We start from the raw sequence: 85,205 nt of genomic DNA, 5'->3' as shown, positions 1-85,205 counted from the left end.
TGAAGGGCCTGTACGCCAAGGCCCGCGCCGGCGAGCTGAGCAACTTCACCGGCATCGATTCACCGTATGAGCCACCCGAGCACGCCGAGTTGCGCTTGCCGGGTGCCGACGGCGATGTCGCGACCATGGCTCAGCAGGTCATCGATACCTTGCTTGCCGAGCGCGATGCGTGACCTGCGGCGCGCGGCGATGGCTGGCCATGGCCGCGCTGCTGGCGATGAGCGTGGTCTACTGCTGGCCCGGTCATCCCAGCGTCGCTCATGCATCGGCCTGGCATGCACTCAGCCATGGGTTGCTGATGGGCGCCATGGCGGGGCTCCTGGGGCTGCTGTCGCCACGGCGCCTGTGGTGGGCCCTGGCCTTGGCAGTGATGGCGCTGGGCCTTTTGCTGGAGGTCGTGCAATGGTGTTTCGGCGGCTACACGCATATCGAATGGAAGGATGTACTGGCCAACGAAGCAGGTGTCGCCGTGGCCTTCGCAGCTCTATGGCTGAAAGGGCAATCGCTCTGGAAGCGCTGAAAGGCCCCGTCTCGCGCTGGCCCAAGGTGTGCGGAAGGACCCATTGGGGAGGCTGACGCCATGCCGTGTGCAGGCGCACCAGATCATCGATAGCGCCCCGCCTTGGTCTTCGGAGCACCAGGTGCTTGAAAAGCCGCTGTCCGGGTGGCGGGCTTGCCGGGGCGTTTCGATACGGTATGCGGTCAGTGATCCGGGTGCGGCTGCACCGCCGGAGCCGGCAGGCCAGCCGGTGGACGCTGCGCCAGACTCAGGCCCTTGAGCACGTTCAGTGCCTCGCTCAGTGCATAGTCGCGTTCGGCAAGCTTGCCGTCGTTGCCGGTCCGGGCCGCCTTCTTGCCTGGGTGCTCATTGGCCAAGTGGTTGGGCAGGTCCGACTCGGAGCCGATCAATTGGGGCGCGTGGTCGGCCTGCTGCACCTTGAGGCTGGCCAGGGCGATATCCGGGGTGATGCCCTTGGCCTGGATCGAAATGCCGTTGGGCGTGTAGTAGCGCGCCGTGGTGATCTTCACCGCATGCTCGGCGTCCAGCGGCAACACGGTCTGCACCACGCCCTTGCCGAAGGTGCGCTGGCCAATGATCAAGGCGCGCTGGTGATCCTTCAGTGCCCCGGAGACGATCTCGGCGGCCGAGGCCGTGCCGTGATCGACCAGCACCACCAGCGGTGCACCGTGCAACATGTCACCCGGATGCGCCGAGAAGCTCATGTTGGCATCGGCCAGGCGCCCACGTGTGGAGACGATGGTGCCGCCATCCAGGAAGGTGTCGGCGGTGCCGACCGCCGCCGTGACCAGACCGCCCGGATTGGAGCGCAGGTCCAAAATGGCGCCCCTGGGCTGGCCATGCTTCTTGATGAAGGCGGCCAGGCCATCGTCCAGCTCGCTGGCGGTATCTTCCTGGAACTGGCTGATGCGGATGTAGGCATAGCCGGGTGCAACCTGGTCCACCTTGACGCTGGGCACCTGGATGACCTTGCGTTCGATATCGAACGTGAGCGGCTTGTCGGCACCCTTGCGCGCGATCAGCAGATGCACGTGGCTGCCAGGCTTGCCGCGCAGCTGGTCGATCGAATCGCCGACCGCCTGCGGGTCGACCGGCTTGCCGTCGATCTCCAACACTGTGTCGCCGGGCTGGATGCCGGCCTGCTTGGCCGGTGTGCCATCGATGGGGGAAACAATCTTCAGTTCGCCGTCGACCGGCAGCACCTCGATGCCCAGGCCCGCGTATTTGCCGGTGGTGTCCTCGTCCAGATCCTTCAGACCCTGCTTGTCCAGATAGGCGCTGTGCGGATCGAGTCCGGCCAGCATGCCGCGGATGGCGTCGTTCATCAGGGTCTTGCTGGAGACCTTTTCCACATAGGCCTGGCGCACCATCTGGAACACCTGCGCAAAATGGCGGATGTCCTTCAGGCTGACGTTGTCATCGCCGACCGTGCCGGCGGTTGCACTGGAACTGGCCGCGGCGGGCGCGGTGGCGGCCGGTGCCGGTGTCGCAGGCGGCGTGGCCAGGGCCAGCGGGGTCGCCAGCAGCAGGGAAAGGGCGGTCAGGATGGAGCGCGTGCGCATGGGCGTAACCGGTTCAACAAATTAAGAAGGTGCCGCACTGATTATGCATGCCTGGCGCGGCGATAGTCGGATATCGGTCGCGCCGGCGTGAAGCGGTGCGCCTGCTTACGACCACGGCGACGCCCGCAGGTTCATGCCGCGGGCTTCAGTGCGCCAGCCAGGGGCTGGTGTCGACCGGGCGTTTGCCATGGCGCAGCTCGAAGTAGACGCCCTCGCGGCCGCTGGTGGCGCCGGAGGTGCTGATGGCAGTGCCGGTGTGCACGCGGTCGCCCACATGCACCAGTACCGCTTCGTTGTTGCCATACAGGCTCAACCAGCCATGGCCCTGGTCGATGATCACCAGCATGCCGTAACCGCGCAGCCAGTTGGCGTAGATCACCTGACCTGGCGCCACCGCGTGCACCTGGGTGCCGCGCGGCGCGGCAATCAGCACGCCATCGCCCGAATCGCTGCGCGCGCCGTGTACCGGCCACGGAAGGTGTCCGCGCAGCTTGGCGAACGGTGTGCCCTCGGGCATTGGCTTGAAGTTCGACGGTGGCCCGGAAGAGCCGCCGTGGGTCTTGCTGGGTGCCTGGTGATGGCGGGCCTGCTCGCGCGCCCGCGCCATCGCCTGACGCAGTTTTTCCAACAGCCGGTCCAGATTTTTCTCGTTTTCCTTCAGCGTCTTGAGCTTGTCGCCCTGCGACTGGTACTGCGCGTCGACCTGGGCCAGCAGCTTGCGTTGTTCGGCGCGCTGGTTGGCCAGCTGATGCATGCGCTTGGCGCGCTCGTCGCGGGTGGCCTGGAGCGCTTGTTGTTCGCTCTCGATCTGTTGGCGCACCTGGCTGAGCTGCGTCAGGCTCTGGGTCAGGTCGCGGATACGTTCGACGCGGTGCTCCTGGAAATAGCGCGAATAGGCCAGCGCGCGCGACATGCGGTTGATGTTCTCATCGCCCAGCAGCAGGCGCAGGTCCGAGCCGCGGCCCAGTGCGTAGGCGGCACGCAGCAGGGCGGCCAGCGCCTGCTTCTGCCCGGAAAGGTGAGCTTCCAGCTGGCTGCGCTGCTGCTCCAGCTGGTCCAGCTGCGCCTGCTTGGCCGCCAGCGCCTGGTCGCTCTCGTGCACGGCGGCGGCGGCGCTCGAAAGCGTCTTGGCCTGCGCGGCCAGCTTGGCCTGTAATGCCTCACGCTTGGCGCTGGTGTCCTTGCGGTGGGCGTTGAGCTGCTGGATATCGGTGCGGATCTGCTCCAGCTTTTTGCGAGTGCTGGCCTCCTTGGCGTGCTGCGCGTGTGCCGGCCAGGCCGGGGCGAGCAGGGCCAGGCACAGGCTGCCGGCAGCGGCCAGGAGGGTATAGGTCGATGGAGAGCGCAGGCGTTCAGACATGACGGACGATTATGACCTTTTCCGCCCCTTCGCGACGAGGCCCGTGGCTGGCGTGTGAGGTGAGGTTCAGGGCACCTGTGCGAGGCGCGCCGAGACCCACCGGGGACGCAAAATATTTGTTAAACCAGACATCTATACGTCCAACGGTTATTTTGACGCATCGCAGCAGGTGTGATGTAGTCATGCGACCTGTTTGCGATTCCGGCGCCTTCGGTGCCCTTCACCTCGGGCGTGCGCGACACGCCCATGGCGGACCGCCAGGCACGTGCCGCGGCGCTGGTTGCCGCGCCTGCCAGGGCCGGAATCACAAGCCGGCCGTGATGCATGACCCGATGAGCTCCAAGGCCACGCACCGATGACGTGCAACCGTGGCGCCGTGGCCGGTGCGTGCAACGATTTCCAGGCCCATCGGGAGGAGGCTGTATTGATCGCCCAAGCTTCGCCGCGTCTGTATGACGCATCCTTCGAGCACGACAGCTGTGGCTTTGGCTTGGTCGCGCAGATTGATGGCCGGGCCAGCACGTCGCTGGTCGATACCGCCTTCAAGGCACTGGCGCGCCTGTCGCATCGTGGCGCCGTCAATGCCGATGGTGTCAGCGGCGATGGTTGCGGCGTGCTTATCCACGGCGCGCAAGACTGGCTGCGTGCGCTGGCGCACGCCGATGGCATCACGCCGGGGCCGTTGTTTGCCTCCGGCTTGGTATTTGTCGATCCCAAGGGCGATGCCGATATCGCCTGCGCGACGCTGGAGGCGCGCCTGGCCGAGGAAGGCCTGGCGGTAGCCGGTTGGCGCGAGGTGCCGGTGCGCACCGATGCCTGTGGCCCGCTGGCAGTGGCTTCGATGCCGCGCGTGCGCCAGGTATTTGTCGATGCCGGCGAGGGGATGGATGCCTCTGCTTTCGAGCGGGCGCTGTTCCGCGCACGCCGTCGCGCCGAATTGGCCCTGGCCGACGATCCGCATTTCTACGTGGTGTCGCTGTCGGCGCATGCCATCGGTTACAAGGCGATGGCCGCTCCGGGGCGTCTGCGCGATGTCTTCCCCGACTTTGAACACGACGCGCTGGCCGCCAACACGGTGGTGTTCCACCAGCGCTATTCCACCAACACCATGCCGCAGTGGCGCCTGGCGCAGCCGTTCCGCGTGCTGGCGCACAACGGCGAGATCAACACCATTCGCGCCAACCGGCGCTGGATGCAGGCGCGCTCGGCGGTGTTGCGTTCGCCACAGGTGGATCTTTCCGACATCGGGCCGCTGGTGCGCCAGCAGGGGTCGGACTCGGAGAGCCTGGACAATGCCGTTGAGCTGATGCTGGCCGGCGGCGTGGATCTGCTGGCGGCGATGCGCATCCTGGTGCCGCCGGCCTGGCAGGCGCGCGAGGATATCGACGAGGACCTTGCCGCGTTCTACGAGTATTACGCGCTGCACACCGAACCCTGGGACGGCCCGGCGGGACTGGTGATGTGCGATGGCCAGCACGCGGCCTGCGCGCTGGATCGCAACGGCCTGCGCCCGGCGCGCTGGGCCTTGTCCGACGACAATCACCTGATCGTCGCCTCCGAGGCGGGCATCTGGGATGTGCCGGCCTCGCGCGTGGTGGCCAAGGGGCGGTTGGGGCCGGGCGAGATGATCGCCGTGGACTTCAAGCACAAGCGCCTGCTGCACGATGCCGATGTCGATGCCATCAACCGCGCGCGTGCGCCGTTCCGCGAGTGGCTGCGCGAGGGCGTCAGTTATCTGGAATCGGACCTGATCGACCCCAGCCTGGCCGCCGAGCCGCTGCCCGCCGACGAGCTGCGCCGTTACCAGAAGCTCTACGGCCTGACCCGCGAAGAGCGCGAAAGCGTGCTCAAGGTGCTGGCCGAGACCGAGGGCGAAGCCACCGGTTCGATGGGCGATGACACGCCCATTGCCGCGCTTTCGCGCCAGGTTCGCCCCCTGTACGACCGCTTCCGGCAGGGCTTTGCGCAGGTCACCAATCCGCCGATCGACCCGCTGCGCGAGCGGCTGGTGATGTCGCTGACCACGCAGATCGGGCCGGAAGGCAACCTGTTTGAGCTCTCGGCCGAGAACGCGCGCCAGGTGCTTTTGAACTCGCCGGTGCTTTCGCAGCGCAAGCTGCGCCAGATGCTGGCCCTGCCGCAGTTTGCCGGCCGTACTGTGCAGCTGGACCTTTGCTACAACCCCGAAGAAGGCCTGGAAGCGGCCATTCGCCGGCTTTGTCGCAGTGCCGTGGAAGCGGTGCGCGAAGGCGCGCGCATGGTGTTCCTGACCGATCGCTACCCGCGCCCGCAAACCTTGTCGGCGCATGCCTTGCTGGTCACCGCCGCCGTGCACGCGCGGCTGGTCGACGAAGGCCTGCGCTGCCACTGCAACATCCTGGTCGAGACGGCCACTGCGCGCGATCCGCACCACTTTGCCTGCCTGGTCGGTTATGGCGCCACCGCGGTGTATCCGTGGCTGGCCTACCAGAGCCTGTTCGACATGGGCCGCGATGGCTATATCGGTCGCAACGAGAGCTCGCCGCGCGAGCTGGGACGCAGCTATCGCCGTGGCATCCGCAAGGGTCTTTTGAAGATCCTCTCGAAGATGGGCATTGCCACCATCGCCGGTTATCGCGGCGCGCAGTTGTTCGAGATCGTCGGCCTGGCGCCCGAAGTGGTGGCGCTGTGCTTCCCCGGTACGCCTTCGCGCATTGGCGGCGCCGGCTTTGCCGACCTGGAAGGCGATGCGCGCCTGCTCGCTGGCGAGGCCTGGAACGACACCATCGCGCTGCGTGCCGGTGGCCTGTTCAAGTACGTGCACGGCGGCGAGTACCACATGTACAACCCGGATGTGATCAACCTGCTGCAAAAAGCGGTGCGCAGCGGTGATCCGTCCGACTACGAGCAGTACGCGGCGGCCGTCGACGGCCGTCCGCCGTCGGCACTGCGCGACCTGCTGGGTCCGCGTCTGGCCGAAAAGCCCTTGCCGCTGGACGACGTGGAACCGGCCGAGGCGATCTTGAAGCGCTTCGATTCGGCCGGCATGAGCCTGGGCGCGCTCTCGCCCGAGGCGCACGAGGCGCTGGCCATCGCCATGAACCGCCTGGGCGCGCGCTCCAATTCCGGTGAGGGCGGCGAGGACCCAGCGCGCTACGGCACCGAGCGCATGAGCAAGATCAAGCAGGTGGCGTCGGGCCGCTTCGGCGTCACGCCGGCCTACCTGGTCAATGCCGAGGTGTTGCAGATCAAGGTGGCGCAGGGCGCCAAGCCCGGCGAGGGCGGCCAACTGCCCGGCCACAAGGTCAACACCATGATCGCGCGGCTGCGCTATGCCAAGCCGGGCATCGGCCTGATCTCGCCGCCGCCGCATCACGATATCTATTCCATCGAGGACCTGGCCCAGCTGATCTACGACCTCAAGGAGGTCAACCCCGAGGCGCTGGTCTCGGTGAAGCTGGTCAGCCATGCCGGTGTCGGCACCGTGGCCGCCGGCGTGGTCAAGGCCGGCGCCGACCTGATTACCGTTTCCGGCCATGATGGCGGTACCGGCGCCAGTCCGCTGACCTCGGTCAAATACGCCGGCACGCCGTGGGAGCTGGGTCTTTCCGAAACCCAGCAGACGCTGCGCCTGAATGGCCTGCGCGATCGCGTGCGCCTGCAGACCGACGGCGGCCTGAAGACCGGCCTGGATGTGATCAAGGCGGCCATTCTGGGCGCCGAGAGCTTCGGCTTCGGCACCGGCCCGATGGTGGCGCTGGGCTGCAAGTACCTGCGCATTTGTCACTTGAACAACTGCGCCACCGGTGTGGCCACGCAGCACGAGCTGCTGCGCCGCAATCATTTTGTCGGCTTGCCGGAGATGGTCACCAACTACTTCCGCTTCATCGCCGACGATGTGCGCGCCTGGCTGGCGCGCCTGGGCGTGACGCGACTGGAAGACCTGGTGGGCCGCACCGAGTTGCTGACACAGATCGAAGGCAACACGGCGGTACAGCACAAGCTGGATCTGTCCGCGCTGATCAGTTCGGCGGGCCTGGGCGACCAGGTGCCCTACAGCTGCGTGCTGGCACGCAATCCCTTGCGTCCGGACGAGGGGCTGGCCGCGCGCATCCTGGCCGACACCCGCGAGGCGGTCGAGCAGGGCCGCGGTGGCCGCTTTGGTTATGCCATTGCCAATACCGACCGTTCCATCGGTGCCCGCCTTTCTGGCGCCGTGGCACGACGCTGGGGCGATGCCGGCATGGTCGACAACCCGATCCGGCTGGCGCTGACCGGTGCCGCCGGCCAGAGCCTGGGTGCCTGGAACGCCGGCGGCGTGTACATCACGCTTGATGGCGAGGCCAACGACTACGTCGGCAAGGGCATGGCCGGTGGCCGCATCATCGTGCGTCCGCCCGCCGACGCCGCCTACGCCAGCCAGGAGGCGGCCATCATCGGCAACACCTGCCTGTATGGCGCCACCGGTGGCGAACTGTATGCCGCCGGCCGCGCCGGCGAGCGCTTTGGCGTGCGCAACTCCGGCGCGCAGGCGGTGATCGAGGGCGCCGGCGATCATTGCTGCGAATACATGACCGGCGGTGTGGTCGCCGTGCTGGGCCGTAGCGGGCTCAACTTCGGTGCCGGCATGACTGGCGGCTTTGCCTACGTGCTGGATCTGGAGCGCGACTTTGTCGACCGCTACAACCACGAGCTGGTGGACATCCTGCGCATCTCTCCGGAGGGCATGGAACACCACATGCAGCATCTGCGCGGACTGATCGACCGCCATGCCGAGCTGACCGGCAGCGCCTGGAGCCGGCGCTTGTTGTCCGAGTTCCGCGGCCTGCTGCACAAGTTCTGGCTGGTCAAGCCAAAGGCGGCCAGTCTGGATGTGCTGGCCGACGAGTTGCGGAGGGCCGCATGATGGCCGCGCCGCGCACCACGCACGCGCCGAGCGCGCCCGGCTTGCGCCGGCGCAGCGCCGCGCCACGATTTGAGGAGAGCGCGCGATGAGCGACAAGCTGTTCCGTTTCATCGACCTGCCGCGCCAGGCGCCGCGCACCGTACCGGTGGCCGTGCGCGTGATGGGCTATGGCGAAATCTACGGTGATTTTCTGCCCGACGATGCCGCTGCCCAGTCCGGGCGTTGCATCGATTGCGGCAACCCGTACTGCGAGCACGCCTGTCCGGTGCACAACTACATCCCCAACTGGCTCAAACTGGTGCAGGACGGCCATCTGTTCGAGGCCGCCGAGCTGATGCACAGCACCAACCCGCTGCCGGAAATATGCGGCCGCGTGTGTCCGCAGGATCGCCTGTGCGAAGGCGCCTGTACGCTGGAGCAGGGCGAATTTGGCGCGGTCACCATTGGCAGCGTCGAGCGCTGGGTGGTCGATCAGGCCTTCGCGCAAGGGTGGCGCCCGGACCTTTCCGCGGTGCGCGCTACCGGCAAGCGGGTGGCCATCATCGGTGCCGGCCCGGCCGGGCTGGCCTGTGCCGATCGTCTGGCCCGCGCCGGCGTGGCCGCGCACGTGTTCGATGCGCACGAGGAAATCGGCGGTCTGCTGACCTTCGGCATTCCGCCATTCAAGCTGGACAAGCAGGTGGTGCGCACGCGCCGCGCGGTGCTGGAAGGCATGGGCGTGACGTTCCATTTGTCGACCACCGTGGGCAAGGACGTCTCGTTCCAGGCGCTGCTGGACGATTACGATGCCGTGTTCATGGGCACCGGCGCCTATCGCGCGCTCGATGGCGGCCTGCCGGGCCTGGAGCTGGACGGCGTGCATGCGGCGCTGCCATTCCTGATCGCCAACACGCGGCGTCTGTTGTCCGGCACCGAGCTGGAGCCGCGATTTGATGTCGCCGGCAAGCGCGTCATCGTATTGGGCGGTGGGGACACCGGCATGGACTGCGTGCGCACGGCGTTGCGCCTGGGTGCCAGTGAAGTCTCCTGCGTGTATCGCCGCGACGAGGCCAACATGCCCGGCTCGCGTCGCGAGGTCAGCAACGCCCGCGAGGAGGGCGTGCACTTCCAGTTCCATCGCCAGCCCTTGCGCATTGTTGGCGACAACGGCCGGGTCAGCGGCGTGGAGATGGTCGAGACGCGCCTGGTCGCCGGCGAAGATGGCCGCGCGCGTCCGCAGAACGTGATGGATAGCGACCATATCCAGGAAGCGGACGTAGTGATCATCGCCTTCGGCTTTCAGGCCGAGGCGCCAGCGTGGTCGTCGCACCACGGCATCGAACACCAGCCCAACGGCCGCACCCTGGTCGGTGGCGAGGGTCGCCTGCCGTTCCAGACCGCGCATCCGAAGGTGTTTGCCGGCGGCGACATGGTTCGCGGTGCCGATCTGGTGGTGCGCGCGGTGCACGACGGCCGCGAGGCGGCGGCCTCGATCCTGCGCACGCTGGAATTGCGCCCGGCCAGCAGCGAGTCGGCGCAGGCGGCCTGATGCCCTTTATCGGGCCGGCGCCGCGTGCGCCGGCCAGTCATGTGGTGTGATGAAATGGGCGCGACAACGGTCCTGTCGTTGTAGGTTTCCGTGGAGCGTGCCCCATGCCATCTCCCTGGTGGTTGATTGCCCTGATCCCGCTGCTGGCCGGCGGTGTGCTGCTTTTCTTGCGTGGCCCCTTGCTGCGCCGCCATCCTGGCCTGGGCGCGGTGCTGCGGCACGGGCGCTGGCCGCGTGGCTACAACCTGGCGCATGCGGCTTTCATCATCGCCTTTCCGGTGCTGATGCTGTCCGGCGTGGCGCTGTATGTCGAGGCCTGGCATCGCGCGCTGATTGCCTGGCTGGGCGCCATCGAATCGGTGCATGCGTGGCTGGGCATCGGTTTTGCCGCGCTGGTGTTGCTGGCCTTAGGGGGTGTGCCGATGGCGCCGCGACGGCCACGCTGGGTGGACTGGATCATCACCACGCTGCTGACCACGCTGTTGACCCTGAGCGGTTTCGCGCTGTGGCTGCCCGGGCGCTTTCCGGCCAGCTGGGATGCGGTGGCCTTTGCCGTGCATGGCTGGCTGGCCTACGCCTGGATGGCCTGGCTGTTGTTGCACGCGCTGCTGCGCTTGTTTTCGTTCCAGTCGCAACACCCGCTCAATGCGCGCTTTGACTATGTGCGTCGCAACGCCTTGCTGGGCGCCGCCGGCGCGGCCGCCGCCGGCACCGGCCTTTTGACGCTGGCCGGCAAGGGTTACCAGAGCTGGACCGCATGGGGACGAAATAATGGCACCGCCGGCTGGAAGGGGCGGCGCTTTCCTGCCTATTACACTTTCACCGGCGATTATCCGGAGATTGACGCCAAGACCTATCGCCTGCGCGTGGAAGGGCTCGTCCACACGCCGCTGGAGCTGAGCCTGGCCGAAATCGAGGCGCTGGAGCGCTATCAGACCCAGCGCGACTTTGTCTGCGTCACCGGCTGGAGCGTGCCGAAGGTGGACTGGACCGGGCTGCGCCTGGCTACGTTGCTGGCCAAGGCCGGCGCCCATGCCGAGGCCACGCATCTTATTTTCCACTCGGCCGATGGCACCTACGTCGACCAGCTGACCCGTGCCCAGGCCGAGGAGCCCGGGGTGATGCTGGCCTACCGCATTGGTGAGGTGCCGTTGGCCATCGAAGGCGGTTACCCGCTGCGTCTGGTGGTGCCGACGATGTACGGCTACAAGTCGGTGAAATGGGTCAACCGCGTCGTGTTGGCGCGCGAGGGCATTACCGGTACCTGGGAGCGCTACGGCTATGCCGACAACGCCCGGCTGACGGGCTGAGCATTTGCGTCGGCGGACATGAAAAAGGCCGCCCGGAGCGATCCAGGCGGCCTTTCTTTTTTGCGTTTTACCGGACCGCTCAGCGGCCGATATCGCGCAGCTTCTTGCCTTCCATCAGCTTGTGCTCGATCTGCTCCAGGGTTACACCCTTGGTTTCGGGCACCAGCCAGATGGTGATCAGCAGGAACACCACGTTCAGGCTGCCATAGAGCCAGAAGGTGGCCGCATCACCGATGCTGTTGAGCAGCGTCAGGAAGGTGGCGCCGACCACGAAGTTGGCAATCCAGTTGGTGAACGTGGAGCAGGCGATGCCGAAGTCGCGGCCCTTGATCGGCTGCACTTCCGAGCACAGGATCCAGATCAGCGGACCGGCCGACATGGCAAAGCCGACGATGAACATCAGCAGCATGGCGACGGTGAAGATCTGCTCGCCGTGGCCGTGGATGCCCAAGTGCATCATCGTGCCAACAATGCCCAGGCCCAGTGCCATGACCACAAAGCCGGTGTAGAGAATCGGCTTGCGGCCCCAGCGGTCGACCAGACCGATGGCAATGAAGGTGGCCAGCACGTTGGTCAGGCCCACGATCACCGTGAACCACAGCTGCGATTCGGTGTTGTAGCCCATGCCCTGGAAGATGCGCGGCGCGTAGTACATCACCACGTTCATGCCGGTCAGCTGCTGCACGATCTGCAGTACCACGCCCAGGCCCACCGAGCGGCGGAAGTTCTTGTTCTCAAGGAACATGTGCCAGCCGCGCTGCGGAATCTTCAGCTGTTCGGCAATGTCGGCCTCTTCCTTTTTGACCTGCTCGGGGTTGCCGCGCAGCTTAAGCAACACGCGCGTGGCCTCTTCCTTGCGACCGCGCATCATCAGCCAGCGCGGGCTGTCGGGCAGCACGAACACGCCGAAGAAGAACAGGATGCCGGGGATGGCGATGATGCCCAGCATCCAGCGCCAGTTGCCGGTGTAGCTGAAGGCGGCGTTGGAGAGATAGGCCAGCACGATGCCGATGGTGATCATCAGCTGGTACAGCGAGACCATCGCGCCCCGCACGTTTTCCGGTGCAATTTCGGCCAGGTACATCGGCGCGGTGAACGAAAGCACGCCGATGGACACACCCAGCACCAGGCGGGCGATCAGAAGGTTGGCCACGTCCGGCGCCATGCCGCACCACACCGAGGCCACCGCGAACAGCAGCGAACCGAACAGCAGCGATTTCTTGCGGCCAAGCGCGGCCGACATCCAGCCGGCCCCGACGGCACCGGCAGCGGCGCCCAGCATCATCCAGCTGACGATGTGCTCGAGCACACTGTCGGAGATGCCGAAATCCTTCTGGATGAACTGCTGCGCGCCGGAGATGACGCCGATGTCCAGACCGAACATCAGGCCGGCCAGCGCGCCCAGCGAGCAGACGAAAATGGCGGTCGCCTTGGGATGGGCGGCCGGTTGTACTGGGGTGTTCATGGATTCCTCCCGATCGAGATGACCGGCCCGTCGCCGCGGGCCTGGCCTGTCATTATGGTTGTATCACCTTCGGCCGCGCAGGTGTCATCCGGCGTGGCTGGACACAGCCGCCGGTGAGCCGGCGAAGCGCGATTCGGCCAGGCCGCGAATGTCGGTGACCATTCGCCACAGGTTACCGGCCCCGGCATCGCTTTGCAGCTGCTTCTCACTCAGTCCCTCCCGAGCACTGGTGATGAACAACGTTCGAAGATCGGCACCGCCAAAGGCCGGCCGCGTCGGTTGTGCCGTCGGCACCTCGATCACACGCTCGGGCTGGCCATCGGGCAGATAACGCACCACGCGGCGCATCCCCCATTGCGCGTTCCACAGGCCGCCCTGCGCATCCACGCAGCTGCCATCGGGAACGCCATCGATATCGCTCAAGTCGACGAACACGCGCGGCTCACCCAAGTGGCCATCGACGGCGTAATCGACGGCCATGATCTGGCGCCGCGGCGAATCGCAGAAGTACATGGTGCGGCCATCCGGGCTGAACGCCGTGCTGTTGCTGATGGCCACATTCGGCAGCGGCAGGCGCTCGACCGAAAGATCGTGATTGACGCGGTAATAGCTGCCGATGGCGCGTTGCGGCTGGCCTTCGTCCAGCGTGCCGAAAACGAAACGGCCCTCGCGGTCGCAGGCGCCGTCATTGAGACGCGTGGAAAGCTCGGGCTCGATGGTCGTCAGTTCGCGCAACTGGCCGCTTTCGATGTGCCAGAACGCCAGCCGCGAGGCCAGGCCCAGCAGCAGCCAGTCGGCGTCTTCGCACAACGCGATGCAGGCCAGGCGTTCGGGCATGGCGTGGCGCCGGGTATGGCCCAGCGCCGGCTCGTGGGTGTAGAGCACGGCGCCGTGGATGTCGGTCCAGTACAGGCTCTGGCGCTGGCTGCACCAGAGCACGCCCTCGCCCAGTTCGTTGGCGACGGCGGCCGCTTCCTCGGCGCGCGCGTTCATGCCCAGCCGCCGTCGACGATGAAGTCCTGGCCGGTGCACATGCGGCTGTCGTCGGCGGCCAGAAACAGCGCCATGCGCGCCAGGTCATCGGCGCGCAGGTAACCGGGCAGGCATTGCTCGCGCTCGATGGCGGCCTTGCCGTCCTCGTCCAGCCACAGGCGCTCCTGCTTTTCGGTGATGGCCCAGCCGGGCACCAGCGCATTGATGCGGATCTGCTGCTTGCCAAGATCACGCGCCAGGCCGTTGACCAGGCCGTGCACGGCGGCCTTGGCCATGGCGTACATGGGATAACCGGCGTTGCGCTTCATCCAGCCGGTCGAACCCAGGCAGATCACCGAACCGCCGCCGAGCGATTGCATGTCCGGCACCACCGCCTGCGTGGCGAAATACTGGTGGCGCAGGTTCACCGCCACATTGCGGTCGAAATCGGCCGGCGTGGTCTCGGCCAGTTCGTGACGCACGTCATTGGCGGCGTTGTTGACCAGCACGGCAATCGGGCCGATCGCCTCGCGCGCCTGCGCAATGGCCGCACCCAGCGCATCCAGGTCGGTCACGTCGCAGGGCAGAAAGCGCGGCGCGTGGTCGACATCGGGCAGGCCTGCGATCAGTTGCTCGGCGCCGTCGGCATCGATATCCAGAAAGGCCACGCGCGCGCCCTGGCGGGCGAAATGCTCGACAAAGGCAGCACCGATGCCGGTGGCGCCACCGCTGACCAGTACCGTGCGATTGACCAGACTGGGATAGCTTGCGAACTGGGACATGCCAAAAACTCTTTGCTGCTTGGAAGGGGAGGCGCTTACCACTCGGCGACGCTGCCGTCGTCGTGGCGCCACACCGGATTGCGCCAGCGATGGCCGACCTCGGCGCGCTCGGCGACGTAGCTTTCGTTCACCTCCACGCCCAGGCCCGGGCCGGTGGGCATGGTCACATAGCCGTCCTCGTAGGCGAACACGCTGCGGTCGGTGATGTAGTCGAGCAGGTCATTGGCGGCGTTGTAGTGGATGCCCAGGCTTTGTTCCTGGATGAAGGCATTGTGGCTGACCGCGTCGATCTGCAGATTGGCGGCCAGCGCAATCGGGCCCAGCGGGCAATGCAGTGCCACGGCCACGTCGTAGGCTTCGGCCATGGCGGCGATCTTGCGAGTTTCGGTAATGCCGCCGGCATGCGAAGGGTCGGGCTGAATGATGTCCACGCCACCGGTCGCCAGCACGCGCTTGAAGTCGTAGCGTGAATACAGGCGCTCGCCCAGCGCGATCGGTGCCGGCGACAGCGAGGCCAGTTCCGGGATGGCCTCCAGGAAGTCCGACAGCACCGGCTCCTCGATGAACATCAGCTTGAACGGTTCCAGCTCGCGCATCAGCACCTTGGCCATCGGCTTGTGCACGCGGCCGTGGAAGTCCAGGCCCAGACCCACATCCGGACCGACGGCATCACGCACCGCCTGCACGTTCTCCAGCACGCGGGTCACCTTGTCGTAGGTGTCCACGTATTGCATCTCCTCGGTGGCATTCATCTTCACCGCGGTGAAGCCGCGCGCCACCGCGTCGCTGGCGGCTTTGGCGGTGTCGGCCGGGCGGTCGCCGCCGATCCACGAATACACCCGGATGCGCTCGCGCACCGGGCCACCCAGCAAGTCGTAGGCGGGCCGGCCAAGGTCTTTGCCCTTGATGTCCCACAGCGCCTGGTCGATGCCGGCAATGGCGCTCATCAGCACGGGGCCGCCACGGTAGAAGCCGGCGCGATACATCACGCTCCAGTGGTCTTCGATGTGGCGCGGATCCTTGCCGATCAGGTAGTCCGACAGCTCATCGATGGCCGCCGCGACGGTCTGCGCGCGGCCCTCGACCACCGGTTCGCCCCAGCCGCAGACACCGGCGTCGGTGTCGATACGGACGAAGCACCAGCGCGGCGGTACCAGGAAGGTGGTGAGTTTGGTGATTTTCATGCGTAGAACTTATCCGTGGTTCAGAGCGTGCCAGCCGGCGGCGAAGTCGCGCGCCGCCTGGGCAATGTCAGGAGTGGGTCGGCCGGGCTTGAACAGCGCCGAGCCGATGCCGAAGCCGGCGGCGCCGGCGGCCACATAGACGTCCATATTGGTCGGGCTGATGCCGCCGACGGGCAGGATCGGCGTGGTCTTGGGCAGCACTGCGCGCCAGGCGCGCAGGATGGCCGGGCTGATCTGCTCGGCGGGGAAGGCCTTGAGCGCGTCGGCGCCGGCAGCCAACGCGGCAAAGGCCTCGGTGGGCGTGGCCACACCCGGCACGCAGTACAGGCCGCGTGCCTTGGCCGCGTGGATCACCTCGGTGTCGGCGTGCGGCATCACGATCAGCCGGCCACCGGCGTTGGCCACATCATCGACGGCCTGCGTGTTGAGCACGGTGCCGGCGCCGATCAGGCAGGTGTTGCCCAGGGCGTCCTGCAATGCGCGAATGCTTTCCAGTGGCTGCGGCGAATTCATCGGCACTTCCAGCACCCGGAAGCCGGCCTCGGCGATGGCGCGACCCACCTCGACCGCTTGCGTCGGCTCCAGGCCGCGCAGAATCGCCACCAGCGGCAGCGCGTGCAGCCAGTCGTGCATGGGGTGGTTGGTTTCAATGGGCATGGCGCGGGTCATCCTTCGTCAATCAGGCCCGCGCGGCGGGCGATGCCGTACAGGCCGCGCGGGGAGGCGTGTTCAATCAGGCGGGGTGCTGGCAGGTCGAATCGCTCCGCCGCGCGCGTGTAGCGCTGGCACAGGGTGGGTTCGCCAATCAGGCACAGCGAGGTGTCATCGCGCAGCCAGCCGCCATCACGGGCGATGCGCCACTCTTCACCGATCAACAGGCCGGAGAGGTAATCGGGCACGGCGGCCACGGCGAGGCTGCCGTCCAGGGTCAGCGAGCGCGCCGAAAACAGGCGGCTGAGCATGCCGGCCGCGCCGCTGTCGCGCGCCGTCGTCACGCCGTGATCGAACGCGGCGCTGGCGGTGCCGGCATCGACCGCATCGGCGCTGTCGGTGCCGGCGCCAAGAATCGAATGCTGGCGCAGAAGGGCGAACAGCTCGCCGGTCATCAGCGTGGCGAAATCGGTGACCTTGCCGTCGCGTACGCCGACCCATTTACTGTGTGTGCCGGGCAGCACCAAGCGCGCATCGGCGTGCAGTTCGGGATGCGCATCCAGGGCGCCGAACACCTGGGTTTCCTCGCCGCGCATCACGTCCGGCGTATCGGCAAAGCGCAGGCCGGGGACAATCTTCAGTCCACGTGCGGCAGGATCGCTCACCGCGCACAGCTGACGCGCCACGGCATCGGCGTCTGCAGGCAGGCCCACATAGGCCACTTCCTGCCAACCGCCGCGCGCGCCGACCATGCCGGCGGCCAGCAACGGCGCCGGCGGCCAGCCGGCGGTGACATCCTCCAGCGCTGCAGCAAACCCGCCTTCGGGCAGCTGGCGAATGCCCCAGCGACGCGCACGGCTTTCCAGCACCGCACCATCGGCGGCCAGTCGATAGGCGCGCAGGCTGGAGGTGCCCCAGTCCAGGCCGACAAGGGCGGTAGCTGGTTCGTGGTGCTCGGTCATGAGGGGCGTTTGCCGGTTTCCATGTTCTCTCGTGAATCAACGATCATGCGCTGCATGGCGCGCCGCGCCGCTTCCGGCTGGCGTTTGCGGATGGCCTCGAACACCTTGCGGTGATGCGGCAGCGAATAGTTGAACTGCTTGGCGCTGCGCGCCGACATTTCAAAGTACATACCCAGGGCGGTGTCGACTACGGCGAACAGCGAACTCATCAGGTCGTTCTGGGTGGCGTCGAGCACGGCCTTGTGAAAGGCCAGGTCGGCGCTAGCCCAGGCATCCATGTCGGCCGCCGCTTCCATGGCATGAAAGGCCTGTTCGAGGCGTTCGAAATGGGGGCCGTCGCACCGGCGCGCCGCGGTGGCCGCCGCCGCCGGCTCGATGATTTCGCGAAGCTCGACCAATTTGCCGACGAAGTCGGCCTCGGGCATGTGCGCGCAGCGCCAGGCCAGCACGTCGGCATCCAGCTGTTGCCAGCACACTTCTTCGCGGATGCGCGTACCGACCTTGGGCCGCGCCTCGACCAGGCCTTTGGCGGCCAGCACGCGCAGGCCTTCGCGCAGGGCAGTGCGCGATACGCCCATCTGTTCGGCCAGCAGATCCTCACGCGGCAACACGGTGCCGGGCGTCAGTTCGCCATTGACGATCTGCTGTCCGATGACCCGCACCACGTGGCCGTGCAGGTTGCGCGCCAGGATGCGGCTCATCGCGATACCTCTCGCGTTGCAGCGTGACGCCGGCCCCTTGAGCAGGCTACAAACCTACGCATGCCGTCGCCGGCCACCTGCTTGAGGTAGCGTTCACTCGGCGGGTTGGCGAGGGTATTTGTCATACAATGTGCTTATATCAGAAATGATGCAAAGCGTCAGCCAGACCATCGAACAGCTGCCAACTGGGTTCGGTGTCACGTAATAGGCAAGGCGCAACCGCGTGCTACATCGGTGTTTTTTCAACTCATGCCGATCAGGCTATGGCACGTATAGCGACTTTTATATAATCATATTATATGTTTCACTTCGCTTGCACGCGAAATCTTTCCCAAAACCCTCGAGATTGAAGGAGTACGCCGATGAACCGGGTCGCTTGGATGAACCTGCTGGGCGCCACGGCGCTGGCCGTGCCTGCGCTGGCCTGCGCCACCACCGCCACGCGCTCGGACTTTGGCATGGCCGATGGTCACAAGGTGGAGGCGGTCACGCTCAAGAACAGCCATGGCGTGAGCGTGCGTGTCATTACTTATGGCGCGCGCGTGCAGTCGCTGGTCACGCCCGATGCCAAGGGCCACGAGGCCGATGTGGTGCTGGGCTACAACTCGATGGCCGGCTATCTGGATCAGCGCCAGTACTTCGGCGCCACGGTGGGTCGCTTTGCCAACCGCATCGACAAGGGGCAGTTCACCCTCGATGGCAAGCATTACCAGCTGACCATCAATGATGGCCCCAATTCGCTGCACGGCGGCAAGAAGGGCTTTGACATGCAGGTGTGGAAAATCACCAAGGTCACGCACGGTCCCACTGCCTCGGTCACCATGCAGTACGTCAGTCCCGACGGCGACCAGGGATATCCGGGCACGCTCACCACGACCGCCACCTACGCGCTGGATGAGCACAATCGCCTGACCATCGACTACCGCGCCACCACGGACAAGACGACCATCGTCAACATCTCCAACCACACCTACTGGAATCTGGGTGGCGAGGGCTCGGGCACGATCATGCACGACACGCTGATGATTCCGGCCAATGCGATCACGCCGGTCAACGCGACGCAGATCCCGACCGGCAAGATCACCGCGGTGGCCGGTACGCCGTTCGATTTCCGTCATGCCAAGGCCATTGGCAAGGACATCCGCGATGGTCATTCCAAGCAACTGCTGATGGGGCGCGGCTACGACATCAACTTCGTGCTCAGCCACAAGCAGGCGGCCAAACCGCGCCTGGTGGCACGTGTTACCGATCCGCACAGCGGCCGCGTGCTGAGCCTGTATTCGGCCAAGCCGGGCCTGCAGTTCTATTCGGGCAACTTCCTCAACGGCACCACGGTGGGCAAGTCCGGGCACATCTATCGCCAGGGCGATGCCTTCGTGATGGAGCCGCAGATCTTCCCCGATACGCCGAACCAGCCGCAGTTTGGCTCGGCCGTGCTCAAGCCGGGGCAAACCTACAGCAACCACATCGTCTATCAGTTCTCCACCACCAAGGCGGCGCACTGAGCGCACGGCTTCGGCCTGCGCCATGACTATTTCCGCGCGCCGGGCCGGGCTCGACCGGCGCGCGGACCCATTGATGTTCGGCCCACGTTCTACGGGGAGTCTCCATGAAAAAGACCGTTATCGGCGCGCTGCTGGCCGCCGCCATGGGGCTGCACGGCCTGTCCGCGCATGCCGAAACGCATCGCTGGTCGGCCGCGCAGGCGCATACTTGGTACGCCAAGCAGAAGTGGATTGTCGGCGCCAATTACGTGCCGTCCAACGCCATCAATGAGCTGGCGATGTGGCAGGCCAGCACATTTGATCCCAAGCGCATCGACCAGGAGCTTGGCTGGGCCCAGTCCATGGGCATGGACACCATGCGCGTGTTCCTGCACGACCTGCTCTGGGAGCAGGACCCGAAAGGCTTCAAAAAGCGTATCAACACCTTCCTGAGCATTGCCGCCAAGCATCACATCAAGCCGATTTTCGTGCTGTTTGATTCGTGCTGGGATCCGGACCCGAAGCTGGGTCCGCAGCACCCGCCCATCCCCGGTGTGCACAACTCCGGCTGGGTGCAGGCGCCGGGCACCAAGGCGCTGGAGGACAAGAGCCAGTATTCGCGCCTGGAGGCCTACGTGAAGGACATCGTCGGCAGCTTCGCGCACGACAAGCGGGTGCTGGCCTGGGATGTATGGAACGAGCCGGACAACCCGGGTGGCGGCAACTACGACGCCAAGGAGCCCAAGAACAAGACTGCGCTGGTCGCCAACCTGCTGCCCCAGGTGTTTGCCTGGGCCCGCAGCCAGGACCCGGACCAGCCGCTGACCAGCGCCGTATGGCATGACGACCCGTGGTCGGACATGGGTCATCTCAATGCGGTGGAAAAAACCCAGCTCACGCAATCGGACATCATCAGCTTCCACAGCTACGACTGGCCGGAAGTGTTTCTAAAGCGCGTGCGCTCGCTGGAAGGCTATGGCCGTCCGATCATCTGCACCGAGTACATGGCGCGCAGTGCCGGTTCGACCATCGACAATACCCTGCCGCTGGCCAAGAAGCTCAACATCGGCATGGTCAATTGGGGCTTTGTCGACGGCAAGGAGCAGACGCGCTATCCGTGGAATTCCTGGCAGCGTCCGTACACCACCTTGCAGCCGACCATCTGGTTCCATGACCTGCTGCACACCGACGGCACGCCGTACCGCCAGCGCGAGGTGCAGATCATCAAGACGCTGTCCGACGCCCCCCGTGGCGTGGTGCCACCGAGTGCACTGATGCTGCCGACCAAGGCAGCGGATATGGACAAGTAGGCCGCGCGTCGCCGTGCCGGGCCACGGTTAAGGGGCGGCGCTTGCGTCGCCCCTTTTTCATGGGTCCGGGGGCCGGTTGGCGGTCCTCCCGGCACCAACTTTGCGAGCAGGCGCGATGCGCTGGGCAGGCATGACCTTCGGTGCTCGCTTTTTTGCATACGGTCGATTATCTTATGGTATGACGAATATGTTCTGTTCCATGCAGGAATGTTCGTGGCTAGCACTCATAACCACAAAGCATGCGCCCGCGTGTCGGGTGCCTTTGCCGAAAACATGAAGGGGAGGTCCACCGTGATCCGCACCAATCGCTCATCTTTCACGATGACGCTGATCGCCAGCGCCATCGCCGCTGCCCTGCTGCCGCAGGTCACCCTGGCCAAGCCGGCAGACCAGGGCGCTCAGGGTACCGCTGCGCAGACCAGTTCCAGCAGCACCACCAAGCAGTCGACCAAACAGCGCAACAAGAAGCAGGACGACTCGGAAAAGAATGCCGTTGATCTGGGTAGCGTCACGGTGACCTCGCCGCTGCGCGCCAGCCTGGAGAGCGCACAGGAAATCAAGCGCAACTCGCGCATGGTGGTCGACTCGATCGTTGCCGAGGATATCGGCAAGCTGCCGGACAATACCGTGGCCGACGCGTTGCAGCGCGTGACAGGCGTGCAGGTGTCGCAGGGCTTCCAGGGAGAAACCAACGGCGTGGTCGTGCGTGGTCTGCCGAACGTGGCCACCACCCTCAACGGGCGCCAGATCTTCGGCTCCGGTGGTCGCGCGTTCGCCTTTCAGGATCTGCCGGCCACCGCAGTCAGCGCACTGAAGGTATACAAGACCACCCAGGCCAGCATGATCGCCGGTGGCATTGCCGGTACCGTGGACATCCGTACGTTCCGCCCGTTCGATTTCAAGGGCAGCAAGGTTGCCGCGACGTTCACCGAGACCCGTCAGAAGGATGGTGGGCACAATGACCCCACCGCGAGCGTGCTGCTGAGTGATCGCTGGAAGACCGACTACGGTGAGTTTGGTGCCCTGATCAATGCCGGCATCACCACCATGCACTACGACTACAACGTCGCCTATGTCGACAGCAATCTGACCAGCGTGCTGAGCGACGGCAGCGGTAACGTGGTGCGCAACGACAACGGCGACCTGGTCGTCGGCAACAACCAGTACGGCGCCAACTACAACGTCGGCTGGCGCAAGCGCCCCGAAGCCAACTATGCCCTGCAGTGGCGTCCCAACGACAGCACCGAGGTCTATCTGGAAGGCCTCTACACGTGGATATCGGACAAGTACAACCAGACTTATTACTTCAGCGGCCCGCAGAATCAGGTGCCGCCGAGCAGTCTGACCACCAGTGACCAGTGTTTCCCGATCGGCCTGACCAGCTCGCCTTATTACGGCCAGACCATTTGCCCCATCACCAGTGCCCAGTACACCGGCAACTACTATGCCGCTACCAGCACGCAGGCACGCCACCAGTGGGGCCACAACAGTCAGAACGCCATCGGTGTGAAGTGGCACAGCGGCAACCTGAAGCTGTCCTCCGATCTGAGCTACAACTCGTCCAGTTTCGAGACGGACAATTTCGTCATCGACACCTTCCTGGATGCGTATCACCAGCCGCTGACCACCTATTACCACTACCCCAATACCTGGGGACTGGTCGGCAATCCGCAGCTGGATCCCAAGAACTATTATCTCAACGGCCTGTACCAGCAGTGGAACAACAACAGCGCCACACAGACCGCCTGGCGCGGTGACGGCAACTACTATTTCGGCGGCGACCTGGTCAGCTCCATCGATTTTGGCCTGCGCTATGCCGATACCGAAACCAAGGCCTCCGGCGCGCAGTTCAACCAGGGCCCCCCGGGTGGCCCCTGGTTGGCCGATGGTTCGCCGAATCCGGCCAACAACGTCTATAACCTTTTCGGCTCCAGCTACTTCTGCAACATTCCCACCGACTCGTCGGTGCCCGATGGTGCGCTGAGCGGTTGCTACAACTATCTGACCAAGAACGCCAACGCCCTGCGCGAGTTCTACGGTCTGGCCGACGGCAAGCTGCCGGCGCAGAAGGGGCAGTACTTCGACATTACCGAGAAGAAGCTGGCCGCTTACGCGCAGATCAACTACGGCAACGATCTGTTTGGCCTGCCGTTCGATGGTGTCATTGGTCTGCGTGCCGAGCGCGTCAAGCGCAACTTGGCCGCCTACAATTATGACACCGTCAGCGGGACATACTCACCGACGGGTTTGAATACCTCGGAACTGCAGTGGCTGCCCAACGCCACCTTCAATCTGCATTTCACCGATGACCTGCAGATGCGCCTGTCGGCTGGCAAGACCGTGAGTTACCCCAGCTTCGGCAGTCTGAATCCTTCGCTGACGCTGAGCCCGGCCACCGCCAACACCATCGCTACCGGCGGCGGTGGTAATCCGAACCTGAAGCCGACCAAGTCCAACAGCTACGACGCCACGCTGGAGTGGTACTTCAGCCGTGCCGGTTCGCTAACCGGTGGCGTGTTCTATCACGACATCACCGGCTACATCGAAAACTACTCGGCCGAAGAAACCATCAATGGTACCCAGTACCTGATTTCCGGCCCGAAGAGTTCCGGTGCCGGTCACCTGGATGGCGTCGAACTGGCCTACCAGCAGTTCTTCACGTTCCTGCCGGGCGCCTGGAGCGGCCTGGGTGTGCAGGCCAACTACACCTATATCGACAGCTCGCTGAAAACGCCTGCGATCGATGGTAATGGCTTCATCACCACCTCGTTCCAGAATGTGTCCAAGAACAACTACAACCTGGTGCTGATGTACGAGAAGTACGGCTTCTCGGCACGTCTGGCCTACAACTATCGCAGCCGCTATCCGGAGTTCTTCCTGGCCGCGTCCAGTGTCATCGGCAACAACGCGCAGATGTATGACAAGCCGGCCAACATGCTGGATCTGTCGCTGAGCTATGACATCAGCAAGCACTTCACGGTGGTATTGAACGCGACCAACCTCAACAACGCGCACTTCCAGTCGTTCGCCGGTCCCGGCACGATCCTGCCGCAGGATTATCGCTATCAGGATCGCTCGGTTGGCCTGGGCGTTCGCATGAAGTTCTGATTGGTTTTGGTTTGATCTGTCACGCCTGCCCATCCGCATCGATAGGTTTCTCGGTGCGGTGGGCAGGCGCTTTTGTATGGAGCGCTGCATGAGCTTGCGTCATCTGATGATCGCCGCGCTGGCTGCCGGCCTGGGCATGGGCGGGCCGGCCGTCGCGACGCCGTCACATACCGCCGCTGCTGCCACCGCCGGCACACCGGGCAACACCTTCACCAATCCGCTGTTCAAAGGCGCCGATCCCTGGGTGACACGGGTCGACGGCATGTACTATTTCTCCGGTTCCAATTGCGGCAAGGCGGCGCTGTGCATCAAGCGTTCGCGCTCGCTGTCGGGGCTGGCATCAGCGCCCTGGATCGGCGTGTGGAGTCCGTCGCACAAGAAAGCACCCAACGCCAAGGACGTGTGGGCGCCGGAGCTGCACCATGTGAACGGGCGCTGGTACATCTACTTCGCTGCCGACGCAGGCGACAACGATCATCACCGTCTGTATGTGGTCAGTGCCGACCGACCACAGGGGCCTTACAAGGCCGCCGATACCGGTGCGCCATATGGCCGCCTGAAAGAGTCGAGCAACCACTGGGCCATCGACCCGGATGTCTTCCACGGCGCCGATGGCAAGCTGTACATCACCTGGTCGTGCACCAATCACGCCGACTCGCGCTTCCCCCAGCGCGTGTGTCTGGCGCGCATGAGCGATCCCACGCATATCGCCAGCAAGACCGCTTTCATTTCCACGCCCAATCAGCCCTGGGAGACGCATACCAAGCCGATCCAGGAAGGACCGGTGGGCTACAGCCGCGATGGCCACACTTACATCACCTATTCGGCCAGCGCCAGCTGGGTGCCCAATGGCTACAGCGTGGGGCTGCTCTCGCTGACGCCAGGCGCCGACCCCCTGCAGCCGGCGTCTTGGCACAAGTCCGGACCCATCTTCGATCATCACGGCGATATCCATGGTCCGGGCTCGGTGGTGTTCGTGCCCTCGCCGGACAACACGCAGTGGTGGGTGATGTATCACTCGGTGCGCCATATGGACTGCAAGAACGTGTGGGCTTGCCGCGACATCCGCATGCAGCCCATGCACTTTGACGCCCAGGGCGCGCCGGTGCTGGGCGTGCCGGTGAACTCGGGGGTGCCGCTGCGCAAGCCGTCGGGTGACACCCCCCCGTCGCACTGAGTGCTGCCGCTTGTGTTGTCAGGCCCATCAATCTAAGGAGACAGGCTTGCCATGACCTTGCCACGACCCTCCCATCGCCTGCTTGCTGCCTTGTGTGCGTGCGCGCTGAGCTTGCCGGCCAGCGCCGCCGCGCTGGGCGCGGCACCGGTGACGACCATCGCCAAGGGCACCGGATATGCCTCGTTGCTGCGGCTGACGCAGGCCTCGGGCGCGCGCGCCAAAGGCAGCCTGATGCTGGCCTTCGAGCAGCCGGGTATCGTCGGTGTCCCCATTTACACCCGTGCTCACGGCCAGCATTGGACGCTGCTCGATCATGTGGTCGATGGTCGCCATGCCGACGATTCGCGCTGGCAGCTGCGCTGGCAGCCGAATCTGACCCAGTTGCGGGACAAGGCCGATTCATTACCCGCCGGCACCCTGCTGCTGGCGGCCAATGCTACCGGCAACACGGCCAGTGGCCGGCTCAACGCCGAGGATCTGCAGCTCTACACCTCACGCGATGGTGGCGTGCACTGGCACTATCGCAGCTCCATCGTCGAAGGCCATGGCAATCCCTCATCGGCTGACAACCAGGGCGTGTGGGAGCCGTACATCGTGCAGCTCGATGACGGGCGTCTGGTGGCCTACTACTCGTCCGAGCAGCACAAGCGCCAGGGTTTCAACCAGGTGCTGGCGCACAAGGTGTCCAGCGATGGTGGGCGCAGCTGGGGCAAGGAAACCATCGATGTGGCCGTCGCCGGTGGTGTGCAGCGGCCGGGTATGGCCACTGTGGTGCACCTGCCCGATGGCCGCTACGTCATGGCCTACGAAGATATCGACCATCCGCACAATGGTCAGGTGCATCTGAAGTTCAGTCGCGACGGTCTGCATTGGGGGCCGGCCACGCGACCAGGGATCGCCGTGCGCACCGCGTCCGGTGCATGGCCATCGGCGTGCCCGGTCATCCGCTGGTTCCCGGTCGGCGGCAAGGAAGGCACGCTGGTCATATCATCCGAGCGTGCCGGTGGTGGCGGGGACGAGGATGGCCATGCCCTCTACTGGAACAACGCGGGTGGTCGCGGGCCGTGGTGGGAAGTGCCGGCACCGGTGGCGAAACTGACGGGCAACATCCATGCCGGCTGGACCCAGGCCCTGATGTTGCGTGGTGATGGGCGCTTTTTGCACATCACCTCCAGTGCTGATCCGTCCGATCCGGGCAATGTGGCGCTCAATGTGATGCAAAGTGCCGTGGGCCGCCTGGATTTTTCACGCTATGAAGCCGAGGATGCCGCCCGCCGTCAGGCCTCGGCGATTGGCGACAGCCACGCCTCCAACGGCCGCCGTGTGCGTCTGGCCGCTGGCGATGGGGCGCGTTTGCGTTTTCCTGTGCATGTGGATGCCGCGGGTGTGCGCCGCGTAAGCGTGGTCTATGCCGATCTGGGTCTGCCCGGCACGCCTACGCTCAGCGTCAACGGAGCGCCGCAGCCGGCGGGCAAGGTGAGCAAGCGCAAGGATGGCCGCTATCAGGTCAGCTGGCAGGCGCCCATGCTGGCCGGCTTCAATCGGCTGGACGTGCACGGCGGCGAGCATGTGCTGGATGTGGACTATCTTGAGCTGGGTTCGGCCGGCACGAAGTAGCCACCCGCGCTGCGCACGCAAAAAAGCCCCGGCCTGACCGGGGCTTTTTTTCGGCATGCCGCCAGGTGATCTCAGCCGGCGTGACCCTTGTCCATGTTGGCGCGCGAATCGGCAATGATGCGCTGCATGGCGCGACGGGCCACTTCCGGCTGCTGCTTGCGGATGGCCTCGAACACCTTCTCGTGGTGCGGCAGTGAATACTTGAAGTCCTCGGCCGAGCGTGCCGAGAGCGCAAAGTAGCTGCTCATGGCGGTCTCGATGACCGCGAACAGCGAGGTCAGCAGCTCGTTGCCGGTGGCGCTGAGCATGGCCTCGTGAAAATCCACGTCGGCCACGGTCCAGGCATCGCGGTCGTCGGCGTCGGCCATGGCCTGCAGCGCTTCGCCAAGCTGCTGCAGATGCGCTTCGTCGCGACGCCGGGCCGCCGCTGCCGCCGCCGCCGGCTCGATGATGTCGCGCATCTCCACCAGCTTCTGCACGAAATCGTCGGTGGGCATCGATTGGCAGCGCCAGGCCAGCACGTCAGGGTCCAGCTGGTTCCAGAAGCGCTGGTCGCGCACGCGCGTGCCGATTTTGGGACGCGCCTCGACCAGCCCCTTGGCCGACAGTACTTTCATGGCCTCGCGCAGCGAGGTGCGCGATACGTCCATCTGTTCGGCCAGGGTCGCCTCGCGCGGCAGGATCTCGCCCGGTTGCAGGGCGCCGCCGACGATGCGCTGGCCCAATTCCTGGACCACCAGACCGTGCAGATTGCGCGCTGACATCGGACCCATGGCCTCGCCGGTTCGACGCGATGCGGCGAAACCCTTGCTGGCCGTGGTGTCATTGCGCTGTGCTGCCATCTGGAACTCCCCGAAGTCGAAGGTGTGCATGGTATCGCTGCTGAATCGGCAGACATGCTGACGCATGGTGCGCACACGTAGCGGTATGTCGGCAGGCAACATGATGCCACGTTCAGGCAGCTGGTCTGTAAGTATCATGTTGCCATGTGCCTGATTGCCTTTGCCTGGAAAGCCCATCCGCGTTGGCGTCTGCTGCTGGTGGGCAATCGCGATGAATTTCATGCCCGGCCCACGGCGCCGTTGGCGGCATGGCCTGATGCCGGTGGCATGCTGGCCGGGCGCGACCTTGAGGCCGGCGGCACCTGGATGGGCGCCGCACCAGGTGGACGTGTGGCCGCGGTGACCAATGTGCGCCTGCCGCAGGACCGCGGCGGTGACCGCTCGCGCGGCTGGCTGGTACGCGATTTCCTGGCGCAGCCGATCGCGGCGGCCGCGCACGCGCAGGCGCTGGCCATGCAGGCGCAGGACTACCGGCCGTTCAATCTGCTGATGTTCGATGCCGAGGCCGGCTTCTATCTTGGCAACCGGCCAGGGGCTCGACTGGAATCGATCACACCGGGCGTGCACGGACTGTCCAATGCCGACTTCAATGCGCCGTGGCCGAAGACAAAGGCATTGATGCGCGCGCTGACTGACTGGCTGCACGCGGGTGACGCCGAAAATTTCGCGCCGCTGTGGCAGGCGCTGGGTGATGCCACCGAATGGCCCGATGCGCTGCTGCCCGACACCGGTATCGGTATCGAGCGCGAGCGCATGCTGTCGGCCAGCTTCATCCGTGGCGCCGATTACGGCACACGCGCCAGCACACTGGTGGCGGTTGGGCACGATGGCAGCGTGTGGATGATTGAGCGTCGCTTCGGGCCGCACGGACGCTTTCTCAGCCAGACCCGGTTGTCGCTGCCACCGCATTCATGAGCTCGCGCCCGAACCAACTCCTCACGCTATTGGTATGATGAATGGATCGCGCGATGGGCTGTCCCGTAACGGCCTCAACATGCGCACCGCAAGGCTCTGGAGGCTTCATGATTCGCTCATCGCGTTGGGCGCTGGTCGCGCTCTCTCTGGCGTTGTCCGGCAACGCCATGGCTGTCCCCGTCACGCATTGGACCGGCGCATGGATGGCGGCGATGATCCCCGCGCCTGTCACCGCCAACGCCTACCGGCAGCAGCCGATTGACGCGATCACCCTGCATGACCAGACCCTGCGGCAGATGGTGCACATCAGCGCCGATGGACAGAAGCTGCGCCTTCGCTTCTCCAATACCTATGGTGCCCGTCCGCTGACGATTGATGCGGCCAGCGTGGGCCTGAGGGCCGAGGCCGGATCGGCCGGTGTGCTCGCGCCGAGCCTGCGCACGCTGCGATTTCGGGGCCGACGCGCGGTCACCATCCCCGCCGGTGCCAGCTTTCTGAGCGATGCGGTGGCCTTGCCCGTCAAGGCCGGCCAGACACTGGCCATCAGCCTGCATGTGCCTGGCACACGCACGCCCAAGACGTGGCATCTGGATGCGCGTCAGACCAGCTATATCTCGCGCGCCGGCAACTTTGTCGATGCCACACAGATGCCCGTGGCCGGGACGACCGGGTCGGTTTACTGGTTGTCCGGCGTCGAGGTCAGCGGTGGCCGCACGCGTGCGGCCGTAGTGACGCTTGGCGACTCGATCACCAACGGCTATCACTCCAGCCTCGGCAGCAACCACCGTTATCCCGATGCGCTGGCACGACGCCTGCGTGGGCAGTGCCGGCGTGCGGTGCTCAACGCGGGCATCGACGGCAACGAAGTGGCCGCCTTCGAAAGCCGTTTCGGCAATGGCGACAGCATGCTGGCGCGCTTTGACCGCGACGTGCTGGGGCAGGCCGGCGTGCGCGATGTGCTGCTGCTGGGCGGCATCAACGACATTGGCGAGCCGACCATGGCGGCCAGCGCGCATGGCAAGACGGTCGACGGCGCCGCGCTTGCCCGGCAGGTGATTGCCGGCTTGCACCAGATCATCCTGAAAGCCCACGCCGCCCACTTGAAGATCTACGGCGCCACCATCCTGCCGTTTGCCGGCACACAGGGTGCCTACTCGGTGCCGGGCGAGAAGGCGCGCGAGGCCATCAACGCCTGGATTCGTCACAAGGCCGGTTACGACGGTGTGGTCGATTTCGACAAGCTGATGCGCGATCCCCGCCATCGGCTGCATATTCGCCCCGAGTACGACAGCGGCGGTCACCTGCATCCCAACGATGCCGGCTACAAGGCGATGGCCAAGGCCATCCCGCTGCGCTGGTTCGGTTGCCCTTGAGCGCGCAGCGCGCCGAAGCGCGTGCGTGGCGCGCTATGATCGGGCCAACGGCGCTGCATCGGCGCGCGGGCAGGTAGATAAGCGATACTCATGCAGATGTGGATGGATGCGGCGACGGTGTTCATGGGCTTTTTTGCCATCATGAACCCCATCGCCAACGTGCCGATCTTCCTCGGCCTGACCGACGGTGACGATGCTGCCACCACGCGCGCAGTGGCGCTGCGCGCGCTGTTGATCGCCTTTGTGATCGTGGCCGTGTTCGCGCTGGCCGGCAAGCTGATCTTCGAGCTGTTCGGGCTCAGCCTGCCGGCGCTGCGCATTACCGGCGGACTGCTGGTGTTTCGTATCGGATTCCAGATGCTGGGCGGTCAGTCCTCGCAGGCCCACCACCCGACGCCGGCCGAGACCGCCGGCGCGCGCGAGGCGCAGCTGTCGGTGGCGGTATCGCCGCTGGCCATGCCGATCCTGGCCGGTCCCGGCACCATCGCCACGGCGATGAGTTTTGCCGCTCGCGGCGGCATCGGCGACACGCTGATCACCATCGGTGCCTTCGCGGTGCTGTGCGTGCTGACCTTTGTGCTGTTCATCTCCGGCGCGCGCATGGTCGCCTTCATCGGCCGCAGCGCGCTGGGCGTGATCACGCGCATGATGGGTCTGATTCTGGCGGTGATCGGCACGCAGATGGTGATCGAGGGCATCAAGGGGGCGCTGACGCTTGTTCGCTGAAAGCCGTGCATCAATGCTTGACGTGCGCCGGAGCCTAGCGTGCTGAATCGTCTGTGGCTGGGCTTTTTCCTTACCGCCGCGCTGGCCGCGCTTGGGCGCTGGTTGATCGGTGGCGACGAGGCGGTTTTCGCGGCGATGGTCAATGCGCTGTTTGGCATGGCCAAGCTGGCGGTACAGGTGATGGTGCTGCTGTTCGGCACGCTGACGCTGTGGTTGGGCCTGTTGCGCATCGCCGAGCGCGCCGGGCTGGTCGATGCCATGGCGCGTGCGCTGGGCCCGCTGTTCCGGCGTCTGATGCCGGAGGTGCCGGCCGGGCACCCGGCCATTGGCCTGATTTCCCTGAACATGGCCGCCAATGTACTGGGTCTGGATAACGCGGCCACGCCGATCGGTCTGCGCGCGATGCGCGAGCTACAGACGCTCAATCCCAGCCAGGACACGGCCAGCAACGCGCAGATCCTGTTTCTGGTGCTCAATGCGTCCTCGCTCACGCTGCTGCCGGTATCCATTTTCATGTACCGACTGCAGCAGGGCGCGCACGACCCGACGCTGGTGTTCCTGCCCATTCTGCTGGCGACCAGCGCATCGTCGCTGGTCGGTCTGCTCAGTGTCGCCATTGCGCAGCGCCTGAAGCTTTGGGATCCGGTGGTGCTGGCCTGGCTGGGCAGCGCGGCGGTGTTGCTGGGTGGCTTCATGGCGCTCTTGGTCAGCCTGAGTGCCACCGCGCTGGCTTCGCTGTCACAGCTGCTGGGCAACCTGACGCTGTTCGCCGTGATCATCGGCTTTCTGCTGGTGGGCGCCGGGCGCCGCGTGAACGTGTACGAGAGCTTCATCGAAGGCGCCAAGCAGGGTTTCGAGGTGGCGCGCGATCTGTTGCCGTATCTGGTGGCGATGTTGTGCGCGGTGGGCGTGCTGCGCGCGTCCGGCGCGCTCGATTACGCGCTGGAGGGCATCCGTTACGTGGTGCACGGCATGGGCTGGGATACGCGCTTTGTCGATGCGCTGCCCACCGCGCTGGTCAAGCCGCTGTCGGGCAGTGCGGCGCGTGCCATGTTGATCGAAACCATGAAGCACACCGGCGTCGATTCATTCCCCTCGCTGCTGGCCGCCACCGTGCAGGGCAGCACCGAGACCACGTTCTACGTGCTGGCGGTGTATTTCGGTGCCGTCGGCATTCGCCGTGCGCGCCATGCCGTGGGTTGTGCGTTGCTGGCCGATCTTGCCGGCGTATTGGCCGCGATCGCGGTGTGTTATTGGTTCTTTGGCTGAGGCCCGCGCGGCCCGGCTGTCACTTCACTGGAAGGATATCTATCGATGCGTGTCGGACTTGCTGCCAACCAGTTGCACCATGCCCATCGTGACGCGGCGCTGTTTCGCTGGCTGCGCCAGGCCGAGCCGGGGATCCGCGAGTTGGACTTGGGCTTGCATGCGGTCGGGCGCACTTACGATGCGATCGAGTCCGAACAGATGTTGCAGGACTACGCACCGCTCAAGCGTTATCCCTACGGTCGCCATGGTGGCCTGATGACCTTGGTCGCCGAAGTGGTCAATACCGGGGACGGCGAGGCGCCGGTGCTTGACGGCGCGATTTACCTGATCGACCCGGTCGACCCTTCGTCGATCTTTCCCGAAGCCACCGCGCTCAAGCGTCAGTGCGTGATTCATCACAAGCCGTTCGTGTCCACGGTGGCCGGTGCCATCGACTTTCTGGAAGTGCAGCGCATGCACGCAGGCTTGGCACCCGCGCCCTGGGCCGATCGCTGCCATGCGTTTGCCGAGCACACCGTGGCGCTGATTGCGCATGATGCGCTCAAATCGAAGATGCTCGATTTTGCCAGTGCGCACTTTGATCTGTTGTCGCGATTCGCACGCCGGGTGGCCACCGGAACTACCGGTCAGCGCTTGAACGAGCTGGCCTGGTCACGCGGCTGGCCGCAGGAAACGCCCTGGGTACAGCGCTACCAGAGTGGCCCGATGGGCGGTGATGCGCAGATTGCCGACCTGATCCTGAAAAAGCGCTGCCAGCGCGCGATTTTCTTCGAGGATCCGCACGTGGCGCGTCAGCACGAGGCCGATATCCAGTTGCTCGATCGCGCTGTGGCCACGGTGACCGACGAGGCCATGTGCATGACCTCGCCGGCGGTGGCGCAGCGCTGGGCCGATGCGGCCCAGCGTCGCGCCGATCTCACGGGCGCGGCCTGACCTCAGGCCGGCCCGTGAGAACATAGGGCTTAGCGCCCGTGGCCGTGCCCATGGCTGGAGCTGTGACCATGTCCGCTGAAGCGGAACTGGTCCAGCGCCTGGCCAAGATGGGCCACATCCAGCGTGCCCAGTCCGGTGGCCGGTTCATAGCCATGGATGCCGTTGTAGAACCAGTTGTTCCCGGCGGTGACATCCTGGAACGGCGAGCGCTCGTCACTGCCGTACAGCCAGTGCAGTGAATACAGCAGCGGGTTGATCAACCCAAGGCGCGTGCCCTGTTGCTGGTTGAGCAGGGCGACGATGCCGTTCAGCTGCGGCGCCACGAAGCTGGTGCCGCCATAGCCGGCGATGTAACCGCCATCGGTGGATGAATACACCAGGTACCCCGAGTACGGATCGGCGTTGAGCGAGACGTCGGGCAGGTTGCGGCCGGCATAGTGCGCCGGCAGCGTCAGCAGCGGCGTCACCGAGCCATCGCTATCGGTGTAGGTCAACGTCTGTCCCGACTCGGTACGCTGCATGCCACGCGTCAGCATCTGATACAGCGGCTTGCGCCAGAAGCTGGAGACACCGCCGCCGGTGCCTTCGGCGAAGTCGATCTCACGATAGCTGTCATCGCCGGTCAGGTCGGCCAGATAATTGTCGATGTAGGTCCAGCTCCAGGCTTGCTCCTGGTCGACGATCAGCGGCGGCGTACCGGGGCCGGCCGACAGCTGGATGGGTACAGTGGTGCCACCAGCGGCCAGAATCAGCGGGTCGGAAGCCGGCGCATCCACGCTCAGCAACTTGGAGAAGGTGGGATAGGGCAGGGCGCGGTTGGTGTCGTAGGCGCCCGAATCACCGGCGGCGGCGCTGACAGTGATGCCCTGTACCGCCGCCTCCAGGAAGATCTGGTGGAAGGCCTTGAGCTGGTCGGTGTAGTCGCCACCGGTCAGATCCGAGTCGAAATAAAACGCCTCGGGCGAGCCCCAGCTGACCGACAGGGTGTCCACGCGGTTCTCGGACACGGCCTGCGCGAACACGTCGATGAAGCCGGCGTCGGTGTTGGGCGCATCGTAGACAATCATGTCGGCGTCCGGTGCCAGTCCGCCGGCCTGCTCCACATCCAGCGTGGTCTCACCGGAGCCATCGGCCGAGCTCAGCGGACCGCCGCCGTCAACATGCACCTGCTCGATGCGGTTGGGTTTGGTGTCCAGACCGATGTCGCTCCAGTACTTGTAGGCGTCCTTGGGCTCGAAGTTGGCCAGCGTGGCGATGCCCACGGTGATGCCCTTGCCGGTGACACCGGCGTCATACAGCGGTGTCACGTTGTAGCGTTCGGCCACATCGCCCACGGTGTAGCTGCCGGGCACGCCTGTGGCGGTGCTGCCGACCTTGGGCAGAACCGCCTTGGGTGCGACCAGCGGCCCCTGGCTGGCGGCATGGGCCGACATCGGGCGGAACAGCGCTTCGTTGCTCAGGCCCGCCACCACCAGTACCTGGTCGGCCAGTGACTGTGGCATGTGCGGTCGATGGCGCGGACGATGGAAGTGGTGACCGTGGCGCTCATAGCGCCGCACCTTGGTGGAAAAGGCCGCCTCGAATTGCGCGGTGGTGCCGCTGGCATGCAGCACCATATGGCTGGCCGAGACATCCTGCACGGTAATGCCGTAACGCTTCAGTGCATGTTCGATCTGCTGCACCTGCCCGGTAGACGGCGCAAAGCGCTGCGCGAACTGGTGGGTGGTGAGAAAGTCACGGAAATGCGCGCTGTAGGGGTTGGCCGTATCGGCCACGTAGCGCTCCAGTGCCGATTCATTGGGCAGCTTGAGCACCAGGGTGACGGTTTGTGCCTTGGCCGCATCCTCCGGCCCGAGATCGGTGGCGGTGGCGGTATGCTGGGCCAGTGCCGGACCGACACCGGCCGCAAGCAGTAGTGCAGCGCTCAATGCAGCGCGTGCCAGCAAGGCGCCGTGCCGTGGGCGGTTGGGTGTACTGGACATCGAAGTTCTCCCTGAAAACTGATCCGCGTGGTGAGCCCCGTCGTGGTGCGAAGTGGCGAGGCGGACGTGTAGTTCCTGGAGTGTTGCTTTCCCCCTGTTCCCCGAGGCGCCTCGGCGGATCCGCATGTCCCCCCAAAGGCCATGCGGATGCACCATCAGATTGACGCCCCGTGTCGAGTCTAGCGCGTCCAGCCACGGTAGTCGTGAGCTGCACACCGACATCACGCTAGGTCGTGGGCCGATGGCGTGAAGGGATTTCCCTACACGTCATCAAGGGCCAGCCTGATAGTGAGACATTCAGGTTGTGGTTATCTTGATTCCACGGTTTCGACGTGACTCGAGCTTGGGACGGCGTAAGGTCGCGCACAGGGATAGGTGGAATCGGTTTATGAGCAAGGATTGGCTCACGCTAGGCGCCGTGGTGGCTGCCCTTGGCACCACCACGGCGGCTGCGACTGACTGCCCCGCGTGGTCGGCGCAGCGGGCCGGCAGGGAGCTGGCCACCCTGCATCAGCATCTGGTCGAATGGAACCGCGCCTATCATCGTGATGGGCGTTCGCTCGTGGCTGACACCCTGTACGACCAGGCGGTGTCGCGCTATCGCCAGTGGCAACGCTGCTTCCCCGCGCAAGCGCCCGCCGCGCCCGATCCGCTGGCCGATGTACACGGCTATGTGCAGGCACCGGTGCCGCAGACGGGTCTGGCCAAATTGCCCGATGCGAAGGCTGTGCGTCACTGGATGGCCGCGCGTAATCCCTCCGACTTGTGGGTGCAGCCGAAGGCTGACGGGGTGGCGGTCACTCTGCATTACGTGAAAGGCCACCTGGTGCAGGCGGTCAGTCGAGGCAACGGCCGCAAGGGTTCGGACTGGACCTCAAAGGCGCGTGCTATCGGCGCGGTACCCAATCATCTGAAGTCCGGCCCTGCCGATGTGGTGCTGCAGGGCGAGCTTTACTGGAAGCTGCCCGGTCACGTGCAGGCCAGCGAGGGCGGCGCCGGCGCACGTTCGAAGGTGGCCGGTGCCATGGCGCGCGAGCGCTTGGACACCGCTACCGCCGCGCGTATCGGCCTGTTTGTCTGGGACTGGCCCAGCGGCCCGGCGGGCATGCGCGAGCGTCTGCGCGGACTGGCGGCGATGGGATTTGCCGACAGCGTGCGTTACAGCAAGCCGGCGCCGAACCTGGCGGCCGTCAAGCACTGGCGCGCGCAGTGGTATCACCACGCCATGCCGTTTGCCGCCGATGGCACGGTGGTGCGTCAGGGGCACCGGCCGCCGGCGAGCCAGTGGCAGCCCTCACCGCCAGCGTGGGCGGTGGCGTGGAAGTATCCGCCGGCCGTGGCCTTGGCGCGGGTGCGCGATGTGGATTTTCACATCGGCCGCACCGGGCGCATCACGCCGGTGTTGCAGCTGGCGCCGGTGCAGTTGGATGACAAGACCATCACCCATGTCAGCGCCGGCTCGTTCGCGCGCTGGAAGCGCATGGATGTGCGGCCGGGCGATGAAGTCTCCATTCGCCTGGCCGGACTGACCATTCCGCATCTGGACAGTGTGGTCTGGCGCGGTTCCGAGCGGGCTACGCTCAAAGTGCCGGACCCGCGACGCTATGGTCGCGACAGCTGCTGGCATTTCGGCCCTGGTTGCCGGCGCCAGTTTCTGGCGCGGCTGGAAGGCTTGTCCCGGCGTGGTGCGCTGCATCTTCCCGGTGTCGGCCCCGGTACCTGGCAGACCCTGCTCGATGCCGGGTTGGTGCGGGGTTTGCTCGATTGGCGTGGGCTGGATGAAGCACAGCTCGCGGCGGTTTCCGGTATTGGCGCCAAAAGTGCGCACGCCTTGCATCAGGCGTTTGCCGCGACGCGTCATGCCGATCATGCGCACTGGTTGCGCGCGCTGGGTGGGCCGACCGTCAAGGCCGCCGCGCTGCAGGCGAACTGGCCAGTGTTGGCGGCACGCAGTCAGGCCGACTGGCAGGCGCATGGTGTGGGTTCGCGCAAGGCCAGGCAGCTGATCGCCTTCTTTGCCCAGCCGGCGGTGAAAGTGCTGGTTCGTCAGCTGGCGGGCGATCAGGCCGGGTGATCGCCGTCCACGTAGTACCACTGCCCCTCTTCGCGCACGAAACGGCTGATTTCATGCAGGCGCTGGGCGCGGCTGCCACCGATGCGAAAGCGCGCCACAAACTCGACCACGGCGCGGTCGCCGTCGGTCTCATGCCGACGCACATCCAGGCCCAGCCAGGTCGGTTGCCCGCCGTCATCCATATCCAGTGATTCGGGCCGCGTCGAGGCGTGCCAGCTACGCTGGAGATAGGCCGCATCCTTGCGCACGTAGGCGCTGTAGCGCGAGCGCATCAGCGCCTCGGCACTGGCGGCGGCAGCGCCAGCGTGCAACGGCGCGCAACAGGGCTCATAGGCAAGACCGCTGCCGCAGGGGCACGCTTCGCGGGTGTGCTTGGCTTTTTTCATCCGCGTCTTTGTACCGGCTGCGCGCGCAAAGAAAAAGGGCCAGCGCATGGCGCCGGCCCTTTTTTGCGTACCGCAAGGGGTACCGGGTGTTACATCAGTGATGCACGCCCAGGTAGTCACCAAACCAGCCCAGGGCGCGCTCGAGCACGTCACGGCGGTCCGAGGCCTTGTGGAAGCCGTGGCCTTCGCCCGGATACACCACCAGCTCGGTCGGTGTGCCCATGGCGCGCAGGCCGTGCCAGTACTCGAACGACTGCGGCGCAGGCGTTTCACCGTCCAGCTGGCCGACCACGATCAGGGTCGGGGTCTTGGCGTGCTTGATGAAGTTGATGGCCGAGCTCTTGGCATAGACCTTCGGATCGTCGTACACCGAGGCGCCAAAGAACGGGATCATCCACTGGTCGATGGAATTCTCACCGTAGTAGCTCTGCCAGTTGGAGAGGCCGGCACCGGCCACCACGGCGGCAAAGCGCTGGGTCTGCGTGGGCGCGAACATCGACATGAAGCCACCGTAGCTCCAGCCGGTCAGGCCCAGGCGCTTGTCGTCGATCGGATACTTGGCCTCGACTGCATCGACGCCAGCGAGGATGTCACGCAGATCGCCATAGCCGAAGTCGCGGCGGTTGGCCTGGGTGAATTTCTCGCCCTGGCCGTAGCTGCCGCGCGGGTTCGGCATCAGCACGAAATAACCCATCGCCGCCAGCGGTGCCGGGCCGTAGCCCACACCCGGCCAGCCCGGACGGGTGGCGTAGGCCGGGCCGCCGTGCACGTAGACGATCATCGGGTATTTCTTGTGCGGGTCGTAGTTCTTCGGGAACAACAGCCAACCCTGCACGTGGAAGCCTTCGTTGGTCCAGCTGATCGACTCCTGCTTGCCCCACATCGGCTTGATGCCATCGTTGATGTGGGTGATGGCATGCGGCTGGCGCGCCACGCCGGCAATCGCGCCGCCATCGGTGCGAAGACGTGCGGCATACACTTCCGGCGCCTGCGTGAAGGTCGAATGCAGGAAGGCCACCTGGTTGTGCTTGGCATCGACGGAAATGGCCGACATTGCCGAACCATCTGAGATGCTGCTGTCGACGGTGAACAGGGCCTTTTGCGTGGATGGCTTATCGCCGTGCAGGGTGAAACTGGCAATCTGTGCCGAGCCACCCTTGAACGAGGACACCAGCAGCGACTGCGAGCCGGTCCAGGTCATCCACGACGGCGTCACCGTGATGCCCGGCGTCACGTTGACCGGCGTGCCACCCTGGGACGGCACCAGATAGATGTCGCCGCCGGTCACGCCCTGGTCGCTCATCAGGCCGCTGATCAGCGCGATGTGCGAACCATCGGGCGAAAACCGCGGCATGGCGATCTGCAGGCCGTGCATGGCGCCGGACACCTTGCCCGGGTCGAGCACCATCACCGGCTTGGCGCCGACGGTCTGGGCGTAAAGCTTGGCCACCCACCAGTTGTTGCGACCCGGCGGCGGTGCGCCGGTGTAGGTGATGCGCTTGGCATCAGCCGACCAGCTGTACTCGTAGGCGAACAGGTCCTTGGGCGAAATCTCGCTGACCTTGCCGCCGGCGGCCGGCACCATGGCTACCTGCTGGTGCTCGATGTCGGTCTTGCCGATGACGCCGGTGCGCGGCTTGATTGCCGAGGTGGCGCCGACCTGGTGCGTGTCGCCGGCCACATACAGGAAGCTCAACGCCTTGCCGTCCGGGCGCCACTGAAGATCGTGCACGAAGCCCTTCAGGTGGCTGACCTGATGCGCAGCGGTGCCGTTGGCATCGACCATGAAGATGTCGTTCTGGCTGCTGTCCTTGCCGGACTTGCAACTGGACAGGAAGGCCAATTTGGCGCCATCGGGCGACCAGCGCGGATCACCGCTGCCGCAGTGCTTGTCGGCATCGGCAATGGTGATGGTGCGTTCGTGCGAGCCGTCGGCGTGGGCCACCGAGAGCTGGCCGCCGTGCTTGCCGTACAGCACCCAGGCCACCTGCTGGCCATCCGGGCTGACCGCCACGGCGCCAAAGCGCTTGGCCTTGCCCAGGGTGTGGATGATGTCGGTGATGCGATGCTTGGTGGCGGGGCTGGCGGCGTGCGTGTCAGCCGCCTGGCTGGCGGTGGCGCCCAGCGCGGCCAGCAGACCGGCAGCGCCCAGGGCGCTCAAACGGAGTCGGGACTTCATGCGCGTGTGTTTTCATCAGGTGGAATAACACGTCAAGCTAGCACACGGGCAAATTTTGACCTGTGCCCATCGTCAGGGGCGAGGCTGGCGCGGCGAGCGCCCGCAACTCACCCGGCGTAGCGCCAGATGCGGCAAAGGTTGTGCGCCGGCATCGGCGCTTCATGTACCAGCGCCAGCCCATGGCGGGCAGCCAGTGCGTCCACCTCGGCGGCATCGCGAATGCCCATGTGCGTGTCGCGCGCCTTCAGCCACGCATCGAACGCCTGGTTGGAGTCGCTGGTAAAGCGTCCGTCGGCGTTGAAAGGTCCATAAATGATCAACGGTGCCCCCGACACCATCACCGCGGGCAAGGCGGCAAAGAAGGCGCACACGTGGTCCCAGCTCATGATGTGCAGGGTATTGGCGCTGAAAATGGCGTCAAAAGGCGTATTCGGCCACGGCCCGCCCACATCCAGTGCCAGCGGCGGCGGTGTATTGGGCAGCGCCGCTTCGTCCAGCCAGGCACGCAGTCCGTCCAGTTGCTCGGCGCGCTCGCTGGTCTGCCAGGTCAGGGTCGGTAGTGCGGCGGCAAAGTGCACGGCATGCTGGCCGGTGCCGCTGCCCACTTCCAGCACGCGGCCGGGTTCGGGCAGCCATTGCCGGAGCACATCGAGTATCGGCCCACGGTTGCGTTCGCAGGCGGGGGAGAAAGGCTTGGGTGTCTGCATGCGACATACCATAACGGGATGGCGCGCACAGTGCGGCCGATCGCGCATTCCCTGCGCGGCCGCACAATGCTATAAGCTGCTTTATATGTGAATACACGCGTGAACGCGCAGCCATAAGGCGTTGCTGCCCATCCCCGAGGCACCGACGACCGGCTGACGCAGGGGAGAAATCGCGATGCGGGTCATGTTTCTCGATGACGAAGATCAGACGCTGAAGGACATCGAACACGGGTTGTCGGCGTTGGGTCATCGCTGGGATCTGGTCGTGGCCGAATCCATCAATCAGGCCATGGCCGCCGTCGACGAGGCGCCCGTGGACGTGGTGGTGGTCGATCTGGACATGCCCAACATGGACGGTACGCAGCTGCTGCGGCTGCTGCGCACACGCCATCCGACCATCATCCGCATGGCCTTTGCCGGTGTCGACGATCGCGAAGCCTCGGTGCGCGCACTGGACCTGGCCCATCAGTGTCTGCCCAAGCCGTGTGACATCATCACCGTGGCCGAGACCATCGAGCGTGCGGTGGCGCTGCGCAACCGCATGGAAAGCGTCGAGTTGCAGCGCGTCATCGGCCAGGTTGACCGTCTGCCATCGGCGCCACGGATGTACATGCGTCTGCGCAGCCTGCTGGGCGATCCGGAAGCGCACGGCAAGTCGGTGGCCGAATTGCTGGACCAGGATCCGGGCCTGACGGCCAAGGTGCTGCAGCTGGCCAACTCGGCCTATTTCAGCAGCGGCGCGCCGATTACCGGCGTGGCCCAGGCGGTGTTGCGTATCGGTCTGGACGCCGTACGAATTGCGGTACTGGCCAACGAAGTGTTCGACGCCCATCGTGGTCAGGCCATCGCCGAGCTGCGTTCGCGTGCGGTGCGGGCCTCGCAGCTCGCCGCGCGTATTGCCGAAAGCGGCGACCGCGAGCCGGCACGCACGGCGGCGCTGTTGTCCTACGTCGGTTGGCTGGTGCCGGGTGTGGAGGCGCTGTGCGCCGCCGAGGCTGGCCATTCCAAGCAGCCGCCGACGCCGGAGGAAGTGGGGGCCTACTTGCTGGGCATGTGGGGATTGCCGTCGACCATCGTCGAGGCAGTGGCCCATCATCGTCAGCCGTCGGCGGTGCCGCAGAGCCGTTTCGACGTGCTTGGGGTTACTCATGTGGCTACCGCCCTGGTCAACAATCAGGAACCGGACATGGACTACCTGCAGAGTCTGGGCATGGTGGCGCGCTGGCCCCACTGGAAGCGCCTGGCCGAGGACTACATGGAGCCGGAAGAGGCTTAACGGCGACTCATTCGCTATCCCGGCCAGCTCATGGGCTGCACGCCAATCAAAAGTGCGTGTAGCCAGAACGCGAACAATGCCCAGCCGGCCACGCCTGCGAGCACACTCAACACGTCGCCGCGCCAGGTCACCGGCAGCGGCGCTTTTTCCTGCCCGTCGGTGCGAATGCTCAGCACCGCGTAATTGGCGAAACCCCAGGCAAAGAAGGCGCCAAACAGCACCAGGTCGTGCGCGTTGCCGTTCACCAGCAGGTGGCCAAATGCCCAGCAGCAGATGCCGATCAGCAATGGGTGGCGCAGGCCGGCGCGAAAGCGGTTGTGTGGCACGAAGGCCGATGCTGCCAGCACGAAGGCGATCAGCGTCAGCACCGCATTGATCGGACGCAGCGAGGCCGGCGGCGCATACAGTGGTGTGCTGTGCATCGCCGCCAGGTGAAAGCCGAACGCCATCACCAAAAAACCGATCAACGCCAACATCACACTGATCGCGTACCAGCGCCCCTTGCCCATACGACGGATTTGCCGTTCGCGCCATGCCGGTGCGAAAAGATGCAGCGAATGCGAGCCGAGCAGAATGATCAGGCCAAGCACCAGAACCGGCATGGGACAACAGCGCTCCGAGCAAAGAGAGCGTCCAGTGTAATCAGTCGGGCACCGGTGATGACGTGAAGAAGTCGCGCGTGGCTCAGAAAAGGATATCGCCCACGCGGCGTCCATCGTCGGACAGCGCCTTGAAGGTATCCAGTCCATCAAAGCGGTTCAACGGCAATGTGGCGATGGTCTTCGGGTCCGCCAGACGCAGATTCACCGCCATGCGGCGGCGCCCCTGCTCATCGGTGGACATCGCTCGCCAGTGCGTGACGCAGCCGCATTGTTCGCAAAAGTGGAACGCGAGCTCGCCAGCGCCATGACGATAGCTGTTGGTGGGGCCGTTGATGGTCACACCCTCGCCCTCGTGACCGTAGGCCCACAACACCGCATAGCGCCGGCACAGGGTGCAGTTGCACAGCGTCGCGGCTTCCAGTGGTGTGTCAAAGCGCCAGTGCACGGCGCCGCAATGGCATTGGCCTTCAATCATTCCTGGCGATGGCTCTGCGTGAATTATCGCCGGCCATTATCCATGCGGTGCCGTCGGCGGCTTGGCGGCTTGATCCAGCGACGCGTTCATCTTTGCGATGTGCGCGCGCATCTGCGCCGGTGTTGGCAGGCCCAATGACTTGCGCTGGGCGTTGCTCACCGCGTGCGGGGCGATCGGGTAGAGATGCCAGTGGCCATCCTTTTTTGATTTCACCACCTGCGTGCCGTACCACTGCGGTTGACCCTGGCGCATCAGCAGGCGATCCCAGGCATCGGCCATCAGCGTGCTGGCCTGGTGATTGCCGGGCTCAAGACGGGCGGCAAGACTGGCCAGCGCGAATGCGGTTCGGGTATCGGCAACGCTGGGGCCGTGCTGAAAGATCACCGCCGCGTTGAAGTAGTCATCACCGGTGCGCACCTGGCCCTTGGCCAGCATGCGCGAGACTTTCGCCAACCGGGCCGCATCGCGCCGCTTCACCTGGTTCCAGTGGATAGCTCCCGAGCTTGGCGTGCGATCGGTTTGATCCAGGGCTTCCAGGCGCGCCAGCGCGGCGTTGTCATGCAGGTGCGCAGCGTATGTAACCGAGGTGTAGTTTGTTAGTACGCAAGCGCCGGTAATGACTAAGCCGTAACGAATCAGATGAAATGTCATGCCTTTCATTGGTCCGCAAGCAATTTGTCAATCACCGGACCCATCTTGGACCTTGTACTTTTCCATTTTCCCAGATCAAGCCCACCTTTGCCGTTGAGGTGATACTCGGCATAGCCGATCTGCCTTCCATCTCGCCAAAGACGTAGTTCTGCATGTGAGAGATACGGCGAAAAGTCCCACGATCTCAAGGCGGTATAGGTCAGAGTGACGTTGCAACTGGCTGAACGTTGTTGATCCACCACTGATGTAGCAATGTTGTGGCGATTGAATCCGTCGCGCAACACCGGCACGAAATCAGAGACGATAACTTTTGGGTTATCAATGATGCAGACGTTCGCTATGTGCTCGCTTGCAGGTACGGGTCGAACGTTTACGCTCGTACATCCAGCAAGCGCCATAAGCGATAGCAGGGCAAGATGCTTCTTCATTTTTTCATCCTTGATATTTTTGCTCAACGTTAGGGGGGGGCTGCGGGGCTAGCATCCTAATCCGCTTTAAATACGGATGGTGGCAACCCTCAGCCAAATGGCCGCACACCAATCAGCGGTCCATGCAGCCAGAAGGCGAACAGGGCCCAGGCGGCGATGCCGATCACCAGTGTGATCAGGTCGCCGCGCAGATGCCCGGCGGGGTAGATCCGTCCTGCCTTGCGATCGCGGCGGCGATATACGGCGAAGGCGACGATGGCCCAGATCAGGAACGCGCCGAACAGCACCGTGTCGCGCAGAAAGCCGATGGCCAGCAGGTGGCCAAAGGCCCATACCTTCGCGCCGGCGACCATGGGGTGTCCAAGGCGCGCCTTGAGGTGGTTGCGCGGCACATAGGCGGCGGCGATCAGCACAAAGCCGATCAGCGTGAACAGCGCATTGATGTGACGCAGCCACAGCGGCGGCAGATACAGCAACACCGGTTGCTGGCGGGCCAGATGAAAGCCCCAGCAGATGAGTACCAGCCCGGCCAGCGAAAGCACGCTGTAAAGCCCTTTCCAGGGCCGGGCGCCAAGTCTGGCGATGGCCCGCTCGCGCCCGCGTGGCGCGGCGATGGCAATGCTGTGGGTTCCCAGGAACAGGGCCAGGCCAAGCAGCAGGTAGGTCATGCGGCGTGTTCCATGGGTGGCGGAAATCCTTATCCGTTGTCTGAAGCGGTGCTTCAGCCCGGTTGTCGTCGCCAGCCGAGCAGTCGCGCCGGCAGCATCAGCATCGCCGCCAGTCCAGCGAACAGGGCGTCGAAGGTCAGTCCGATCAGGCGAAACGGCAGCAACAGCAGCCACACCACCGGGTACAGCACCAAGGCCAGCAGGGCGATGGGCCAGCACCAGACCAGAACCACAAGCCAAACGAGAAAGGTGAGCATGATGTGAATATCGCGCGCGTTGAAGACAGGTGCAAGTTTGGATGCCGCCGCCGTGCGCCGGGTTTAAAGGCGCGGGATGTTCAGCGCTCGACGCGGCGCTCGAACGGCGGCAGCGCGCGCAGCATGCGCTCGCCGTAGCGCTTGGTGACCACGCGTCGGTCCAGCAGCACAATGCGACCGGTGTCGGCCTCGGTGCGGATCAGGCGGCCGCAATACTGGGTGAGAATGCGGATGGCGTCGGGCACGCTGACTTCGATGAACGGATTGCGGCCCTGCGACTCCAGCCACTCGGCATAGGTGGCGCCCACCGGGTCGGTGGGCACGGCGAACGGCAGCTGGGTCACCACCACGGTTTCACACAGCTTGCCGGGCAAATCCAGGCCTTCGCCGAATGAGGCCAGGCCGAACAGCGTGCTGCCACGGCCGGCTTCGATATCCTCGCGGTGCTCGGCCACCAGCTGCGACTTGGGTAGCGAGCCTTGCGCGCGGACCTGGCGCACCTTGTCGATGGGCAGCAATTGCAGCACGCGGTCGAGTTTGGCGCGCGAGGTGAACAGCACCAGGTTGCCGGCGTCCCAGTCAAGGTTGGCATCCAGCCAGTCGGCGACGTCCCGCGCGTGGCCTTCGCGGTTGTCGGGCAGCGATTCGATGCGCGGCACTTCCAGCCGCGCCTGGCGGGTCAGGTCGAACGGCGAGGGCAGGCTCAGGGTCAGCGCGTCATTGGGCAGGCCCACGGCATCGGCAAAGCCGCGGAAACTGCCGCCGGCCGAGAGCGTCGCCGAGGTCATCACTGCTGCATGCGCATTGTCCCACAGCACGTTGTGCAGCAGGCCGCCAGCCGACACAGCCGAGGCATGGCACACCACCTGCTGTTCCTGGGTCAGCGTGACCCAGCGCGCCAGCGGCGCGCGGCCTTCCGGGTCGGGCCGGGTCCAGGCGGTCCAGGTGCGCACCTGGCGATCGACGCGCTCCATCGCCATGCCCAGTTCGCGGGCCAGCGCATCCTGGGTCGGGCCGCCGCCTTCCATGTCCAGCACGGCACGGCGTACCGCGCGCATCCAGCGCTGGATCTCCATGGTGGCATCGCGCAGGCCCTGGGCATGCTCGACCCAGGCGGCCGGCAGCTGGCCCAGCGAGGCCCGGAACATCGGCTCGCGCTCATCCGGCGAAGGCATCCAGCTGACGCGGATTTCGCGCTCCAGCGCCTCGAGCATGTCGCCCAGTTCGGCCAGCTTCTCGCTGCCTTCTTCCAGGCTGATATTGGCGATGGTTTCCTTGTCAGTATGCGAGTAGGCGGCGTGAATCTGCTTGTCCAGCCGCGTCAGCCTGCGCATGGTCGAGGCCAGATGCACGTCCGAGGCGCCGCGCTCGATGGCCTTGGCGGGCACATGATGCGCCTCGTCGAACAGATAGACGGTGTCCTCGGGTTTGGGCAGGATCACGCCGCCCCAGGCATCGTCCTCGCGCGGCATGGTCAGGTCGGCCAGCACCAAGTCCTGGTTGGCCACCACGATATCGGCCTCGCCAATGGCGCGACGGGCGATGAAGAACGGGCACTTGGCGAAATAGCCACAGCGGCGGCCGGTGCAGCCGCCGGCGCTGGTGGTGACCATGCCGCGCACCATATCTGGCACGGGTACCGGTGGCGCATCGATATCGCCATTCCATTCGCCGTTGTTGAAGGCCTCGCCCAGGCGCTTCAGGGCGCGGGTTTCCTCGTCCTTGGGCGGACGCTGCCACAGCGCCAGATCGGTATCGAAGGCAAAGCCTTCCTGGCTGGGGCCGTCGGCCCCGGCCCCGGCCATGGCCAGGTTGCGCGGACACAGATAGCGCTGGCGGCCCTTGGCCAGGGCGGCCTTGGCCTCGACACCGCACAGCTTTAAATACTGCGGAATATCTCGGTCGATCAGCTGCTCCTGCAGCGCCACGGTAGCGGTGGCGATCAGCAGTTTTTTCTTCTGCGCGCGGGCTACGGCGGCGCCAGCAATCAGATAGGCCATGGATTTGCCGGTGCCGGTGGGGGCCTCGATCACCGCCGCGCCGCCGGCTTCGGCCAGTGATTTGGCCACTTCGGCAATCATCTTGCCCTGCGAGGCTCGCGCCTTGAAGCCCGGCAGGCCGTCTTTGAGTTTGGCGTAGGCCGCGCGGATGGCGTCCTTGGTGGCATCGTCGAGCATCGGGGCGGACAGGCAGCAAAGGGAGGTCCGCGTCAGCGCGCGGACATACCATTGTACGTGTCGGGCCGCTCCGGCGGGAGGGCGCGTCAGTGTGCGGGCAGGGTCGAGGCGGCGCCGGCCGGCGTCGGCGCCGTGCTGGTGGTGGCCGGTGCCTGCGGCGGGTGCGCGGTCAGCGCGGTGCGGATGGCGCGCAACTTGGCCTTGATCTTGGCCTCGTTCTCCGGGCCCATGCGCAGCAGCAGTTTCTGCCCGGCGCTGAGCGATTCCAGCGACGGCTGGGCATAGGTGTAGAACACGTTGGGTCGATCCAGCACCACCGGGCCATCGGCGTTGGGTGTGGCCAGCAGCATGTCGATGACCTGGATCAGGCGGTCGTTGAAGTAGCCCTTGGGATAACCCTGCTCACGGTAAGCCTGCTGGAACAGCGGGTAATGGGCCACATACCAGTTGACCAGCGCCTGGGTATCGACCGATTCCAGTACCTGCATGTAGGCGCTGTAGCGGTCGAAGTTGCGCGCATCCATCACCGTCTGGCCATTGCTGTCGGTGACAACGAAGCTGCCCTTGGGGCTGTGCACCGGCAGGATGTTGTCGTTGAGCTTTTTGCCCGGCAGGGCATCGATGGTCGCCACCGCGCGCTGGATCAGGTCGCTGTTTTTGAGCAGGGCCTTGGCATCGCCGCCGGACATGGCGCTGAAGGCCTGAACCACGTCCGAGTCGCTGGCGTGCAGAGCTGGAAGCGGTGTGGACGAAGCGGACGCTGGGCCGGTGGAGGCGGCCGAGATCGGGTAATGCTCCCCTTGCGCGCTGCTGGCCGCCTGGGCAGGCGCCGAACTGCTGGCGGACGCCGGTGTCGGCGTCGCTTGCGGGGTGCGGTTTCGCAGGTAAAGCACCGCGGCGATCACAGCCACCACAAGGACGATGGCCACCACGATCCAGACTGCGCTTTTGTTGCCTTTTACCTTGCTCACGTTAATTCCCGTGCGAATCCTGCCGATAAGCCTGATAGTGGGACTGGCCGCATGGGAGAATGTTCCGGAATACGGCCTTAGATTGTCGATCATACGCGCGCTGAGGGGACGTGGCGTATATCGACACCCATCCATTGAAGCTGGGTCCGCTTCGGCTCGATAGCAAGCGGTGGTAGTCTGCCATGGATTCGGCCAGTGCAGATGGCGGCGCTCGAATCAGGGGCGCCGGCAAGTGGTACGGGGGAGTAGCTGGCTCGGCAGCGGCCGCCAGTGCAAATCGATTTGAATGCGTTGGACAAGAACCTCAAAGCCATGAGCGAAGTGCAGGCCGGCCCACCGGCCGCCGACAGCGGGGTACTGCAGGCGCACTGGTTGTCACGTCTGGTGGTGGCCGTTACCGCCGCCGAGGTGGCGGCCGTACTCGTGGACCTTGTTCATAGCGATCCCGATTGTCGTCACGCCTGCCTGCTGTGGGCACTGGAGGGCGGGCACTATCAGTGCTCTCCAGCGCAGCGTGTCACGCCGCAGGCGCTGGAGCTGGCGCATTCGGCGACAGTGTCAATGTCACCGCGGTTCGCCGCCGACGGCTGTCAAATGGCAGTGCGCCTGTGGTACCCGGAGCCGGCGGTGCTGCTGGTGCAGGTGACCGAGCCGGCCGGTGCGCGGCGTCTGCTGGAGCGCCTGGGAGAAGCCTTGCAGGTGGGCGGAAGCCAGATGCGGCGTGTACTGGAATTGGCACGGCTGACCCGCTCGCATGAGCAGCTGGAGCGTTCCGAGGCACTGCAGCGCGCGTTGTTCGCCATTGCCGATCTGGCCGGCTCCGACCGCGATATGGACAGCATGCTGCGTGGCATCCACGGTATCGTCAGCCAGCTGACCTACGCCGAGAATTTTTTCATCGTGCTGTGCGACAACGCGCAGGCCACGGTGCGTTTCCTCTACTACGTCGATGTCGAGGACCCGGTGCGGCCTTTTGGCGATGGCGAGGTGCCGCTGGATGCACTACGTGACACGCTGACCTGGAACGTGATCACGCGCGGCAAGGCCTTGATGGGCAGCACTGATGAGCTCAACCGCCAGGTCAACAGCCCGCTGGCATCCATCGGCCCGGAAAGTCATGATTGGCTGGGCGTGCCGATGCTGCGCGATGGCCGCATTGATGGCGTGGTGGTGGTGCAAAGTTACCGTCAGGGCATCGGTTACACGGCCGATGACCGGGCGCTGCTGGAATTTGTCGGCAGCCATATCCTGACTGCGTTGGAGCGCAAGCGCAGCTCGCAGGAGCTGGCCCTGCGGGTGCGTCAGCGCACCAAGGAGCTGGCCGATGCCATCGGCGAGTTGAAGGCCGAGGTGCTCGAGCGCCAGCGTGCCGAACGCTTGCAGGCAGCGCTGTTCCACATTGCCCAGCTGGCCACGGCCGACATCGACCAGCACGAATTCTACCGGCAGGTGCATACCGTGGTCGGGGAGCTGATCAATGCCGACAATTTCTTCATCGGGCTGCTCGATGATGCCGCCACGCTGCTGTTCTTTCCCTATGCCGTTGACGTGACCGGTGAGCCGTACCATCCGCGTCCGCTGGCCAATGGCCTCAGCGAGTACGTCATCAATCACGGCGCGCAGGTGGTCTCTGCCGAACGCGCCGAGTCGATGATCGCCGAAGGTCTGATCGGGCCCATGGCACTGGGTACGCCGGCGATCTTCTGGTTGGGTGTGCCGCTTATCGTCGGCGATCGTACGTTGGGCCTGATCGCGGTACAGAGCTACACCGAGAGCGTGCCCTACGGCGAGCCGGAGCAGGAACTGCTGGCGTTCGTCGCCTCGCAGGTGGCCAACAGCCTGCAGCGGCGCCGCGACGCCGACTCGCTGCAGCGCGCCAATACCGAGTTGGAGCAGCGCGTGGCCGAGCGCACCCAGGCGCTGCGAAAGGAGATTTCCGAGCGCGAGCGCGCGCAGGAGCAGCTGCGTCACCAGGTCATGCACGATCCGCTCACCGGCCTGCCCAATCGTGCTTATCTGCGTGATCGCCTGCAACGCGTGCTCGGGCGCATCCGACGTGAGCCCGAGCGTCGTTGCGCCTTGCTGTACATGGACGTGGACCGCTTCAAGATCGTCAACGACAGCCTGGGACACCTGGCAGGCGACAACCTGCTGCGTGCGCTGGGTGAACGCATGGCCAGCTGTATGCGACAGCCGGATATGGTGGCGCGCGTGTCCGGCGATGAATTTGCCGTGTTGTTGGAGGAGATCCAGTCGCCTCAGGATGCCATCAACGTGGCCCGACGCATCCTGGCGGCCGTCAGTCAGCCGCTGCACATTGAAGGGCGTGAAATAGAACCTTCCACCAGCGTCGGCATCGCGATCGGCGATGAGCGTTACCAAGACCCCAACGCACTGGTGCGCGACGCCGATATCGCGCTTTATCGGGCCAAGCAACACGGCCGCAAGCGCTTTGAGATGTTCGACGAGGCGCTGGCCCGTGACATGGTCGACGTGCTGACGTTGGAGGGCGAGTTGCGTCAGGCGCTGGTCCGCGACCAGTTCGTGCCCCACTTCCAGCCCATATGCCGCCTGGATGATGGCCAGATCGTCGGCTACGAGGCGTTGTTGCGCTGGCAGCATCCGCGTCGCGGGTTGTTGTCACCGGACGCGTTTTTGCAGGTGGCCGAGGACTCGGGCAGCATCGATGCCATCGACTGGCGCATGTTCGAGATCAGCTGCCGCTGCATGGTGCGTTCGGGTCCGGCCGATGCCTTTCTCACTCTCAACGTATCCACCCAGCATTTGCGCCACAGCAATTTCGACACGCGCCTGATCGAGATGATCGAGCGGGCGGACCTGGCTCCGGAGCGACTGATCATCGAAGTCACCGAAGGCTCGTTGATGGACGATCCCGAGCATGTCCACGCCATCCTGGAGCGCTTGCGTGTGGCAGGCGTGGGTGCAGCGCTGGACGATTTCGGCACCGGTTACTCATCACTGAGCTATCTGCATTCATTGCCGCTTCGCATGCTGAAGATCGATCGCACCTTCGTGCATGCGCTGGACCGCTCTGGCTCCAGCAGTTCCACCGTGGTCGAGGCGATCCTGGCGCTGTCACAGGCGCTGGATATCCGCGTGATCGCCGAGGGCATCGAAACGTCCGCGCAGTGCGAAGCGCTCAAGGCCATGGGCTGCGAGCTGGCACAGGGCTTCCTGCTGGGGCGCCCGGCGCCGCTGGAAGCGCTGCCCGACTGACTGACTAGTTACCTGTGGCCGAGCGCGTCGTGTCACCGGTGCGCTCACGCCGGGCCAGTTCACGAAGCGCCCGCTCGAATACTTCCGGCGGTTGGCCGCCCTGGATCAGGTGCACGTCGTTGATGATCACCGATGGCACCGAACGCACGTTCTCATTGGCGTAGAAGTGTTCGCGTTCGCGTACGCTGTCGGCATAGCGGCCTTCGCGCAACACCTCCATTGCCTCCACGCCGTCCAGGCCGACCTCACTGGCCAAGCGCTGCAGCACTTCGTGGTCGCTGACGTCCAGGCCCAGCGTGAAATAGGCGCGCAGCAGCGCATGCTTTAACGCCAGCTGGTCACGTTCACTATGCTCGCCGGCCCAGTGCAGCAGACGGTGCGCATCGAAGGTGTTGTACACACGCGATTCGTGCGAGGTGGCAAAGTCGAAACCGACATCCTGGCCGCGCTGTCGGATCGCCTCCCGGTTGCGCTCTACGGTGGCGCGGTCGATGCCGTATTTGGCCATCAGGTGCTCGGTGGCGTTGTCACCCTCGGCGCCCAGGTCCGGATGCAGTTCGAATGGTTGCACGTGGATGTGCGCCTCGATCTCACCTTCCAGGCGCTCAATAGCCCGCTCCAGCGACTTCAGTCCAATCGCGCACCAGGGGCATACCACATCGGAAACGAAGTCGATCTTCATGGGGGTGGGGGTGTCGCTCATGGCTGCTCCGTGTCCATCGCCGTCTCACAGATGGCCGATTATGGCGCGCGCATGCTGGCCACAACCTAAAGCGCATCGGTGCGTTCGGCGCAGATTCCAGCTTGGGTGCTTAGGCTTGGTGGCTTTCACGCGAAGTGGAGAGATGCGATGAGCGATACCGTGATGCTTATTACCGGCGCCTCCTCGGGCATTGGCGAGGCGGTGGCGCGCCAGGCCGTGGCGCGGGGCTGGAAGGTGGCCATGCTGGCACGCAGCGCCAAGAAGCTGGAAGCCCTGGAAAAGGAGCTGGGCGCGCAGGTCCTGGGGCTGTCGGCCGATGTCAGCAGCGAGGACGATCTGAAGTCCGCGCTGGCAGCGGTGAAGGAAAAATGGGGCCGTCTTGACGTGGTCTTTGCCAATGCCGGTACCGGTGGTTCGCCCGGTGGTTTCAGTGGCGCCGATCCGGATGGATGGAAGTCCATGCTGATGACCAATGTGTATGGTCTGGCGCTGACACTTCAGGTCACCTCCGAGGCCATTCGCGAATCGCGCGGGCACGTGGTCATCACCGGTTCGATTGCCGGGCGCCGCTCGCTGCCCGGTTCCATGTACAGCGCCAGCAAGTGGGCCGTGACCGGCATTGGACACGGATTTCGCAAGGAAGTGGGCAAGCATGGCGTGCGCGTGACACTGATCGAGCCGGGCATGGTCGATACCGCCTTCTTCGACGAGCCCAAGCCGGACATGCTGAAAAGCGAGGATGTGGCGCGCGCGGTGATGTACGCGCTCGATCAGCCCTCGCACATGGAGGTGCACGAGCTGGTGGTGCTGCCGATGGCGCAGCAGGGCAGTGACATCGTGCCCTGAGCGCCATTGGCAAGGTGTGCGCGTCACACGCCGCCGAGGAAGTCCATCTTGCCCAGTGGCACGCCGGCCTGGCGCAGGATGTTGTAGGCGGTGGTGCAGTGGAAGAACACGTTGGGCAGCACGAAGTTCTGCACGTAGTCCAGACCCTGGAAGTTCAGCTCACCGCTGCGCAGCTTCAACACCACGCTGCGCGTTTCGGAGCCTTCCAGCTGCTCGGGCGTGAAAGCGGTCAGGATTTCGATGGCGCGCTCCAGACGGGCCAGCAGCTGGCCGAAGTCGGTCTCGTTGTCCTCGAACGGGATCGGTTCCACGCCGGCCAGGCGCGCGGCGCCGTTCTTGGCCATGTCGGTGGCGATCTGCACCTGCTTGGACAGAGGCAGCATGTTGGGTATCAGTCGCGTGCCCAGCATCACGGCGTCGTCGACTTGCTGGTCGGCGGCCCAGGCCTGGCCTTTCTTCAGCACGGCGGCAAGATTGCTGAGCGCGCGCGTGGTCACGGGAACGAACATCTGGTGCATGGAAAGCGACATGGTGGGTCCTTGCGAGGGGGAAAGGTGGCTGACAGCAGCCGAAAGACGCCCGGCGAGCATACGAGTCACCCACGCCTTCGCCAAGCGCGACTTAAGCCCGGTCGCGAGGCCAGGCGGCGCATGAGCCCATCCCGTCAAGGCGCGTGCGTCATCAACTCGCGCAGGCGTTCCAGGGCGGTCTTGAGCTGGTGCCGATCGGCGGCCGCGCCCAGTGAAAGGCGCAAGGCGGCCGGGGTGTCATCGGTGTCTAGGGTTGCCTGAAAGGCCTGCGAGGGCATCAAGGCAAGCCCTTCGCCGCGCGCCCTGGCCATCAGCGCCGGTGCGGTCCAGGGCGCAGGCAGCGCGTGCCACAGATGAATGCCCTGGTCGGTGCTGGTGGCGCCGGACAGGCACAGGCGGGCGATGCGCTGGCGCTGACGGGCCTCCTCACGCACCGCGCTGGCCAGCTGTTCGGCCAGACCGCTGCCAATCCACTGCGTGAGCAGCGCGCCATGCAGCGGCGAGGGCATCACGCTGAGCGCGTGCAAAGCAGCCAGAAAGGGGTCGCTCGCCGTGGCACCCGGCAGGCGCACGAAGGCCAGGCGCAGGCCGGGCGTCAGGCACTTGGCCAGGGTCGAGACGTAAAACGTGTGTCGAGGAGCCAGCCTGGCGATGGGTGCCGGGGCGTGACTGGCCAGGCGCGCGTACGGATCATCCTCGATCAGACGGGCGTCGTAACGCTCCAGCAGTGCGGCGATGGCGGCGCGGCGCATGGCCGGCATGGTGTGCGTGGTGGGATTTTGAAGTGTGGGATTGAGATACAGCAGCCGCGCACCGGCACGCAGCGCCTGCTCCAGCGCATCCGGACGCATGCCTTCGGCGTCGGTGGCCACCGCGCGAACGACGCGGCCCAACATGCGGGCGGCGGCGGGCAGGCCGGGATACACCCATGGCTCGACCAGCACGCTATCGCCGTTGGCGCTGGCGCTGAGTATGGCCGCGGCCAGTGCCGCCTGCGCGCCGGGGGCGAGCACGGTCAAGGCCGCATCGGTGCGGCCCAGCAGTGGCTCAAGCCAGCGCGCACCGGCGGCGCGTGCCGCGGTGCCGCCGCCGCCGTGCTGGTAGGTCATCAGCACGCTGGCATCATGACGCACCAGTACCTGATGCAAGCCCTCACGCAGCATGGCGCCCAGGTCGTGGCCAAGTGGTGGCGGCGGAATGTTCATGCCCAGGTCGACCATCGGCGCCAGGTCAGCCCGGCTGGCGGCCACGAAGCTGCCCCGAGCTCCGCGCGTGCGGATCAGGCCGCGCTGGCGCGCCTCGGTAAAGGCGCGCGTGACCGTGGTCAGGTCCACGCCCAGGCGCCGCGCCACCTCGCGCTGCGCCGGCAGCCGCTCGCCCGGCTGCAGCAGGCCATCGACGATGGCCGTTTCCAGAAAGCCCAGAATCTGCGTGTAGCGCGGTCCGCGCTGAAGCGTGCGCTTGGCCAGCCAGTCGGTGCGGGGTACGCCGTTGGAGTCGGGCTGTGTCACTTTGCCGCAAATGTATGGACCTTGTTGGTTTTTAGTATGGAGCCATGGTTAGCCCAGATCCATACAAAGCATCCGCCGCCTCGCCGGTGGCGTTTTCCCATCGACCGCTGAGCGCGGCGCAGGCGCGCTCACGTATGCGTCGCGCCTGGGCGCTGATGGCGCTGGGATTGATCGCCTTCGTGGTGATGTTGCCGGTGGCGCGGGGGCTGATGGTGGCGATCTATCAGAGCGGCGATGTCGGCATGGCGCAGGTGCTCGGCTCCATGCTGCTGGCGGCCGTGTCCGGCCTGAGCGCACAGGCCGGCTGGAATCTGCGTGTCAGCCTGCGCCCCTTGCAGGCGCGGGACCTGCGCGAGATCGAGCGCCTGGCAGTGGCCATGGTGCCGGGCCCGGTGCCGCAGGCGGTGCGTCAGTGGCGCGAAGAGGGTGTCTTTTTGCGCCGGCGCGACTTGCTGGCGGTCAGCCACGCCTATCACCGCGAGCACGGTGGCATGGTCGCGCCGCCGGGCCAGTAAGGTGGTGCGCGGGGTGTGACAGGCAGGCCCATCGGGACGTGACCGGGAACTGAATCGTTATGTACTCTGTCTGAGTACTTTCCGATGTCCCGTGATCGATTGCCCATGCCGTTCCTGTCCTGCTGTTGCCGATGTGGTCCACGCTGCGTGAGCGGGGGCACACGGTGAGGCGCAGCAGCATGCGGGGCGTCGCTCGTTTCAGCGTGCCGTTGCTGGCCACGCTGGTACTGACCGCCTGCGGTGGCGGCGGTCATGACAAGCTGGCCAGCAAGGTGCATGGCTACAACGTTTCCGATCAGCCGGCGCCACCCGCGCAGCAGATTTTCCGGCGCCGCCTGGCGATGTCGCCACGTACCATCGATCCGACGCTGGCCACCGGCATTCCTGCCTACAACGTGGTGCAGGATCTGTTCGAAGGGCTGGTGACACTGGGGCCGGATGGAAAAATCCGTCCAGGCGTGGCCAGCTCCTGGGACATCAGTGCCGACGGCACCACCTACACCTTCCATTTGCGTGCCGGCGCGCGCTGGTCCAATGGCCAGCCGGTCACGGCGGGTGATTTCGTCTACGCTTGGCGCCGTGAGGTCGATCCCAAGACCGGCGCCGAGTACGCGCAGTCGTTCTCGCCGGTGGTCAATGCCAACGCCATCATCGATGGCAAAAAGCCGCCCGACACGTTGGGTGTCAGCGCGATCGATCCGCATACGCTGAAAGTGCAGTTGACCGAGCGCACGCCGTATTTCCTGGTCATGCTCTACAACGATTACTGCATGCCGCTGTACAAGCCGGCGGTGCAGAAGTGGGGCGATGCCTGGACGCGGCCGCAGCACATGGTCAGCAACGGGCCGTTCAAGCTTACCCAGTGGGTGATCAACGGCCACCTGACCCTGAGCAAGAACCCGTATTACTGGGATGCCAGCCACGTGCGCCTGCAGAGAGAGATCGACTATCCGATCTCCGAGCGCTCCTCGGCGCTGTCACGCTATCTGGCCGATGATCTGGACTTTGTCGATGAGCCGGCCTTTCCCGCCAGCGATGTGAAGTGGCTGGAAAAAATGCTCGGCAAGCAGGTGCAGGTGTCGCCGTATTACGCCACCGCGTTCCTGGGCATGCTGGTGCACAAGAAGCCTTTCGACAGTCGTGATCTGCGCCTGGCACTGACCATGGTGCTCAACCGCAAGGTGTTGTCGAACCAGTTGATGGGCGGTTTGAGCCTGCCGGCGTATTCGCTGTTTCCGCCGTTGCCCGGCTACACCCAGCATCTGCCCGCGTGGGCGCACTGGTCGATGCAAAAGCGCCTGGCGACGGCGCGTCGTCTGTACCACCAGGCGGGCTACTCCAAGGCGCATCCGCTCAAGGTGGAGCTGCTTTACATGACCGAGGGCGTGCAGACGCGCAACTACATGGAAGCGGTGGTGACCATGTGGAACCAGGCGCTGGGCAGCGACATCACCCTGCGCAATGAGCAATGGAAGGTGATGCTGCAGGACATCCAGTACCACAACGCCGATCTCTACTGGAGTTCGTGGGTGGGTGATTACCCGGCGCCGTATACCTTCGCCCAGCAGTTCGTGAAGGGCTTTGCCATGAACTATGGCAGCTACGACAAACCGTCCTACCAGACGGCGGTGGCCGCGGCCATTGCTGCGCCGGACAAGGCCTCGCGCTATGCCGCCTATGGGCGCGGCGAGGATGTGCTCAACCACGACGTGCCGTTCATTCCGCTGTACCACTACAAGGCCGCCGAGCTGGTCAAACCGTACGTGGCCGGCGTACAGCCGAACGTGGTGGCGCTGCACCTGGCGCGCTACATCTGGATCCGCAAGCATTCGGTGCAAGGCTCATGATGCGTTTCATCCTGCGCCGGGTGCTGGGCGCCATTCCCACCCTGCTGATCATCATCACGCTGAGCTTTTTCATGCTGCGTGCCGCGCCGGGCGGGCCGTTCACCACCCAGCGCGCGCTGCCGCCGCAGGTGAAGGCCAACCTGGAGCACATGTATCACCTGGATGAGCCGTTGTGGGAGCAGTACGGGCGGTATCTGGGCGACATCGCCAGCGGCGATTTCGGGCCGTCGTTCGTGTATCGCGGCACCAGCGTGAATGACCTGATCAAGCAGGGCCTGCCGGTGGATGCCACCATCGGCGGCCTGGCGCTGTTGATGGCGCTGCTGATCGGGGTGCCGTTGGGGATTGTCGCCGCGCTCCGGCAGAACACAGCCTGGGATTACGCGCCGATGGCCGGCGCCATGGTCGGCATCTCCATTCCCAATTTCGTGGTCGCGCCACTGCTGATCCTGATCCTGGCGGTGAAGCTGCACTGGTTGCCGGCCGGCGGTTGGGGCGACGGGCATCCGTGGTATCTGATCTTGCCGGTGGTGTCGCTGGGCCTGCCGCTGATTGCCTACATGGCGCGGCTGATGCGTGGCTCGATGGTCGAGGTGCTCAACAGCCCGTTTATCCGCACCGCGCGCGCCAAGGGCCTGCCCGAGCGCACCGTGATCATGCGCCATGCGCTGCGGCCGGCGCTGATGCCGCTGATCTCGTTCCTGGGGCCGGCCGCCGTCACCACGCTGACCGGTTCGATCGTCATCGAGCAGATTTTCGGCTTGCCGGGTATTGGCCGCTTCTTCGTCAACGGCGCACTCAACCGCGACTACACGCTGGTCATGGGGGTGACCATTCTCTACGGCATGCTGATCATCGCCTTCAACCTGCTCGCCGACGTGTTGTATGGCGTGCTCGATCCGAGGGTGCGCCTGTCATGAGCCATGCCCGTAAACAAACCGCCTTGCGGTCGGTGTTGAATTGGGTGCCCGGCCGAGGCGCCGCTGCCAAGGCCGAGGCGCTGGCCGAAGCCGGTGTCGGCCGCTCGCTGTGGGAGGACGCCTGGCGGCGCCTGAAGCGTAACCGCGCGGCCATCGCCAGTCTGTGGTTTCTGGGCCTGATTTGCCTGGGTTGCGTAGTCATTCCGTGGGTGTGGCCGTACGGCTATGCCGAGCCGGACTGGAATCTGATGTACCACGCGCCCACCTTCGCCGGCGCGCATCTGTTTGGCACCGACGCGCTGGGGCGCGATCTGTTCGTGCGTGTGATGTGGGGTTGTCGCATCTCGCTGATGGTGGGTCTGGTGGCGACCGTCGTCACGCTGTTGATCGGTGTTACCTGGGGCGCGGTGGCCGGCTTCGTTGGTGGCCGTGTCGACGGGCTGATGATGCGCTTTGTCGACATCTTGTATTCGATCCCGTTCATCCCCTTCGTGATCATCCTGATGGTGCTGTTCGGGCGCGATCTGTTTCTGGTCTTTGCCGCCATTGGCGCGGTGTCGTGGCTGGATATCGCGCGCATCGTGCGCGGCCAGACTCTGAGCCTGCGCAAGAAGGAATTTGTCGAGGCGGCGCGTGCCAGCGGCGTGCGCGATGGCGCCATCATCGGCCGGCACATCGTGCCCAATTTGATCGGCATCGTCGTGGTCTATGTGACGCTGACCATCCCCACGGTGATCCTGTTCGAGGCTTTCCTGAGCTTCCTGGGCCTGGGCGTACAGGCGCCGCTCACCTCGCTGGGCGGGTTGGTCAGCGATGGCAGCGCGGTGCTTGAGTCGTATCCGTACATGCTGGTGATCCCGGCCATTTTCCTGGCCGTGATCGTGTATTGCTTCAACTTCATCGGAGACGGGCTGCGCGATGCGCTGGACCCGAAGGATCGCTGACATGGCCCTGCTCGACGTCAACGACCTGTGCGTGCGTTTTGCCACCGACGATGGTGATGTCCACGCCGTCAATCATGTGAATGTGTCGGTCGATCGCGGCCAGGTGCTCGGCGTGGTCGGCGAGTCCGGCTCCGGCAAGAGCCAGACCTGGCTCTCGGTGATGGGCCTGCTGGCGCGCAATGGTCAGGCCAGTGGCAGCGTGAAGCTGGATGGTGAGGAGATTCTCAATCTCTCCAACCGACAGCTCAGCCGGCTTCGCGGTGCGCGCATGGGCATGATCTTTCAGGATCCGATGACTGCGCTCAACCCGTTTCTTACCGTTGGCCGGCAGATGAGCGAGGTACTGCAATGGCACGCGGGCATGTCGCGGCGCGCGGCGGCCAAGCGGGCCATCGAGGCGCTGGAAGCGGTGCATATCACCGGCGCCGAACGGCGGCTTTCGATGTATCCGCACGAGTTTTCCGGCGGCATGCGCCAGCGCGTGATGATTGCCATGGCGCTGCTGACCGATCCGCAACTGCTGATTTGCGATGAGCCGACCACGGCGCTGGATGTCACTGTGCAGATGCAGATCCTGGCGCTGCTGGATGAGCTGCGCCAGCGCTTTGGCACCGCCATTGTGCTGATCACGCACGATCTTGGCGTGGTCGCGCAGATCGCCGATCGCGTCACGGTGATGTACGGCGGCCGGCAGATCGAGCAGGCCGAGGTGCACACTTTGTTTGATGCCTATCGCCACCCTTATACCGAAGGCTTGCTGGGCTCGGTGCCGCGTCTGGATGCGCCGCGCACCGAGCGCTTGCCGACCATTCCCGGCCATCCGCCTAACCTGGCCAGCATGCCCGCCGGTTGTCCTTTTGCGCCGCGCTGCGGCTACGTGATGGCGCGTTGTCGTCAGGCCATGCCGCCGCTTGAAGCCGTGGACGGTGGTGCGCATCTGCGCGCCTGTTATTACGACGGTCCACTGGGCAAGCAGGAGGGCGTGACATGAGCGAATTGCTTTACAGCGTCAGCCATCTGGACGTCCATTTTCCGATGCGCGACAAAGGGCTTTTTGGCAAGACACGCCTGCTGCGTGCCATCGATGATGTCAGCTTTCAGGTGCATCGCGGGGAAACCCTGGGCGTGGTCGGCGAATCCGGATGTGGCAAGTCGACGTTATTGCGCGCGCTGATGCGCCTGGGCCCGGCGACGGCCGGTTCGCTGCAGTTTGAAGGCCGCGAACTGACCGACCTTGACGACAAGGCCATGCAGCCACTGCGCCGCGATCTGCAGATGATTTTCCAGGATCCGCTGGCCTCGTTGGACCCGCGCATGACGGTCGGGCAGATCATCGGTGAGCCGTTGCGCGCGCTGGAGCCGACGCTGGATGCGGCCAGCCGCCGTGAGCGCGTGCTCGAGCTGATGCGCCGCGTCGGCTTGCTGCCCGAGCAGGTCAACCGTTACGCACACGAATTCTCCGGCGGCCAGGCGCAGCGCATTGGTATTGCCCGCGCGTTGATCGTCGAGCCGCGACTGCTGGTGTGTGATGAGCCGGTGTCGGCGCTGGACGTGTCGATCAAGTCGCAGGTGATCAACCTGTTGATGGATCTGCGTACCGAGCGCGGCCTGACCTACGTGTTCATCGCGCATGATCTGGCCAGCGTGCGTCACATCGCAGATCGCGTGGTGGTGCTGTACCTGGGCCGGGTGATGGAGATTGCCGATCGCGATGCGCTCTACGCCGCGCCGCTGCATCCGTACACGCAGATGCTGCTGGCCGCGGTGCCGATTCCCGATCCGCGTGTGGCGCGTCAGCGGCGCATGAGTGTGGTACGCGGCGAGCTTCCGTCGCCGCTGGACCCGCCATCCGGCTGCGCTTTCCGCACGCGCTGCCCGTTTGCCACGCGTCGCTGTGCCGAGCAGCGTCCGGCCTTGCGCGACGTTGGTGCCGGGCAGGTCGCTTGTCACCACGCCGAGGCCATCGCCGAAGGTCGCGCCGAACGCGCCAGCGCCTGAGCCGTTCGTAGGGCAAGCCTCACCGCGTTCTCCCGCTGCGCCGGGCGTGGTGTCGCACAGGCAGTGCCTGCCCAAACGAGCGCCCACGCCACCGGCGCACCATTGATGTGGGTGCGTTTGCTGTGCGTCGGCGTCACGGATGGGTTGCGTATGTAAAGTGTGCTTGACACGCTACTGAGGCAGGTCTAGCCTTTATGTCAAGTGAGCTTTACATGTGATTTCGCCCGAACGGGCGGCACGCTTGGGGGAGGGGGAAAGGCAATGGCTCGTGCGGTCTATCGGCGGTATCGCCGTGAATTTGGCTGGTCGATGGCGGCGTACGTGGCGGTGATGCTGCTGGCGTTTCCACTGACCCGCGAGGTGACCTCGCCCACCTTGAAGTGGATGCTGGCGCTGCTGCCGATGGTGCCAATCGGCTTTGCCGTGCGCGCCATGGTGCGTCTGGTGCTGGGCAGTGACGAGCTGGAACAGCGCCAGCATCTGGTCGGGCTGGCCGTGGCCGTGGTGGTCGTGGGCATGCTCTCGCTGCTGGGCGGGTTTCTTGATGCGGCCGGTGTCATTCACCTCTCCGGCGACGTATTGCTGTGGGTATTTCCGGCGCTGGCGGCCAGTTACGGTTTTACCCGGCAATGGAAGTTGGCCGGCTTTGGCATGGTCGATGAAAGCGAGCAATGTGCGCGCAAGCCATGGGTCCTGGTCGGCATTGGCGCGGTGCTTTTGATCACGGCAGCATTGGCCTGGGGACACACCAGCGATTACATCCTGGGACTTTTGCTGGGCATGGGCGGCACCATGTTGCTGGGCGCCGCCTTCCACGCGTTGGTACTGCGTCGCGCGCGCCGCCACGCTGAGGGCGACCTGTGAGTGCACCGACACAGCGTTCCCTGCGCCAGGAGTTGCGCCAGTGGCTGACGGCCTGGCGACTGGGCTTGGATGTGCATCCGGATGACCGCCGCCTGGATCAGGCGCTCCGCCATGGGAGCCGTGGCAAGTTCTGGGCGGTCGGCATCATGATGGTGCTGTGCGTTGGCTGGCTGGCGCCGGCAACCTGGCTGAACACGCCGCTGCGCTGGGTATTGGGCGCGGCGTTGATGCCGATGGGGTTGATGCTGGGCACCGAGCATCTGCGCCAGGTGATGCGTGCCGATGAGCTGCAGCAGCGCATTGAGCTGCTGTCTATGGCGGTCACTTTCGTGGTGGTCGCCGCGGGCCTGCTCACATTGCTTTGCTGGCACGCCGTCGGCCTGACCGTGCAGCTGCAACCGGCGGTGACGTGGCTGATTTTCCTTGCCGTGTACGTCGGCACCCGCCGCTTTCTTCGTTATAGCTATCGATGAACAACCACATGCGTGACATGCGCGGCCAGCAGGGGTGGTCGCAGGCGCATCTGGCCGAGCTGCTGGATGTATCGCGGCAAACCGTCAACGCCATCGAAACAGGCAAGTACGATCCCAGCCTGCCGTTGGCCTTCAAGATCGCAGCCGTGTTCGGCTGCACCATCGAGTCGATTTTCATTCCGGGGGAGTCTCAAACGTGAAACGCACCAAGCTGACCATCCGTATCGTGGTGGTGCTGGTGGCCGTGGCCGTCTATGTCGCCATCAACCACTACAAGGCCCATCGCCAGCCGTCACCCAAATCGTCGTCTCCACCCACCGTGGCCGATGCCAAGCCGGTGAAGCCGGTCCCGCCGCGCACTTGGAAACTGGGCAAGCTCACGCTGACCGCCTGTGATCTGGGCACGCCCGATTCCGGGCAGAGCACGGCCGCCTGGTGCGATGACTTCGAGGTACCCGAAGATCGCACCACACCGAATGGCCGCCACATCAAGTTGCGTCTGGCGGTGGTGCGCTCGGACGCGCCCGATGCCGACATGGTGGTGATGCTGGCCGGTGGCCCCGGCCAGGCCGCCACCGAGAGCTACATCGGTGTGAAGCCGGCCATGGAGCCCTTGCTCAAGCATCACAACATCTTGTTGCTGGACCAGCGCGGCACCGGCGGCTCCAACCCGCTGACCTGCCCGAAGTCGGCCAAGGACACCGGCACCGTCAAGAACGTGCCGACCGCCGACATCGACAAACTGAAGGCGCAGGTCGCTGCCTGCCGCGATGCGCTCAAATCCAAGGCCGATCCGCGCTTTTACACCACCACCGATGCGGTGGCCGATCTGGAGGCGGTACGCCAGGCGCTGGGTTCGCCCCGGTTTGATCTGGTGGGCGTCTCCTACGGCACACGCATGGCCCAGCAATACGCCATGCGCCATCCGGATGGCGTGCGCGCCATCGTGCTGGACGGCGTGGTGCCCAATCGCCTGATCCTGGGCGAGGACTTTGCCCGCAATCTGGACGATGCGCTGAAGAAGGACTTCGATGCCTGCACCGCCACGCCGGCCTGCAAGAAGCGCTTTGGCAACCCGTACCAGACGCTTTACCAGTTGCGTGATGCGCTGCGTGCCAATCCGCACGAAGTGACCTATCGCGATCCGTCCACCTATCACAGCACCACCACCAAGCTCGATGGCGACACGCTGGCCACGGTGGTGCGCCTGTTCGCCTACACACCGGAAACGGCTGCGTTGCTGCCGCTTTCCATCGACGAGGCCGCGCACGGCGACGTCGGCCCGCTGCTGGGTCAGGCCAAGCTGATCACCGGTGATCTGGATGCCTCCATGAACAACGGCATGCAGATGAGTGTGGTCTGCGCCGAGGACGCCGACCAGCTCAAGCCGCGTCCGCAGGATGCCGACACGCTGCTTGGCAATACGCTGATCAACATCATCAAGGCCGAATGTTCGGTGTGGCCGCATGGCGCCATGCCGGCCGATTTCCATCAGCCGCTCACCGGTGCCATTCCCACCCTGCTGCTGTCGGGCGAGCGCGATCCGGTCACGCCGCCACGTTACGCCAAGGAAGTGGCCTCGCACCTTTCCGATGCGCGTAGCCTGGTGCTGAACGGCCAGGGCCACAACGTCATCGCCCGTGGCTGCACGCCGGAGCTGGTGAAAACCTTCATCGACAAGCTCGATCCGAAAAAGCTCGATGCCAGCTGCCTGGATCGCATGGCCGCGCCGCCGGCCTTCATCAACTTCAATGGAGCCACGCCATGATCGAGGTAAAGGACCTGCACAAGGCCTTCGGCGAGGTCAAAGCCGTCGATGGCGTCAGCTTCCACGCCGCCGACGGTCAGATCACCGGCCTGCTCGGCCCCAATGGCGCCGGCAAGACCACCAGCCTACGCATGCTCTACACGCTGATGAAACCCGATGCCGGCCAGGTCATGGTCGACGGCATCGACGCCGCCGTCGACCCGGTCGCCGTACGCCGCCAGCTGGGTGTTCTGCCCGATGCGCGCGGGCTTTACAAGCGCCTGACGGCACGCGAGAACATCAACTATTTCGCGCGCCTGCACGGCATGGACGAGGCACTGATCCGCGAACGCCGTGAAGCGCTGATCGAGGGCCTGGAGATGCAGGACATCGCCGACCGGCGCACCGAGGGCTTCTCGCAGGGCCAGCGCGTGAAAACGGCCATCGCCCGCGCGCTGATCCACGACCCGCGCAACGTGATCCTGGATGAACCCACCAACGGCCTGGACGTGATGGCCACCCGCGCCATGCGCCGCTTCATGCTCAAGTTGCGCGACGAAGGCCGCTGCGTGCTGTTCTCCAGCCACATCATGCAGGAGGTGGCGGCGCTGTGTGACCGCATCGTGGTCATCGCCCACGGCCGCGTGGTCGCCGCCGAAAGCCCCGATGCCCTGCGCGAACAGACCGGCGAAGCCAACCTCGAGGATGCCTTCGTCAAGATCATCGGCAGCGAGGAGGGTCTTGCCGCATGAAAGCCGTACTCACCGTCTTCCTGAAGGAAGTGAAGGAAAACCTGCGCGATCGGCGCACCGTCATCAATGCGTTGATTACCGGCCCCTTGATGGCGCCGATCTTCTTCGTGCTGCTGATGAACATCATGATCAACCGCGAGCTGGACAAGGCCGACAAGCCGCTGTCCGTGCCGGTGGTCGGTGCCAGCCTGGCACCCAACCTCATCGATGCGCTGAAGGCCCGGGGCCTGGACCCGCTGCCACCGGTGGCCGACCCCATTGCCGCGGTCACCGACCAGCGCGCCGACGTGGTGCTGAAAATTCCCAAGAGCTACCCGAAAGCCTGGGAAAAGGGTGAAATCGCACAGGTGGAGCTGATCTACGACTCCTCGCAGCGTGATGCCAGCAGTTCCGTCAATAGGCTGGAGGGCATGCTAAAGGGCTACGCCCGTCAGCAGGGGGCACTGCGCGTGCTGTCGCGTGGTCTGTCGCCTGCCGTGTCCATGCCGCTGGTGGTCGACAAGCGTGACCAGTCCACGCCGCAATCGCGTGCCGGGATGATGTTCTCGATCATGCCGTACTTCTTCGTGCTCACCGTGTTCATGGGTGGCATGTATCTGGCTATCGATCTGACTGCCGGTGAGCGCGAGCGGCAATCGCTGGAGCCGTTGTTCGTCAATCCCGTGGCGCGCTGGCGTGTACTGCTGGGCAAGCTGATGGCCATTTGCGGTTTCTCCATGACCAGCCTGCTGCTGTCGATCATCGCCTTTGCCCTGGCCGCCAATTTCGTGCCCACCGAGAAACTGGGCATGTCGCTGGCGATGGGGCCGATGTTCGCCATCGACGTGTTGGTGCTGATGCTGCCGCTGGTGATGCTGCTGTCGGTGCTGCAAACCCTGGTGGCGGCATTCGCCAAGAGCTATCGCGAGGCGCAGACGTATCTTTCCATCCTGATGCTGATCCCGGCGTTGCCTTCGGTGATTCTCTCGGTGATTCCGGTACGCGCGCAGGATTGGATGTACGCGGTGCCCCTGCTGGGCCAGCAAATGGGTATCACCGCGTTGCTTCGCGGAGGCAGCGTCAGCATGCAGCAGATCGGTCTGACGCTGGTCACCGGCATTGTTGCCGCCTTCCTGGTCGGCCTGATCACCGCCCAGGTCTATCGCTCTGAAAGGTTGGCCATTTCAGGCTGAGTGCTCTGATCAATCGATGTGTTGAACTCAGGCGCGGGGCAGTGATGTCCCGCGCTTTTTTTCGCGCAACGCTTTGGGCTTGGCTGTCAAAAATTGAGTGAGAAGGTGGACCGTCGTTCGTACTCAAGGCGTCATGTCAGCGCCGTGTGGTCGAGGCGATGGCGGCGCCTGGCGCAAGGTTGTCGTTAAGATAGCCGCATGTCTATTGTGCTTACCCCCTTCGCCCGTACCCGTTTGTTTCCGCGCGAAGCGCGCCGCAATGCCATCCAGGATTGCTCGCCCGAGGGCTTCGAACGCCGACTCAACGAGCAGGTACCCGAGAAGGTGCTGCAAGGCTACGCGCCGTTCTGCCAGCTGCATGTACACCGCAACTGGACCTCCACGCGCTGCATGGCGGTGCCGATTACCGACGAGAACCGGCACCTGCTGCAATCGGCCTACGAGGCACGCAGCTCGAAGGAGCTACCGGTACTGGTGCGCTGGTTCGAGGGTGTCGAGCCGCCGGTAGCCAATTATCTGTTGCCGATCCTCTACAGCCGCGAGCAACTGGCGAAAGAGGGTGAAGCGATCGACGCCGATTGGGGCGTGGTCGGCTGCCTGTACACCATGACGCCGGAAGAAATTCCCATGGCGCCCATCACCATGATGCGCAACGCGCTGGGCGTGGACGAGGGGGGCTCCGGTGTGCCGCTGGACGCCGAAGCCTATCGACGCAGCGCGGCATTCTGGCAGGATCATGCCAACTGGCGTCCTACGATAGGATGATTATCAGAGCTGTCATTTAATGGCTCGTTTGTGTGGTCAAACGTATGCCGTATGCCGTATGCCGTATGCCGTGTGATCTGTGCACGGCGGAACAGCTTGAAGTCAAAAATTTCCAGATGTAGTGTGGTAATCACATCAAAAGGAGCGATGTGATATGAAACTGATGAAAAGGATCTTCTTAATTTTTTGTTTTATCTTTTTGCCATTCGACGCAATGGCAATACCATATATTCCGTGTGATGGATGTACTAATGCGCAGATGATTGCCGCAGCAAAGAGTCATGGCGTGGGTCTGGTGGTGGTTGGGGATGTCATAAGCAAAGGGGCGGTGAAGTACAGAGTTTACCAAGACTATCAGCCTCAGGTTGTGATGAATTCCAGGCGACCTTCGTTATATGTGGACTATGAAGTTATGACGGATGCGGAGGTTAGCGCCTTTAGTGCTGTCGTGCATTTTTATCAGGGCTCTCCGGAGGGATATAGCAAAAATATAAATTATAGGATTGTAGGCTCTAATCAGGTTATGATAACAGACAAAGGTTCGGTCAGGCCTTTTTCGACGCCAGAAACCGCAGTAAATCTTGTTTATCCCAACCCTGACGTAAATATTTATGATGTAATAAATCCGTCGCCGGCGCAGAACCAGTTTCTGGATAGCATAAACAGAAGCCCTGGTTTCACCATGAATAATCTTGCTCATTTAGCTGAATCCGCCGCCTCTGTGTTTACCTTTGTCAAAGATGCGCCAAGAATTCAAGCCACCGTAACTTTCAGAGACGGTAGTCATGTAGGAATTTATATAGCAAACCAAGGCGGCACTGATCAACTCATGGTTAACGAGAAATCCGGTGTTGACTCCCATGGAAATAATGTTCCTGCTACTGTATCGGCGGTGACTGGCGGTGACACTGGTGCAGATAGTCAGACGTACGACTTTTCGGGCCCGGGCAATCCCACCGATCAGCAAAATATGTGGGACCAGATTGGCCGCTTTGGCATACCAATAGTAAATCTTTCGACGCCCATCTATGTTTGCGTCAAAGCGCCTAATGGAACCTCTTGTACTTACCCGAAATGATAATTTTTTCGACAGGAAATTGAAGGTGAGCCGCTCGCACGCCTTGGCGAGCGGCTTTTTTGTTTTTTACTTTCATTTCGTTGAGGGTGTGACGTGCATTCGCGTGAAGCGACGCCCATGCTTTTTGCGCAATATTTTCAAGCCGTTTAGTGCGTGCGAACCGTGCCAGGGCTGATAAAAAAGCTGGCGCTACCACACATGCCACTAGTTTCCTTTAATCGCCCTTTGCTTCGTGTTCGCGGTGTCCGTAACGGCCTGCTCGACAGCTGTTTGCATGTCAAGTCCGTCTCCACGTGGTGGCAGGGTATGGGGGGGGAAGCAATCAATGCGCTGAAACTGTTGTCGGCTGCCTCGTGATTCGCGATCAGCCTTGCAGTAGGACGGGAGACAGAAAGTCAGCCACCGTCTGCGGGTGCTCCAGATGCAAGTGGTGGCCGCCGTCCAGATGCTGGGCCTGGATATCGTTGATGCAGGCGATGCGCTCGGCCATCAGTCGGTCGGGCAGATAGGGTGTGGTCGGGCGCGCCAGTACCAGGCGGGTCGGTGCGCTGATGCCGGCCAGGAGGTCGCGCACCTGGCTCTCGGCCAGGCGCAGCGTGGTCGGTACCGTCAGGCGCGGATCGCTGCGCCAGCTGTAGCCACCCTCCACGGCGCGCACGGCGCGCTCGATGATCGGTTGCGCCAAATCGGCGGCCAGGTCGCTGGCAGCGGCGCGCGCGGCGATGGCTTCGGAGATGCTGGCGAATACGCGAAGGCGCTTGCGCGTGCTGCGCTCGCGCTGGGTCAGCGCCTGCCGGAAGCGTTCCAGCGTGCGTCCGCCGCTGTCGGCCAGTGGTCCCAGGCCTTCGATCAGCGCCAGGCCGGTGATGCGCTCACCCAGCGCCGCCGCGGCCAGGCTGGCCACGCCCGCCCCCAGCGAGTGGCCGAGCAGGGCGAAGTGCTCCAATGGCAGTGCGTCGGCGGCGGCGATCACCGCGTCCACGTAGTCGGTGAAGTGATAATGCAGCAAGCGCCCTTGCGGCAGGTGGTCGGAGTGGCCGTGGCCGGGCAGGTCCAGCGCGATGACGCGATGCGTCTCGGTCAGTCGTGGCGTGAGCTTGGCAAAGCTCGCGGCATTGTCCAGCCAACCATGCAGGGCGATCACCGGTGGCGCATCGTCGGCGCCCCATTGGCAGGCGCTGAGCGTGGTGCCTTCCAGTGCGATGCGGCGCTCACGCATCGGCGATGCTCGCGCGCATGGCTTGGGCGCGCTGATGCGCGGCGGTGAGCGCGGCCTTGGCCGCGCCAATGTCGAAATCCGGATCGAACTCCGGCCAGCCCTGGCCGTGGCGCAGCACCAGCTCGGTCAGCGCGGCGACGTGATCGGGCTGTGCGTTAAGTGCGCTGATGTAGCTCAACGACTCGCCGCCGGCCTCAAGGAAGAATTCGCGGTTCTGCATGGCGATTTCCTCCAGCGTTTCCAGGCAGTCCACGGCAAAGCCCGGGCAGGCCACATCCAGCTTTCTGACGCCTTGCGCGGCCAACGCACGCACGGTTTCGTCGGTATAGGGATGCAGCCAGCGCTCACGGCCCACGCGCGACTGGAAGCTGACTACCAGCTCGTTTTCGGACAACCCAAGGCGTTCGCGCAATAGGCGTGCGGTGGCCTGGCACTGGCAGAAGTACGGATCGCCGGCGCGCACGTAGCGCTCGGGGATGCCATGGAAGCTCAGCAGCAGCTTGTCGCCGCGCCCCTGCGACTGCCAGTGGGCGCGAATGGAGTCGGCCAGCGCCTCGATGTAGGCGCTGTCGGCGTGATAGTCGTTGATGATGCGAAGTTCCGGTGGCCAGCGCAGACCCTTGCAGGCATCGGCCACCGCGTCGATCACCGAGCCGGTGGAAGTGGCCGAGTACTGCGGATAAAGCGGCAATACCAGTAGCCGGCGCACGCCTTCGCGTTGCAGCTGGGCAATGGTGTCGGCGACGGCCGGCTGACCATAGCGCATGGCCAGCGCGACGCGAATCGGGCCGGGCCGGCGCCGCGCGATGGCGCCCTGCATGCTGCTGGCCAGGGCCTCGCTGCCCACACGCAGCGGCGAGCCTTGCGGCGTCCAGATCTTCGCGTAGGCCTCGGCAGAGCGCGTGGGACGCACACGCAGGATGATACCGTGCAGAATCAACTGCCACAGCCAGCGCGGGTATTCGATCACGCGCTGATCGCCAAGGAATTCGGCCAAATACGGCCGCACCGCCTTGGCGGTGGGCGCCGAAGGTGTACCCAGGTTAACCAGCAGCACGGCGGCCTGGGCTGGCAGGTCATGGGAATAGCCGGCAAGGCCGGTATAGTTGCGAGCGTTGGGCATGGGCGCTTGAAAGGGAACCGCGGAAGCGGTTTCGCAGTCTGCCATAACTGCCGGCGTCTACGTGTCCGTGCAATCCCCGCATTGTTCCAGCCGATGGAGTCCCCTCATGTTCAATCGTTCCGTGCGTCGAGTGCTGGTGCTGGCTGCCGTCATGCTGGCGCCGGCTTTTGCCGTTCATGCGCAGCAGGCCAAGGACCTGGATCGCGCCACCCAGGCCACGCGTGTGCTTGCTGAAATCATGCAGGCCCCGGACAAGGCTATTCCGCAGGATCTGCTGCGCAACGCCAAGGCCATCGCGGTGATTCCCGATGTGATCAAGGCCGGTTTCGTGTTCGGCGGCCGTCACGGCGAGGGCCTGATTTCGGTCAAGACCGCCGACGGCACCTGGTCCAATCCCAGCTACATCACGCTGACCGGAGGCTCGGTGGGCTTCCAGGCCGGTGTCTCATCCACCGACGTGGTGCTGGTGTTCCGCACCCAGGCCGGTGTCGACGGCATCGTCAACGGCAAGTTCACCCTGGGCGCCGACGCGGCGGCCGCCGCCGGCCCGGTGGGGCGCAACGCCAATGCTTCCACCGATGGCCAGCTTAAGGCCGAAATCTACTCCTACTCGCGTTCGCGTGGCCTGTTCGCCGGCGTGGCGTTGGATGGTTCGGCGCTGCGCATCGATTACGACGCCAACGCGGCGATCTATGGTGCCGGCATCACCCCACGCCGCATCTTCGAGGGTGGCGTCAGCAACGTGCCCAATCCGGTGGTCAATTTCCGCGACCGTCTGGAGGAGTACACTGCGCACTGAGTGGTGCGTTAGCGTACCTGACAGGTGCCGTCCGCCGGGCGGCACCCCTTTGAAGATGTGTATGAAGAGGTAGTCCCGTGAGCATAGGTCCCCTGCAGCTGCTGCTGGTTCTCCTGATCGTCGTGCTGCTGTTCGGCACCAAGAAGCTGGGCAATATCGGCTCGGATCTGGGCAAGGCCATCCGTGGTTTCAAGAAGGGCATGAACGACGACGAGGACAAGGACGCCCAGTTCAAGGATTCGCAGGCCCGCGTCAATACCGACGAGGAAAAGGCGTCGGTCAAGACCGAGCAGAATCAGTCGTCCGAACAGTCCAAGCACTGACACCCGCCTAAAGCCACCGAACCATGTTCGACATTGGATTCGGCGAGATGCTCGTGGTGGGCATCATCGCCTTGTTGGTGCTCGGCCCTGAGCGCCTGCCCGGAGCTGCGCGTACCGCCGGTCAGTTCATCCGCAAGATGCGCGATGCCTGGAACGGCGTGCGCAGCGAGGTGGAGCGCGAGCTGGAAGCCGAAGAGCTGCGTCGCAACCTGCGCGAGGCCCGCGAACATGCGCGCCGCGCCGAGGAAGTGATGCGCGACACCGTACGTCGCACCAACGAAGGGGTGCGCGAGTCGGTCGATGCCGTGCGCGAAAGCGTGCGCGAAGCGCGTGAGCAGGCCGGGGCGCGTGCCGAGGCGGCCGATCAGGCGCGCCAGTCGGCTGACAAGGCCGGCACGGGCGCCGTCGACGAGGACGCGCATGAACAGGCATCGTCAGCGTCCGCGCACGATGCCAAGGAGCCGCCGCATGGTCGATGAGCACGACGATATCGCCGACGGTGAAAGCGAAGGCGAAGGCCTGCTCAGTCATCTGCTGGAACTGCGCACACGGCTGCTGAAGGCCGTGGCCACCGTGCTGGTGGTGTTCGTGGCGCTGTTTCCGTTTCGCGAATGGCTGTACAGCGAGCTGGCCGCGCCGCTGGTGATGCATCTGCCCAAGGGCGGGCACCTGATTGCCACCGAGGTGGCCAGCCCGTTCTTCACGCCGATCAAGCTGGCCATCGTGCTGGCGCTGGTGCTGTCCATGCCGATGCTGATCTATCAGGCCTGGGCGTTTGTCAGTCCGGGGCTGTACCGGCACGAGAAGCGTCTGGCGCGTCCGCTGCTGGTGTCGGCGGTGCTGCTGTTCTACATCGGCTGCGCGTTCGCCTATTTCCTGGTGATGCCGGCGGCGTTCGCATTCCTGACGGCGGTCACGCCGCAGGGCGTGCAGATGATGACCGACATCAACCACTACCTGGGCTTCGTGCTGACGCTGCTGTTCGCCTTCGGCCTGTGCTTCGAGGTGCCGGTGGCGGTGGTGATCATGGCCGCCATCGGCGTGCTGCCCATTGCCAAGCTGCGCAAATCGCGCCCCTACGTGGTGGTGATCTGCTTTGCCCTGGCCGCGGTGCTGACACCGCCGGATATCACTTCGCAGGTGATGCTGGGTGTGCCGATGTACCTGCTGTACGAGTTGGGCATCATTGCCGCGCGCGTGCTGGTGAAGTCGGACGAAAGCGAAGGCGACGAAGAGGCCGCCAGCGAAAGCTGATCATCGCGGCCCGGGGTCGTGATCGGATACAAAAAAGCCGCGGCGCTTGGGGCGTCGCGGCTTTTTTGTTGGGCTATTGCGTCGATCAGGCTTTAAGCGCCGCGGCCTCGCGCGCCAGGCGCTCGATGCGATCCCAGTCGCCGCCGGCCAGGGCATCCTTGGGCGTCAGCCACGAACCGCCGACGCAGACCACGTTGGCAAGGTTCAGGTAATCGTTGGCCGTTTCCGGCTTGATGCCGCCGGTGGGGCAGAAACGGATGCCCGGCAGCGGGCTAGCCCAGGCGCCCAGCAGCTTGGGGCCACCGGCGTAGGCGGCCGGGAAAAACTTCTGGAAGCGGTAGCCGCGCTCGAGCAGCGTCATCGCCTCACCCGCAGTGGCGGCGCCGGGCAGCAGCGGCAGCGCGCTGGCATCGGCGGCGTCGAGCAATGCCGGCGAGGCGCCGGGGGAGACGGCAAACTTGGCGCCGGCGGCCTCGGCGTCCTGCAGCTGGGCGGCACCTAGCACGGTGCCGACGCCGACGATGGCGCCTTCCACCTCGGAGGCAATGGCGCGTACAGCGTCCAGCGCGGCCGGCGTGCGCAGCGTCACTTCAATGGCCGGCGTGCCGCCAGCGACCAGCGCGCGCGCCATCGGTACGGCGTGGGCGGCATCCTCGATGATGACCACCGGCACCACCGGGGCGCGTTCCAGGGTGGCGGCAATCTGCGCCTGCTTGGTTTCTTGCGGGTTCATGGTGAGCAATTCCGTAGATGGGTGGCTTGTCGGTGGCTGTTGTGCCGGGGGCGCTCAGGCGTCGGCGGCGTGGTGCAGGTCCTGCGTGCCGAACACGCTGGCGCCGGTGTCGCCGGTGCCGACAGCGTTGCGCATCAGCGCGAACAGCTCGCGACCCATGCCGTGGTGGTGATGGGTCAGGTCGGCCTTGACCATCTCGCGTGCGTTCCATTCGGCGTCGTCGACCAGCGCTTCCAGCGTGCCGGCGGTGACGTCCAGGCGGATCATGTCGCCGTTGCGCACCTTGGCCAGCGGGCCGCCGTCGATGGCTTCCGGGCTGACATGGATGGCTGCCGGGATCTTGCCCGAGGCGCCGGACATGCGCCCGTCGGTGACCAGTGCCACGCGGTGGCCGCGGCCCTGCAGCACGCCCAGCGTCGGCGTCAGCTTGTGCAGCTCCGGCATGCCGATGGCCCGCGGGCCCTGGAAGCGCACCACGGCGACGAAGTCGCGGTCCAGGTCGCCGCGATCGAAGGCGGTTTTGACATCGTTCTGGTCCTCGAACACCACGGCCGGGGCCTCGATCACATAGCGATCCTCGGGCACCGAGGACACCTTGATCACCGAGCGACCCAGGTTGCCCTTGAGCGTGCGCAGGCCGCCATCGGCGCGGAACGGCTCGCTGGCCGGGCGCAGGATGTTGGGATTGGCACTCTCGGTGACCGGCGTGTAGACCAGTGTGCCGGTCTCGTCCAGCGACGGCATGCAGCGGTAGGCATCCATGCCGGAGCCCCACACCGTCTGCACATCGCCGTGCAGCAGGCCGGCGTCGAGCAGCTGGCCGATCAGGTACGGCATGCCGCCGGCCTGGTGGAAATGGTTGATGTCGGCGTAACCGTTGGGGTAGACGCGAGCCAGCAGGGGCACCACCGAGGACAGCGCGTCGAAGTCTTCCAGCGTCAGCACGATGCCGGCCGCGGCGGCCACGGCGATCAGATGCAGCAGGTGATTGGTGGAGCCGCCGGTGGCGTGCAGGCCGATCACGCCGTTGACGATGGTGCGCTCGTCGACCATGCGCCCAACCGGGGTGTAATTATCGCCCTGCGCGGTGATGGCGGCAGCGCGGCGCACGGCCTCGGTAGTCAGCGTGTCGCGCAGCGGGGTGTTCGGATTGACGAAGCTCGAGCCCGGCAGGTGCAGGCCCATGATCTCCATCAGCATCTGGTTGGAGTTGGCGGTGCCGTAGAAGGTGCAGGTGCCGGGCGAGTGGTAGGACTTGGACTCGGCTTCCAGCAGCTTGTCCTGGGCGACCTTGCCTTCAGCAAACGCCTGGCGCACGGCGGCCTTGTCCTCGTTGGGCAGGCCGCTGGGCATCGGCCCGGCCGGCACGAAGACGGCCGGCAGATGGCCAAAGGTCAGCGCGGCGATCATCAGGCCCGGCACGATCTTGTCGCAGATCCCCAGGAACATGGCCGCGTCGAACATGTCGTGCGACAGCGCCACGCCGGCCGACATGGCGATCACATCGCGCGAGAACAGGCTCAGTTCCATGCCGGCCTGGCCCTGGGTGACGCCGTCGCACATCGCCGGTACGCCACCGGCCACCTGCGCGGTGGCGCCTACCTCACGCGCAATCGAGCGGATCAGCTCGGGGTAGCGCTCGTATGGCTGGTGCGCCGAGAGCATGTCGTTATAGGCGGTAACAATGCCGAGGTTGGGCGTGACCTCGCCCTTCAGGCGATCCTTGTCGGTGGCGCCGCAGGCGGCGAAGCCATGGGCCAGGTTGCCGCACGACAGGTGACGGCGGTGCGGACCGTTGCCCTTGGCGGCATCGATACGCGCCAGATAGGCCTGGCGCGAAGCGCGGCTGCGCTCGGCGATGCGTTCGGTGACTTCGGCGATGGTCGGATGCACGTTCATGGCGTTGGCTCTTGCGGTGCCCGTGGCGCGGGCGGTGTTCGGAAAAAGACTTGCAGGTGGCGCGCTTTCAGGGCGCCCAGTAGGTTTCCAGCTCGGCGGCCAGCTTGATTACCCGGGTGATCGGGTAATCGGTGCCGTTCAGCGCCTGCTCGTAGACCTCGCGCTTGCCGTCACCTTCGATGTGCAGGTACAGCGCACGGGCTTCGATCAGGCGTGGCACGGTCAGGGTGACGCGTGGCTCGCCGGCGCCTTCGGCACGCATCGGCAGCACACTGTGCGTGCCGTTCGGGTCCAGCGCTTCGTCCAGGCGGTCACCGCCGGGAAAGAACGAGGCCGTGTGGCCGTCACCACCCATGCCCAGCACCGCCACGTCCAGCGGCAGCGCCAGGCCGTCAATGCGCGCATTGATGGTGGCCAGGGCACTTTCCGGGGTCGGTGCGGCGGCATACAGCGGCACGAAATGCGCCGCGGCGGCCTTGTTCTTGAGCAGGTGGGTCTTGAGCAGGCGCGCGTTGGAACGCTCGTCGCTGTCATCCACCCAGCGCTCGTCGACCAGGGTCACGGTGACCCGGCTCCAGTCGATTTCGGTGCCGGACAGGGTTTCCATCAGCAGTTTCGGCGTGCTGCCGCCCGACAGCGCCAGCAGTGCGCTGCCGCGGCTGGCGATGGCCTCGCTCAGCTGGGCGGCGATGCGGCCGGCCAGCGCCTGGGCCAGAACCGGCTTGCTGTCGTAGGTATGCATCGTCGGATTCATGCGTGTCGCTCTCTTGGTACGGATGCGTGGGCGCCAGAGGGCGGCGCCACACGCCGGTGAATCATTGCTCGTCTTCGTCGTCGTGCCAGGTGCGGCCATCGCGCTCGATCAGCGCCACCGAGGCGCTCGGGCCCCAGGTGCCGGCCACGTACGACTTCGGGCCTTCGGAGGAGGTCTGCCAGGCGTTGAGGATCGGGTCGATCCAGCTCCAGGCCGCTTCCACCTCGTCACGACGCATGAACAGCGTCAGGTTGCCGCGCACCACGTCCAGCAGCAGGCGCTCGTAGGCATCGGGCTGCTGCACGCCGAAGGCTTCGGCAAAGCTCATGTCCAGCGCCACGCGCTGCAGGCGCAGGCCGCCGGGGCCCGGGTACTTGCTCATCACCCACAGCTTGACGCCTTCGTCCGGCTGCAGGCGCAACACCAGCTTGTTGGCGGCGATCGGGCCGCTGCCGTTCTCGAAGATCGAATGCGGAATGCAGCGGAAGCTGACCACGATTTCCGAGACGCGCTCGGGCAGGCGCTTGCCGGTGCGCAGGTAGAACGGCACGCCGGCCCAGCGCCAGTTGGCCACTTCGGTCTTCAGCGCGACGAAGGTCTCGGTGTTGGAGTGATCATCGCCCAGGTCTTCCAGGTAGCCCGGTGCGGCGCCGTCACGGGTGGCGCCGGCGCGGTACTGGCCGCGCACGGTGAGCTTGCCGGCGTTCTCGTTGTCGATTGGCGTCAGCGAGCGCAGCACCTTGAGCTTTTCGTCGCGCACGGCGTCGGCATCCAGCGAGGCCGGCGGCTCCATGGCGACCATGCACAGCAGCTGCAGCAGGTGATTCTGCACCATGTCGCGCAGCGCGCCGGCGGTGTCGTAGTACGAACCGCGCGTGCCCACACCCAGCGTTTCGGCCACGGTGATCTGCACGTGGTCGATATGTGCCGAATTCCACAGCGGCTCGAACAGGGCGTTGCCAAAGCGCAGAGCCAGCAGGTTCTGCACCGTTTCCTTGCCCAGGTAATGATCGATGCGGAAGATCTGGCTCTCGTCGAACACCGCGCCGACGGCATCGTTGATGCGCTGGGCGCTTTCCAGGTTCTTGCCGATCGGCTTTTCGATGACCACGCGCGAGCGGCCGCAGTGCAGGTTGTGCTGGCGCAGGCGCTCGCAGAGATCGACGAAGATCGACGGGCTGGTCGACAGGTAGAAGATGCGAATGCGCTTGGCGTCGGACAGGTCCTCGGCGAACTCGTTCCAGCCCTTGTCGACGGTGGCATCCAGCGGGTGGTAGCCGACCAGTTTCAGGAACGGGTCGACCTGCTTGGCCAGATCCTTGTTGTCGCCGGCCGCCTGCTTGATGGCGTCCTTCACGCGCTTGGCGTATTCGTCCGAGTCGATCTCCTCGCGCGCCACGCCGATGATGCGGCTGTCGTCGGGAATCTGGCCGTCGGCGAATCGATGGAACAGCGCCGGCAGCAGCTTGCGCATGGCCAGATCGCCCGTGCCGCCAAAGATGACTAGGTCGAACACTTCGACCGGCTTTGCCTGAACACTCACGGGAATACCTCGGGAATCGCTGGTGGGGACGGTGGTACGACAAAAGCATACCACCTACATACCAATAGCATGAACTCAAGGCTTGCTTGGTGCAAGTTCGAGCATGCGAGCCTGTCGCAACAGGTATACCATTGACCGATTGGTATTCGATTGGTATTTTCGCGACATGCAAGCGGCCCTCATCAGTGAATTTGAGCGCATGGGTATGGAACGTGCCGGAGTGCACGCGCCGGCCTACCTGCGCCTGCGTCGCGCCATCCGTCGTTCGGTGGAAAGCGGCGTCATCGAGCCGGGCCAGGCCTTGCCCAGCGAGCGCGAGATGGCGCGGCAGTTGTCGCTGTCGCGTGTCACCGTGCGCAAGGCCATCGCCGGCCTGGTCGAGGATGGCCTGCTGATGCAGCGCCACGGCGCCGGCACCTTCGTCGCCGAGCGCATCATCAAGCCGCTGTCACGCCTGACCAGCTTCACCGAGGACTTGCGCGCACGCGGGTTGAACCCGCGCGTGGTGTTCTTGAGCCGCGAAGTGGGCGAGGTAACCCCGGAAGAGGCGATGGCGCTGAATCTGTCGCCGGGCGCCAGCGTGGTGCGCCTGCACCGGCTGCGCTTTGCCGGAGACGACCCGCTGGCGGTGGAGCGCACCGCCGTGCCACACGACATTCTTTCCGACCCCATGCGCGTGGCCGAGTCGCTGTACGACGCGCTGGAGGCCCAGGGGCAGCGCCCGGTGCGCGCGCTGCAACGACTGCGCGCGGTCAATCTGACGGCCGAGCCGGCGCGCCAGCTCAAGCTGCCGGTCGGCGCCGCCGGCCTGGCGCTGGAGCGCCGCGCGTTCCTGGCCAATGGCAGGCTGGTCGAGTTCACCCAGTCTTATTACCGCGGCGATGCTTATGACTTCGTCGCCGAGTTGCAGGCCGAATGAGCTTGTCGGTCGCCATGGGCCGCCGTCACGGCGCTTTGATCATGCACGTCATCACGCGCGTTGCCGGGAAAGCAACGCGGCCGTTGGCGCGCCATTTTGTTCGACCACCTTTCACGAACCAGGAACCGATCCATGTCCGTTGAAGGCAAGTCCCCCGACGCCACCCTGATGTACGCCGAAGCCGGTGAGGCCGGCGCCACGCTGGCGCGCCAGTTGCGCGAAAACGATGCGGTGGTGCGCGAACTGGCCGAGCGCCTGCGCGCGACGCCGCCCGCGTTTGTCGCCACCTGCGCGCGCGGCAGCTCCGATCACGCCGCCACCTACGCCAAGTACGCGTTCGAAACGCGCACCGGCACCGTGACCGCCTCGGCGTCGCCCTCGGTGTCGTCGGTGTACGGTGCGCCCATGCGCCTGGAAGAGGCGCTGTACATCGCCATTTCGCAGTCGGGCAAGAGTCCGGATCTGGTCGCCAATGCGATGGCCGCGCGCAAGGCTGGCGCACATGTGGTGGCGATGGTCAATGTGGAGGATTCACCGCTGGCCGAGGCCGCCGACACGGTGATTGGCCTCAAAGCCGGTCCCGAGCGTAGTGTGGCGGCGACCAAGAGCTACCTGGGCGCGCTCGGCGCCATTGCCCACCTGACCGCGCATTGGTCCGGTGATGCCGCACTGCTGTCGGCACTGGAGGCCATGCCCGCCGCGCTGGACAAGGCGGCCGCGGCCGACTGGACGCCGCTGGTGGATGGCCTGGTCGAGGCCAATAACCTGTTCGTGCTCGGGCGCGGCTATGGCTTTGGCGCGGCACAGGAGGCGGCGCTGAAATTCAAGGAAACCTGTGGCCTGCACGCCGAGGGTTTCTCCACCGCCGAGGTCAAGCACGGACCCATGGCCATCGTCGGCAAGGACTTCCCGGTGCTGATGTTCACTCAGGATGATGGCACCCTGGACGGCGCGCGCGAGGTGGCCAGGGAGTTTCGCCGGCGCGGCGCCCGTGTATGGACGGTGGAGCCGGGCGACAGGCATGCCGACGCCTTGCCATCCGTTGCCGCTCCGCACGCCATGTACGCGCCGCTGCTGGCCGTGCAGAGCTTCTATCGGGCGGTCAACGCACTGGCGCTGCGTCGCGGACACGATCCGGACGTGCCACCGCATCTGAACAAGGTGACCGAAACCGTTTGAGCGCTGGGCCGGAGCCTGGCGCACCGGCCCAGCCACCGTCTTGACCGCTTCCTCGGAGCAACCCCATGGCCCACGCCCTCGTCAATGGACGCGTACTGACCCGTCACGGACTGCAGACCGGCTGCGCCGTGCTGGTGGAAGGGAGCAAAATCACCGGTCTGGCGTTGCCGTCGGATCGCCGTGTGCGCGCCGCCGAGCGGCATGATCTGCAAGGGCGGTATCTGTTGCCGGGCTTCATCGATGCCCAGGTCAACGGTGGCGGTGGCGTGTTGCTCAACCAGACGCCGACGGTGGAGGGCATCCGTGCCATTGCCCAGGCGCACCGCCCGTTCGGCACCACCGCGCTGCTGCCGACGCTGATCAGTGATCAGGTGTCGGTGATGCGCGAAGCCATTGCCGCCGTCGATGCGGCCATCGAGGCCGGCGTGCCCGGCGTGCTGGGCATTCATATCGAAGGACCGTATCTGGCCGAGAAGCGCAAGGGGATTCATCAGGCCGGCCACTTCCGCGTGCCCGACGCCGACGAGATCGCTCTGGCCTCATCGCTGAAAAAAGGCTGCACCCTGCTCACACTGGCGCCCGAGCAGGTACCCGAGGCCACCATTCGCGCGCTGGTCGAGCGCGGTGTGATCGTCGCCGCCGGGCATACCGCCGGCGACTACGCGCAGATCCGCGCCGGCCTGGATGCCGGCATCCGCGGCTTCACTCACCTGTTCAACGCCATGACCCCGCTGGCCAGCCGCGCCCCGGGTGCGGTGGGTGCTGCGCTGGATGATGCGCAAAGCTGGTGCGGCCTGATTGTCGATGGTCACCATGTCGACCCGGTCACCCTGCGCGTGGCCATCGCCGCCAAACCGCGCGGCAAGATGTTCCTGGTCACCGACGCCATGCCGCCGGTGGGTTCGGATCAGGACAGTTTTACCCTCAACGGTGTCACCATCACCTGTCGTGATGGCAAGTGTCAGGACGACGCCGGCACGCTGGCTGGCTCGGCGCTGGATATGGCCACCGCGGTGCGTCTGTGCGTGAAGGCGCTGGACCTGCCGCTGGCCGAGGCCGCGCGCATGGCCTCTACCTATGCCGCCGACTTCCTGGGCCTGTCGGCCACGCACGGCCGTATCGCCGCCGGTTACCGAGCCGATTTCGCGGTGATGGATGAACAACTGAAGGTGCGTGAGACCTGGATCGGCGGCCAGCGCCAGTCCCACGACTGACGCTGCCGCGCCGTCATAAAACGTCGTGATGATCACTTCCCCAGGACGACGGGCGTTGAACCTGTCGCGCACTTTGTTGCATCGGCACTAGGTCCGCGGACCGAAACACGGCACCATAGGACGCTGAACAGCGGCCCGTGATGCGGGCCGTCGCATCATGAGGGAAGGGGAAACAACACGCATGAGGGGCCATGTCCTTCGTCATGGGACGACTTGTTGCACAGGCGCTAAGGGTCACCGAGCAGGCACGTTAGCGGTATGAATCTGTTCACGCCCCTGGTGCGCCGTCCTGCCGGCATGAGTCTGCTGGCGCTGGGCCTTTGTCTGATCGGCATGCTGGCCTATCTGAAGCTGGGCGTGGCACCGCTGCCACAGCTGGAAATGCCCATGGTGGTGGTCACCGTGGCGCAGCCCGGTGCCAGCGCGCAGACCATGGCCAGCGCCGTCACCGCGCCACTGGAGCGGCATCTGGGCCGTATCGCCGGTCTTGATCAGATGAGCTCGACCAGCAGCGAGGGCTCCTCGCAGATCATGCTGATGTTCCATCTGGATCAGCGCGTGGATGCCGCCGCGCGTGACGTGCAGGCGGCGATCAATGCCTCGGCCAGCGATCTGCCGACCAATCTGCCCTCGCCGCCCTCGCTGTTCAAGATCAACACCAACAACATCCCGCTGCTGTTGTTGGCGGTGACCTCGCCGACGATGTCACCGCAAGAGCTGTACGACCAGGCCGATACCATCCTTTCGCCCAGCCTGGCGCAGGTGCCGGGCGTAAGCCGGGTGCAGCTGATCGGCGGCTCCGCGCCGGCCATCCGCGTGCGCATGAACCCGCGCCAGCTGGCGGCAATGGATCTGACCGGCAACGACGTGCGCAACGCGCTGACCGCGGCCAATGTGACCTCGCCGCAGGGCACGCTGAGCGACGGCGACACGCAAATGATGGTGTCGGCCAACGACCAGCTGAAAACGCCGCAACAGTTTGCCCAGCTGGTCATCGCCCAGCGCAACGGCCGTGCCGTGCGATTGCGCGATGTGGCCAGCGTCGAGGCCGGCGCGCAGGATGATCACCAGGGTGCCTGGTTCAACGGCCAGCGCGCGGTGATCCTGCAGATCCAGAAGCGTCCGGACGCCAACGCACTGGCCGCGGTGGCGCAGATCAAGGCGCGCCTGCCGCAGCTGACCGCGGCGCTGCCGGCCGCGGTGCAGGTGACGCCGCTGTTCGATCTGACCAACACCACCAAGTCGTCGATCGACGAGGTGCAACTGGCGCTGGGCATTTCCGTGGTGCTGGTGGTGCTGGTGATGCTGGCCTTCCTGCGCCGGCCCGGGCCCACCCTGATTGCCGCCATCAGCGTGCCGCTGTCGCTGGCCGGTGCCTTCGTGGTGATGTGGATCGCCGGCTACACGCTCAACAACCTGTCGTTGATGGCGCTGGTGATCTGCATCGGCTTCGTGGTCGACGATGCCATCGTGGTCACCGAGAACATCGTGCGCCACATGGAAGCGGGCATGCGCCCGTTCGATGCCGCCGTCACCGGTGTGCGCGAGATTGGCTTCACGGTGATTTCCATCACCGTCTCGCTGCTGGCCGTGTTCGCGCCGTTGCTGTTCGAAAGCAGCCTGCTGGGCATGCTGATGCGCGAGTTCTCGGTGACACTGGCCGCGGCGGTGGTGATCTCGGCGATCGTGTCGCTGACGCTGACGCCGACCCTGTGTGCGCATTACCTGCATCACCGCGAAAAGCGCGAGGCCGAGCCCAAGCCCAAGCGCGGCCGCCTGCGCCAACGCCTGGCGCGGCTGGATGGCAGTGTGCAGCGCCTGTACGCGCGCTCGCTGGATTTTGCCCTGCATCACCGGCGCCTGATGCGCTGGCAGCCGGTACTGCTGCTGCTCTTGACGGTGTTGCTGGCGGTGGTGGTGACCAAGCTGGTGGGTTCCTCCTTCATGCCCAAGGAGGACACCGCGATGGTACGCGTGCAGGTCACCGCCGACGCCAACGTGTCGCCGAAGATTCTGGCCGAACGTCTGCAACGGGTGGCCTCGCGCCTGGAAAATGATCCGAACGTCGCCGATTCGGCGACCATCCTTGGTGCCGGTCGTGGCGGCGGCGTGGGCAACACCGGCGCCATCTTCATGGATCTGAAGCCACTGGGCGTGGGTGCCGGGCATCGTCGCGTGCGGGGCGATGCGGTGCTGGAAGAGCTGCGCAAGCGGGTGGCCGACATTCCCGGCGTGGATGTGTCGGTGAACATGGTGCAGTTCCTCGGGGGCGGCGGGGGCGGCGGCAGTGGCGCCGGCCAGACCTTCCAGCTGGTGTCCGACGGCAATGGCGATCTGCGCGCGGCCACGCTCAAGCTCGAGCGTGCGTTGCGCGGGCTCAAACAGCTGCGCGATGTCAGTTCCGACTACGACACGGCCGGGCTGGAGGAAGACATCCACATCGACCGGCAGAAGGCGTCGCGTCTGGGCGTGAGCGTGGCGCAGGTGGACACCGCGCTGTACAGCGCCTTCGGCGAGCAGCCGGTGTCGACCATCTATTCGGACATCAACCAGTATTACGTGGTGCTGAGCGCGCAGCCGCAGTTCACCGCCGGCCCCGAGGCGCTGAGTCGCCTGCACGTGCCTACCAGCAGCGGGCAGATGGTGCCGCTGTCGGCCATCGCCAGCATCAGCAGTGGCCTGACGCTGCCCTCGATTGCGCATTACAACCAGGTGCAGGTGTCCAACATCAATTACGACATGGCGCCCGGCGTGCAACTGAACGAGGCCATGGCGCTGATCGAGGCCACCGCCCGCGGCCTGCGTCTGCCCGATGGCATCCACGTGGATTTCAACGGCACCGGCCAGCAGTTTCGCGACATGCAGTCGAACTTCCCGATTCTGCTGCTGGGAGCGATCCTGGCCATGTACGTGGTGCTGGGCATTCTCTACGAAAGCCTGCGCCATCCGTTGACCATCCTTTCCACGTTGCCGGCCGCCGGTTGCGGCGCGTTTCTGGCTCTGCTGGTGACCGGTACGCCGCTGTCGCTGGTGGCGATCATCGCCATCCTTCTGCTGATCGGCATCATCAAGAAGAACGCCATCCTGATGGTGGACTTCGCGCTGGTGGCCGAACGTGAGCATGGCATGGACCCGGTCAGCGCGGTGCGCGAGGCTGCCCTGACGCGTTTCCGGCCGATCCTGATGACCACGCTGGTGGCCATGCTGAGCGCCTTGCCGCTGGCCATCGGCATTGGCGTGGGCTCGGAAATGCGCCAGCCGCTGGGTATTGCCATGATCGGCGGTCTGGCCGTGTCGCAGCTGTTGACGCTGTTGTCGACACCGGCCATTTACCTTGGCCATCACGATCGCGTGGTGCGCCGCGCGGCGCGGCGGCACAAGCGTGCCGTCAAGCGCCGTGCCAAGGTCTGGAAGCGTCTGCGCAAGCAGCGGCGCCGAGGTCGCTGAGGCTGGAGGGGCATTGCTGTCGCCCTCCCGCTATCTTGCCTGAGACGTCGACATCCCGGCGAAAGCTCGGCGTCGATGGGTGCGCCGCCCGGCAGCTCAGGGCGTTGGATGCCGGCGTTCGCCGGCATGACATCGCTTAGGCTGATGGAACCGGCCGATAGCTCATCACCGCGCGCAACACTTCCCGGACAGCGACATGCGAGAAGCTGCCATCCAGTGATGTGTGCCTGAAACTTCGACGCAGCACACGCGGCCGGATGGATGCGTCCATCGCCGCGTATCTTGGCCAGTTCGCCGGCGAAGGTGGCGCCGCTCAGCCCACCTTGCGCAAGGCCAGGGCCGGCATGCTGGCGCTTTGCACCATGTGATTGAAGCGCGCCATTTCGGTGCAGGTGCCGGCGCAGCGGTCAAACAGCTGGCAGATCCAGTCGATGAACACCTGCACGCGCGCCGAGACATGGCGGCGCTGCGGATAGACGATCCACAGCGGCGGACCGGCGGCGATCATGGCCGGGAACAGCGGCACCAGCTCGCCGCGCGCCAGCGCCGAGGCGGCCACGTAGTCGGTGGTCTGGATGATACCCAGGCCCATGATGCCGGCCTGCATCACCGATTCGGCGTCATTCAGAGAAAGCGCCGGAGCCACGTCCACTTCCTCGCGGCCGTGCTCGGTTTCGAAATACCAGGGGATGACGCCACGGATCGGCTTCACGTAGCCGATGCAGTCGTGTTCGCGCAGGGACGAAAGATCACGCGGGTAGCCGTGTTTGCGCAGGTAGTCCGGCGAGGCGCAGGTGATCATGCGCAGTTGGCCGATGCGCTTGGCGATCAGCGAGGAGTCGGCCATCTGGCCGATGCGCAGCGCGCAGTCGATGCCTTCCTCGACCATGTCCAGTGGCTGGTCGCTCATCGACAGTTCCAGCCGGATGTCCGGATACAGTCGGTTGAATTCGGGTAGATGCGGCAGCAGGGCGGCGCGGCCGATGGCCATGGTCGAAGCCACGCGCAGGCGGCCCTGCGGATGTTCGCGCGCGGCGCCCACGCTTTCGGTAGCCTCGTTCAGGTCGGCCAGGATGCGCTGGCAGCGGTCGTAGAAGGCGCGCCCTTCCTCGGTCAGGCTCAGCGAGCGCGTGGTGCGCGCCAGCAGGCGCACGCCCAGCTGGGTTTCCAGGCGCGATACCGCGCGGCTCACGCCCGAGGCACTCATGCCCAGGCCGCGCGCGGCGGCGGCGAACGTATTGGCCTCGACCACGCGGACGAAAGCCATGATAGCTGCCAGGTCCTGCATCCCCTTTTCTCCGATTGCTGACTGCGCGTCACGACACATATGCGCGACACCGCCCTTATTTTCGGTTCATCGTGGAATACCGGGGAAGGCAGCGCGGATCTTGAGGAAGAAATAGTCCTGATCCCGGTAGCCGTAGGCCC

The 85,205-nt window shown here is 65.1% G+C and carries 73 protein-coding genes; 41 read left to right on the top strand and 32 right to left on the bottom strand.

Features of this window, described 5'->3' with window-relative positions; translation table 11 throughout:
* A partial coding sequence (locus tag HBF24_RS16170) for an adenylyl-sulfate kinase (protein WP_167175319.1) occupies nt 1-173 on the top strand: 173 nt, incomplete at its 5' end.
* 26 nt (nt 174-199) lie between these two features.
* Nucleotides 200-520 carry a hypothetical protein gene (locus HBF24_RS16165; protein WP_167175316.1) on the top strand — a complete coding sequence of 107 codons (321 nt, stop codon included), beginning with the start codon at nt 200-202 and terminating at the stop codon, nt 518-520.
* A gap of 182 nt (nt 521-702) precedes the next feature.
* Here the strand turns inward: HBF24_RS16165 and HBF24_RS16160 are convergent, their stop codons facing one another.
* Entirely contained in the window at nt 703-2,082 is a 1,380-nt protein-coding gene (locus tag HBF24_RS16160) for a S41 family peptidase (RefSeq protein WP_167175314.1), read from the bottom strand.
* Between the two features lie 145 nt (nt 2,083-2,227).
* Nucleotides 2,228-3,442, bottom strand: coding sequence for a peptidoglycan DD-metalloendopeptidase family protein (locus HBF24_RS16155; RefSeq protein WP_167175311.1), 1,215 nt, complete (start codon nt 3,440-3,442; stop codon nt 2,228-2,230).
* 355 nt (nt 3,443-3,797) lie between these two features.
* On the opposite strand from HBF24_RS16155, the gene gltB reads away from it, so the two are divergent.
* The 3 genes from gltB to HBF24_RS16140 all read left to right on the top strand — a co-directional run bounded on the left by gltB (nt 3,798) and on the right by HBF24_RS16140 (nt 11,165).
* On the top strand, nt 3,798-8,327 hold the full coding sequence (gene gltB, locus HBF24_RS16150) for a glutamate synthase large subunit (protein ID WP_167175308.1): 4,530 nt from the start codon (nt 3,798-3,800) through the stop codon (nt 8,325-8,327).
* Nucleotides 8,328-8,412: 85 nt separating this feature from the next.
* Entirely contained in the window at nt 8,413-9,855 is a 1,443-nt protein-coding gene (locus HBF24_RS16145; protein ID WP_167175305.1) for an FAD-dependent oxidoreductase, read from the top strand.
* Between the two features lie 104 nt (nt 9,856-9,959).
* Nucleotides 9,960-11,165, top strand: a complete 1,206-nt coding sequence (locus tag HBF24_RS16140; protein WP_167175301.1) for a molybdopterin-dependent oxidoreductase — start codon at nt 9,960-9,962, stop codon at nt 11,163-11,165.
* Between the two features lie 79 nt (nt 11,166-11,244).
* Here the strand turns inward: HBF24_RS16140 and HBF24_RS16135 are convergent, their stop codons facing one another.
* The 7 genes from HBF24_RS16135 to HBF24_RS16105 form a co-directional block, all read right to left on the bottom strand.
* Nucleotides 11,245-12,630 (bottom strand): sugar porter family MFS transporter, encoded by a 1,386-nt coding sequence (locus HBF24_RS16135; protein ID WP_167175298.1) that lies wholly within the window; start codon nt 12,628-12,630, stop codon nt 11,245-11,247.
* An 84-nt stretch (nt 12,631-12,714) separates the two neighbouring features.
* Nucleotides 12,715-13,623 carry an SMP-30/gluconolactonase/LRE family protein gene (locus HBF24_RS16130; protein ID WP_167175295.1) on the bottom strand — a complete coding sequence of 303 codons (909 nt, stop codon included), beginning with the start codon at nt 13,621-13,623 and terminating at the stop codon, nt 12,715-12,717.
* Nucleotides 13,620-14,384: an SDR family oxidoreductase gene (locus tag HBF24_RS16125; protein ID WP_167175292.1), complete on the bottom strand. Its 765-nt coding sequence runs from the start codon at nt 14,382-14,384 to the stop codon at nt 13,620-13,622. The genes HBF24_RS16130 and HBF24_RS16125 overlap by 4 nt, the downstream gene beginning before the upstream one ends.
* Nucleotides 14,385-14,419: 35 nt before the next feature.
* The gene (gene dgoD / locus HBF24_RS16120) at nt 14,420-15,568 is read right to left on the bottom strand and encodes a galactonate dehydratase (RefSeq protein ID WP_167175289.1); all 1,149 of its coding nucleotides are present in this window, start codon (nt 15,566-15,568) and stop codon (nt 14,420-14,422) included.
* Between the two features lie 9 nt (nt 15,569-15,577).
* Nucleotides 15,578-16,225, bottom strand: coding sequence for a 2-dehydro-3-deoxy-6-phosphogalactonate aldolase (locus HBF24_RS16115; protein WP_240922632.1), 648 nt, complete (start codon nt 16,223-16,225; stop codon nt 15,578-15,580).
* 8 nt (nt 16,226-16,233) lie between these two features.
* The gene (locus HBF24_RS16110) at nt 16,234-17,181 is read right to left on the bottom strand and encodes a 2-dehydro-3-deoxygalactonokinase (RefSeq protein ID WP_167175286.1); all 948 of its coding nucleotides are present in this window, start codon (nt 17,179-17,181) and stop codon (nt 16,234-16,236) included.
* Nucleotides 17,178-17,882 carry a FadR/GntR family transcriptional regulator gene (locus HBF24_RS16105; protein WP_167175284.1) on the bottom strand — a complete coding sequence of 235 codons (705 nt, stop codon included), beginning with the start codon at nt 17,880-17,882 and terminating at the stop codon, nt 17,178-17,180. Before HBF24_RS16105 ends, HBF24_RS16110 begins: the two co-directional genes overlap by 4 nt.
* Before the next feature lie 362 nt (nt 17,883-18,244).
* Here HBF24_RS16105 and HBF24_RS16100 point away from each other — a divergent pair, with 362 nt between their 5' ends.
* The 5 genes from HBF24_RS16100 to HBF24_RS16080 all read left to right on the top strand — a co-directional run bounded on the left by HBF24_RS16100 (nt 18,245) and on the right by HBF24_RS16080 (nt 26,578).
* On the top strand, nt 18,245-19,387 hold the full coding sequence (locus tag HBF24_RS16100; protein ID WP_167175281.1) for an aldose epimerase family protein: 1,143 nt from the start codon (nt 18,245-18,247) through the stop codon (nt 19,385-19,387).
* A 104-nt stretch (nt 19,388-19,491) separates the two neighbouring features.
* A complete protein-coding gene (locus HBF24_RS16095) occupies nt 19,492-20,676 on the top strand; it encodes a 1,4-beta-xylanase (protein WP_167175278.1) in 1,185 nt (394 codons plus the stop codon).
* Between the two features lie 291 nt (nt 20,677-20,967).
* Nucleotides 20,968-23,784, top strand: a complete 2,817-nt coding sequence (locus tag HBF24_RS16090; protein WP_343162784.1) for a TonB-dependent receptor — start codon at nt 20,968-20,970, stop codon at nt 23,782-23,784.
* Nucleotides 23,785-23,872: 88 nt separating this feature from the next.
* Nucleotides 23,873-24,961 carry a glycoside hydrolase family 43 protein gene (locus tag HBF24_RS16085; RefSeq protein ID WP_167175275.1) on the top strand — a complete coding sequence of 363 codons (1,089 nt, stop codon included), beginning with the start codon at nt 23,873-23,875 and terminating at the stop codon, nt 24,959-24,961.
* Nucleotides 24,962-25,012: 51 nt separating this feature from the next.
* Nucleotides 25,013-26,578: an exo-alpha-sialidase gene (locus tag HBF24_RS16080; protein ID WP_167175272.1), complete on the top strand. Its 1,566-nt coding sequence runs from the start codon at nt 25,013-25,015 to the stop codon at nt 26,576-26,578.
* 71 nt (nt 26,579-26,649) lie between these two features.
* Here the strand turns inward: HBF24_RS16080 and HBF24_RS16075 are convergent, their stop codons facing one another.
* Entirely contained in the window at nt 26,650-27,522 is an 873-nt protein-coding gene (locus HBF24_RS16075) for a FadR/GntR family transcriptional regulator (RefSeq protein WP_240922631.1), read from the bottom strand.
* A gap of 42 nt (nt 27,523-27,564) precedes the next feature.
* On the opposite strand from HBF24_RS16075, the gene HBF24_RS16070 reads away from it, so the two are divergent.
* The 5 genes from HBF24_RS16070 (at nt 27,565) to HBF24_RS16050 (ending at nt 32,636) form a co-directional block, all read left to right on the top strand.
* A complete protein-coding gene (locus HBF24_RS16070; RefSeq protein ID WP_167175269.1) occupies nt 27,565-28,335 on the top strand; it encodes an NRDE family protein in 771 nt (256 codons plus the stop codon).
* Between the two features lie 107 nt (nt 28,336-28,442).
* The gene (locus HBF24_RS16065) at nt 28,443-29,708 is read left to right on the top strand and encodes an SGNH/GDSL hydrolase family protein (RefSeq protein ID WP_167175266.1); all 1,266 of its coding nucleotides are present in this window, start codon (nt 28,443-28,445) and stop codon (nt 29,706-29,708) included.
* 90 nt (nt 29,709-29,798) lie between these two features.
* Nucleotides 29,799-30,434 (top strand): MarC family protein, encoded by a 636-nt coding sequence (locus tag HBF24_RS16060; protein WP_167175263.1) that lies wholly within the window; start codon nt 29,799-29,801, stop codon nt 30,432-30,434.
* A gap of 39 nt (nt 30,435-30,473) precedes the next feature.
* Entirely contained in the window at nt 30,474-31,703 is a 1,230-nt protein-coding gene (locus HBF24_RS16055) for a spore maturation protein (protein WP_167175260.1), read from the top strand.
* Nucleotides 31,704-31,748: 45 nt separating this feature from the next.
* Nucleotides 31,749-32,636, top strand: coding sequence for a methylglyoxal synthase (locus tag HBF24_RS16050; protein WP_167175257.1), 888 nt, complete (start codon nt 31,749-31,751; stop codon nt 32,634-32,636).
* 29 nt (nt 32,637-32,665) lie between these two features.
* Here the strand turns inward: HBF24_RS16050 and HBF24_RS16045 are convergent, their stop codons facing one another.
* The gene (locus tag HBF24_RS16045) at nt 32,666-34,618 is read right to left on the bottom strand and encodes a S53 family peptidase (protein ID WP_167175255.1); all 1,953 of its coding nucleotides are present in this window, start codon (nt 34,616-34,618) and stop codon (nt 32,666-32,668) included.
* 388 nt (nt 34,619-35,006) lie between these two features.
* On the opposite strand from HBF24_RS16045, the gene ligB reads away from it, so the two are divergent.
* Nucleotides 35,007-36,692, top strand: a complete 1,686-nt coding sequence (gene ligB, locus HBF24_RS16040; RefSeq protein WP_167175252.1) for an NAD-dependent DNA ligase LigB — start codon at nt 35,007-35,009, stop codon at nt 36,690-36,692.
* Here ligB and HBF24_RS16035 read toward each other — a convergent pair.
* The 3 genes from HBF24_RS16035 to HBF24_RS16025 all read right to left on the bottom strand — a co-directional run bounded on the left by HBF24_RS16035 (nt 36,680) and on the right by HBF24_RS16025 (nt 39,964).
* Complete coding sequence (locus HBF24_RS16035; RefSeq protein ID WP_167175250.1) at nt 36,680-37,078, bottom strand: YchJ family metal-binding protein; 399 nt, start codon at nt 37,076-37,078, stop codon at nt 36,680-36,682. The genes ligB and HBF24_RS16035 overlap by 13 nt on opposite strands.
* A 94-nt stretch (nt 37,079-37,172) precedes the next feature.
* On the bottom strand, nt 37,173-39,257 hold the full coding sequence (locus HBF24_RS16030) for a S9 family peptidase (protein ID WP_167175247.1): 2,085 nt from the start codon (nt 39,255-39,257) through the stop codon (nt 37,173-37,175).
* A gap of 107 nt (nt 39,258-39,364) precedes the next feature.
* On the bottom strand, nt 39,365-39,964 hold the full coding sequence (locus HBF24_RS16025; protein WP_167175244.1) for a DUF938 domain-containing protein: 600 nt from the start codon (nt 39,962-39,964) through the stop codon (nt 39,365-39,367).
* 175 nt (nt 39,965-40,139) lie between these two features.
* On the opposite strand from HBF24_RS16025, the gene HBF24_RS16020 reads away from it, so the two are divergent.
* Nucleotides 40,140-41,240, top strand: coding sequence for an HDOD domain-containing protein (locus HBF24_RS16020; protein WP_167175241.1), 1,101 nt, complete (start codon nt 40,140-40,142; stop codon nt 41,238-41,240).
* Between the two features lie 14 nt (nt 41,241-41,254).
* Here HBF24_RS16020 and HBF24_RS16015 read toward each other — a convergent pair whose 3' ends face one another.
* The 8 genes from HBF24_RS16015 to HBF24_RS15980 form a co-directional block, all read right to left on the bottom strand.
* Nucleotides 41,255-41,842: an NnrU family protein gene (locus tag HBF24_RS16015; RefSeq protein ID WP_167175238.1), complete on the bottom strand. Its 588-nt coding sequence runs from the start codon at nt 41,840-41,842 to the stop codon at nt 41,255-41,257.
* 82 nt (nt 41,843-41,924) lie between these two features.
* Nucleotides 41,925-42,317 (bottom strand): GFA family protein, encoded by a 393-nt coding sequence (locus HBF24_RS16010; RefSeq protein ID WP_167175235.1) that lies wholly within the window; start codon nt 42,315-42,317, stop codon nt 41,925-41,927.
* A 36-nt stretch (nt 42,318-42,353) separates the two neighbouring features.
* Nucleotides 42,354-42,968, bottom strand: coding sequence for a hypothetical protein (locus HBF24_RS16005; protein WP_167175232.1), 615 nt, complete (start codon nt 42,966-42,968; stop codon nt 42,354-42,356).
* A gap of 5 nt (nt 42,969-42,973) precedes the next feature.
* Nucleotides 42,974-43,396, bottom strand: coding sequence for an Sbal_3080 family lipoprotein (locus HBF24_RS16000; RefSeq protein WP_167175229.1), 423 nt, complete (start codon nt 43,394-43,396; stop codon nt 42,974-42,976).
* An 89-nt stretch (nt 43,397-43,485) separates the two neighbouring features.
* Nucleotides 43,486-44,064, bottom strand: a complete 579-nt coding sequence (locus tag HBF24_RS15995) for an NnrU family protein (protein ID WP_167175225.1) — start codon at nt 44,062-44,064, stop codon at nt 43,486-43,488.
* 53 nt (nt 44,065-44,117) lie between these two features.
* Nucleotides 44,118-44,321, bottom strand: coding sequence for a hypothetical protein (locus tag HBF24_RS15990; RefSeq protein WP_167175222.1), 204 nt, complete (start codon nt 44,319-44,321; stop codon nt 44,118-44,120).
* A gap of 80 nt (nt 44,322-44,401) precedes the next feature.
* On the bottom strand, nt 44,402-46,498 hold the full coding sequence (gene dinG, locus HBF24_RS15985) for an ATP-dependent DNA helicase DinG (protein WP_167175219.1): 2,097 nt from the start codon (nt 46,496-46,498) through the stop codon (nt 44,402-44,404).
* 86 nt (nt 46,499-46,584) lie between these two features.
* The gene (locus HBF24_RS15980; RefSeq protein ID WP_343162783.1) at nt 46,585-47,469 is read right to left on the bottom strand and encodes a DUF3014 domain-containing protein; all 885 of its coding nucleotides are present in this window, start codon (nt 47,467-47,469) and stop codon (nt 46,585-46,587) included.
* Nucleotides 47,470-47,781: 312 nt separating this feature from the next.
* Between HBF24_RS15980 and HBF24_RS15975 the strand changes: the two genes are divergently transcribed.
* Entirely contained in the window at nt 47,782-50,706 is a 2,925-nt protein-coding gene (locus HBF24_RS15975; protein ID WP_167175213.1) for an EAL domain-containing protein, read from the top strand.
* 4 nt (nt 50,707-50,710) lie between these two features.
* Here HBF24_RS15975 and HBF24_RS15970 read toward each other — a convergent pair whose 3' ends face one another.
* Nucleotides 50,711-51,409 carry a DsbA family oxidoreductase gene (locus HBF24_RS15970; RefSeq protein ID WP_167175210.1) on the bottom strand — a complete coding sequence of 233 codons (699 nt, stop codon included), beginning with the start codon at nt 51,407-51,409 and terminating at the stop codon, nt 50,711-50,713.
* Nucleotides 51,410-51,556: 147 nt separating this feature from the next.
* Between HBF24_RS15970 and HBF24_RS15965 the strand changes: the two genes are divergently transcribed.
* Complete coding sequence (locus HBF24_RS15965; RefSeq protein ID WP_167175207.1) at nt 51,557-52,255, top strand: SDR family oxidoreductase; 699 nt, start codon at nt 51,557-51,559, stop codon at nt 52,253-52,255.
* A gap of 23 nt (nt 52,256-52,278) precedes the next feature.
* On the opposite strand, the gene HBF24_RS15960 is transcribed toward HBF24_RS15965, so the two are convergent.
* Nucleotides 52,279-52,785 carry a DUF1993 domain-containing protein gene (locus tag HBF24_RS15960; protein WP_167175203.1) on the bottom strand — a complete coding sequence of 169 codons (507 nt, stop codon included), beginning with the start codon at nt 52,783-52,785 and terminating at the stop codon, nt 52,279-52,281.
* Nucleotides 52,786-52,919: 134 nt separating this feature from the next.
* The gene (locus tag HBF24_RS15955; protein ID WP_167175200.1) at nt 52,920-54,296 is read right to left on the bottom strand and encodes a PLP-dependent aminotransferase family protein; all 1,377 of its coding nucleotides are present in this window, start codon (nt 54,294-54,296) and stop codon (nt 52,920-52,922) included.
* A 134-nt stretch (nt 54,297-54,430) separates the two neighbouring features.
* Here HBF24_RS15955 and HBF24_RS15950 point away from each other — a divergent pair, with 134 nt between their 5' ends.
* The 14 genes from HBF24_RS15950 to HBF24_RS15885 all read left to right on the top strand — a co-directional run bounded on the left by HBF24_RS15950 (nt 54,431) and on the right by HBF24_RS15885 (nt 67,371).
* Nucleotides 54,431-54,811 carry a hypothetical protein gene (locus HBF24_RS15950; RefSeq protein WP_167175197.1) on the top strand — a complete coding sequence of 127 codons (381 nt, stop codon included), beginning with the start codon at nt 54,431-54,433 and terminating at the stop codon, nt 54,809-54,811.
* A gap of 179 nt (nt 54,812-54,990) precedes the next feature.
* Nucleotides 54,991-56,658, top strand: coding sequence for a peptide ABC transporter substrate-binding protein (locus HBF24_RS15945; protein WP_167175194.1), 1,668 nt, complete (start codon nt 54,991-54,993; stop codon nt 56,656-56,658).
* Nucleotides 56,655-57,578 carry an oligopeptide ABC transporter permease OppB gene (gene oppB, locus HBF24_RS15940; protein ID WP_167175191.1) on the top strand — a complete coding sequence of 308 codons (924 nt, stop codon included), beginning with the start codon at nt 56,655-56,657 and terminating at the stop codon, nt 57,576-57,578. Before HBF24_RS15945 ends, oppB begins: the two co-directional genes overlap by 4 nt.
* Nucleotides 57,575-58,522, top strand: coding sequence for an ABC transporter permease subunit (locus HBF24_RS15935; protein ID WP_167175188.1), 948 nt, complete (start codon nt 57,575-57,577; stop codon nt 58,520-58,522). The genes oppB and HBF24_RS15935 overlap by 4 nt, the downstream gene beginning before the upstream one ends.
* Nucleotide 58,523: 1 nt before the next feature.
* Complete coding sequence (locus HBF24_RS15930; protein WP_167175186.1) at nt 58,524-59,513, top strand: ABC transporter ATP-binding protein; 990 nt, start codon at nt 58,524-58,526, stop codon at nt 59,511-59,513.
* The gene (locus HBF24_RS15925) at nt 59,510-60,520 is read left to right on the top strand and encodes a dipeptide ABC transporter ATP-binding protein (RefSeq protein ID WP_167175183.1); all 1,011 of its coding nucleotides are present in this window, start codon (nt 59,510-59,512) and stop codon (nt 60,518-60,520) included. Before HBF24_RS15930 ends, HBF24_RS15925 begins: the two co-directional genes overlap by 4 nt.
* A 261-nt stretch (nt 60,521-60,781) precedes the next feature.
* Complete coding sequence (locus HBF24_RS15920) at nt 60,782-61,384, top strand: hypothetical protein (RefSeq protein ID WP_167175179.1); 603 nt, start codon at nt 60,782-60,784, stop codon at nt 61,382-61,384.
* A complete protein-coding gene (locus HBF24_RS15915; protein ID WP_167175177.1) occupies nt 61,381-61,857 on the top strand; it encodes a hypothetical protein in 477 nt (158 codons plus the stop codon). The genes HBF24_RS15920 and HBF24_RS15915 overlap by 4 nt, the downstream gene beginning before the upstream one ends.
* A complete protein-coding gene (locus HBF24_RS15910) occupies nt 61,854-62,057 on the top strand; it encodes a helix-turn-helix transcriptional regulator (RefSeq protein WP_206064390.1) in 204 nt (67 codons plus the stop codon). The genes HBF24_RS15915 and HBF24_RS15910 overlap by 4 nt, the downstream gene beginning before the upstream one ends.
* A complete protein-coding gene (locus HBF24_RS15905; RefSeq protein ID WP_167175171.1) occupies nt 62,054-63,625 on the top strand; it encodes an alpha/beta fold hydrolase in 1,572 nt (523 codons plus the stop codon). Before HBF24_RS15910 ends, HBF24_RS15905 begins: the two co-directional genes overlap by 4 nt.
* A complete protein-coding gene (locus tag HBF24_RS15900) occupies nt 63,622-64,356 on the top strand; it encodes an ATP-binding cassette domain-containing protein (protein ID WP_167175168.1) in 735 nt (244 codons plus the stop codon). The genes HBF24_RS15905 and HBF24_RS15900 overlap by 4 nt, the downstream gene beginning before the upstream one ends.
* Nucleotides 64,353-65,528, top strand: coding sequence for an ABC transporter permease (locus HBF24_RS15895; protein ID WP_167175165.1), 1,176 nt, complete (start codon nt 64,353-64,355; stop codon nt 65,526-65,528). Before HBF24_RS15900 ends, HBF24_RS15895 begins: the two co-directional genes overlap by 4 nt.
* Nucleotides 65,529-65,726: 198 nt before the next feature.
* Complete coding sequence (locus HBF24_RS15890; protein WP_167175162.1) at nt 65,727-66,293, top strand: DUF3228 family protein; 567 nt, start codon at nt 65,727-65,729, stop codon at nt 66,291-66,293.
* Nucleotides 66,294-66,447: 154 nt separating this feature from the next.
* Nucleotides 66,448-67,371 carry a hypothetical protein gene (locus tag HBF24_RS15885; RefSeq protein WP_167175159.1) on the top strand — a complete coding sequence of 308 codons (924 nt, stop codon included), beginning with the start codon at nt 66,448-66,450 and terminating at the stop codon, nt 67,369-67,371.
* Nucleotides 67,372-67,735: 364 nt separating this feature from the next.
* On the opposite strand, the gene HBF24_RS15880 is transcribed toward HBF24_RS15885, so the two are convergent.
* Complete coding sequence (locus tag HBF24_RS15880) at nt 67,736-68,590, bottom strand: alpha/beta hydrolase (RefSeq protein WP_167175156.1); 855 nt, start codon at nt 68,588-68,590, stop codon at nt 67,736-67,738.
* Nucleotides 68,583-69,713 (bottom strand): ferrochelatase, encoded by a 1,131-nt coding sequence (gene hemH, locus HBF24_RS15875; protein WP_167175153.1) that lies wholly within the window; start codon nt 69,711-69,713, stop codon nt 68,583-68,585. Before hemH ends, HBF24_RS15880 begins: the two co-directional genes overlap by 8 nt.
* Nucleotides 69,714-69,819: 106 nt before the next feature.
* On the opposite strand from hemH, the gene HBF24_RS15870 reads away from it, so the two are divergent.
* From HBF24_RS15870 to tatC, 4 genes are all read left to right on the top strand, one after another.
* Nucleotides 69,820-70,512 carry a lipid-binding SYLF domain-containing protein gene (locus HBF24_RS15870; RefSeq protein WP_167175150.1) on the top strand — a complete coding sequence of 231 codons (693 nt, stop codon included), beginning with the start codon at nt 69,820-69,822 and terminating at the stop codon, nt 70,510-70,512.
* Between the two features lie 77 nt (nt 70,513-70,589).
* Nucleotides 70,590-70,835, top strand: a complete 246-nt coding sequence (gene tatA / locus HBF24_RS15865; RefSeq protein WP_167175144.1) for a twin-arginine translocase TatA/TatE family subunit — start codon at nt 70,590-70,592, stop codon at nt 70,833-70,835.
* Nucleotides 70,836-70,858: 23 nt separating this feature from the next.
* Nucleotides 70,859-71,314, top strand: a complete 456-nt coding sequence (gene tatB / locus HBF24_RS15860) for a Sec-independent protein translocase protein TatB (protein ID WP_167175141.1) — start codon at nt 70,859-70,861, stop codon at nt 71,312-71,314.
* The gene (gene tatC, locus HBF24_RS15855; RefSeq protein ID WP_167175138.1) at nt 71,304-72,089 is read left to right on the top strand and encodes a twin-arginine translocase subunit TatC; all 786 of its coding nucleotides are present in this window, start codon (nt 71,304-71,306) and stop codon (nt 72,087-72,089) included. Before tatB ends, tatC begins: the two co-directional genes overlap by 11 nt.
* 85 nt (nt 72,090-72,174) lie before the next feature.
* Here the strand turns inward: tatC and eda are convergent, their stop codons facing one another.
* The 4 genes from eda to zwf form a co-directional block, all read right to left on the bottom strand.
* The gene (gene eda / locus HBF24_RS15850) at nt 72,175-72,822 is read right to left on the bottom strand and encodes a bifunctional 4-hydroxy-2-oxoglutarate aldolase/2-dehydro-3-deoxy-phosphogluconate aldolase (RefSeq protein WP_167175135.1); all 648 of its coding nucleotides are present in this window, start codon (nt 72,820-72,822) and stop codon (nt 72,175-72,177) included.
* 54 nt (nt 72,823-72,876) lie between these two features.
* A complete protein-coding gene (gene edd, locus HBF24_RS15845) occupies nt 72,877-74,721 on the bottom strand; it encodes a phosphogluconate dehydratase (RefSeq protein ID WP_167175132.1) in 1,845 nt (614 codons plus the stop codon).
* Nucleotides 74,722-74,788: 67 nt separating this feature from the next.
* Entirely contained in the window at nt 74,789-75,475 is a 687-nt protein-coding gene (gene pgl / locus HBF24_RS15840; protein ID WP_167175129.1) for a 6-phosphogluconolactonase, read from the bottom strand.
* Between the two features lie 61 nt (nt 75,476-75,536).
* Nucleotides 75,537-77,018, bottom strand: coding sequence for a glucose-6-phosphate dehydrogenase (gene zwf / locus HBF24_RS15835; RefSeq protein WP_167175126.1), 1,482 nt, complete (start codon nt 77,016-77,018; stop codon nt 75,537-75,539).
* A 166-nt stretch (nt 77,019-77,184) separates the two neighbouring features.
* On the opposite strand from zwf, the gene HBF24_RS15830 reads away from it, so the two are divergent.
* From HBF24_RS15830 to HBF24_RS15815, 4 genes are all read left to right on the top strand, one after another.
* Nucleotides 77,185-77,937: a GntR family transcriptional regulator gene (locus tag HBF24_RS15830; RefSeq protein ID WP_167175121.1), complete on the top strand. Its 753-nt coding sequence runs from the start codon at nt 77,185-77,187 to the stop codon at nt 77,935-77,937.
* Between the two features lie 132 nt (nt 77,938-78,069).
* The gene (locus HBF24_RS15825) at nt 78,070-79,116 is read left to right on the top strand and encodes an SIS domain-containing protein (protein WP_167175119.1); all 1,047 of its coding nucleotides are present in this window, start codon (nt 78,070-78,072) and stop codon (nt 79,114-79,116) included.
* Between the two features lie 65 nt (nt 79,117-79,181).
* Nucleotides 79,182-80,330 (top strand): N-acetylglucosamine-6-phosphate deacetylase, encoded by a 1,149-nt coding sequence (nagA, locus tag HBF24_RS15820; RefSeq protein ID WP_167175116.1) that lies wholly within the window; start codon nt 79,182-79,184, stop codon nt 80,328-80,330.
* Nucleotides 80,331-80,588: 258 nt separating this feature from the next.
* Nucleotides 80,589-83,777: an efflux RND transporter permease subunit gene (locus tag HBF24_RS15815; RefSeq protein ID WP_167175113.1), complete on the top strand. Its 3,189-nt coding sequence runs from the start codon at nt 80,589-80,591 to the stop codon at nt 83,775-83,777.
* 313 nt (nt 83,778-84,090) lie between these two features.
* Here HBF24_RS15815 and HBF24_RS15810 read toward each other — a convergent pair whose 3' ends face one another.
* Nucleotides 84,091-85,044, bottom strand: a complete 954-nt coding sequence (locus HBF24_RS15810) for a LysR family transcriptional regulator (RefSeq protein WP_167175111.1) — start codon at nt 85,042-85,044, stop codon at nt 84,091-84,093.
* Nucleotides 85,045-85,205: the final 161 nt, after the last annotated feature.

Origin of the sequence: Oleiagrimonas sp. C23AA, from assembly GCF_011759385.1 — a bacterium.
GTDB lineage: Bacteria > Pseudomonadota > Gammaproteobacteria > Xanthomonadales > Rhodanobacteraceae > Oleiagrimonas.
The sequence above is the reverse complement of the archived record's forward strand: the minus strand, read 5'-3'. Positions and strand labels throughout refer to the sequence as shown.

Excerpts from the sequence above, each read along its gene's own strand:
- edd (WP_167175132.1), bottom strand. The coding sequence starts at position 74,721 with ATGAACGTGCATCCGACCATCGCCGAAGTCACCGAACGCATCGCCGAG.
- HBF24_RS15970 (WP_167175210.1), bottom strand. The coding sequence starts at position 51,409 with ATGAGCGACACCCCCACCCCCATGAAGATCGACTTCGTTTCCGATGTG.
- HBF24_RS15885 (WP_167175159.1), top strand. The coding sequence starts at position 66,448 with ATGAAACTGATGAAAAGGATCTTCTTAATTTTTTGTTTTATCTTTTTG.
- HBF24_RS16045 (WP_167175255.1), bottom strand. The coding sequence starts at position 34,618 with ATGTCCAGTACACCCAACCGCCCACGGCACGGCGCCTTGCTGGCACGC.
- HBF24_RS16005 (WP_167175232.1), bottom strand. The coding sequence starts at position 42,968 with ATGACATTTCATCTGATTCGTTACGGCTTAGTCATTACCGGCGCTTGC.
- HBF24_RS16075 (WP_240922631.1), bottom strand. The coding sequence starts at position 27,522 with ATGTTGCCTGCCGACATACCGCTACGTGTGCGCACCATGCGTCAGCAT.
- HBF24_RS15910 (WP_206064390.1), top strand. The coding sequence starts at position 61,854 with ATGAACAACCACATGCGTGACATGCGCGGCCAGCAGGGGTGGTCGCAG.
- HBF24_RS16060 (WP_167175263.1), top strand. The coding sequence starts at position 29,799 with ATGCAGATGTGGATGGATGCGGCGACGGTGTTCATGGGCTTTTTTGCC.
- HBF24_RS16050 (WP_167175257.1), top strand. The coding sequence starts at position 31,749 with ATGCGTGTCGGACTTGCTGCCAACCAGTTGCACCATGCCCATCGTGAC.
- HBF24_RS16085 (WP_167175275.1), top strand. The coding sequence starts at position 23,873 with ATGAGCTTGCGTCATCTGATGATCGCCGCGCTGGCTGCCGGCCTGGGC.
- HBF24_RS15900 (WP_167175168.1), top strand. The coding sequence starts at position 63,622 with ATGATCGAGGTAAAGGACCTGCACAAGGCCTTCGGCGAGGTCAAAGCC.
- HBF24_RS16110 (WP_167175286.1), bottom strand. The coding sequence starts at position 17,181 with ATGACCGAGCACCACGAACCAGCTACCGCCCTTGTCGGCCTGGACTGG.
- HBF24_RS16135 (WP_167175298.1), bottom strand. The coding sequence starts at position 12,630 with ATGAACACCCCAGTACAACCGGCCGCCCATCCCAAGGCGACCGCCATT.
- HBF24_RS16145 (WP_167175305.1), top strand. The coding sequence starts at position 8,413 with ATGAGCGACAAGCTGTTCCGTTTCATCGACCTGCCGCGCCAGGCGCCG.
- HBF24_RS16140 (WP_167175301.1), top strand. The coding sequence starts at position 9,960 with ATGCCATCTCCCTGGTGGTTGATTGCCCTGATCCCGCTGCTGGCCGGC.
- HBF24_RS16080 (WP_167175272.1), top strand. The coding sequence starts at position 25,013 with ATGACCTTGCCACGACCCTCCCATCGCCTGCTTGCTGCCTTGTGTGCG.
- HBF24_RS15810 (WP_167175111.1), bottom strand. The coding sequence starts at position 85,044 with ATGGCTTTCGTCCGCGTGGTCGAGGCCAATACGTTCGCCGCCGCCGCG.
- HBF24_RS16065 (WP_167175266.1), top strand. The coding sequence starts at position 28,443 with ATGATTCGCTCATCGCGTTGGGCGCTGGTCGCGCTCTCTCTGGCGTTG.
- HBF24_RS16105 (WP_167175284.1), bottom strand. The coding sequence starts at position 17,882 with ATGAGCCGCATCCTGGCGCGCAACCTGCACGGCCACGTGGTGCGGGTC.
- HBF24_RS15945 (WP_167175194.1), top strand. The coding sequence starts at position 54,991 with ATGCGGGGCGTCGCTCGTTTCAGCGTGCCGTTGCTGGCCACGCTGGTA.
- HBF24_RS16015 (WP_167175238.1), bottom strand. The coding sequence starts at position 41,842 with ATGCCGGTTCTGGTGCTTGGCCTGATCATTCTGCTCGGCTCGCATTCG.
- HBF24_RS15870 (WP_167175150.1), top strand. The coding sequence starts at position 69,820 with ATGTTCAATCGTTCCGTGCGTCGAGTGCTGGTGCTGGCTGCCGTCATG.
- hemH (WP_167175153.1), bottom strand. The coding sequence starts at position 69,713 with ATGCCCAACGCTCGCAACTATACCGGCCTTGCCGGCTATTCCCATGAC.
- HBF24_RS16165 (WP_167175316.1), top strand. The coding sequence starts at position 200 with ATGGCCGCGCTGCTGGCGATGAGCGTGGTCTACTGCTGGCCCGGTCAT.
- HBF24_RS16095 (WP_167175278.1), top strand. The coding sequence starts at position 19,492 with ATGAAAAAGACCGTTATCGGCGCGCTGCTGGCCGCCGCCATGGGGCTG.
- HBF24_RS16020 (WP_167175241.1), top strand. The coding sequence starts at position 40,140 with ATGCGGGTCATGTTTCTCGATGACGAAGATCAGACGCTGAAGGACATC.
- HBF24_RS15935 (WP_167175188.1), top strand. The coding sequence starts at position 57,575 with ATGAGCCATGCCCGTAAACAAACCGCCTTGCGGTCGGTGTTGAATTGG.
- tatB (WP_167175141.1), top strand. The coding sequence starts at position 70,859 with ATGTTCGACATTGGATTCGGCGAGATGCTCGTGGTGGGCATCATCGCC.
- HBF24_RS16000 (WP_167175229.1), bottom strand. The coding sequence starts at position 43,396 with ATGAAGAAGCATCTTGCCCTGCTATCGCTTATGGCGCTTGCTGGATGT.
- HBF24_RS16130 (WP_167175295.1), bottom strand. The coding sequence starts at position 13,623 with ATGAACGCGCGCGCCGAGGAAGCGGCCGCCGTCGCCAACGAACTGGGC.
- HBF24_RS15890 (WP_167175162.1), top strand. The coding sequence starts at position 65,727 with ATGTCTATTGTGCTTACCCCCTTCGCCCGTACCCGTTTGTTTCCGCGC.
- HBF24_RS16155 (WP_167175311.1), bottom strand. The coding sequence starts at position 3,442 with ATGTCTGAACGCCTGCGCTCTCCATCGACCTATACCCTCCTGGCCGCT.
- HBF24_RS16025 (WP_167175244.1), bottom strand. The coding sequence starts at position 39,964 with ATGCAGACACCCAAGCCTTTCTCCCCCGCCTGCGAACGCAACCGTGGG.
- nagA (WP_167175116.1), top strand. The coding sequence starts at position 79,182 with ATGGCCCACGCCCTCGTCAATGGACGCGTACTGACCCGTCACGGACTG.
- HBF24_RS15965 (WP_167175207.1), top strand. The coding sequence starts at position 51,557 with ATGAGCGATACCGTGATGCTTATTACCGGCGCCTCCTCGGGCATTGGC.
- HBF24_RS16030 (WP_167175247.1), bottom strand. The coding sequence starts at position 39,257 with ATGAAGTCCCGACTCCGTTTGAGCGCCCTGGGCGCTGCCGGTCTGCTG.
- HBF24_RS16035 (WP_167175250.1), bottom strand. The coding sequence starts at position 37,078 with ATGAAAAAAGCCAAGCACACCCGCGAAGCGTGCCCCTGCGGCAGCGGT.
- HBF24_RS15950 (WP_167175197.1), top strand. The coding sequence starts at position 54,431 with ATGCGTCGCGCCTGGGCGCTGATGGCGCTGGGATTGATCGCCTTCGTG.
- HBF24_RS15815 (WP_167175113.1), top strand. The coding sequence starts at position 80,589 with ATGAATCTGTTCACGCCCCTGGTGCGCCGTCCTGCCGGCATGAGTCTG.
- HBF24_RS16160 (WP_167175314.1), bottom strand. The coding sequence starts at position 2,082 with ATGCGCACGCGCTCCATCCTGACCGCCCTTTCCCTGCTGCTGGCGACC.
- HBF24_RS15880 (WP_167175156.1), bottom strand. The coding sequence starts at position 68,590 with ATGCGTGAGCGCCGCATCGCACTGGAAGGCACCACGCTCAGCGCCTGC.
- HBF24_RS15920 (WP_167175179.1), top strand. The coding sequence starts at position 60,782 with ATGGCTCGTGCGGTCTATCGGCGGTATCGCCGTGAATTTGGCTGGTCG.
- HBF24_RS15895 (WP_167175165.1), top strand. The coding sequence starts at position 64,353 with ATGAAAGCCGTACTCACCGTCTTCCTGAAGGAAGTGAAGGAAAACCTG.
- gltB (WP_167175308.1), top strand. The coding sequence starts at position 3,798 with ATGACGTGCAACCGTGGCGCCGTGGCCGGTGCGTGCAACGATTTCCAG.
- HBF24_RS15925 (WP_167175183.1), top strand. The coding sequence starts at position 59,510 with ATGAGCGAATTGCTTTACAGCGTCAGCCATCTGGACGTCCATTTTCCG.
- HBF24_RS15995 (WP_167175225.1), bottom strand. The coding sequence starts at position 44,064 with ATGACCTACCTGCTGCTTGGCCTGGCCCTGTTCCTGGGAACCCACAGC.
- eda (WP_167175135.1), bottom strand. The coding sequence starts at position 72,822 with ATGAACCCGCAAGAAACCAAGCAGGCGCAGATTGCCGCCACCCTGGAA.
- HBF24_RS16125 (WP_167175292.1), bottom strand. The coding sequence starts at position 14,384 with ATGTCCCAGTTCGCAAGCTATCCCAGTCTGGTCAATCGCACGGTACTG.
- dgoD (WP_167175289.1), bottom strand. The coding sequence starts at position 15,568 with ATGAAAATCACCAAACTCACCACCTTCCTGGTACCGCCGCGCTGGTGC.
- HBF24_RS15930 (WP_167175186.1), top strand. The coding sequence starts at position 58,524 with ATGGCCCTGCTCGACGTCAACGACCTGTGCGTGCGTTTTGCCACCGAC.
- HBF24_RS15960 (WP_167175203.1), bottom strand. The coding sequence starts at position 52,785 with ATGTCGCTTTCCATGCACCAGATGTTCGTTCCCGTGACCACGCGCGCG.
- HBF24_RS16100 (WP_167175281.1), top strand. The coding sequence starts at position 18,245 with ATGAACCGGGTCGCTTGGATGAACCTGCTGGGCGCCACGGCGCTGGCC.
- pgl (WP_167175129.1), bottom strand. The coding sequence starts at position 75,475 with ATGAATCCGACGATGCATACCTACGACAGCAAGCCGGTTCTGGCCCAG.
- HBF24_RS16070 (WP_167175269.1), top strand. The coding sequence starts at position 27,565 with ATGTGCCTGATTGCCTTTGCCTGGAAAGCCCATCCGCGTTGGCGTCTG.
- oppB (WP_167175191.1), top strand. The coding sequence starts at position 56,655 with ATGATGCGTTTCATCCTGCGCCGGGTGCTGGGCGCCATTCCCACCCTG.
- HBF24_RS15975 (WP_167175213.1), top strand. The coding sequence starts at position 47,782 with ATGAGCGAAGTGCAGGCCGGCCCACCGGCCGCCGACAGCGGGGTACTG.
- HBF24_RS16115 (WP_240922632.1), bottom strand. The coding sequence starts at position 16,225 with ATGCCCATTGAAACCAACCACCCCATGCACGACTGGCTGCACGCGCTG.
- HBF24_RS15990 (WP_167175222.1), bottom strand. The coding sequence starts at position 44,321 with ATGCTCACCTTTCTCGTTTGGCTTGTGGTTCTGGTCTGGTGCTGGCCC.
- tatC (WP_167175138.1), top strand. The coding sequence starts at position 71,304 with ATGGTCGATGAGCACGACGATATCGCCGACGGTGAAAGCGAAGGCGAA.
- HBF24_RS16010 (WP_167175235.1), bottom strand. The coding sequence starts at position 42,317 with ATGATTGAAGGCCAATGCCATTGCGGCGCCGTGCACTGGCGCTTTGAC.
- HBF24_RS15830 (WP_167175121.1), top strand. The coding sequence starts at position 77,185 with ATGCAAGCGGCCCTCATCAGTGAATTTGAGCGCATGGGTATGGAACGT.
- HBF24_RS15825 (WP_167175119.1), top strand. The coding sequence starts at position 78,070 with ATGTCCGTTGAAGGCAAGTCCCCCGACGCCACCCTGATGTACGCCGAA.
- ligB (WP_167175252.1), top strand. The coding sequence starts at position 35,007 with ATGAGCAAGGATTGGCTCACGCTAGGCGCCGTGGTGGCTGCCCTTGGC.
- dinG (WP_167175219.1), bottom strand. The coding sequence starts at position 46,498 with ATGCTCGACGATGCCACCAAGGACGCCATCCGCGCGGCCTACGCCAAA.